The organism is Amycolatopsis sp. NBC_00348, from assembly GCF_036114655.1.
Classification (GTDB): Bacteria; Actinomycetota; Actinomycetes; order Mycobacteriales; family Pseudonocardiaceae; genus Amycolatopsis.
In genome coordinates this window covers 5,792,920-5,903,736 of record NZ_CP107994.1, presented here as the reverse complement: position 1 = coordinate 5,903,736, position 110,817 = coordinate 5,792,920, and the positions used below count along the sequence as shown (strand labels likewise).

Annotated in this window: 111 protein-coding genes (1 of these 111 only partly in view); 64 read left to right on the top strand and 47 right to left on the bottom strand. The window is 72.5% G+C overall.

What is annotated here, in order from left to right:
• Nucleotides 1–31: 31 nt before the first annotated feature.
• Nucleotides 32–664 carry an NUDIX hydrolase gene (locus OHS58_RS25370; protein WP_326955071.1) on the bottom strand — a complete coding sequence of 211 codons (633 nt, stop codon included), beginning with the start codon at nt 662–664 and terminating at the stop codon, nt 32–34.
• Nucleotides 665–775: 111 nt separating this feature from the next.
• On the opposite strand from OHS58_RS25370, the gene nadA reads away from it, so the two are divergent.
• The 4 genes from nadA (at nt 776) to OHS58_RS25350 (ending at nt 5,565) form a co-directional block, all read left to right on the top strand.
• Nucleotides 776–1,789, top strand: coding sequence for a quinolinate synthase NadA (gene nadA / locus OHS58_RS25365; protein WP_328644230.1), 1,014 nt, complete (start codon nt 776–778; stop codon nt 1,787–1,789).
• A complete protein-coding gene (locus tag OHS58_RS25360) occupies nt 1,786–3,429 on the top strand; it encodes an L-aspartate oxidase (protein ID WP_328644229.1) in 1,644 nt (547 codons plus the stop codon). The genes nadA and OHS58_RS25360 overlap by 4 nt, the downstream gene beginning before the upstream one ends.
• On the top strand, nt 3,426–4,319 hold the full coding sequence (nadC, locus tag OHS58_RS25355) for a carboxylating nicotinate-nucleotide diphosphorylase (protein ID WP_328644228.1): 894 nt from the start codon (nt 3,426–3,428) through the stop codon (nt 4,317–4,319). The genes OHS58_RS25360 and nadC overlap by 4 nt, the downstream gene beginning before the upstream one ends.
• Before the next feature lie 79 nt (nt 4,320–4,398).
• Nucleotides 4,399–5,565, top strand: coding sequence for a S8 family serine peptidase (locus OHS58_RS25350; protein WP_442875468.1), 1,167 nt, complete (start codon nt 4,399–4,401; stop codon nt 5,563–5,565).
• Nucleotides 5,566–5,749: 184 nt separating this feature from the next.
• Here the strand turns inward: OHS58_RS25350 and OHS58_RS25345 are convergent, their stop codons facing one another.
• The 6 genes from OHS58_RS25345 to OHS58_RS25320 all read right to left on the bottom strand — a co-directional run bounded on the left by OHS58_RS25345 (nt 5,750) and on the right by OHS58_RS25320 (nt 9,991).
• Entirely contained in the window at nt 5,750–6,115 is a 366-nt protein-coding gene (locus OHS58_RS25345; RefSeq protein ID WP_328644227.1) for a hypothetical protein, read from the bottom strand.
• On the bottom strand, nt 6,112–7,452 hold the full coding sequence (locus OHS58_RS25340) for an alpha/beta hydrolase (RefSeq protein WP_328644226.1): 1,341 nt from the start codon (nt 7,450–7,452) through the stop codon (nt 6,112–6,114). The genes OHS58_RS25345 and OHS58_RS25340 overlap by 4 nt, the downstream gene beginning before the upstream one ends.
• A gap of 77 nt (nt 7,453–7,529) precedes the next feature.
• Nucleotides 7,530–8,846 (bottom strand): WXG100 family type VII secretion target, encoded by a 1,317-nt coding sequence (locus tag OHS58_RS25335; RefSeq protein WP_326955066.1) that lies wholly within the window; start codon nt 8,844–8,846, stop codon nt 7,530–7,532.
• Nucleotides 8,843–9,226 carry a hypothetical protein gene (locus OHS58_RS25330; RefSeq protein WP_247062789.1) on the bottom strand — a complete coding sequence of 128 codons (384 nt, stop codon included), beginning with the start codon at nt 9,224–9,226 and terminating at the stop codon, nt 8,843–8,845. The genes OHS58_RS25335 and OHS58_RS25330 overlap by 4 nt, the downstream gene beginning before the upstream one ends.
• A 100-nt stretch (nt 9,227–9,326) precedes the next feature.
• Complete coding sequence (locus OHS58_RS25325; protein ID WP_072480751.1) at nt 9,327–9,629, bottom strand: hypothetical protein; 303 nt, start codon at nt 9,627–9,629, stop codon at nt 9,327–9,329.
• A gap of 17 nt (nt 9,630–9,646) precedes the next feature.
• Entirely contained in the window at nt 9,647–9,991 is a 345-nt protein-coding gene (locus OHS58_RS25320) for a WXG100 family type VII secretion target (protein ID WP_256475974.1), read from the bottom strand.
• A 436-nt stretch (nt 9,992–10,427) separates the two neighbouring features.
• Here OHS58_RS25320 and OHS58_RS25315 point away from each other — a divergent pair, with 436 nt between their 5' ends.
• Nucleotides 10,428–11,891: a class I adenylate-forming enzyme family protein gene (locus OHS58_RS25315; RefSeq protein WP_326947357.1), complete on the top strand. Its 1,464-nt coding sequence runs from the start codon at nt 10,428–10,430 to the stop codon at nt 11,889–11,891.
• Here the strand turns inward: OHS58_RS25315 and OHS58_RS25310 are convergent.
• The 3 genes from OHS58_RS25310 to OHS58_RS25300 are packed head-to-tail and all read right to left on the bottom strand — an operon-like array spanning nt 11,888 to nt 13,542.
• Nucleotides 11,888–12,364, bottom strand: a complete 477-nt coding sequence (locus OHS58_RS25310; protein WP_247062797.1) for a nucleotidyltransferase domain-containing protein — start codon at nt 12,362–12,364, stop codon at nt 11,888–11,890. The genes OHS58_RS25315 and OHS58_RS25310 overlap by 4 nt on opposite strands.
• The gene (locus tag OHS58_RS25305; RefSeq protein WP_328644225.1) at nt 12,364–12,807 is read right to left on the bottom strand and encodes a YdeI/OmpD-associated family protein; all 444 of its coding nucleotides are present in this window, start codon (nt 12,805–12,807) and stop codon (nt 12,364–12,366) included. Before OHS58_RS25305 ends, OHS58_RS25310 begins: the two co-directional genes overlap by 1 nt.
• 57 nt (nt 12,808–12,864) lie before the next feature.
• Complete coding sequence (locus tag OHS58_RS25300; protein WP_326947359.1) at nt 12,865–13,542, bottom strand: S1 family peptidase; 678 nt, start codon at nt 13,540–13,542, stop codon at nt 12,865–12,867.
• 141 nt (nt 13,543–13,683) lie between these two features.
• Here OHS58_RS25300 and OHS58_RS25295 point away from each other — a divergent pair, with 141 nt between their 5' ends.
• Nucleotides 13,684–14,034 (top strand): hypothetical protein, encoded by a 351-nt coding sequence (locus OHS58_RS25295; protein ID WP_328644224.1) that lies wholly within the window; start codon nt 13,684–13,686, stop codon nt 14,032–14,034.
• Nucleotides 14,035–14,038: 4 nt separating this feature from the next.
• On the opposite strand, the gene OHS58_RS25290 is transcribed toward OHS58_RS25295, so the two are convergent.
• Complete coding sequence (locus OHS58_RS25290; RefSeq protein WP_328644223.1) at nt 14,039–15,727, bottom strand: arabinofuranosyltransferase; 1,689 nt, start codon at nt 15,725–15,727, stop codon at nt 14,039–14,041.
• A 93-nt stretch (nt 15,728–15,820) separates the two neighbouring features.
• Complete coding sequence (gene eccCa, locus OHS58_RS25285) at nt 15,821–19,750, bottom strand: type VII secretion protein EccCa (RefSeq protein ID WP_328644222.1); 3,930 nt, start codon at nt 19,748–19,750, stop codon at nt 15,821–15,823.
• Nucleotides 19,751–19,891: 141 nt separating this feature from the next.
• Between eccCa and OHS58_RS25280 the strand changes: the two genes are divergently transcribed.
• From OHS58_RS25280 to eccD, 6 genes are read left to right on the top strand one after another with little or no spacing between them, the layout of a single operon-like run.
• Entirely contained in the window at nt 19,892–20,668 is a 777-nt protein-coding gene (locus OHS58_RS25280) for a WXG100 family type VII secretion target (protein ID WP_326947363.1), read from the top strand.
• Nucleotides 20,669–20,708: 40 nt separating this feature from the next.
• The gene (locus tag OHS58_RS25275) at nt 20,709–21,794 is read left to right on the top strand and encodes a hypothetical protein (protein WP_328644221.1); all 1,086 of its coding nucleotides are present in this window, start codon (nt 20,709–20,711) and stop codon (nt 21,792–21,794) included.
• 3 nt (nt 21,795–21,797) lie between these two features.
• A complete protein-coding gene (locus OHS58_RS25270) occupies nt 21,798–23,162 on the top strand; it encodes a WXG100 family type VII secretion target (protein WP_328644220.1) in 1,365 nt (454 codons plus the stop codon).
• Nucleotides 23,156–23,629: a hypothetical protein gene (locus OHS58_RS25265; RefSeq protein ID WP_326947367.1), complete on the top strand. Its 474-nt coding sequence runs from the start codon at nt 23,156–23,158 to the stop codon at nt 23,627–23,629. The genes OHS58_RS25270 and OHS58_RS25265 overlap by 7 nt, the downstream gene beginning before the upstream one ends.
• Nucleotides 23,626–23,946 (top strand): YbaB/EbfC family nucleoid-associated protein, encoded by a 321-nt coding sequence (locus tag OHS58_RS25260; protein ID WP_247062813.1) that lies wholly within the window; start codon nt 23,626–23,628, stop codon nt 23,944–23,946. The genes OHS58_RS25265 and OHS58_RS25260 overlap by 4 nt, the downstream gene beginning before the upstream one ends.
• A gap of 37 nt (nt 23,947–23,983) precedes the next feature.
• A complete protein-coding gene (gene eccD / locus OHS58_RS25255) occupies nt 23,984–25,357 on the top strand; it encodes a type VII secretion integral membrane protein EccD (RefSeq protein WP_247062821.1) in 1,374 nt (457 codons plus the stop codon).
• A gap of 67 nt (nt 25,358–25,424) precedes the next feature.
• Here eccD and OHS58_RS25250 read toward each other — a convergent pair whose 3' ends face one another.
• The gene (locus tag OHS58_RS25250) at nt 25,425–26,483 is read right to left on the bottom strand and encodes a type VII secretion protein EccE (RefSeq protein WP_326955057.1); all 1,059 of its coding nucleotides are present in this window, start codon (nt 26,481–26,483) and stop codon (nt 25,425–25,427) included.
• A gap of 142 nt (nt 26,484–26,625) precedes the next feature.
• Between OHS58_RS25250 and eccB the strand changes: the two genes are divergently transcribed.
• From eccB to OHS58_RS25235, 3 genes are read left to right on the top strand one after another with little or no spacing between them, the layout of a single operon-like run.
• Nucleotides 26,626–28,047, top strand: a complete 1,422-nt coding sequence (gene eccB / locus OHS58_RS25245; RefSeq protein ID WP_328644219.1) for a type VII secretion protein EccB — start codon at nt 26,626–26,628, stop codon at nt 28,045–28,047.
• 11 nt (nt 28,048–28,058) lie between these two features.
• Entirely contained in the window at nt 28,059–28,757 is a 699-nt protein-coding gene (locus OHS58_RS25240) for a response regulator transcription factor (protein ID WP_247062827.1), read from the top strand.
• Complete coding sequence (locus tag OHS58_RS25235; protein ID WP_247062829.1) at nt 28,754–29,410, top strand: response regulator; 657 nt, start codon at nt 28,754–28,756, stop codon at nt 29,408–29,410. Before OHS58_RS25240 ends, OHS58_RS25235 begins: the two co-directional genes overlap by 4 nt.
• Nucleotides 29,411–29,479: 69 nt before the next feature.
• On the opposite strand, the gene OHS58_RS25230 is transcribed toward OHS58_RS25235, so the two are convergent.
• Complete coding sequence (locus tag OHS58_RS25230; RefSeq protein ID WP_328649857.1) at nt 29,480–30,271, bottom strand: carbon-nitrogen hydrolase family protein; 792 nt, start codon at nt 30,269–30,271, stop codon at nt 29,480–29,482.
• 84 nt (nt 30,272–30,355) lie between these two features.
• Here OHS58_RS25230 and hisD point away from each other — a divergent pair, with 84 nt between their 5' ends.
• From hisD to hisB, 3 genes are read left to right on the top strand one after another with little or no spacing between them, the layout of a single operon-like run.
• Nucleotides 30,356–31,681: a histidinol dehydrogenase gene (gene hisD, locus OHS58_RS25225; RefSeq protein ID WP_328644218.1), complete on the top strand. Its 1,326-nt coding sequence runs from the start codon at nt 30,356–30,358 to the stop codon at nt 31,679–31,681.
• Nucleotides 31,678–32,778 (top strand): histidinol-phosphate transaminase, encoded by a 1,101-nt coding sequence (locus tag OHS58_RS25220; protein WP_328644217.1) that lies wholly within the window; start codon nt 31,678–31,680, stop codon nt 32,776–32,778. Before hisD ends, OHS58_RS25220 begins: the two co-directional genes overlap by 4 nt.
• Entirely contained in the window at nt 32,775–33,374 is a 600-nt protein-coding gene (gene hisB, locus OHS58_RS25215) for an imidazoleglycerol-phosphate dehydratase HisB (RefSeq protein WP_328644216.1), read from the top strand. Before OHS58_RS25220 ends, hisB begins: the two co-directional genes overlap by 4 nt.
• Here hisB and OHS58_RS25210 read toward each other — a convergent pair.
• Complete coding sequence (locus tag OHS58_RS25210; RefSeq protein WP_328644215.1) at nt 33,371–34,108, bottom strand: MBL fold metallo-hydrolase; 738 nt, start codon at nt 34,106–34,108, stop codon at nt 33,371–33,373. The genes hisB and OHS58_RS25210 overlap by 4 nt on opposite strands.
• A gap of 17 nt (nt 34,109–34,125) precedes the next feature.
• On the opposite strand from OHS58_RS25210, the gene OHS58_RS25205 reads away from it, so the two are divergent.
• Nucleotides 34,126–34,284, top strand: a complete 159-nt coding sequence (locus OHS58_RS25205) for a hypothetical protein (RefSeq protein ID WP_247062838.1) — start codon at nt 34,126–34,128, stop codon at nt 34,282–34,284.
• A gap of 70 nt (nt 34,285–34,354) precedes the next feature.
• Here OHS58_RS25205 and OHS58_RS25200 read toward each other — a convergent pair whose 3' ends face one another.
• Nucleotides 34,355–36,550: an MMPL family transporter gene (locus OHS58_RS25200; RefSeq protein WP_247062839.1), complete on the bottom strand. Its 2,196-nt coding sequence runs from the start codon at nt 36,548–36,550 to the stop codon at nt 34,355–34,357.
• A gap of 207 nt (nt 36,551–36,757) precedes the next feature.
• Between OHS58_RS25200 and OHS58_RS25195 the strand changes: the two genes are divergently transcribed.
• Nucleotides 36,758–37,351 carry a TetR/AcrR family transcriptional regulator gene (locus tag OHS58_RS25195; protein ID WP_326955050.1) on the top strand — a complete coding sequence of 198 codons (594 nt, stop codon included), beginning with the start codon at nt 36,758–36,760 and terminating at the stop codon, nt 37,349–37,351.
• Nucleotides 37,352–37,722: 371 nt separating this feature from the next.
• Here the strand turns inward: OHS58_RS25195 and OHS58_RS25190 are convergent, their stop codons facing one another.
• Nucleotides 37,723–38,271 (bottom strand): RNA 2'-phosphotransferase, encoded by a 549-nt coding sequence (locus OHS58_RS25190; protein ID WP_328644214.1) that lies wholly within the window; start codon nt 38,269–38,271, stop codon nt 37,723–37,725.
• Nucleotides 38,272–38,304: 33 nt separating this feature from the next.
• Nucleotides 38,305–38,766, bottom strand: a complete 462-nt coding sequence (gene soxR, locus OHS58_RS25185) for a redox-sensitive transcriptional activator SoxR (protein WP_247062842.1) — start codon at nt 38,764–38,766, stop codon at nt 38,305–38,307.
• Between the two features lie 53 nt (nt 38,767–38,819).
• On the opposite strand from soxR, the gene OHS58_RS25180 reads away from it, so the two are divergent.
• Both OHS58_RS25180 and OHS58_RS25175 read left to right on the top strand, forming a co-directional pair.
• Nucleotides 38,820–39,512 carry a thiamine pyrophosphate-dependent enzyme gene (locus OHS58_RS25180; protein ID WP_328644213.1) on the top strand — a complete coding sequence of 231 codons (693 nt, stop codon included), beginning with the start codon at nt 38,820–38,822 and terminating at the stop codon, nt 39,510–39,512.
• A 4-nt stretch (nt 39,513–39,516) separates the two neighbouring features.
• Nucleotides 39,517–40,401 (top strand): transketolase family protein, encoded by an 885-nt coding sequence (locus OHS58_RS25175; protein WP_328644212.1) that lies wholly within the window; start codon nt 39,517–39,519, stop codon nt 40,399–40,401.
• Here OHS58_RS25175 and OHS58_RS25170 read toward each other — a convergent pair.
• The gene (locus OHS58_RS25170) at nt 40,379–41,479 is read right to left on the bottom strand and encodes a hypothetical protein (RefSeq protein WP_328644211.1); all 1,101 of its coding nucleotides are present in this window, start codon (nt 41,477–41,479) and stop codon (nt 40,379–40,381) included. The genes OHS58_RS25175 and OHS58_RS25170 overlap by 23 nt on opposite strands.
• Nucleotides 41,476–41,703 carry a hypothetical protein gene (locus tag OHS58_RS25165; RefSeq protein WP_328644210.1) on the bottom strand — a complete coding sequence of 76 codons (228 nt, stop codon included), beginning with the start codon at nt 41,701–41,703 and terminating at the stop codon, nt 41,476–41,478. The genes OHS58_RS25170 and OHS58_RS25165 overlap by 4 nt, the downstream gene beginning before the upstream one ends.
• A gap of 108 nt (nt 41,704–41,811) precedes the next feature.
• Here OHS58_RS25165 and OHS58_RS25160 point away from each other — a divergent pair, with 108 nt between their 5' ends.
• Nucleotides 41,812–42,381, top strand: coding sequence for an NUDIX hydrolase (locus OHS58_RS25160; protein WP_328644209.1), 570 nt, complete (start codon nt 41,812–41,814; stop codon nt 42,379–42,381).
• Here the strand turns inward: OHS58_RS25160 and OHS58_RS25155 are convergent.
• From OHS58_RS25155 to OHS58_RS25145, 3 genes are read right to left on the bottom strand one after another with little or no spacing between them, the layout of a single operon-like run.
• A complete protein-coding gene (locus OHS58_RS25155; protein ID WP_328644208.1) occupies nt 42,367–42,897 on the bottom strand; it encodes an NIPSNAP family protein in 531 nt (176 codons plus the stop codon). The two genes, OHS58_RS25160 and OHS58_RS25155, sit on opposite strands and share 15 nt — an antisense overlap.
• A 37-nt stretch (nt 42,898–42,934) precedes the next feature.
• The gene (locus OHS58_RS25150) at nt 42,935–44,107 is read right to left on the bottom strand and encodes an acyl-CoA dehydrogenase family protein (RefSeq protein WP_326947382.1); all 1,173 of its coding nucleotides are present in this window, start codon (nt 44,105–44,107) and stop codon (nt 42,935–42,937) included.
• A 48-nt stretch (nt 44,108–44,155) separates the two neighbouring features.
• Nucleotides 44,156–44,344 (bottom strand): hypothetical protein, encoded by a 189-nt coding sequence (locus OHS58_RS25145; protein WP_326947383.1) that lies wholly within the window; start codon nt 44,342–44,344, stop codon nt 44,156–44,158.
• Nucleotides 44,345–44,515: 171 nt separating this feature from the next.
• Here OHS58_RS25145 and OHS58_RS25140 point away from each other — a divergent pair, with 171 nt between their 5' ends.
• The 5 genes from OHS58_RS25140 to OHS58_RS25120 all read left to right on the top strand — a co-directional run bounded on the left by OHS58_RS25140 (nt 44,516) and on the right by OHS58_RS25120 (nt 47,759).
• Nucleotides 44,516–45,391, top strand: a complete 876-nt coding sequence (locus OHS58_RS25140) for a hypothetical protein (RefSeq protein ID WP_328644207.1) — start codon at nt 44,516–44,518, stop codon at nt 45,389–45,391.
• A gap of 32 nt (nt 45,392–45,423) precedes the next feature.
• Nucleotides 45,424–46,044: an imidazole glycerol phosphate synthase subunit HisH gene (hisH, locus tag OHS58_RS25135; RefSeq protein WP_247064093.1), complete on the top strand. Its 621-nt coding sequence runs from the start codon at nt 45,424–45,426 to the stop codon at nt 46,042–46,044.
• A gap of 36 nt (nt 46,045–46,080) precedes the next feature.
• A complete protein-coding gene (priA, locus tag OHS58_RS25130; protein ID WP_326947385.1) occupies nt 46,081–46,818 on the top strand; it encodes a bifunctional 1-(5-phosphoribosyl)-5-((5-phosphoribosylamino)methylideneamino)imidazole-4-carboxamide isomerase/phosphoribosylanthranilate isomerase PriA in 738 nt (245 codons plus the stop codon).
• Between the two features lie 74 nt (nt 46,819–46,892).
• Entirely contained in the window at nt 46,893–47,234 is a 342-nt protein-coding gene (locus tag OHS58_RS25125) for a DUF1330 domain-containing protein (RefSeq protein ID WP_328644206.1), read from the top strand.
• A 48-nt stretch (nt 47,235–47,282) separates the two neighbouring features.
• Nucleotides 47,283–47,759, top strand: a complete 477-nt coding sequence (locus OHS58_RS25120) for a GNAT family N-acetyltransferase (RefSeq protein WP_326947387.1) — start codon at nt 47,283–47,285, stop codon at nt 47,757–47,759.
• Here the strand turns inward: OHS58_RS25120 and OHS58_RS25115 are convergent.
• The 3 genes from OHS58_RS25115 to OHS58_RS25105 are packed head-to-tail and all read right to left on the bottom strand — an operon-like array spanning nt 47,743 to nt 49,587.
• Nucleotides 47,743–48,129 (bottom strand): PPOX class F420-dependent oxidoreductase, encoded by a 387-nt coding sequence (locus OHS58_RS25115; RefSeq protein ID WP_326947388.1) that lies wholly within the window; start codon nt 48,127–48,129, stop codon nt 47,743–47,745. The genes OHS58_RS25120 and OHS58_RS25115 overlap by 17 nt on opposite strands.
• Nucleotides 48,130–48,142: 13 nt before the next feature.
• Nucleotides 48,143–48,877, bottom strand: coding sequence for an ABC transporter permease (locus OHS58_RS25110; protein WP_328644205.1), 735 nt, complete (start codon nt 48,875–48,877; stop codon nt 48,143–48,145).
• Nucleotides 48,874–49,587, bottom strand: a complete 714-nt coding sequence (locus OHS58_RS25105) for an ABC transporter ATP-binding protein (RefSeq protein ID WP_328644204.1) — start codon at nt 49,585–49,587, stop codon at nt 48,874–48,876. The genes OHS58_RS25110 and OHS58_RS25105 overlap by 4 nt, the downstream gene beginning before the upstream one ends.
• A 142-nt stretch (nt 49,588–49,729) precedes the next feature.
• Between OHS58_RS25105 and OHS58_RS25100 the strand changes: the two genes are divergently transcribed.
• On the top strand, nt 49,730–50,677 hold the full coding sequence (locus OHS58_RS25100; RefSeq protein WP_328644203.1) for a hypothetical protein: 948 nt from the start codon (nt 49,730–49,732) through the stop codon (nt 50,675–50,677).
• Here the strand turns inward: OHS58_RS25100 and OHS58_RS25095 are convergent.
• On the bottom strand, nt 50,667–51,647 hold the full coding sequence (locus OHS58_RS25095) for a hypothetical protein (RefSeq protein WP_328644202.1): 981 nt from the start codon (nt 51,645–51,647) through the stop codon (nt 50,667–50,669). The two genes, OHS58_RS25100 and OHS58_RS25095, sit on opposite strands and share 11 nt — an antisense overlap.
• Nucleotides 51,644–52,141, bottom strand: coding sequence for a SigE family RNA polymerase sigma factor (locus OHS58_RS25090; RefSeq protein WP_326947393.1), 498 nt, complete (start codon nt 52,139–52,141; stop codon nt 51,644–51,646). Before OHS58_RS25090 ends, OHS58_RS25095 begins: the two co-directional genes overlap by 4 nt.
• 293 nt (nt 52,142–52,434) lie before the next feature.
• Between OHS58_RS25090 and OHS58_RS25085 the strand changes: the two genes are divergently transcribed.
• Both OHS58_RS25085 and OHS58_RS25080 read left to right on the top strand, forming a co-directional pair.
• Complete coding sequence (locus tag OHS58_RS25085; RefSeq protein WP_328644201.1) at nt 52,435–53,052, top strand: hypothetical protein; 618 nt, start codon at nt 52,435–52,437, stop codon at nt 53,050–53,052.
• On the top strand, nt 53,049–54,062 hold the full coding sequence (locus OHS58_RS25080; protein ID WP_328644200.1) for a hypothetical protein: 1,014 nt from the start codon (nt 53,049–53,051) through the stop codon (nt 54,060–54,062). The genes OHS58_RS25085 and OHS58_RS25080 overlap by 4 nt, the downstream gene beginning before the upstream one ends.
• 80 nt (nt 54,063–54,142) lie before the next feature.
• Here OHS58_RS25080 and OHS58_RS25075 read toward each other — a convergent pair whose 3' ends face one another.
• Nucleotides 54,143–54,751, bottom strand: coding sequence for a TetR/AcrR family transcriptional regulator (locus OHS58_RS25075; RefSeq protein ID WP_328644199.1), 609 nt, complete (start codon nt 54,749–54,751; stop codon nt 54,143–54,145).
• Nucleotides 54,752–54,789: 38 nt separating this feature from the next.
• Here OHS58_RS25075 and hisF point away from each other — a divergent pair, with 38 nt between their 5' ends.
• The 8 genes from hisF (at nt 54,790) to OHS58_RS25035 (ending at nt 60,130) form a co-directional block, all read left to right on the top strand.
• Nucleotides 54,790–55,563, top strand: a complete 774-nt coding sequence (gene hisF / locus OHS58_RS25070) for an imidazole glycerol phosphate synthase subunit HisF (RefSeq protein WP_326947396.1) — start codon at nt 54,790–54,792, stop codon at nt 55,561–55,563.
• Nucleotides 55,560–55,937, top strand: a complete 378-nt coding sequence (locus OHS58_RS25065; RefSeq protein ID WP_326947397.1) for a hypothetical protein — start codon at nt 55,560–55,562, stop codon at nt 55,935–55,937. Before hisF ends, OHS58_RS25065 begins: the two co-directional genes overlap by 4 nt.
• Nucleotides 55,934–56,299: a phosphoribosyl-AMP cyclohydrolase gene (gene hisI / locus OHS58_RS25060; protein WP_326947398.1), complete on the top strand. Its 366-nt coding sequence runs from the start codon at nt 55,934–55,936 to the stop codon at nt 56,297–56,299. Before OHS58_RS25065 ends, hisI begins: the two co-directional genes overlap by 4 nt.
• Nucleotides 56,296–56,658, top strand: a complete 363-nt coding sequence (locus tag OHS58_RS25055; protein WP_326947399.1) for a DUF1304 domain-containing protein — start codon at nt 56,296–56,298, stop codon at nt 56,656–56,658. The genes hisI and OHS58_RS25055 overlap by 4 nt, the downstream gene beginning before the upstream one ends.
• 564 nt (nt 56,659–57,222) lie before the next feature.
• The gene (locus OHS58_RS25050) at nt 57,223–57,459 is read left to right on the top strand and encodes a hypothetical protein (protein ID WP_328644198.1); all 237 of its coding nucleotides are present in this window, start codon (nt 57,223–57,225) and stop codon (nt 57,457–57,459) included.
• Nucleotides 57,460–57,561: 102 nt separating this feature from the next.
• A complete protein-coding gene (locus OHS58_RS25045) occupies nt 57,562–58,128 on the top strand; it encodes a hypothetical protein (RefSeq protein WP_328644197.1) in 567 nt (188 codons plus the stop codon).
• A 94-nt stretch (nt 58,129–58,222) separates the two neighbouring features.
• Nucleotides 58,223–59,302 (top strand): DUF3592 domain-containing protein, encoded by a 1,080-nt coding sequence (locus OHS58_RS25040; protein ID WP_328644196.1) that lies wholly within the window; start codon nt 58,223–58,225, stop codon nt 59,300–59,302.
• Between the two features lie 9 nt (nt 59,303–59,311).
• Nucleotides 59,312–60,130, top strand: coding sequence for a DUF3592 domain-containing protein (locus OHS58_RS25035; protein ID WP_328644195.1), 819 nt, complete (start codon nt 59,312–59,314; stop codon nt 60,128–60,130).
• On the opposite strand, the gene OHS58_RS25030 is transcribed toward OHS58_RS25035, so the two are convergent.
• The gene (locus OHS58_RS25030) at nt 60,127–60,759 is read right to left on the bottom strand and encodes a TetR/AcrR family transcriptional regulator (RefSeq protein ID WP_326947404.1); all 633 of its coding nucleotides are present in this window, start codon (nt 60,757–60,759) and stop codon (nt 60,127–60,129) included. The genes OHS58_RS25035 and OHS58_RS25030 overlap by 4 nt on opposite strands.
• A 78-nt stretch (nt 60,760–60,837) precedes the next feature.
• Between OHS58_RS25030 and OHS58_RS25025 the strand changes: the two genes are divergently transcribed.
• From OHS58_RS25025 to OHS58_RS24990, 8 genes are all read left to right on the top strand, one after another.
• Nucleotides 60,838–62,397, top strand: a complete 1,560-nt coding sequence (locus tag OHS58_RS25025) for an anthranilate synthase component I (RefSeq protein WP_326947405.1) — start codon at nt 60,838–60,840, stop codon at nt 62,395–62,397.
• 58 nt (nt 62,398–62,455) lie between these two features.
• Nucleotides 62,456–62,983 carry a Trp biosynthesis-associated membrane protein gene (locus OHS58_RS25020; RefSeq protein ID WP_326951458.1) on the top strand — a complete coding sequence of 176 codons (528 nt, stop codon included), beginning with the start codon at nt 62,456–62,458 and terminating at the stop codon, nt 62,981–62,983.
• Nucleotides 62,984–63,107: 124 nt separating this feature from the next.
• A complete protein-coding gene (gene trpC / locus OHS58_RS25015; RefSeq protein ID WP_247062897.1) occupies nt 63,108–63,917 on the top strand; it encodes an indole-3-glycerol phosphate synthase TrpC in 810 nt (269 codons plus the stop codon).
• On the top strand, nt 63,896–65,128 hold the full coding sequence (gene trpB, locus OHS58_RS25010; protein WP_326947406.1) for a tryptophan synthase subunit beta: 1,233 nt from the start codon (nt 63,896–63,898) through the stop codon (nt 65,126–65,128). The genes trpC and trpB overlap by 22 nt, the downstream gene beginning before the upstream one ends.
• Nucleotides 65,125–65,916, top strand: coding sequence for a tryptophan synthase subunit alpha (trpA, locus tag OHS58_RS25005; protein ID WP_326947407.1), 792 nt, complete (start codon nt 65,125–65,127; stop codon nt 65,914–65,916). Before trpB ends, trpA begins: the two co-directional genes overlap by 4 nt.
• Before the next feature lie 33 nt (nt 65,917–65,949).
• The gene (locus tag OHS58_RS25000) at nt 65,950–66,330 is read left to right on the top strand and encodes a MerR family transcriptional regulator (protein ID WP_326947408.1); all 381 of its coding nucleotides are present in this window, start codon (nt 65,950–65,952) and stop codon (nt 66,328–66,330) included.
• Nucleotides 66,331–66,464: 134 nt separating this feature from the next.
• Complete coding sequence (locus tag OHS58_RS24995) at nt 66,465–67,037, top strand: Uma2 family endonuclease (protein ID WP_326955027.1); 573 nt, start codon at nt 66,465–66,467, stop codon at nt 67,035–67,037.
• 47 nt (nt 67,038–67,084) lie between these two features.
• Nucleotides 67,085–67,738: a peptidoglycan recognition protein family protein gene (locus tag OHS58_RS24990; protein ID WP_328644194.1), complete on the top strand. Its 654-nt coding sequence runs from the start codon at nt 67,085–67,087 to the stop codon at nt 67,736–67,738.
• On the opposite strand, the gene OHS58_RS24985 is transcribed toward OHS58_RS24990, so the two are convergent.
• The gene (locus OHS58_RS24985) at nt 67,730–69,088 is read right to left on the bottom strand and encodes a glutamine synthetase family protein (RefSeq protein WP_328644193.1); all 1,359 of its coding nucleotides are present in this window, start codon (nt 69,086–69,088) and stop codon (nt 67,730–67,732) included. The genes OHS58_RS24990 and OHS58_RS24985 overlap by 9 nt on opposite strands.
• Nucleotides 69,089–69,190: 102 nt before the next feature.
• Between OHS58_RS24985 and OHS58_RS24980 the strand changes: the two genes are divergently transcribed.
• Genes OHS58_RS24980 through lgt form a run of 3 tightly spaced genes read left to right on the top strand, consistent with a single transcriptional unit; the run spans nt 69,191 to nt 72,533 of the window.
• On the top strand, nt 69,191–70,315 hold the full coding sequence (locus tag OHS58_RS24980) for an amidohydrolase family protein (protein ID WP_328644192.1): 1,125 nt from the start codon (nt 69,191–69,193) through the stop codon (nt 70,313–70,315).
• The gene (locus OHS58_RS24975) at nt 70,312–71,487 is read left to right on the top strand and encodes a M20 metallopeptidase family protein (RefSeq protein WP_326947413.1); all 1,176 of its coding nucleotides are present in this window, start codon (nt 70,312–70,314) and stop codon (nt 71,485–71,487) included. The genes OHS58_RS24980 and OHS58_RS24975 overlap by 4 nt, the downstream gene beginning before the upstream one ends.
• Nucleotides 71,488–71,513: 26 nt before the next feature.
• A complete protein-coding gene (lgt, locus tag OHS58_RS24970; RefSeq protein WP_328644191.1) occupies nt 71,514–72,533 on the top strand; it encodes a prolipoprotein diacylglyceryl transferase in 1,020 nt (339 codons plus the stop codon).
• A gap of 3 nt (nt 72,534–72,536) precedes the next feature.
• Here the strand turns inward: lgt and OHS58_RS24965 are convergent, their stop codons facing one another.
• On the bottom strand, nt 72,537–73,322 hold the full coding sequence (locus tag OHS58_RS24965) for an SDR family oxidoreductase (RefSeq protein ID WP_328644190.1): 786 nt from the start codon (nt 73,320–73,322) through the stop codon (nt 72,537–72,539).
• A 333-nt stretch (nt 73,323–73,655) separates the two neighbouring features.
• On the opposite strand from OHS58_RS24965, the gene gltB reads away from it, so the two are divergent.
• The 4 genes from gltB (at nt 73,656) to OHS58_RS24940 (ending at nt 82,997) form a co-directional block, all read left to right on the top strand.
• Nucleotides 73,656–78,209: a glutamate synthase large subunit gene (gene gltB / locus OHS58_RS24960; protein WP_328644189.1), complete on the top strand. Its 4,554-nt coding sequence runs from the start codon at nt 73,656–73,658 to the stop codon at nt 78,207–78,209.
• Nucleotides 78,210–78,277: 68 nt separating this feature from the next.
• Entirely contained in the window at nt 78,278–79,786 is a 1,509-nt protein-coding gene (locus OHS58_RS24955; protein ID WP_328644188.1) for a glutamate synthase subunit beta, read from the top strand.
• Nucleotides 79,787–79,887: 101 nt separating this feature from the next.
• Nucleotides 79,888–81,054, top strand: coding sequence for a macrolide family glycosyltransferase (locus OHS58_RS24950; protein ID WP_328644187.1), 1,167 nt, complete (start codon nt 79,888–79,890; stop codon nt 81,052–81,054).
• Nucleotides 81,055–81,605: 551 nt separating this feature from the next.
• Entirely contained in the window at nt 81,606–82,997 is a 1,392-nt protein-coding gene (locus OHS58_RS24940; protein ID WP_247062925.1) for a class II 3-deoxy-7-phosphoheptulonate synthase, read from the top strand.
• Between the two features lie 3 nt (nt 82,998–83,000).
• Here the strand turns inward: OHS58_RS24940 and OHS58_RS24935 are convergent, their stop codons facing one another.
• The 5 genes from OHS58_RS24935 to pknB form a co-directional block, all read right to left on the bottom strand.
• Nucleotides 83,001–84,242 carry a wax ester/triacylglycerol synthase family O-acyltransferase gene (locus OHS58_RS24935; RefSeq protein ID WP_442875570.1) on the bottom strand — a complete coding sequence of 414 codons (1,242 nt, stop codon included), beginning with the start codon at nt 84,240–84,242 and terminating at the stop codon, nt 83,001–83,003.
• A 256-nt stretch (nt 84,243–84,498) separates the two neighbouring features.
• Entirely contained in the window at nt 84,499–85,200 is a 702-nt protein-coding gene (locus OHS58_RS24930; protein ID WP_326947420.1) for a hypothetical protein, read from the bottom strand.
• 136 nt (nt 85,201–85,336) lie between these two features.
• Nucleotides 85,337–86,851 carry an SPFH domain-containing protein gene (locus OHS58_RS24925; RefSeq protein ID WP_326947421.1) on the bottom strand — a complete coding sequence of 505 codons (1,515 nt, stop codon included), beginning with the start codon at nt 86,849–86,851 and terminating at the stop codon, nt 85,337–85,339.
• Nucleotides 86,852–86,906: 55 nt separating this feature from the next.
• The gene (locus tag OHS58_RS24920; protein WP_442875467.1) at nt 86,907–87,095 is read right to left on the bottom strand and encodes a hypothetical protein; all 189 of its coding nucleotides are present in this window, start codon (nt 87,093–87,095) and stop codon (nt 86,907–86,909) included.
• 17 nt (nt 87,096–87,112) lie between these two features.
• Nucleotides 87,113–89,128 carry a Stk1 family PASTA domain-containing Ser/Thr kinase gene (gene pknB / locus OHS58_RS24915; protein WP_328644185.1) on the bottom strand — a complete coding sequence of 672 codons (2,016 nt, stop codon included), beginning with the start codon at nt 89,126–89,128 and terminating at the stop codon, nt 87,113–87,115.
• A 103-nt stretch (nt 89,129–89,231) separates the two neighbouring features.
• Here pknB and OHS58_RS24910 point away from each other — a divergent pair, with 103 nt between their 5' ends.
• The gene (locus tag OHS58_RS24910; protein ID WP_247062933.1) at nt 89,232–89,600 is read left to right on the top strand and encodes an Rv2175c family DNA-binding protein; all 369 of its coding nucleotides are present in this window, start codon (nt 89,232–89,234) and stop codon (nt 89,598–89,600) included.
• Here OHS58_RS24910 and OHS58_RS24905 read toward each other — a convergent pair.
• Nucleotides 89,536–90,756 (bottom strand): MFS transporter, encoded by a 1,221-nt coding sequence (locus tag OHS58_RS24905; RefSeq protein WP_328644184.1) that lies wholly within the window; start codon nt 90,754–90,756, stop codon nt 89,536–89,538. The genes OHS58_RS24910 and OHS58_RS24905 overlap by 65 nt on opposite strands.
• A 22-nt stretch (nt 90,757–90,778) precedes the next feature.
• On the opposite strand from OHS58_RS24905, the gene OHS58_RS24900 reads away from it, so the two are divergent.
• The gene (locus OHS58_RS24900; protein ID WP_328649856.1) at nt 90,779–91,315 is read left to right on the top strand and encodes a CGNR zinc finger domain-containing protein; all 537 of its coding nucleotides are present in this window, start codon (nt 90,779–90,781) and stop codon (nt 91,313–91,315) included.
• Between the two features lie 57 nt (nt 91,316–91,372).
• On the opposite strand, the gene OHS58_RS24895 is transcribed toward OHS58_RS24900, so the two are convergent.
• From OHS58_RS24895 to merB, 5 genes are read right to left on the bottom strand one after another with little or no spacing between them, the layout of a single operon-like run.
• Nucleotides 91,373–92,161 (bottom strand): LLM class F420-dependent oxidoreductase, encoded by a 789-nt coding sequence (locus OHS58_RS24895; protein WP_328644183.1) that lies wholly within the window; start codon nt 92,159–92,161, stop codon nt 91,373–91,375.
• On the bottom strand, nt 92,158–93,084 hold the full coding sequence (locus OHS58_RS24890) for a phytoene/squalene synthase family protein (protein ID WP_328644182.1): 927 nt from the start codon (nt 93,082–93,084) through the stop codon (nt 92,158–92,160). The genes OHS58_RS24895 and OHS58_RS24890 overlap by 4 nt, the downstream gene beginning before the upstream one ends.
• Nucleotides 93,081–94,553: a phytoene desaturase family protein gene (crtI, locus tag OHS58_RS24885; RefSeq protein ID WP_328644181.1), complete on the bottom strand. Its 1,473-nt coding sequence runs from the start codon at nt 94,551–94,553 to the stop codon at nt 93,081–93,083. The genes OHS58_RS24890 and crtI overlap by 4 nt, the downstream gene beginning before the upstream one ends.
• A gap of 1 nt (nt 94,554) precedes the next feature.
• Nucleotides 94,555–95,646, bottom strand: a complete 1,092-nt coding sequence (locus OHS58_RS24880) for a polyprenyl synthetase family protein (protein WP_326947429.1) — start codon at nt 95,644–95,646, stop codon at nt 94,555–94,557.
• A 60-nt stretch (nt 95,647–95,706) separates the two neighbouring features.
• Nucleotides 95,707–96,396 carry an organomercurial lyase gene (gene merB, locus OHS58_RS24875; RefSeq protein ID WP_328644180.1) on the bottom strand — a complete coding sequence of 230 codons (690 nt, stop codon included), beginning with the start codon at nt 96,394–96,396 and terminating at the stop codon, nt 95,707–95,709.
• A gap of 135 nt (nt 96,397–96,531) precedes the next feature.
• On the opposite strand from merB, the gene OHS58_RS24870 reads away from it, so the two are divergent.
• From OHS58_RS24870 to OHS58_RS24860, 3 genes are all read left to right on the top strand, one after another.
• Nucleotides 96,532–97,416: a methylenetetrahydrofolate reductase gene (locus tag OHS58_RS24870; RefSeq protein ID WP_326947431.1), complete on the top strand. Its 885-nt coding sequence runs from the start codon at nt 96,532–96,534 to the stop codon at nt 97,414–97,416.
• A gap of 42 nt (nt 97,417–97,458) precedes the next feature.
• A complete protein-coding gene (locus OHS58_RS24865) occupies nt 97,459–99,144 on the top strand; it encodes a DUF885 domain-containing protein (protein ID WP_328644179.1) in 1,686 nt (561 codons plus the stop codon).
• Between the two features lie 343 nt (nt 99,145–99,487).
• Nucleotides 99,488–100,348 (top strand): DMT family transporter, encoded by an 861-nt coding sequence (locus tag OHS58_RS24860; protein WP_328644178.1) that lies wholly within the window; start codon nt 99,488–99,490, stop codon nt 100,346–100,348.
• Between the two features lie 16 nt (nt 100,349–100,364).
• On the opposite strand, the gene OHS58_RS24855 is transcribed toward OHS58_RS24860, so the two are convergent.
• Both OHS58_RS24855 and OHS58_RS24850 read right to left on the bottom strand, forming a co-directional pair.
• Entirely contained in the window at nt 100,365–100,946 is a 582-nt protein-coding gene (locus tag OHS58_RS24855; RefSeq protein WP_442875569.1) for a GNAT family N-acetyltransferase, read from the bottom strand.
• A gap of 5 nt (nt 100,947–100,951) precedes the next feature.
• A complete protein-coding gene (locus OHS58_RS24850; RefSeq protein ID WP_328644176.1) occupies nt 100,952–101,473 on the bottom strand; it encodes a YbaK/EbsC family protein in 522 nt (173 codons plus the stop codon).
• A 221-nt stretch (nt 101,474–101,694) separates the two neighbouring features.
• On the opposite strand from OHS58_RS24850, the gene OHS58_RS24845 reads away from it, so the two are divergent.
• From OHS58_RS24845 to OHS58_RS24825, 5 genes are all read left to right on the top strand, one after another.
• Complete coding sequence (locus OHS58_RS24845; protein ID WP_326955005.1) at nt 101,695–102,159, top strand: SAV_6107 family HEPN domain-containing protein; 465 nt, start codon at nt 101,695–101,697, stop codon at nt 102,157–102,159.
• Entirely contained in the window at nt 102,149–102,916 is a 768-nt protein-coding gene (locus OHS58_RS24840; protein WP_328644175.1) for a maleylpyruvate isomerase family mycothiol-dependent enzyme, read from the top strand. Before OHS58_RS24845 ends, OHS58_RS24840 begins: the two co-directional genes overlap by 11 nt.
• 58 nt (nt 102,917–102,974) lie before the next feature.
• Nucleotides 102,975–103,706 (top strand): VOC family protein, encoded by a 732-nt coding sequence (locus OHS58_RS24835; RefSeq protein ID WP_328644174.1) that lies wholly within the window; start codon nt 102,975–102,977, stop codon nt 103,704–103,706.
• A 15-nt stretch (nt 103,707–103,721) separates the two neighbouring features.
• On the top strand, nt 103,722–104,534 hold the full coding sequence (locus OHS58_RS24830; RefSeq protein WP_328644173.1) for an alpha/beta fold hydrolase: 813 nt from the start codon (nt 103,722–103,724) through the stop codon (nt 104,532–104,534).
• A 786-nt stretch (nt 104,535–105,320) separates the two neighbouring features.
• Nucleotides 105,321–106,400 (top strand): GNAT family N-acetyltransferase, encoded by a 1,080-nt coding sequence (locus OHS58_RS24825; protein WP_371827640.1) that lies wholly within the window; start codon nt 105,321–105,323, stop codon nt 106,398–106,400.
• 6 nt (nt 106,401–106,406) lie between these two features.
• On the opposite strand, the gene def is transcribed toward OHS58_RS24825, so the two are convergent.
• Together def and OHS58_RS24815 are read right to left on the bottom strand one after the other, a co-directional pair.
• Nucleotides 106,407–106,907, bottom strand: coding sequence for a peptide deformylase (gene def, locus OHS58_RS24820; RefSeq protein WP_247062962.1), 501 nt, complete (start codon nt 106,905–106,907; stop codon nt 106,407–106,409).
• Between the two features lie 98 nt (nt 106,908–107,005).
• Nucleotides 107,006–110,817, bottom strand: partial view of a DEAD/DEAH box helicase gene (locus tag OHS58_RS24815; protein ID WP_328644172.1) — the 3' portion only. The gene runs 847 nt beyond the window's last position; the window shows 3,812 of its 4,659 coding nt (coding positions 848–4,659); its start codon lies off the right edge, out of view — the gene reads right to left on this strand; its stop codon occupies nt 107,006–107,008.

The window sequence follows — 110,817 nt, the reverse complement described above, 5'->3', positions numbered from 1 at the left end:
GCCACCCGGACCCCCGAAAGAAATTGGTGGGTCACCGGTTCGGCGGCTTGAACACCGCGAACGGATCGGTGATCTGCATGCCCTTGCCGGCGAAGGAGAACAGGGCCGCGGGACGCCCGCCGGCCCGCCCCGGCGGCGCGGTGTGGCCCGTCGGGACCAGCAATCCACGCCGGGAAAGCACGCGCTGGAGGTTCGTCGCGGACACCTTGTAGCCCAGCGCGGCCGAGTACAGGCCGCGCAGCGCCGACACCGTGAACTCCTCGGGCGCGAGGGCGAACCCGAGGTTCGTGTAACAGAGCTTCGAGCGCAGCCGGTCGCGGGCGCGCAGCACGATCGACTCGTGGTCGAACGCCGTGCGCGGCAGCTTCGCGACGTCGTGCCACTCCGTGTCCTCGGGCACCTCCGGGTCGACGTCGGAGGGGACCAGGGCGAGGAACGCGGTCGCCACCACCCGCGGGCCGGGGACGCGGACCGGGTCGCTGAACACCGCGAGCTGCTCGACGTGCTTGAGCTGGCGCACGTCGACCTTCTCCTTGAGCTGGCGCCGGACGGACGTCTCGACGTCCTCGTCGGGCCGCAGCCGCCCGCCCGGCAGCGACCAGCGGCCGAGGTGCGGGTCGAGCGCGCGCCGCCACAGCAGGACCCGCAGTGTGTCCGAGCGCACTTGCAGTACCGCTCCCAAAACCTCGTGGGCCAGGGGGGTCTGGGTGTTAAGATGACTTCGCACGGTTTTCGATTATAAGGCGAAAACCGGAGAAAGGTCCAGGAGGGCCAGATGACCACCACGTTGGTTCCGGAAGGTCTCACGCCGTTCGGCGGCGTCGAGGCGAACGCGGCCTGGGCGGAGGAGGTGCGGCGCCTGGCGAAGCAGCGCGACGCGGTGCTGCTCGCGCACAACTACCAGCTCCCCGAGATCCAGGACATCGCCGACCACACCGGCGACTCGCTCGCGCTCAGCCGCATCGCGGCGAGCAGCGACGCGTCCACCATCGTCTTCTGCGGCGTGCACTTCATGGCCGAGACCGCGAAGATCCTGGCCCCGGAGAAGACCGTCCTGATCCCCGACGCGCGGGCCGGCTGCTCGCTCGCCGACTCGATCACCGGCGCCGAGCTGCGGGCCTGGAAGGCCGAGCACCCGGGCGCCGTCGTCGTCTCCTACGTCAACACCACGGCCGAGGTGAAGGCCGAAACGGACATCTGCTGCACGTCCTCGAACGCGGTCGACGTCGTCGCGTCCATCCCCGCTGACCAGGAGGTTCTCTTCCTGCCGGACCAGTTCCTCGGCGCGCACGTCAAGCGTGTCACCGGCCGGGACAACATCCACATCTGGGCCGGGGAGTGCCACGTCCACGCCGGGATCAACGGCGCGGAGCTGGCCGAGCGCGCGGCCGAGGACCCGGAGGCGGACCTGTTCATCCACCCCGAGTGCGGCTGCGCGACGTCGGCGCTCTACCTGGCCGGCGAGGGGGCGGTGGCGCCGGAGCGGGTCAAGATCCTCTCGACCGGCGACATGGTCCACGAGGCCCGCGACACCAAGGCCAAGACCGTGCTGGTGGCCACCGAGATCGGCATGATCCACCAGCTGCGCAAGGCGGCGCCGGACATCGACTTCCGCGCGGTGAACGACCGCGCGTCCTGCCGGTACATGAAGATGATCACCCCGGCGGCGCTGCTGCGGTGCCTGCGCGACGGCCTGGACGAGGTCCACGTCGACCTCGAAACGGCGTCCCGGGCGCGTGCTTCGGTGCAGCGGATGATCGAGATCGGGCAGCCCGGCGGCGCGGAATGAGCACGCCGGTTAATGACCCACAGGCGAAAACCCCGGTCTGGGAAGCGCGCGCCGACCTGGTCGTGATCGGCAGCGGCGTCGCCGGTTTGACCGCGGCGCTGCGGGCCCAGGCGCTCGGGCTGCACGTCCTGGTGGTCACCAAGGCGGCGGTCGCGGACGGCAACACCCGCTGGGCCCAGGGCGGCGTCGCCGTCGTCCTGGAAAACGAGCACGACCTCGACGACTCCGTGGAGAAGCACGCGGAGGACACCTTCACCGCGGGCGCCGGGCTGGTCGACGAGGTCGCCGCCCGCTCGATCCTCGACGGCGGCCCGGCCGCGATCGCGCGGTTGCGGGCGGACGGTGCCACGTTCGACTCGTCCGGAGACGGCCTGCTGGCGCGGACCCGCGAGGGCGGGCACAGCGCGTTCCGCGTGATCCACGCGGGCGGCGACGCCACCGGCGCCGAGGTCGAGCGGGCCCTGGTCGCGCAGGCCGGGCAGGCGCGGGTGCCGGTGCTCGAACACCACATCGCCGTCGACGCGCTGCGCACACCGGGCGGGCGGGTCGCCGGGGTCACCGTGCTCGACTCGGGCGGCGTGCCCGGGGTCGTCCGGGCGCCGGCCGTGCTGCTGGCCAGCGGCGGGGTCGGGCAGCTCTACCAGGCGACGTCGAACCCGGAGATCGCCACCGGCGACGGCCTCGCGCTCGCGCTGCGGGCCGGGGCGACGGTGGCCGACATCGAGTTCGTCCAGTTCCACCCGACGGTGCTCTACACGCCGGGTGCGCGCGGCCGCTGCCCGCTGGTCACCGAGGCGGTGCGCGGCGAGGGGGCGACCCTGGTCGATGGCGCCGGTGTGTCCGTGATGCACGGCGTGCACCCGCTCGGCGACCTCGCCCCGCGCGACGTCGTCTCGGCGGCGATCACCCGGCGGATGCTGACGGCGCCGGGCGGCGTCGACGACCACGTGTTCCTCGACGCCACCGGGATCGCCGGGTTCGCCCAGCGGTTCCCGACGGTGTTCGCCGCGTGCGCGGTGCTGGGGCTCGACCCGGCCCGCGACCCGATCCCGGTGACGCCGGCGGCGCACTTCTCGTGCGGTGGCGTGGTGACCACTGTGGACGGTCGCTCGTCGGTGCCCGGTCTCTACGCCGCCGGCGAGGTGGCGCGGACCGGCCTGCACGGCGCGAACCGGTTGGCGTCCAACAGCTTGCTCGAAGGCCTGGTCGTCGGGCAGCGGGTCGCGGAGGCCGTTTCGGCGGACCTCGCGGCCGGGCTGCTGGCCGATCCGTCACGCGGGCGGCTGCCGTCGTGGACGACCGCGCCGACGGCCGAGCGCGACGCGCTGCAGCGCGTGATGAGCCGGTACGCGGCGATCGGCCGGGACGCCGACGGCCTGGCGGCGGCCGGATCCGTGCTCGACTTGTCTACTCAGGACAGTCCCTTGTGGACGCACGCGGCCGTCGAAGACGCGGCGCTGACCGTGGTCGCGCAGGCGTTGCTCACCGCGGCCGACCGGCGCACCGAGTCGCGCGGCTGCCACGTGCGGACCGACTTCCCCGCGCCGGCCGAGACCTGGCGGCGCAGCCAGCACATCCGGCTCAGCCTGTCCGGTCAGCCGGTGCTGGCCGATCCGATCCCCTTGGAGGGCGTGGCATGACTTTCCCGATCTCCGAACCGGTCCTGCGCCTGATCGCCGCGTCCGGCCTCGACGTCGAGGACGTGACGCGGGTGGTCACGACGGCGCTGGGCGAGGACCTGCGGTACGGGCCCGACGCGACAACCGCGTCGACGGTGCCCGCTGACGCGATCGCCGTCGCGGAGCTGACCCCGCGGGTCGACGGCGTCGTGGCCGGCCTGCCGGTCGCGCTGGCCGTGTTCGACATGGTGCTGGGCGACGGGTACGAGGTGCTGGCCGGGCGCGAGGATGGCGACCGGCTGGTCGCGGGGGAGCCCGCGCTGGTGCTGCGCGGGCCGGTCCGCGGGCTGCTCACGGCCGAGCGCACGGCGCTGAACCTGCTGTGCCACCTCTCCGGCGTCGCCACCGCGACGGCCGCCTGGGTGTCCGAAGTGGACGGTACCGGCGCCGCGATCCGGGACTCCCGCAAGACGTTGCCGGGCCTGCGGCTGCTGCAGAAGTACGCCGTCCGGTGCGGCGGCGGCGTCAACCACCGGCTGGGGCTGGGCGACGCGGTGCTGATCAAGGACAACCACGTCGTCGCGGCCGGTTCGGTCACCGCCGCGCTGGAAGCGGCCCGGGCGCACGCGCCGGAGCTGCCGTGCGAGGTGGAGGTCGACTCGCTTGCGCAGCTGGAAGAAGCTCTGGCGGCGTCGGCCGACGAGGTGCTGCTGGACAACTTCACGCCGGAGGAGTGCGCCCAGGCGGTCGCGCGCCGCGACGACGTCTCCCCGAAGACGCGGCTGGAATCCTCTGGTGGCCTCACCCTCGACCGTGGTAAGGCCTACGCCGAGTCCGGTGTGGACTATCTGTCGGTGGGCGGTCTGACCCACTCGTCACCCGCGTTGGATCTCGGCATGGACCTTCGCTGAACGGTGTTTCCCCGTTAGACTGCCGGTGGCGGAAGTTCCTTTCCGCCACCGGTTTTCAGTCTGGGTTCGGAGGGTCGGGGTGCGGTTTCCGGCGGTGCTCGCGGTGGCGGGCCTGATGCTGACCGGTGCGCCCACGCTCGCCTTCGCAGCGCCTGAGGCCCAGTGCGCCAACCCGTCCGGCACGTACACCGGCGGCGTCCCGTGGGGGCAGCGGCTGGTCGACCCGGCGCGGCTCTGGCCGCTGACGCGCGGTGAGGGTCAGCTGGTCGCCGTCATCGGCACCGGCGTCGACGGGCAGAACTCCCAGTTCGCGCCCGGCCAGCTCGAAGGCGGCGGTGGCACCGAGGCGTCCGACTGCGACGGCCGCGGCACGATCGCGGCCGGCATCGTCGGCGCCCAGCCGGATCCGTCGACGACGTTCGCCGGTGTCGCGCCCGGCGTGCACCTGCTGCCGATCCGCTACACGCAGGCGAACGGCTCGTCCAACGACGGCGGCGACCCCGGCGCGCTGGCCGGCGCGATCGACACGGCGGTCGACCGGCACGCGGGCGTCATCCTCGTGGCCGTCCCCGCGGCGTTCGACAGCCCGGCGCTGTCCGGCGCGGTCGCGCGGGCGCGGGCGGAAGGCGCGATGGTCGTCTCGGCGGCGACGGCGACCCAGCAGGGCGCCCGGACGTACCCGACGGCGACGTCCGGGGCGCTGGGCGTCGGCTCGGTGAACCAGGCGGGCGAGCCGGTGCAGACCGAGGCGGGCGACTACGTCGGCGTCGCCGCGCCGGGCGCGGAGCTGGTCAGCACGTCGGCCGGTGCGGGCGGCGCGGTCGCGCACCGCTGGCCGGTGACGGATCCGGGCCTCGCGGCGGCGTACGTCGCCGGCGTCGCGGCGCTGGTCCGCGCGTACCACCCGGACCTGACCGGCGACCAGGTCGTCACCCGGCTGACGTTGACCGCGCACCGCCCGCCTTCCGGGGCCCACGACCCGCGGCTGGGCTGGGGCGTCCTGGACGCCTACGCCGCCGTCTCCTCGACCCTCCCCGCCGATGTCGCGCCGCCCGGTTCGGCCGTCGCCCCGGCCCCCGGCCCGGCGGTGGTCCCGGCCGCGGCCCCGGCGCGTCCGGCCTCGAACGTCGCCGCGGGCACGATCGCCCTGGCGGGCGTCGCCTTCGCGGCCGCCGCGGGAGTCACGGTGGCCGCGGTCCGCCGGGCCCGCCGTCGGGGCTGGCGCCCCTCCCGCTTCACCCCGTAACCCGTGTCGACCCTCCAATCACGAGTGTCGTCTCCTCAATCACCCGAGTCGGCTTTCCCATCACGGGCGTCCTGAACCGGGAGGGCGAACTCGCGTGCCTGAAGGGTCGGCTCGTGTGATCAGGAAGCCGACACGTGTGATTAGAGGGTCGACACTCGTGTTTGGGAGGTCGACACGAAGTGGGTTACGCGGGGACGGGGCGGGTCGAGCCGATGATCGCCACGGCGTGGCTCGCGCGGGCGACGTGGACGGTGAAGTCGGCGCCTTCGCGGCTGAAGCGGGCGATGAGTTCGCGGGCCGTGCTGCGGTCGTGGGCCTGCCAGCCGCGCTCCTCCAGGGACGGGAGGATCACCTCGGCAAGGCGGCGTTCCGGCTCGCCCGGGTTCTCCAGGCGGACGCCGTACTGCCAGCACAGGAGGTTGCCCGGCCGGGTGGGGTCGCAGTCCAGCTCGCCGTCGACCGTGGGGTCCGCGGGCGAGCCGAAGACGGCCGCGACGCTGTCGATCACGCCGGTCAGCTCGCCGGCCAGGCGGTCCAGTTCGACGCTCATCGCAGCACACCTCCGTCGTTGAGGAACTCGACGCCGTTCTCGAGGATGCCATGCGGGTCGAAGGTGCCGTCGGCGGTGGTCGGGCCGCCGGTGATGACGCGGTAGATGTTCGTCCACGACTCCGAACCCGGCTTGAGCACGTCGCTGTGCGACGACAGGCCCCACATCTCGTTGCCGGCCGCGTCGCGCCCGGTCTCCAGGTCGGTGACGCCGGGGAAGGTGTCCGGGTCGGCGCCGTGGCCGATGCCGGTCCACTCGAGGCCCCACGCGTTGCCCTGGGCGATCTGGATCGGGTCGAGCGGCGCGGTCATCGAGAACCGCTGCACGCCCGCCTGGCTCGCCGGCAGGTCGGCCGGCGACCAGACGCCGTGGCCCATGCCCGCCGACTCGACGTGCAGCACGCGGTCGACGTCGAGGCCCTGCGTCTCGGCCAGCCCGACCGTCGCGCCGCCGTAGCTGTGCCCGATCGCGGTGAGCGTGACGTCGGAACCGGCGTGGCTCGCGATCTCGCCGCGCAGGTCGTCGGTGAAGTGCTTGAGGTCCGGCGCCATCGTCTGCGCGTAGCTCGCGTCCGGCCCCTGCACCACCGGGTTCTGCGGGAAGACGCCGTCGGCCCAGACGACCATCGCGGTGCGCCCGGTCGGGTCCGCGGCCACCAGGCTGCGCCCGAGGCCGGCGTAGGCGTCGAAGTTGGACATCTGCGTGTTGACGCCGGGCACGAACAGCCCGACGTCGCGCGTGCCCGGCTCGATGTGCCCGACCAGCTCGGCGATCCGGCCGTTGCCCGACGGGTCGAACTTCAGGATCTGCCGGTTGTTCGCGAGGATGTCCTCGTACAGCTTGATCCGGGCCTGGGACGCCTTGATGTCGTCGGCGTCGGTGAGCTGAGTGAGCCGCGAGCGCTCGGCCGTCAGCGCGTCGGAGACCTTCGTGCGGTTGGCCGCGATCGCCTGGCCCCACGCGCCGGTGTCGGCCGCGCCGCCGATGCCGGCCGGGTTTCCGGCCTTGGGCAAGGGATCCTCGGGCAGCAGGGCCCGGTACATCGCGGCGACCTGGGCGTCGGCCCGCCGGTAGCCGGCCGCCGACTCGGTCAGTCCACTTTGGAGCTTCTTGGCGAGCGTGACGTCGCCGGAGAGCTTCGAGCCCAGCTCCGTCATCGTCTTCTCGAACGTCTTGGCCGCCGCCTTGGCCGCGTTGACCTGCCCGAAGGCCGTGGCCGGCACCTTCTCGCCCGCGACGGCGGACTGCGCCGAAGACAGCGCTTCCGCCCGCGAGCCGTACTCTCCCGCCGCCGTGTCGAGGCGAGCGGGGGCCACGCGATACCCGGCAGCCGTCACGGCCCGCCTCCGTTCTGCAGCAAGGGGTCGTGAGTGCGTAACAGTGTTAGAACACTGTTACGCACTCACGACCGGGGTCAGTAGACGTCCGGCTCTTCGCCGATCACCGGCGGCGCGACCGGGGCGGACTGGCCCCAGACGTTCTCCGTCTCCACCAGCCAGGCCGGGATCCGGCGCCCGGAGCCCATGTCCCCGCCGCCGCCCATGCCCATCGGCATCATGGGCATCATCGGCATCGCGCTCTTGGCGGCCGCCGCACCGGCGGCCCCGACCGCGCTGCCGGCCAGGCCGCTGAGCGCGTTGCCCGAGCCGCCGTCGCCGGCCAGGCCGGAGTGCGCCGCCGGGGCGTCCGCGCCGCCGCCGGCCGAAAGCCCGCCGGCTCCCCCGATGCCGCCGCCGATCGACGGCGCGTCACCCCCGCCGATCGGGATGCCGCCCCCGGCACCGCCTTCGACGCCGGCGCCGCCGCCGAGCTTCGTGCCGGGTGCCTCGTCCTTGTTCTCCTTGGGGTCCTTGCCGGACGCCCAGCCGGGCACCTTCGGCATGATCGAGCCGAACCGGCCGAACGCGGCGGCCGAAGCCGCGGCGAGCCCGGCGGTGAACATGTCGCCGAACAGCGGGTTCGACGTCGGCGCGGTCGTGCCGGGCTGCTGCGTGGTGCCGTCGGCGCCGGGCAGCGGGTGCCCGTCGGTCGGCGTGACGACCACGCCGGGATCGGTCGTGCCGTTGCCGACGAGCCCGGGCGCGCCGGCACCGCCCGCGCCGCCACCGGCGGGCGGGGCGACCGGCGTCTCGACGGCGTTCGGCGACGCCGGGATCGAGTCCTCGGCGACGCCGTACTCACCGGCCAGCGTGGTCATGACGGCGATCGCCTTGCCGTGCGCGGATCCCGCGGCGTTCGCGGCGGACTGCTGCGCCTCGACGTTCGAGATCGCCTGCTGGCGCTGCTGCGCGGCCGCCTGCATGACGGCGGGCGAGGCGTCCGGCGGCAGCAGCGGCGGGTTCACCGCGAGCGCGACGTCGGCGGGGGAGACGTCCGGCACCGAAACCGGCGGCGGCATCTCCTTCTTGGCCTTCACCAGCGCGTCGGCGGCGTCGTCGAGCATCACGTTCATCGCCTCGGCGGTCTGCGCCACCTTGGCGATGCCGTTCGCGAGGTCGACGATCATGTGCTGGTACTGGTCGGCGGCGCCACCGGTCCACTGGTCCTTGAACTGGGTGAGCTCGGAGTTCAGGTTGTGGGCCTGCTCGTGCAGGTGCAGCGAGGCGGACTTCCACTTGTCGGCGGCGTGCCGCGCGCTGTTCGGGTCGCCGGCCTGCAGCATCGCGTACAGCTGCTGATGGCTGTACGCGGCGAAGTTCGTGTGGGCCGTGGTGTCGTGGTGGTGGGTCATCCCTTGCTCCCGTCACTGTGCCCGAGGCCGAGCAGGCCGAGCACCGGGTCCAGCAGGCCCGTGACGGCGCCCGAGCTGTGCAGGTCGCCGGCCACCGACTGGTCGGCGTTCGCGTAGCCGTCGGCGACCGTGTTCGTGACGTCCTGCGCGAACCCGATCGCGCTGCGGACCTGGTCGAGCAGGCCCTGCATCTCCGACACCGCGGCGCGGTTGGCGTCGGCCAGCGACCCGGCCTCGCCGAACTCGCCGAACAGCAGCGGCTCGTCGCCGAGGGTGAGCAGGAAGTCGTTCGGTTTGGACATCGCCTGGATCTGGGTCTCCAGCTCCCGCACGAAGTCCTTCAGCGATTCCAGGTGGACGTAGTACGACTGGTCGTGCATCGGATCCCGTCTCTGTCCGCACGTGGGGGATGAGGGAAAGCCGGTCGGCCGGTGCGAGCGGGGGGTTTCCCGCACCGGCCGACCGACGTCTGGGCGCGGATCAGCCCGCGAACAGTCCCTGGTTGCGGTTCTCCAGCTGCTGCTGGAGGTCGTGGGCCTCGCCGACCTTGCCGCCGAACTGCGCGATGATGGCGACGATGTCCGCGGTGGCCTGGCGCAGCCGGGTCTCCGACTGGCGCGCCGCGTCACCGGCGGAGCTGCCGGAGGCGTACCAGGTCGCGGTGATGGGCTGGAGGTTCTGGTGCAGCTGCTCCAGCTGGGAGGTGAGCGCCTTGGCCTTGGCGGCCAGGGACGCCGAGCTGTGCTGCAGCGCGGCGAAGTTGATTTCGACGACGTCGGCCATCGGTACGTCCTCTCAGGTCAGGGGTTGAGGCGGGGGATCACGCCCGAGCCCTCGAGGGTGTTGCCGACCCCCTGGAAGCTCTGGTGGACGTCGGAGTCGCCGCGGCCGTAGTTCGCGTGGCTGGTGTGGACGAGCTGCGACATGGTGTCGAGCTCCTTCACGGCCGTGGTCATCTTCTCCTGGAGCCGGCGCTGGAGGTCCCAGAACGCCACGGCCTGGTCACCCTTGTAGTTGCGCAGGGCCTCGGTCAGCTCGGACTCCAAGCTGGCCATCGTGGACTTGGCGTTCGTGGCGGTTTCCTCGAAACCCTGGACGGCGCGCGTCATAGCAGCGGAATCTGCCTGGAATCCCGGACTGGACATCGACGGGCCACCTCCTTCCTGAAGCGAATTTCCCCTGGCGCGGTGATCCGCGCGGTGTGAAAGTCACGCTAGAAAGAAGGGGGGTGTGGTCAAACGGCACAACTGCCGGTCGTGCTGACGGCACTATTACCCACAGGGACCCGGCGGGGCCCGCCCCGCCCCCGGACGGGGGCGCGCTGCAGTGCCCGTCGTGACCGTCCCGGCCAGGCTGTATGCCGTGGCAGACAAGGGAATCCGCTGGTCACGCTCCGGTCGTGGCACCGCCCCCTGGTCGTGCTCGCCGGAGCACGGCGCCGCGGTGCGCGGCGTCGGTGCTCGGGCTGCTCGTAGATGATCGCACGGTGGTCAACACGCCGACCCGGCTCCGGGTGGTCTCTGCCGAAATTCTGAGATCCGCCCGGTAGACCCGGGGGCCCCGGACGGAAGGCGGCCCGAGATGGTCCACCCGCACGCTCTGCTCACCGAACTGGACCGCGCGCCGGACGTGCCCGCGTTCGAGCGGGGGGACGCGGTGACCACCCGGGCGTCGCTGAAGGAGCTGGTCGGCCGGTTCACCGCCGGGCTGCGGGCCGCCGGGCTCGGGCCGGGCGCCGGCGTCGGGATCGCCACCGCCGTCACGCCCGAGGGCTTCGCCGCGATCATCGCCGCGCACGTGCTCGGCTGCCGGGTCGTCTGCGTGCGGGCCGGGCTGCCGGTGCCGCAGCTGCGGCACATCGTCGAGGACATCGACGCGCTCGTGGTCGACGAGGCGACCGAGTCGCCCGAGCTGCTCGGCACCGTCGCCGGCGCGCTGATCCTGCGGATCGGGCCGGAGCTGCTCGCCGCGTACGAGGAGCCGGTGCCCGCGGGCCGGCCCGACGACATCGCGACGGTCGTGTTCACCAGCGGCAGCACCGGCGTCCCGAAGGGCGTCGCCTTCGACTACCGGGCCTTGAGCGAGGGCCGCGTCTGGCAGGCCCCGGTGCCCGGCTCGGCCCACGAGAAGCTCGGCGCGGGGTTCAGCCGGTTCCTGCTGTTCGGCACGCTCTCCAGCGCCGTGATGCTCGAACAGCTGGCGCTCTGCCTGCTCTCGGGCGGCACGGCCGTGATCCCCGACGGGCTCCCGGACTTCCCGTGGATCCTGCCGCGGCTGCGGGTGAGCGCGGCGCTGATGACCGTGCCGCGGCTGCACCAGGTCCTCGACACCCTGCGGGCCGAGGACGTCGACCTGAGCGACCTGCGGACGCTGATCGTGGCCGGCTCGCCGGTGCCGCCGCACAAGCTCGCGGAGGCGGCCGAGCTGATCGGGCCCGCGATGCACCACGCGTACGGCCAGACCGAGACCGGCATGCTGACGGTCTGCGGGGCGGACGAGGGGCCCGGATCCGTCGGGAAGGCGTGCGACACGGTCGAGATCGAGGTCCGCGACGCCGCCGGGGCGGCGGTGGCCCAGGGGCGGGAGGGCGAGGTCTGGGTGCGCACGCCGTCCGCGCTGGCGGGCTACTGGCGCGACGAGACCACGACGGCGGAGGTCCTGCGCGAGGGCTGGGTCCGCACCCAGGACCTCGGGCACCTCGACGCCGAGGGCTACCTGCACCTGTCCGGGCGCGCCCGCGACGTCGTGATCGTCAACGCGATCATCCACTACACCGGCCCGATCGAACACGCGATCGCCGCGCACCCGGACGTCGACCAGGCGTACGTCGTCGCGGTGCCGGACGCGCTGACCGGCGAGGCCGCGGTGGCGTTCGTGGTGCCGGTGCCGGGGCGTTCGCCGGACCTGGCCGAGGTGCGCAAGGGCGTGGCGGCCGAACTGGGGGAGGCCGCCGTGCCGGCGCGGTTCGAGCTGGTGGACGCGGTGCCGGTGGCGCCGTCGGGGAAGCCGGACAAGGCGGCACTCCGGGCGTCCATTGTGGACTAGAAGTGGGTGTCGACGCCGAACTCTTCGCGCAGGGCCCGCATGTCCGCGAGATCACGCCCGGCTGGCTCGTACCCCTGGTGGAAGAACACCTGCTGGGCCACGGAAACGCACGGCACCTCGACGCCGTCGATCCGGCCGGTGACGAAACACCCGGCTGGGTAAGGAAAAGTCCCGTCGGGGGCGGCCTGGACGGCTGAGCCGTCCGCGGCGAAGACCAGCGGGTGCAGGTCGAGTTCGGTGCCGCCGTCGGAGAGGACGAACCGGACCGGGCGCAGGTCGAGCGTCTCGCGGTAGCCGAGCTCGGCCAGCGCCGCGAGCACCGCGGGCTCCTGCTCCCGGCGGTGCAGCAGGTCGAGGTCGCGGTGTTCGCGCGTCTGCCGGCCGAGCAGGGCGTCGACGCCCCAGCCGCCGGCGAGCCAGACCCGCGCCGGGGCCAGGGTTTCGAGCACCCGCAGGACCGTGCGGGCGTCCATCACTTCCCGGCGCGCAGGTCCGTGACGACCTTGGCGATCCGCCGTTGCCGCGTCTCCTCGGTCTTCGCCTGCCCGATCGGCAGCACGAATCCCTGCTTCCGGCTGTAGGACAGGCTTTCGAACCGTTTCAGGGCTTCGGGATCGGCGGCCAGCGCGGCGGCCAGGTCGTCCGGTATCTCCAGCTCGCGCGGGGCGGTGTCGAGGACGATCTCGACGTCGACGTCGTCCCCCGCGGTGACACCCGCCTGCTCGCGGTTCTCGGCGCTGAGCGGCACGAGGAACTGCCCGCCGCGGCTCGCGACCGTCGTGCGGTAGCTGTGGCCGCCGAGGGTGACGGTGACCGCGGGCTTCTTGCCGGCGCCGAGCGCCTCGACGACGTCGTCGGGCACCGGCAGCCCGGTCGCCGTCTTGCCGCCGAGCAGGACCGTGGTGCGGAACTTCATGGGGCGAGTATGCCCCGCGCCGGCCTCCCGGGCGGTGAGGCCGGCGCGGGGCGCGTGTCAGACGCCGGCCGTGGTGCGGATCCAGCTGCGGCTCGACGCGATGCTCGCGTAGTTCTGCGTGCCCTGCGGGTTCGAACCGGAGTTGTTGCCGGTGGAGCAGACGCCGACCTGGACGCCGTTGTAGAGCTCCGGGCCGCCCGAGTCGCCGTGCCAGGCCGAGCCGTTGACGCCCTGGCTCGCGATGGCCGTGCCGCCGAAGGCGTCCGTGCTGGTGCCGGTGACGCGGACGTTGGCGGTCTTCAGCGTGCTCGACGGCGGGCTGGTGCCCTGCGTGCGGCCCCAGCCGTAGATCTGGTTGGTGGACCCGGACGGCGGGTTGCCGGTGCCGAGCTTCATGAAGGTGGTGTTCACCGCGGTCGTGAGGTGCAGCAGCGCGACGTCGCCGTTGGGCGAGGCCTTCTGCTGGTCGACGACGGCGTTCGTGCCCTGCTGGAGGGTCACGTTGCCGACCTTCACGTGCATGCCCGGCGAGTTCAGGCAGTGCTGGGCGGTGAGCACCCACTGCGGGGCGATGATCGTCCCGGAGCACTCGAAACCGCCGTAGGTGGTGACGTTGTTCCAGTAGATCTGCGCGCCCCACGGCGCGGAGGAGACGGTGCTCCCGCCGATGATGTCCTGCTGGGCGTCCGCGGCTCCCGCGGAGACCAAGCTCAACGCGGCGGCAGCGGCACCCACGGCGGCAACCGCCCTCGAAGCCCTCGACATTCGCATGAAAATGCCCTTCGGCCTGGTGATCCGTCCCGAGCGGGACGATCAGCCCAAGGTAAGTTGCGCCGGAATTTTCCGAAACCTACCGAAGTCGGAAAGTCGCCGACGGTGGAGCACGACCCGGAACTGTTCGACGAGCTGATGCGCACCGAAGCTCGCCGTCGGCCGGTCGGCCGCGTCGCGATCGTGGCGCTCGTGGCCGGGCTGATCGTCTTCGCCGCCTGCATGGTGTGGTGGCGGCAGCCGTTCCGGGAACAGCTGCCCGCGGGCGAAGCGCACGGGCTCGACATCGGCGTGTCCTACCAGCCGATCCTGGAACGCTGCCAGGCCGCCGCCCGCCCGGTTCCCGGCGCGCGCGTCCAGGTCATGACGCCGATCTCGGTCAGCGGCGCCGGGGGCAAGCCGCGGGCGGTCTGCTACTACCGCTTCGCGGCCGAGATGACCGCGCCCGCGCGCTGAGGGCTCAAGCCGGGCCGCAGTACTGGGCCTTCACCGGGTCGTGGTCGTAGCGCAGGCCGGTGCGGGTGAACGCGCCTGCCAGGTTGTCCCGGAAGCGCTCGAACGTCCACGGTGCGCGGACCGAGTCCAGCATCTCGCGCACCTCCGGGCAGGCCAGCGTCCGGCGGATCGCCGCCAGCCGGTCCGGCGGGAAGCCGGCCGGGGTGCCGACGCCCTGGTCCGCCACCGTCCAGATCGGGCCCGCGTACTTGTCGTGGCCGACGCGGCGGTCCGGGTACGGCGTCGTGTGCGCGGCCAGCGGATCCGCCAGGCCGATCGGGTCGTGGACCGCCACGTCGAGGGGCAGCAGCAGGCCCGGGCCGCCGATGTTGAAGAACGTCCCGGTGCTGTGGCCGGCCGCCGTCGGGTACGCGTGCCACGTTTCGTCGTCCCAGAAGATGACCGGGCCCGGTTCCGCCGCCAGTTGCGGGCGGATGCGGTCGGCGATCGCCGTGAACTGCGTGAAGTCCGTGGCCAGTACCGGGTTCGCGTGGCCGCTGGCGACGACGTAGCTCGCGCGCTCGTCGGCGATTCCCGTCGCCTCGTCGAGCGGCGCCGGCAGGTCGGCGTAGGCGGTCCGCAGGTCGCCGGCGGCGATCAGGGCGTAGGCGCCCAGCGCGGCCACCGGCAGCGCCGACGCGCGGGTGAGCCGGACCGTCATCACCGGCAGCAGCAGGCAGAACAGCGCCGGCAGCAGCATCCGGGCGTGCATGAAGTCGCCGCCCATGCGGACGACGTACAGCGCCAGGCCGAGCCCGGCCACCACCGGCACCGCGCACACGACGACCACTCGGCGGTCGAAGGAGAAGCGCCGGAGAAGCGCCGCCACCGCGCACAACGCCAGCGGGATCCACAGGAGGTACGGCGTGAAGAAGTCGTCCAGGTACGTGAAACCCTGGTCCCACCGCACCCTCGACGCCTCCTTCACCAGCGCGGTGTTCGGCGTCAGCAGGCCGTAGTAGCCCATGCGGAACACCTGGTACGCCAGCGGAAGCGCGGCGGCGGCCGCGAGCCAGGCCGCCGCGGCCCGCCAGCCCCGCCACTCCAGCACCAGCAGGCCGATCCCGGCGAAGACGCTGAACAGCAGGAGATCCGGCCGGACGAGCACGCCGAGGCCCACCACGACGGCCGTTGTCCACAGTGGACCGGACGGCTGCCGCCGGGCGCGGCGGACCAGCAGCCACCACGTGCCGCCCAGCCACAGGAGGATCAGGCCGGTTTCGAGCCCGGACGTCGCGAAGTCCCGGAACGGCGGCAGCGCGAGCACGACCAGCCCGCCGGCCGGCAGGGTGAACCCGCCGCTGAGCCGGCGGGCGCCGTCGAGGGCCAGCAGCAGCCCGGCGGCCGAGCAGAGCAGCCCGGTGACCACGGCGACCCACTCGAGCGGGACGCCGGGCACCCAGCCGAACGCGGCCAGCAGGTACGTCCAGAGCGTGCTGGTGTTGGCTTCGACGCGCTCGCCGACGTTGAAGACCGGCCCGTTCCCGGCCAGCAGCTGCCGCACGGTCCGCAGCACGATCAGGCCGTCGTCGCTCATCCACCGCCGGTCCCAGGCCGCGGCGGCGAAGCCGGCCACGGTGAGCCCCAGCGTCACGCGGTTGACGAGCCGCCACGGCGAGACGGCGGCGGGTTCCTCGACGACCACGGTCTTCACGGACAGCTCCCTGGGAAGACACCGGCGCCCGCGCGCGCCCGGGAAGCCGGCCGCGCCCGCGATGGCGCAGGCGGGAACTGTAGCGCGGTGCGGTCAGGACTCCACGGGCTTGGTCCACGCGACCTGCACCAGACCCGTGCCGTGGCGGCGCGAGACCAGCGTTCCGCGGCCCGGCGGCTGCGGTGACGGCTTGACGTCCGACAGCAGCGCGCCCTCGTCCTTGGTGCCCGACATGATCAGCCCCGGCGAGCCCAGCTCCCGCAGCCGCTGCAGCACCGGCTCGAACAGCGCGCGCCCCGCGCCTCCGGAGCCGCGGACGATGATCACGTGCAGGCCGATGTCCCTGGCCTGCGGCAGGAACTCCAGCAGCGGCTGCAGCGGGTTGCGGCCGACCGTGGCCACCAGCTCGTAGTCGTCCACCAGGACGAACAGCTCCGGACCGCGCCACCACGAGCGGTTGCGCAGCTGCTCCGGCGTCACCGACGGGCCCGGCAAGCGGTTGCGCATCGCCGTGGCGCAGTCCGCGATCAGCTCCGTCAGCTTGCCTTCCGCGCCCGCGTAACCCAGCAGGTGCTCCTCGGAGATCGCGCCCAGCAGGCCCCGGCGGTAGTCCGCGACGATGATGGCCGCTTCCTCCGGCGTGTACGCCGAGGTGATGCCGGTCGCGATCGCCCGCAGCAGCGAGCTTTTCCCGGACTCGACGTCGCCGAAGGCCACGAAGTGCGGGTCCGCCGAGAAGTCCAGGTACACCGGGCGCAACGTCGACTCCGCGATGCCCAGCGTGACCTGGCGGGAAGGGCCCGCGGCCAGCGTGTCCAGCGGCACCTCCGGCGGCAGCAGCCGGACCTGCGGCGCGCGCGGGCCCTGCCAGGCCTCGTTGATCCGGCGCGTCAGGTCGACGCCGCCCGCGCCGATCGTCTCCGGGCGCTGGTCGGCGTCGATCCGCGGCAGCGCCGCGAGGAAGTGCAGCTTCTCCGCGGTGATGCCGCGGCCGGGGCGGTCGGCGGGGACGTTGATCGCGACCTTGCGGTCGATCGAGGAGTCCATCGGGTCACCGAGGCGCAGCTCGAAGCGCGTGCCGATGGCGTCGCGCAGCTGGGCGCGGACGCCGATCCACTGGTTGAGCGAGACGATCACGTGGATGCCGAACCCGAGGCCGCGCGCGGCCAGCCCGGTGATCTGCTCCTCCAGCTGCTCGTACTCCTGGCGGATCGTGGTCCAGTTGTCCACGAACAGGAAGACGTCGCCGAACTCGCGGCCTTCGGTGCTCTCGGTGAACTCCGCGCGGCGCTGGCGGAACGTCGTGATCGACTCGATCCCGTTGGCGGCGAAGAACTCCTCGCGCTGTTCGAGCAACGTCGTCAGCTCGGCGACGACGCGGCGGCAGCGCTGGGCGTCGCGGCGGGTGGCGTAGCCGGAGGTGTGCGGCAGCCCGGCGATCGGCGCGAGCGCGCCACCGCCCATGTCCAGCACGAACAGCTGCACCTCGGCCGGGGTGTGGGTCAGCGCGAGCATGCCCGCGATGTCCTTCATCAGCGTCGACTTGCCGGTCTGCGGGGCGCCGACGATCAGCGCGTGCCCGCCCGCGCCGGAGAAATCGGCCCACAGCATGTCGCGGCGCTGCTCGAACGGCTTGTCCACCAGCGCGACCGGGACGGTCAGCTTCCCGTTGCCGCCCCAGCCGAGCGGGCACAGGCCGCGCGCGGCGTCCTCGCCCAGCGGCGGCAGGAGCTGGTCCAGCGTCGGCGGTTCGGCCAGCGGCGGCAGCCAGATCTGGTGCGCCGACGGGCCGCGGCCCTCCAGCCGCGACAGCATCGCGTGGATGATGGTCTCGCCGGTGCCGTCCGGCGCGACCGGGGCTTCCGAGATCTCGGTCGTCACCGGGATCTCGACCGGGGCCAGCGAGAACGGCAGGACGCCCAGGGCCTGGCCGTCTTCGCGGACAACGGTGCTGCGCGGCGGCAGCTCACCCGAGACGTAGGCCGCCTTGAGCCGGATGAGCGTGTCGGTGTCGGCCTTCAGGTAGGCCGACCCCGGCACCGGCGGCAGGTGGTAGGCGTCGGCGACCCCCAGCACCGCGCGGCTTTCCGCCGCGGAGAACGTCCGCAGGCCGACGCGGTAGGACAGGTGCGAGTCGAGCCCGCGCAGCCGGCCCTCCTCCAGCCGCTGCGACGCCAGCAGCAGGTGGATGCCGAGCGAGCGCCCGAGCCGGCCGATCGCGACGAACAGGTCGATGAACTCCGGCCGCGCGGACAGCAGCTCGCTGAACTCGTCGATGATGACCAGCAGCGACGGCAGCGGGTCGAGCGGCGCGCCGTCCGCGCGGGCCTTCTCGTAGTCCCGCACCGACGCGTAGTTCCCGGCCGAGTGCAGCAGCTCCTGCCGCCGCAGCAGCTCGCCGTTCAGGGCGTCGGCCATGCGGTCGACGAGCGCGAGGTCGTCGGACAGGTTCGTGATGACGGCGCACGTGTGCGGCAGACCGGTCATCCCGGCGAACGTCGCGCCGCCCTTGAAGTCGATCAGCGCCAGGTTCAGCGTCTCCGACGAGTGCATCACGGCCAGCGCCGTCACCAGCGTCCGCAGCAGCTCGCTCTTGCCGGACCCGGTCGCGCCGATGACCAGGCCGTGCGGGCCCATCCCGCCCTCGGCCGACTCCTTGAGGTCCAGCTCCACCGGCCGGCCCTCCGGGTTGATGCCCAAGGGGATCCGCAGCCGGTCCCGCGCCGCGCGCGGCGCCCAGGTCACGGCGGTGTCGGTGTCGCGCGGGTCGCCGATGCCGAGCAGCCCGGACAGCCCGAACGTCGCCGACATCGGCTTCTCGCCGACGACGGCCGCGGGCGTGTGCAACGGCGTCAGCATCCGGGCCAGCGCTTCGGCGGCGCCGCGGTCGAGCACGTCGGGGCGGCCGAGGAAGCCGAGCCGCTGCTCGGTGGCGTCGCCGACGACCATGCCGAGCGAGTCCGGCGTGGTGTGCAGGCTCAGCAGCTTCTCGGTCGAGTACGTCCGCGGGTGCTCCGCGCCGACCTCGATCACCGTGACGCCGAGCCGGCCGTCCACGCCGATCAGCCGGGGCTCGCCGTGGGCGTTGCCGCCGTCGACGACGACCACCAGGTGCGGCAGGTCGAGCTCGCTCGCCGCGCGGCGGCTGAACACCGGGCGCTCGCCCAGGTCCGGGCCGAGCAGCTCGGCCAGCGCGGCCGCGGTGTCGGCGGCCAGCCGCCGCGAGCCGACGGCGTCGGACGCCGTCGCGGCCGTCGCGTGCGGCAGCCACTTCAGCCACTCCCAGTCGTGCCGGCGATCCGGCGACACACACAGCGCGAGCCGCAGGTCGGAGGGGGAGTGGAAGGTGGCGAGCTGGCACAGCAGCGCCCGCGCCAGGCCGAGCACGTCCGGCCGGCGCCCGGCCAGGCTCACCGCGGCGAACGACCGCAGCGACAGCGCCACCGGCAGCCCGTCGACCGTCGAGTAGGTGCGGATGAAGTGCTTGAGGCTGGTCGAGGACACCGGGTCCAGGTCCTCCAGCGGCACGGTCTGCGGCGCCTTCAACGGCGTCGCCAGCCGCTGCGGCCCGGTGCCCGCGCGGACCTGCGCGAACTGCCCGTCCGTGCGCCGCCGGTCCCACAGCTGCCCGGTCTCGACGTAGGCCCACAGGTCGGCCGGGTCCGGCTGGACGGCGACCATCGCGGCGCGCTGGCCGTCGGCGATGTCCCGGACCTGGCCGCGCAGGCCGGTGAGATAACGCTGGTAGTCGCGGCGCTCGTCGTTGATCTGCGCCTTCTTCGCCATCCCGCCGCGGCCCAGCGACATCACGACCATGCCGCCCATGGCGCAGATGAACAACGCGCCGAAGATGTAGGTCATCACCCCGCCGTCGCGTCCGATGTAGACGAACGACATCGCGCCCATGCCGAGCATCATCGGCAGGAACATCATCAGCTGCATCATCCCGCCGGACGAGCTCTTCGGAAGCATCGGCGGCGACTGCAGCACGATCTCGGTCGGGCGCTCGGGCGAAAGGCTCATGCGGCGAAAACTCCAGATCGGGACGGCTCTGCCCGGTATTTTGGCCACTCACCGCCCGCTCGCGGTGGGTACTTTTGCCGTCCGCCCGCTTCCGGGGACGAACTTACGCTCTGCCGAGCAGCCATCCGCGGAAGGAGAGCCATGGCCGGCGAGTACCGGGCGGAGCCCGAGGCGATGCGCTCCGCCGTGGGCAACGTCGGGGGCATCATCGCCCACGGCATCAACGCCGTGGCCGATCTGGAACGCCTGGTCGTGCAGCCGACGTCGTTCGCGACGTTCGGCAGCGCGGTCGCCGCCGCCAACGCCGCCCTGCACTCCGGCCAGATCACCGCGGTCCGCACGCTCCTGCAGCTGTTGCAGCAGATCAACGGGCTCGTCAAGGCCAGCGCCGACGCCTACCAGGCGGCGGACCAGGACGTCGCCACCGGCTACGGGGGCGGCACCGCGACCGGCGGGGCCACACCGCCCGCGTCGATCTGGGGGAACTCGCACGCTTCCGAGCTCGCCACCCTGGCGATCAATGACAGCGCGGGCGCCCACGGCGAGCCGTCGTCGGTCGGCAACGTCCTGCGCTACCTCGGCGACGCGGACCTCGGCAAGCTCGGCGACCACCCGATCACCGACACCCGCTTCCACGGGGTCGCCGACTTCAACGACTGGCTCGCCGGCGACGCCGACAACCAGGCGCGGATGGGGCTGATCGAGGTCTACGCCGGCACCGCCCGCACGTTCTCCGACGTCCCCGGCGGCGTGCACAGCGGGGACGTCGTGGTGGTCGAGCCGCTGCTGTTCTCCGACCGCCAGCCGGTCATCGGCGTCGCCGGCGACGGCGGCCGCCTGTACAACCACGGGCTCCTCGACGCCCGCATCAGCGGACTGGCGAAAGTCAGTGTGTACCGGCCCGCTTCCGTCGTCTGAGCTGTGTTTCCCGCCCGATGAGACTTTGTGAGGTCGTCCGATGCTGACTTTCCCGAACTCCAGCGCGATGGACGCGACCGCGTCCTCGGGCGGGCCGATCACCATCCTGCCGCAGATCGTCACCGGCCAGCCGGAGCAGATCGCCCAGCACGTGCTCGACCTGGTCAAGAAGGCCGAGCAGTTCCTGAGCATGTACACCGAGCTGTCCAAGGCCGCCGACCAGCTCGGCAAGATCTGGTCGGGCGCGGCGAGCGAGTCGGCGCTGAAGAAGATCACCGACTCCCTCGACCAGCTCACCAAGATCATCGGCGTGGTCCAGAAGGGTGCCGAGCTGCTCGGCATCTCCGGCACGCTGATCAAGACCGCGCAGGAGGCCTACCGCGCGGTCGTCGCCGCGGTGAACCCGACGGTCGCCTCGCTGATGTCGAACCCGTGGACCTACGGCGCGGCGGTCGCTTTGTCGACCGGCACGAGCGCGTCGCTGCGGGCCTTCATCACGTCGATCGGCGCGCTGCTCAAGGCGCTCGGCGCGACCGACCTCGCCCAGCAGATCACCCAGCTGGCGACGGTCATCGGGGAGATCGAGAAGCTGTTCCACCACGACACCGGAACCGCGGGAGCGACGACGCCGTCGGCCGGGACCACCCCGGTCACGGCCCCGCAGGCCCCGTCGTCGGTGGCGAGCCCGGCCGGGCAGCAGGCGGTGGCGGGCGGGAGCGGCGGGGGGATCCCGCAGCAGCCTTCGTTCACCGACTACACCCCGCCCGCGCTCGCCACCGGCGGCGGTTCCAGCACCGGAGCGACCGGAGCCACGACGCCGGTGACGGCCAACGGCACCCCGCTCGACCCGTCGAACAGCTGGATCGCCGTGGACCCGGCCCAGAACGGCGCCACCGTGCCGACCCAGCCGGCGCCGGTCACCCAGCCCGTCACCCAGCCCGCCCCGGTCACCGGCGGCGCGGGCGCGGCCGGCGGCGCGAACGAGGTCGTCATCCACACCAACCTCACCACCGGGGAGTCCACTGTGGAGGCTCCGGGTGGGCAGGACTTCGACGTCGACATCAACCTCGACTACGACGGCAAGCACTTCAGCCAGCACGTCGGCTACGACGCGGCCGGGAACTAGCCGATGACGGGCTCGGGGGTCGTCGACGCGTCGGGAGTGGCCAGCTCCGTGCTGTCCGGGTACCGGCAGGTCCTCGTCGAGTGCCAGCGGCGCGTCACGGGTGACCCGGGCGCGCTGAGCGCGGCGTCGCAGCGGGTCGCCACCCAGGCCTCGACGGTTTCCGGCAAGGCCAAGGAGATCGACGAGTCCGCGAAGACGCTGCACGCGGACTGGGACGGCGACGCCTACACCGCGTTCGCCACCGCGGCGCGGAAACTGGGCGGGGAGCTGACCGACGCCGCCACGAAGCTCGACGACCAGGCGAAACGGCTCAGCACGGCGGCCCAGCTCGTGCAGTCCGCGAAGGCCGCCGTCGATTCGGTGCTCGCGCAGTTCGACCAGTACGCCCAGCAGCTGACCGCGCAGGCCCGCGCGGTGAACTCCGCCTCGGTCGGCGCGTTCATCCAGGCCGCCCGGCAGCTCGGCGAGCAGAGCGTCCAGGCGGCCCGCCAGGTCGTCGACGAGTACTCCGACGCGCTCGCCGAGCTGTTCCCGCCCGAGGGCACCCAGCGGCTGGAGTACAAGCTGGGCAAGAAGACCGCGGGTCCGCTGGGCTGGCTCAACGGCAGCCCGCTCGACGGGCGCAAGCGGCCGCGCGACGCGCCGTCGTGGTTCAAGAACTCGGGCTGGAAGAAGCTCACCTGGGACGGCCTGGAGGGCACGCGCGCGCCGAAGAAGGCGGACACGCCGTTCGGGCAGCCGAAGCCCGAAGGGCTCAAGGACAAGCTGGGCAACAACACCGAGATCACCTACTACAAGTTCAAGCAGGACCAGGACGGGCTCACCCCGGAGTACGACGGGAAGATCACGTCGAAGGGCTGGGACGTCGGCGCGTCCGGGCACACCGAGCTGGCCGCGGTGAAGGAAGAGGGCGAGCTCAAGGGCGACTGGGGTGTCTCCTCGGCGCACGCCAAGGGCACGGTGTTCGCCGGCGGCGAGGCGAGCGCGTCCGGCACGCTCGGCGCGCACGGCGTCGGCGCGCACGCGAACGTCTTCGTCGGCGGCAAGGTCGAGGGCGAGGTCGCCGCGGACGTCGCCGGCATCGGCGTCGGCGCGAACGGCACGCTGCAGTACGGCATCGGCGCGCAGCTCGACGCCCAGGCCGTCTACGACGCCGGCCACCTCAAGGTCAACTTCAAGGCGGGTGCCGCGCTCGGCTTCGGCGCGGGCGTCGGCGCGAAGATCGACATCGACCTGCCGAAGGTCGGCCACACGATCAGCGAGTACGGCGGCGCGGCCGCCGACTACGTCGGCACCGCGGCGCACGACGCCGCCAACGCCGTCGGTTCCGCTTGGGACGACGCGGTTTCGTCGGTGGGGGCGTGGTGACCCTTCCCCTGGACTTCGTGATCCCCGACGGCTGGACGGCCGTCGACCCCGGCGACTCCGGCGCGGTGTTCGTCGCCGTGCACGACGCGCCGGCCGGCGAGTTCGTCCCGAACATCACGGTGAGCGTGCAGCAGCGGCCCGACGCGAAGTCGATCGACGACATCGCCGCCGAAGCCGTCGAACGCCTGTCCCTCAGCTCGGCCGGGCTCGACGTCCTCAGCCACCGGGACGTCGGCGCCCCGGCCGCGCCCGGTGTCATGCAGCTGCTGCGCCTGCGCACCGGCGAGGGCACCGAGCTGATCCAGACCCAGGTGCACCTGACCGTCCCCGGCGCCACGCCGGAGCAGCGGCTGGTGCTCGAGCTCGCCTGCACGGCCGCGCCCGCGACCGCGCGGGCGCTCTCACCCGGTTTCCAGCGGTTCGTCGGCAGCGTCCACGTCCGCCAGCACGAAGGGAGACAACAGTGACCGATCCGTACGCGGTGCCGGACATGGACGAACTGCTGGCGCAGGTGCGCAAGCAGACCGAAGAGGTCCAGCGGATCCAGCGCACGGTCGAGGCGATGGAGGTCAAGGCGCACTCGCGGCAGAACGAGGTCACCGTCACCCTCCGCGGCGACGGCCGGTTCACCTCGATCGACATCGACCCCCGCGCGATCCGCGAGTACGACGCCCGCAACCTCTCGGAGATCGTGCTGGAGGCGGTGAACGCCGGGCTCACGAAGCTCGCCGAGGCTTCGAACGCGAAGTTCGCCCCGGTCATCTCGGCCGCCAAGAACATCTGATGACCGCCGACGTGTTCTTTCCCGCGGAGGCGCCACGATGACGGCCGCCGCAATCACGGGGACAACCCGCCGGGTCACCGTGGTCACGCCGCGGGCCCGGGTGGACGTCGCGCTGCCGCAGCAATCGACGTTCGCCGAGCTGGTGCCGCAGCTGGTGCGGCTGGCCGGCGCCGCCGGGCAGGCGTCGGCCGACCATCCCGGCTGGGTGCTCTCCCGGCTCGGCGGGGCGCCACTCGCACTCGGCCTGAGCGTCGCCGCGGCCCAGATCCGCGACGGCGAAGTCCTCCACCTGACCCCGCGGGAACGCCCGCGGGGTCCGCTGCTGTTCGACGACGTCATCGATTCGATCGCCAGCGTCGCCGACTCGAACGGCGGCTGGGGTCCGTCGGTCGCGCGGCGGTCCGGGCTGGTGGCCGCGGTCGTGCTGCTGCTCGCGGGCGGGCTGCTGGTGCAGGCCGCGGCGTCCGGCAGCGTGCTGGCCCCGATCGGGACCGGGCTGCTGGCGCTGGTGCTGCTCCTGGGCGGCGGCGCGCTGAGCCGCGCGTACGGCGACGCCGAGGCCGGCGCGGCCGGGTCGCTCGCCGGGGTCGGCGTCGCGCTGCTGGCCGGGATGTCCGTGCTGCCACCGCACCCGCTGTTCTCGCTGTCGGCCGGCCCGCTGGCCGCCGGGTTCGCCGCCGTGACGATCTACGGCGTGCTCGCGGCGGTCTCGGTCGCCGACCGGCTGCCGTGGTTCGTCGCGATCACGGTCGCGGCCGGCTTCGGCGCGGTGACGACCGGGGTCGTGCTGCTGGCCGGCACCACTCCGGTGGCGGCCGCGGCGGTGGCCGCGGTCCTCGCCACGGCGCTGGCCGCGGTGGCCCCGATGCTGGCGCTGCGCCTCGCGCGGCTCCCGCTGCCGCGGGTGCCGGAGGACATGGAGGCCTTCCGCGCCGACGAACAGCCGTCGCTGGGCGACGAGATGTTCGGCCGGACGTCGCGCGCCCAAGCCGTCTTGACGGGCCTGCTGGTGGCGCTGGGCCTGGTGGTCCTGTTCTCGACGGTGGTGCTGGCGACCGGCGGCCCGTGGGACGCCGGGCTGGCGGCGGTGCTGGGCCTGGCGTGGATCCTGCGGTCGCGGTCGTACGCGGGGAAGACGCAACGCCTGGTGCTGGTGGGTTTCGGCATCACGAGCCTGGTCGTCGCGGGCGGCTGGCTGGTGGCCTCGGGCAACCGCACGGCGATCTTCGCGACGGGCTGCGCGGTCGTCCTCGCGGCGGCGATCTGCCTGGCCTACGCCACCCGGGTAGCGCGCGGCCTGCGATCGCCGTACTGGTCACGGCTGCTGGACGTCTCGGAGTTCCTGGTGCTGCTCTCGCTGGTCCCGTTCGTCGGCATGATCGCGGGAGTCTACGAAGCCGTCCGCGGCTGACGCTGGTCCAAAGCCGTGAAGGCCTCCTTACCGGCCATAAGAGCCGGTAAGGAGGCCTTCACGGCTTTCAGGAGTCCAGCGCCAGCGGGAGCGTGCGGCGGACTCCGGCGCCGTGCCGGCCGTGCAGCGGGACGGCCGAGTGGCCCGGTGACGGCACCGGCTTGCCGGGACGGCCGCCCACCCGGATCGTCAGCTCCTCGTGTTCCTTGCCCGCCGCCGTGCGGCGCAGCGTGTACGACGTCGCCGTGAAGGCCGCCTCCGGGACCGAGACGTCCAGCGTCCGCACCGAACGCGGCATGAAGCACATCTGGCTCGCCTCGCCCCACGTCCACGCCCGCCAGTGGTCGGCCTGCGCGGCGGACGGACCCTGGACGCCCAGCGCCACCCGCAGCTCCTGGCCCAGCTCGCCCGCCTCCAGCACCGTGCTCGGGTAGCCGGCCTCGGCCAGCTCGCCCATCAGGCTCAGCGCCGCCGACGCCGTGCTGCGCAACGCACCCAGGTCGCCGCCGCCGCGGGCCAGCGCCGCGATCGGCGCGAGGTCCGGGCGGTAGCGCACGGCCAGCCAGCGCACCCGCAGCACCTGGTCGCCGCGCGGGACCGCCCACGTCAGCAGCTGCGCCGACGCCAGCGGGACGTCGGTGCGGCGGTAGGCCGCGCGCAGGATGTCCACCAGCACCGCGGACGAGGGCGAGCCCGACCCGGGCGTGAGGCGCACCAGCGCGCTCCACCCGCCGTCGACCTCCGCGACGCCGAAGCGGTTGCCCGCGCGGTCGACGTGCTGGCGCACCTTCACCGGTCCGGCGACGCGCATCAACGGGTCCGGGCTGTCGTGACGGGTGTCGTGCCGTCGCAGGCGGTACGCGATCCACGTCAGCGTCCAGCCGGCCGGGTGCCGCCCGGCGAACCGCACCGACGTCAGCAGCACCACCAGCCCGGCGGCGGCGCTGACGCCGATCCTGACCGGCTGCGCGAGGCCGCCGACGGTCCACGCGAGCAGCGCGGCGATGGCCGCGATCTCCCACACCGCGGCCTGCAGCGGCCGGATCGGCAGCAGCCAGGGCAGCGGCGCGCGAGCGGGTCGCGGCGGCGCCGGGCGGACGGCGGATTCAGCGGTTCCGACGGACACAGGTTCCCCTTTCCCCGGTCCGGGACGCTAGTACCTCCCCAGATACGGCGTGGGCGTAAAAATTACCCTCGCCGTGCCCGGATCGGGTGCTTAGCATCAACGGCTCGGAGGGTCGGTACGCACACACCGGGGGCGCAGCAGCGTGTGGACGCAGCGGGACCAGATCCAGGCGTACCAGTTCCTCCGCCGCAGGCTGGTCTCCGCGCTCGTCGCCGCCGACGCCAACCACCCCGTCTCGCCCAGCCGCCGCCTCGTGCTCGGCACCGTCCTGGGCCTCGTCGCCGCTCTGCTCGTGACCGCCGTCTTCGGCATCATCGGCCTGCTGAACCCCTCCGGCGGTAAAGACTGGCTGGCCGGCGGCAAGGTGATCGTCGAAGAGGGCACCGGCGCGCGGTTCGTCCTCGGCGCCGACGGCGTGCTGCACCCGGTCCTCAACTACGCCTCCGCCCGGCTGCTGGCCGGCGGCAACGGCGACGCGACCGTCTCGGTGTCCTCGGAGAACCTCGGCAAGGCCGGGCGCGGCGCCCAGATCGGCATCGCCGGCGCCCCCGACTCGCTGCCCGCGGCGCCGGCGCTGGTCACCGCACCCTGGACGAGCTGCAGCCGGACCACCCAGGACGCGCCCGCGTCGGCCGAGCCGCGCACCGCCGTCCTGCTCGCCGCGCCCGCGTCCGGCGTCGAACTGCCGCGTGACCAGGGCGTCATCGTCCGGCTGCCGCAGGGCGAGAAGTTCCTGCTCAGCGGCGGCCGGCGCTACAAGCTCGGCGACGAGGCCGCGACCGCGCTGCAGTTCGACAGCTACCCGACGATCGCGGTGTCCGCCCGCTGGATCGACACCGTCGCCTCCGGGCGGGACCTCACCGCGCTGCCGGTCGACGGCGCCGGCGGCCGCGGGCCTGTCGTGGGCGGCCGCGACACGCGCGTCGGCGAAGTGCTTTCCGTGGTCGACGCGATGGCCGCGCCCGGCACCGCGACGTCGTACTACCTGGTCCGCGCGGACGGGCTCGAGCCGGTCGGGCAGACCGAGGCGAGCCTGCTGGTGACGACCGAGGCCAACGCGGCGGCCTACGCCGGCACTCCGGCGCCGGTCCAGGTGCGCGCCGCCGACGTCGCCGGGGCGCCGAAGCTCGCCGCGCCCCGCGCCGGTGGCGCCGACCCGGCCGCCTTCCCGGACCGCATCCCCGGCAAGGCGCCGATCACCGGGAACTCGGTGACGCTGTGCAGTCAGGGGAACCGGTTGCTCGTTTCGGCCGAACTTCCGCTGCCCGCCGGATCCCGGGCCATCCAGGTCGCGACCCGCTCCGAAGCACGGGTGGCGGACGAGGTGTTCGTGCCGCCGTCGGGAGGTGCGGTGGTCGTCGAAGCGGGTTCGGCGACGACGTACTTGGTGACCGACACGGGCTTGAAGTATCCGGTGGTGAACACACAGGCGCTGGCCTCGCTGGGGTACGGAGGAGTGGCCCGCCAGTCGATCGCAGGTAGTTTGCTCGCATTGGTGCCGACGGGCCCCGCGCTGGATCCGGCCACCGCCGGCCGGCCGGCCCCGTCGGGTGGAACGGGGTGAAAGTCGTGCACATGACAGAAGAGCGCTCGACCGAAGACGCACTGGCCGCGATGGGCAAGATCCGGGTCGCGGTCGTCGAGGACCACCCGCTGTACCGCGTTTCCGTGGAGCGCGTGCTGGCCGAGGCCGACTTCGTCGAGCTCGGCGCGGTGGTCGACTCGGTCGCGCGCTTCCACGTCCACCGGCAGCCGCCGGGCAGCGTGGTGCTGCTCGACCTCGGCCTCCCGGGCGTCGCGGGCGCGGCGGCCGTGCTGGAGGTCTGCGAGCTGGGCCACCACGTGCTCGTCGTGTCCGCCCAGGCGGAACCGGACGTCGTGCTCGGCGCGATCGCGGCCGGCGCGCGCGGCTTCCTGTCGAAGGACGTCGACGCCGACGAGCTGCTGATCGCGATCAAAACGGTCGCCGACGGCGGCGCGTACGTCTCGGCGGTGGTCGCCGGGATGATCATCAAGGACAACGCCGACCGCCCGGTCACCGCGGCCGAGGTCGAGCTGTCGCCGCGTGAGGAACAGGTGCTGCGGCTGGTCGCGGCGGGGGAGCGGGACGTCGACATCGCCCTGATCCTCGGCATCGGCGTCCGGACGGTGCGCGGCTACCTCGACCGGATCCGCGACAAGACGGGCGAACGCCGACGGCCGGGGCTGGTCAAGGAAGCCATCCGGCGCGGTCTCATCGGCGGGTCCGGCCCGCGGCGCGGCGGTCGCAAGTGAGCGACTCCGGCGAGCAGACCCCGGCCCCGCGGCGCATCCGCGTCGGCGTGATCGAGGACCACCCGCTCTACCGGTACGCGCTGACCCGCGTGCTCACCGAGGCCCCGGACATCGAGCTGGGCGCGGTCGCCGACTCGGTGGCCCGCTTCGCCGTGCAGGAACAGCCGGCCGGCAGCGTCGTGGTGCTCGACCTCAAGCTGCGCGGCGTCCAGGACGCCGCCGCGGTCCTGGAGGTGGGGCACATGGGGCACAAGGTGCTGGTGGTGTCCGCGCACGCGGAGCAGCCCGAGGTCCTGGGCGCGATGCAGGCGGGCGCGAAGGGCTTCCTGTCGAAGGACGTCGACGGCGACGAGCTGCTGCGCGCCATCCGCACGATCGCCGACGACAACGCCTACGTGTCGCCGACGCTGGCCGGGATGATCATCCAGGACAGCGAGGAGCGGCACGCCGGGCCGAAGATAGTGCTGTCGGAGCGCGAGAAGCAGGTACTGCGCCTGGTGGCGGCGGGCGAGCGCGACGTCGACGTCGCGGAGATCCTCAACATCAGCGTCCGCACGGTCCGCTCCTACCTGGACCGCATCCGCGACAAGACGGGCGAACGCCGCCGCGCGGGCTTCGTCCGGGTGGCGATCCGCGAAGGCCTGCTCCGCTAAGGCGGCACTTTCACGTGAAAGTGACCACCAGGGGGCGGCACTTTCACGTGAAAGTGCCGCCTTCGGGATTCAGAGGCGGCGGTTGGCCAGGGCGCCGGTGGCGGTGCGGGCTCGCGCGGCCACCGCCGGGTCGACGTCCACCACCAGCGTCTCCGCGCCCGGGCCCGCCGCGGCGTGCACCCGGCCGAAGCCGTCGGACGCCAGGGAGTAGCCGATGCCCGTCGGCGCCTTCGGGTTCACCGTGACGCCCGTCGCCGCCGGGTCGGCCTGGCCGCACGCCAGGACCCAGCAGCCCGAGTCCAGCGCGCGGGCCCGCACCAGGACCTCCCACTGCTCGCGCTTGCCCTCGCCCGCGCCCCACGACGCCGGCAGCAGCACGACGTCGGCGCCGTCGTCGGCCAGCGACCGGAAGAGCTCCGGGAACCGGACGTCGTAGCACGTCGCGACGCCGTAGACGACGCCTTCGAACTCGAACGTCGTCAGGGTGGCACCCGGGGCCACGGTGTCGGACTCGGCGAAGCCGAACGCGTCGTAGAGGTGGATCTTGTCGTAACCGCGGTGGTGCCCGCCGCCGGTGACCAGCAGCGTGTTGCGCACCCGGCCGTCCGCCGGGGTGAACATCCCGGCGACGATCACCGTGTCGTGCTCGGCCGCCACCGCGGCGACCGCCGACGCCCACGGCCCGTCCAGCGGCTCGGCGACCGTGTCGAGGGGCCGGCCGAAGCGCGCCATCGTCGCCTCCGGGAACACGACGATCCGGGCGCCGTCGGCGACCGCCGCTTCGACGCCCGAGCGAACCAGCTTCAGGTTCGCTTCCGGGTCGTCACCCGAGTTGAGCTGGCACAACGCGATTCGCGCCACCGTGGCCTCCTGCATGCTGGGATCCGCCGTCACCGGGGAGTATCGCCGAACGGGCCGGGATCGTGACCTCGTACCCTGGTGGGCATGCTGAACCGCACCGACCTGCGTGGGCAGGTCCCGACCGCCGCCGAACTGCGCGCCACCCTCCCGCGTGCCGAATACGACGTGGACGCGGCGCTGCATCAGGTGCGGCCGGTGGTCGAGGCGGTCCGCGATCGCGGTGTCGAAGCCGTCTTGGAGTACACCGAGAAGTTCGACAAGGTCCGGCCGGTGAGCGTGCGCGTGCCGCGCGAGCGGCTCACCCAGGCCCTCGCCCAGCTCGACCCCGCCGTGCGCGCCGCGCTGGAGGAGTCGATCACCCGGGCCCGCAAGGTGCACGACGGGCAGCGCCGCACCGACGTCACGACCACGGTCGTCGACGGCGGCACGGTCACCGAGAAGTGGGTCCCGGTCGAGCGCGTCGGGCTGTACGCGCCGGGCGGGCTCGCGGTGTACCCGTCGACCGTGGTGATGAACGTCGTCCCGGCGCAGATCGCCGGCGTCGGCTCGCTGGTCGTCTGCTCGCCGCCGCAGGCCGGGTTCGCCGGCCTGCCGCACCCGACCATCCTCGCCGCGGCCGAGCTGCTGGGCGTCGACGAGGTGTGGGCCGTCGGCGGCGCGCAGGCCGTCGCGCTGCTGGCCTACGGCGGCACGGACACCGACGGCACCGAGCTGACCCCGGTCGACGTCGTCACCGGCCCGGGCAACATCTACCTGACCGCGGCGAAGCGCATGCTGCGCGGCCTGATCGGCATCGACTCCGAAGCCGGCCCGACCGAGATCGCCATCCTCGCCGACGAGACGGCCGACCCGCTGCACGTCGCCGCCGACCTGATCAGCCAGGCCGAGCACGACCCGCTCGCCGCGAGCGTCCTGGTGACGACGTCGGAGGAGCTGGCCGACGCCGTCGACAAGGAGCTGGCAGGCCGCGTCCCGGCGACCAAGCACACCGAGCGCGTCACCGAAGCCCTGGGCGGCAAGCAGTCCGGCGTCATCCTGGTGTCCACTGTGGATGACGGCCTGACCGTGGTCGACGCCTACGCCGCCGAGCACCTCGAGATCCAGACGGCGAACGCGCGCGAGGTCGCCGCCCGCGTCCGCAACGCCGGCGCGATCTTCGTCGGCGCGTACGCCCCGGTGTCGCTCGGCGACTACTGCGCCGGCTCCAACCACGTGCTGCCCACCGGCGGGTTCGCCCGCCACTCCTCGGGCCTGTCCGTGCAGAGCTTCCTCAAGGGCATCCACGTCGTGGACTACTCCGAGGACGCCCTGCGCGAGGTCGCCGGCCGCGTCGTCGCGCTGGCCAACGCCGAGGACCTGCCGGCGCACGGCGAAGCCGTCACGGCCCGATTCGCGGGGGAGGCCCGATGACCATCGGCGAAGAGATCACGCTGGACGAGCTGCCGCTGCGCGAGGACCTGCGCGGCAAGTCGCCCTACGGCGCGCCGCAGCTGGACGTCCCGGTCCGGCTCAACACCAACGAGAACCCGTACCCGCCGCCGCCCGAGCTGGTCGCGGACGTCGCCGAGGCGGTCCGCGCGGAGGCGGCCGAGCTGCACCGCTACCCGGACCGCGACGCCCTCGAGCTGCGTCACGACCTGGCCGACTACCTGAGCGTGTCGACGCGGGTCGTGCTCACCGAGGAGAACGTCTGGGCCGCCAACGGGTCCAACGAGGTGCTGCAGCAGATCCTGCAGGCCTTCGGCGGTCCCGGGCGCAGCGCGCTCGGCTTCGAGCCGTCGTACTCGATGCACCCGATCATCGCGTCGGGCACACGTACCGAGTGGCTCCCGGCGCCGCGCCGCGCCGACTTCACGCTCGACACGGCCGCGGCGGCGTCGGTGATCCGGGAGAAGCGGCCGGACATCGTGTTCGTCACCAGCCCGAACAACCCGACCGGCGGCTCGATCCCGCTCGACGAGCTGCGCGTGGTGCTGGACGCGGCCACCGGGATCGTCGTCGTCGACGAGGCGTACGCGGAGTTCTCGTCGCAGCCGAGCGCGGTCGAGCTGCTGGCCGACTACCCGGCGCGGCTGATCGTGTCGCGCACGATGAGCAAGGCGTTCGCCTTCGCCGGCGGCCGGCTCGGCTACCTGGCGGCGGCCCCCGCGGTCGTCGACGCGCTGCTGCTGGTGCGCCTGCCGTACCACCTCTCGCGGCTGACCCAGGCGGCCGCGCGCGCCGCGCTGCGCCACGCCGACGCGACGCTGGGCACCGTGCACAAGCTGGCCGCGGAACGCGACCGCGTCGTGGAAGCCTTGGCGGGTCTGGGTTTCGACCCGGTGCCGAGCGACTCGAACTTCGTCCTCTTCGGACGGTTCGCTTCGCCGGCGACCGCGTGGAAGTCCTATTTGGACGCCGGAGTGCTGATCCGGGACCCGGGCATCCCCGGGCACCTGCGCGTCAGCATCGGCACCCCGGAGGAGAACGACGCCTTCCTCGAGGCGAGTAAGGAAGTATCACGATGACGCGCATCGGCAAGGTCGAACGGACCACCAAGGAGTCCTCGATCTCCGTGCAGCTGGACCTCGACGGCTCGGGCGAGGTGGAGATCTCGACCGGCGTCCCGTTCTACGACCACATGCTGACGGCGTTCGGCGTGCACGGCTCGCTGGACCTCAAGGTCGAGGCGACGGGCGACGTCCACATCGACGCGCACCACACGGTCGAGGACACGGCGATCGTGCTCGGCCAGGCGCTCCGCCAGGCGCTGGGCGACAAGAGCGGCATCCGCCGCTTCGGCGACGCCTGGATCCCGATGGACGAAACCCTGGCCCACGCGGCGATCGACGTCTCGGGCCGCCCGTACTGTGTGCACGTGGGCGAGCCGGAGCAGTTCACCACCTTCACGATCGGCGGCAACTACCCGTTCGTGCTGACCCGCCACGTGTTCGACTCGCTGGCGTTCCACGCCCAGATAGCGCTGCACGTCCGCGTCATCCACGGCCGCGACCCGCACCACATAGCGGAGGCGGAGTACAAGGCGGTGGCAAGGGCCCTGCGCGCGGCAACGGAACCGGACCCCCGAGCGGGCGGCATCCCCTCCACGAAGGGCGTGCTCTAGACCGCGAACACCGCGCCGGGCGTCGCGACCTCGACCTGTCCCGTGTGGACGGCCGAGGCGCGCTCGACAGCGTCGGCGGCGCCGAGGAACGGCCCGAGGTGGGTCAGCACGAACCGCCCGGAGGTGTGCGCGGCCCGGGCGGCGTCCTCCGGCGTCAGGTGCACCGTCGACGGCTCCGGCCCGTCCGCCTCGCAGAGGAACAGGTCGGCGCCGTTGGCCAGGTCGGTGAGCGCAGCGCACGGGCCGGTGTCGCCGGAGTACGCCAGCACCCGGTCGCCGTCGGTCACGCGGACGCCGAACGCCGGGAAGCCGTGTTCCACCGCCGTGGTCGCCAGTGTCAGCCCGCCGGCCTCGGCGAAGTGACCGTCGTGCAGTTCGTGCACCTCGAACGCCTCGCCGATCGGTGCCGCCGCGGTGTTCGTCAGGAACGCGCCGAGCCGGTCCGCGATGCCCGGCGGGCCGTACAGCGGGATCGGCCGTGCCGGCCGGAGATCGGCGAACAGCAGCGCGTACACCGCCGGCAGCAGGTCGGCGACGTGGTCCGCGTGCAGGTGCGAGATCCAGATCGCGTCGACGTCGGTGAGGGTGGTGTGCTCCTGCAGCGCGGCCAGGGTGCCGGGCCCGGCGTCCAGCCAGAGCGTGGCGCCCGCGCTGCGCACGAGGTACCCCGAGCACGGCGCGCCGGGGCGCGGGTAGGGGCTGGCACTGCCCAGCACGATCACGTCGAACGGCATGTGGCACCCTAACCAGCGTGAGCAAGGAAGTGGTGGGCGTCCTGCTGCTGGCCCTGGGTGGTTTCCTGGTGGGCGGCGTCTATTCGGCCTGGAAGACGGCCAAGTTCATGGCCGTGGTGCTGGGCATCGCGGCCGTACTGGCCATCGGCGGCGCCATCTTCTGGTTCGCCAGCTGACCCCGTAAAGCCGTGAAGGCCTCCTTACCGGCCATAAGAGCCGGTAAGGAGGCCTTCACGGACTTTGCGGCTAGCGGCTCGCGCCGACCAGTTCGCGCGGGTCGTCGCCAGGGGCGTCGTCCAGGTGCTTCGTGAGCTTCTCGCCCTCGACGTCGACGTCCGGCAGGATCCGGTCCAGCCACTTCGGCAGCCACCAAGCACCGCGGCCGAGCAGCGACATCACGGCCGGCACCAGCGTCATCCGGACCACGAACGCGTCCACCAGCACGCCGAACGCCAGCGCGAAGCCGATCGACTGGATCAGCGTCGACTCGGCCAGGATGAACCCGGCGAACACGCTGATCATGATCAGCGCCGCCGCGACGACCACGCGGGCGCCGTGCCGGAAGCCGGTGACCATGGCCTCCTGGGGTTCGGCGCCGTGGACGTGCTCTTCGCGCATCCGCGTCACCAGGAACACCTGGTAGTCCATCGCGAGTCCGAAGAGGACACCGATGAGCAGGATCGGCAGCATGCTCATGATCGGCCCGGTCGACTCGACGCCGAGCAGGTCCGTCAGCCAGCCCCACTGGAACACCGCGACCACGGCGCCGAACGTCGCGGCGACCGAGCCGAGGAAGCCGATCGTCGCCTTCAGCGGCACCACGACCGAGCGGAACACCAGCATCAGCAGGATGAACGCCAGCCCGACGATCAGGGCGAGGTAGGGCAGCATCGCGTCGGACAGCTTCTCCGAGACGTCGATGTTCGCCGCCGTCTGCCCGGTGACGGCCAGCTTCGCGCCGGTCGCCTCCTGCAGCGTCCCGGATTCGGTGCGGATCGCCGCGACGAGGTCCTCGGTCTGGGTGCTGCTCGGCCCGCTCTTGGGGATCACCGAGAGCAACGCCGTGTCACCGTTCTGGTTGACCTTCGGCGGGGTGACGGCGGCGACGTCGGGCAGCTTCTGGATGTCGGCCGCGGCCTGGCCGAGCGCGGCCTGGCGGTTGGTGCTCGAGCCGACGTCGACGACGACCAGCAGCGGCCCGTTCGCGCCTTCGCCGAAGCTGCGGCTGACGATCTCGTACGCCTTGTGCTGCGTGGACTCCGGCGCGGCGGTGCTGTCGTTGGGCAGGCCGAGCTGCATGCCGAGGGCGGGCAGCGCGACGACGGCCATCCCGGCCAGCGCGACGAGCAGCACCGGCCAGCGGTGGCGGGCGACGAACCGCGCCCAGCGCTCGCCGTGCGTCGTCTCGACCGGCTTGCGGCGCAGGCGGATCCGCTCGCCGGCGACCCGCTTCCCGGCGAAGCCGAGGATCGCGGGCAGCAGCGTCAGCGCGATGACGACGGCGACCGCGACGGTGACCGCGGCGGCCACGCCCATCTGGCCGAGGAACGGGATGCCGATGACGGTCAGCCCGGCCAGCGCGATGATCACGGTGAGGCCGGCGAAGACGACGGCGGACCCGGCGGTGCCGGTCGCGCGGCCCGCGGCTTCCTCGGGACTGCGGCCGAGCTTGAGCTCGTGCCGGTAGCGCGACACGATGAACAGCGCGTAGTCGATGCCGACGGCGAGCCCGATCATCAGCGCCAGGATCGGCGTGTTCGAGTTCAGCTCGAGGAAGCCGGAGGCGAGGAAGATGCCGCCCATCCCGGTGCCGACGCCGATCAGCGCGGTGAGCAGCGGGATCCCGGCGGCGATCAGCGAGCCGAAGGTGATGATCAACACGACGGCCGCGACCGCGACACCCAGGCCTTCGGTCGCGCCGGTTTCCGGGATGCCCTGCACCGCGTCACCGCCGAGCTCGACGGTGAACCCGGCCGCGCGGGCGGCGTTCGCGGTGTTCAGCAGCGCCTGGCGGTCTTCGTCGGTGAGCTCGTAGGCCTTCGCGCCGTAGCTGACCTGCGCGAGGGCGACACGCTTGTCGGGCGAGATCGACTGGGCCTGGAACGGGTCGACGACGCTCGACACCTTCGGGGCGGTCTTCAGCTGCCCGACGAGCGCCTCGACGGTGGCCTTGCCCCGGGCGTCGGCCACGGTGGTCCCGGCCGGGGCCTCGATCACGACGCGCGCGGTGGCGCCCCCGGCGTTGGCCTGCGGGAACTTCTCGGTGAGCTGGTCGATCGCCCGCTGCGACTCGGTGCCGGGGATGGTCACCGAGTTGGACAGCTGGCCCGACAGCGTCAGCGCGCCCAGTCCGAGGGCCACGAGTACGGCCGCCCAGACGGCCGCGACCAGCGCGCGCCGCCGGAACGACAACCGGCCAAGCCGGTATAGGAAGGTCGCCACGAGTCAGCTCCGTTTCGCCCGAACGGGGTCGGTTCACTCCATCTGATTACTTTCCAAGCTAGCCGATCGGCAAGGAGGCGTCCAAGCCGATCGGCAAGTATGTGACTTGTCGAACAGCAAGGAGTTCGCTTGCCGATCGGCAAGTAAGCGGGTTTGCCCGTGAAGAGGGGCTTGACGTACGCTCCGACGACTCGCTGAGGAGGAAGAATGACCGCCGGCCCGGCCGAGGACACCCGGACCCGACTGCTGCACACCGCGCTGCGGCTGTTCACCGAACACGGGGTCGAAGGCACGTCGCTGCAGATGATCGCCGACGCGCTCGGCATCACGAAGGCCGCGGTCTACTACCACTTCAAGACGAAGGCGGAGCTCACCGAGGCCGTCGCCGAGCCCGGTATCCGCGACCTGGACGAGCTGGTCCTGCGCGCGGCCGCGCAGAAGCGCCGCGGCGCGCAGGTGGACCTGCTGCTGGAGGGGTTCGTCGACCTGGTGGTCCGGCACCGCACGCTGGTGGCGCTGTTCTCGAGCGACCCGGGCCTCATCCGCGCGATCGAGAAGTCGGCCCACGGCGGCATGGAGGGCTTCGGCCAGGCGCTGCTCGGCATCCTGTCGGGCCCGGACCCGGACACGGCGGCCCGCGTCAACGCGATGGTGGCCCTGACGGGCATCGCGATGGCCGGCGGCTCCCCGGACCTGGCCGCCCTCGACGACGAAGAACTCCGCACGGAACTCCTCGACGTCGGCCGCCGCCTCCTGGGCCGCCCCCGCCGCCGAGCCCACCTCCCAGTCTCAACCCTCTAACCCCGCGCCGCCTCCCGCCTCGCGAGTCGACCCTCCAATTACGCGAGTTGACCCCCCAGTCACGCGAGTCGACCCTCCAGTCACGCGAGTCGCCCCCCCAATCACGCGAGATACGCGCCTAATCACGCGAGTCCCGCGCCCAATCACGCGAGTTCGGGTTCTGATCCCGCGAGCCGACCGTCCAGGTACGCGAGCCGACCGTCCAGGTACGCGAGCCGACCGTCCAGGTACGCGAGCCGACCGTCCAGATTCGCGAGCCGACCGTCTGGGTGCGCGAGCCGAGCCCTCGGGCACGCGAGCCGACTGTCCCGATACGCGAGCCGACCCTCTGGGTACGCCCGTCGTCCGCTCAGGTGCGCGTGTCGTCCGTGTCAGGCCAGGCGGTGGAGGTGTTCCGGCGGCACCGCGGCGGTCAGCCAGACGCCGTTCGCGCTCACCTGGAAGGTGCGGCCCGCGGCCGTCATCGCCGCGGCGTCCACGCGCAGGATGACCGGCTTGCCGCGGCGGGCGGCGACCGTCCGGGCCGTGTCGATCGTCGCCGACAGGTGGACGGCGTGGCGGTTCATCGGGCGCAGTCCGTCGCGCAGGATCGCGTCGAGGAACTTCGCCACCGTGCCGTGGTAGAGGACGGCCGGTGGCGTCGCGTTCGTCAGACCGAGGTCGACGGCCACGCTGTGGCCCTGGCTCGCGCGGATCATGGTGCCGGTTTCGTCGAAGGCGTACCGGCGTTTGCTGTTGGTCTCGACGACTTCGTCGAGCTGCTCGCGGGTGAGCGTGAACCCGTGGGCGCGCAGCGCGCGCAGGAGCGCGTCGACCGCCACCCAGCCGCCGGGGCCGAGGGTGAGGCCGATCGCGGCGGGGTCGTGGCGCAGGTGCAGCGCCAGCCGTTTCGAGATGCGGATCATTTCTTTGTCGTTCATTACCTCCCCAGGATCCCGCCGCGGGCAAGCGAATTAGATGCCGCCCTCGACCGCGGGACGCAGTTTGCTGGCGCCGGGCCCGAAGCGCGCGAGGTCGTCGTCGTTGTTGTAGAGCGCGCAGCTGCGCAGGGACAGGCAGCCGCAGCCGACGCAGCCGGTGAGGCGGTCGCGAAGGCGTTGCAGGGCGTCGATCCGGGCGTCGAGCTCGTGCTGCCAGTCGCGGGAAAGGCGGGCCCAGTCGGCCTTCGTCGGCGCGTGGTCGACGGGCAGGGTCGCCAGCGCCGCGCTGATGTCTTCCAATGAGAGGCCGACCCGTTGCGCCGCGCGGATGAACGCGATCCGCCGCAGCACCGAACGCGCGTAGCGGCGCTGGTTGCCCGCCGAGCGCTCCGAGCTGATCAGCCCTCGTTCCTCGTAGAACCGCAGCGCCGTGTGCGGTACCCCGCTGCGGTCTGCCACTTGTCCGATGCTGAGATGTTCGGCGAGCCTCGTCACCGGCTCAGGCTAGCCTTGACTTCGAGTTTAGTCGAGGTTGCATCGTCGGAAGCATGACCACTGCGACCGAACCGGGTTACGCCGAGCTGCCCCGACTGATCTCGCTGATGACGGGCGACGACAAGCACCAAGCCGCCGCCGAGTCCACTGTGGACGTCCTGTGGGTGCTCTACGACGGCGTGCTCGACATCACGACCGAGAACTTCCGCGAGCCGGACCGCGACCGCTTCCTGCTGTCGAAGGGGCACGGGCCGATGGCGTACTACGCCGTGCTGACCGCGAAAGGCTTCCTGGACGAGGCGGAGCTGCCGACGTGGTCCGACCCGGTGTCGCGCCTCGGCCGCCACCCGGACCGGCGGCGGATCCCGGGCGTCGAGATCTCCAGCGGTTCGCTGGGCCACGGCCTCCCGATCGCGCTCGGCACGGCGCTGGGCCTGCGCGCCCGCGGCCTGTTGTCACCCAAGGTGGTGACGCTGATCGGCGACGCGGAACTGGACGAGGGCTCGAACCACGAGGCGATCGTCGTCGCCGCGAGGTTCGCGCTCGAGAACCTCACGACGGTGGTGATCGACAACCGGTCGTCGACGCGCGGCTGGCCGGGCGGCATCGCGCGCCGGTTCGACGTCGAGGGCTGGGAGACGCGCACGGTCCCCGGCCGCGACCATGACGCGCTGTACGACGCGTTCACCACCCCGCACCCGGGCCGGCCGCTCGCGGTCGTCGCCGTCGTCGAACCGAAGGGCTGAACCCATGCGCGACACGTTCTTGACCACGACCGAGCAGATCCTCGACGCCGACCCGGACGTCGCGATCGTCCTGGCGGACATCTCGGCGGCGCAGCTGGCCGGCGCCGCGCGACGGCACCCGGACCGGGTGATCAACGTCGGGATCCGCGAGCAGCTGCTGGTCAGCACGGGCGCGGGCCTGGCGCTGGCGGGGCTGCGGCCGATCGTGCACACGTTCTCGTCGTTCCTGGTGGAGCGCGGGTTCGAGCAGATCAAGCTGGACTTCTCGCACCAGGAGCTGGGCGGGGTACTGGTGTCGTACGGCGCGTCGTACGACATGCCGACGGCGGGCCGGACGCACCAGGCCCCGGGTGATGTGGCGTTGATCGATTCTCTGCCGGGCTGGACGGTGCACGTCCCGGGCCATCCGTCGGAGGCGCGCCGGCTCTTGCTGGAGTCGATCCCGGGAGACGGCCGTGTCTACTTGCGCCTCTCCGCTCAGGAGAACGCCTCGCCGCACTTGGGGGTGGGGTTCACGCGGCTGCGATCGGGCTCTCGCGGGGTCGTGGTGGCGGTGGGGCCGACGCTGGATCGGGTGCTGCGGGCCACTTCCGGCCTGGACGTGACGGTGCTGTACGCGTCGACGATCCGCCCTTTCGACGCGGCGGGCTTGCGGTCGGCGGTGCTCGCTGCTTCGGCTTCGGTCGTGATGGTGGAGCCGTACTTGGCGGGGACGTCGGCGTATTGGGTGTCGGAGGCTTTGTCGGATGTGCCGCACCGGCTGCGGTCGCTGGGGGTGCGACGGGACGCGGAGGTGCGGACGTACGGGGAGATCGCGGACCACGACTTGGCCCACGGGCTGGACGCGGGGTCGCTGGGGCTGTCGATCAGGGAGTTCCTGGGGGAGTAGCCGGAGTATCGATTGTGGGATGTTTGTATCGAACGGTGGGTTTTCGCTGCTGGTCCAGAAGTTTCATGAGCTTCTCGTTGTTCCAACGTTCTTCCACACTGTTGCGCGGCAGTTCGACGTGGAGGCTTTCGTAGAGTTTGAAGCGGTTGAGGTCTATCACGGTGGCCATGACGGCCATGTAGTCGGCGGCGGCGCCTACGCAGGCGCGATAGGTCAACCAGCTGAGGGCGTAGGGTATCAACGCAGCCAGCAGCCACCACCCGTCCGTGGCCAGGCAGCCACAGGCCATCGCGGTGGCGATCAGGAAGACGACACACAGGCGCACGGTCAAGTCGAACTGCTGACGTGCGTCCCGCAAGTGGTCGAGATGCCGTTGCTCCGCGACTAGAGAAAAGTGCTGAGCGGTCGCTATGACGTCGAGCCCGTACTGTTTGCCGACCCGATCTTCCGCGGCGCGCAGAACGTTTCCCAGGCGAGTCGGCATCGTCCTGGCCATGACCGGGAGGGAACGAATAATCCCGAACAACGCGTCGTCGGCGGCCCGTAAGCCGCTGAATTTCGCGCCGTCCTCTGAATCGAACATACTCCTGCGGTGAATTTCCCGGGTCCGGTCGTCCCAAGTCTTCGGATCTTGGCTGTAGAGCTTCCTCAGCAACTCGTCGAGTCCCGTGGCCTGACGTTCGCGAAGCGTCTCTTGGCGCTGGAGCAACAGGTCCAGATGGCGTCGATGACGGCTGATCCGCCAGCGCAGGACGAGCCGCGCCGGACCCGAGCTACCCCAATAGCCTTCGAGCAACCGCGTCATCCCGAACTGCAGCGGGTTCAGTACCAGACCGACTATCAAGGATGCCAGCAAGATCCACAGCAGCGCTCCGGCATAGCTGCTCAAGGTCCAACCGGACAGGGATCTGCCCAGCCGAGGCAGGTTCGGGTGACCACGCCACGCGTCGCTCGCGATCAGAACGGCTCCCCACAGCACCAGGAACAGTGCCGGGATCATGCCGACGACACTGAAATACCGGCCGACTCGGTTGCCGACGGATGTTGCGGCATCTGCGAGTGAGGTGCTCGCGGTCATGAGGTCTTCGCCGGCGGTACGAAACCGCATTTCGAGCAGCTGAGGTCGCCGTAGCTGTTCTTCCTGATACGCCCCTTGCAGCGACGCCTCGGGCAGGCTTCGGGTTTGACGTCCTCGGGATCGGGTTCGCGCTGAGGGTCGCCGGGCTGACGGTAGCTCGGATGGTCGTGCTGGGCGAACGTCGCGGCCCGCGCGGTGCCGACCATCAGCCGCAGCAGGCGCATCGCCTCACCCCGCCCTCCAGGAATGGACCATGTTAGGCCAGCATTCAGGCGCAGTCGACTGCGTGAGGCGGGGTGGGGATGGGGGTTTCGCCCTGGGTGGGGCCTGCTGTGGGCATCGTGGTGGTCGCCCTTGCCGGGGTGTTCGGGGGTGGGTGGGCCTGGCTGGCCTTCGGGGTGGTGGTGGCCGGTGGGGTGGGGATGCTCGGTTGGGTCGTGCTTCGGGACGGCGAGCCCGCTAGCGTGGGCGGTATGGGGTCAACCATTCGGCCGCTCGCGCTCGGGGTCATTCGGCGTGGGGGCGCTCTGCTCGTCTTCGAAGGGCACGACGGAGTCAAGGACGAGACCTTCTACCGGCCGCTCGGTGGGGGGATCGAGTTCGGCGAAACCGGAGCGGAGGCCCTTCGGCGGGAGTTCCGGGAGGAACTCGACGCCGACGTCGAGGTGGGCGCGCGGATCGAGGTGCTCGAGAACGTCTTCGTCTCGGAAGGGCGGACCGGGCACGAGATCGTCTTCCTCTACGACGCCGCGTTCGCCGATCGCGGTTTCTATGCCAAAGAGGAGATGCAAATCCTCGACGACGACTCCACCGCGCGGTGGGTCGACGTCGCGGACTTTCGCGATGGCAGCAAGATCCTCTACCCCACGGGGCTCACCGAGCTGCTCTCACCGGAGCAGTGATCGCGTCGTCGGCTCCAGCAACACCCCCGAAGGCGAAGCAGAGCGGCTGAACGACACCGAAAATGGGCCGTCTTCGCGGACCGGCAGCTGGGGGAAGGTGTTCGGGGACGGCTCCGTCTCGAATGTGGCAAAAGCGGTAGGCGGCGCCGAAAGGGACAGGTACAGCTCCGAGCCCGGTGGTGGTGCCGTCAGACCACGTTGGACCGGGCGTAGCAGCAGGACGTTGTCCGAGTCGATCATCGTCTCGTTCGCTTCGTCGCGGTGGGCCTTCCACGCCGGGCCGAAGTAGAAGGCCTCCAGCGCGTCCTTCCGGGCCTCCATCGACCGGAATCCGCGCAGCCACCAGAACTCGTCCGGGGAAGACGGCACGCGGAACAGGCCGAACAGGTGCGCGCCGGCGGCTTCCTGTGGCTCGACGAACTCGCGCTCGAACAGCTCGATCAGGTCGTCGCGACGACCTGGGTGCAGCGTGTAGCGCCGCAGCTCCAGGACCGTTTCGTACTCGGTGAAAGTCACGAGGCGAAAGCTACCCGGCACCACCGACAAAAAAGGATCAGCGGAACGCGGCCAGCCCCGTGACCGCCTGGCCGAGGGACAGCGCGTGCATCTCCTCGGTGCCCTCGTACGTCAGCACCGTCTCGAGGTTCGCCATGTGCCGCATCACCGGGTACTCCAGCGAAATCCCGTTCGCGCCCAGCATCGTCCGGGCCGTGCGGGCCACCTCGATCGCCGACCGGACGTTGGCCATCTTGCCGAAGCTGACGTGGTTGTGGTGCAGCTGCCCGCTGTCCTTGAGCCGCCCGATCTGCATCGCCACCAGGCCGGCGCGGTTGACCTCGACGAGCAGGTCGGCCAGCTTGCGCTGGGTCAGCTGGAAACCCGCCAGCGGCTTCCCGAACTGCTCCCGCGACAGCGTGTACTCCAACGCCGATTCGTAGCACGCGCGCGCCGCGCCGACGACGCCGAACAAGATCCCGTAGCGGGCCTCGTTCAGGCAGGACAGTGGCCCGCGCAGGCCCTTGACCTCGGGGAACATCGCCGACGAGGGGAGCCGGACACCGTCGAGGACCAGCTCCGCCGTCAGGGACGCCCGCAGGGACAGCTTGTGCTTGACCTCGTTCGCCGTGAAGCCCGGCGTCGACGTCGGGACGACGAAGCCGCGGATGCCGTCGTCGGTCTGGGCCCAGACGACCGCGACGTCGGCGACGGTTCCGTTGGTGATCCACATCTTCGTGCCCGACAGCACCCAGTCGGACCCGTCGCGCACCGCGCGCGTGCGCATCGAGCCCGGGTCGCTGCCCGCGTCCGGCTCGGTCAGGCCGAAGCAGCCCAGCGCGTCGCCGGTGGCCATCCGGGGCAGCCACTCCTGGCGCTGCTCCTCGCTGCCCCACTTGTGGATCGCGTACATCGCCAGCGAGCCCTGCACCGACACGAAGCTCCGCAGGCCCGAGTCGACGGCTTCCAGCTCACGGCACGCGATGCCGTACGCGACCGCGCTGGTGCCGGCGCAGCCGTACCCCTCCAGGTGCATGCCCAGCAGGCCGAGCGAGCCGAACTCCTTCGCCAGCTCCGACGCGGGCAGCGCGCCCGTCTCGTACCAGCCGGCGACGCGGTCCAGCAGGTTGTCCTTCGCGTACGCGCGGACCGCGTCGCGGATGGCGCGTTCCTCCTCGGCGAGCCCGGCGTCGAGGTCCAGGAAGTCGTGCGGATCCGGGGTGCGGCTCATGAGGGCTCCAAGGGGACGCGTCGGTGCGGTCCCCGCAGGAAACCACAGTCAGGCGTCTGTCCCCTGCGTGGCGTTCGTCACGCGGGCGACAGAAGGACGCGCGGTGCAGCGCCGCTCGACCCGCGGCCGGACCTGCTGGCGCGGGATCAGCAGCTCGTTGAACTGGGGGAACGGGACGCTTTCGACGTCGTCGCGCCAGGCGTCGAGCATCTGGGACAGCACATCGTTCTCGGCCATCTCCGCCTCCTGGCGTTTCGGGCGCGCGGAAGCGCGCTCACACGATCGGGTGGCTAGATACCCAGCGACCGGGACGCCGAAACACAGGTCTTCAAGATTCTTCCGGCGCGTCACCCACCCATGGCAGAATCGCGTCGCCGCCGCCATGGCCTCAACTCCCGAGGAGCGCACATGCGCGCACTGCGGACGGCAAGTCTGCTCGCCCTGACCACCACAGCCCTGCTCGGCGGCGCCGGCACCGGCGTTGCCGCCGCCCAGGGCAACCCGTGGCACCAGGTCGGCCACACCACCGCCGAGAACCGCGTGAGCGGCGAGGGCATCACGACGCTCCGGCTGCCCGGGCAGGCCCCCGAGACCGTCTACCGCAACGGCGCGACCATCCCGCAGCCGCTCAAGGACGAGGGCTGGGGCCACGTCGGGGACCCCGACTCCCTGCGCGGCTACGTCTTCGACGTCTACCAGGACACCGTCACCCCGACGCCGACGAAGAAGATGTACCTGGTCACCAAGCCGGACGGGACGACGACGGAGTTCGTCCACCCGCTGCAGGCCGACGAGCCGGCCGTCAACGCGAACGCCCAGGTCGCGGCCACTCCCGACGGCCAGTGGCTGGTCTCCGGCCCGCTCGGCGAGGTCGACCGGCTCTACGTCTCGCCGACGCCGTTCCTCAACCCGCGTGCCCCGCGCGTCGCCGGTGACCTGCCGATCGCCGCCCGCATCCACCTCGACCACCACATCCGCAGCGCCCAGGGCTGCGACTTCGTCAGCTCGACGCGGCTGGTCTGCGCGACGTCGGACCCGAACAACGACCTGTACCCGACGAACCTGCAGCTGCTGCAGGTCGACCTGGCGCGGCCGCTCAACGGTCACGACGTCACGGCGAAGGTGCGCGAGCTCGGCCAGGTGCCGCTGGTCAGCACCTGCACCGGCACGTTCACCCCGGAAGGCGTCGACTACGACACGCCGACGGGGGTCCTGCGGGTCGAGGTCGTGCCGCCGTCGCCGTGCAACACGGTGACCGACGTCTATTCGTTCGAGCGCCGCTGAGCCCTCCGGCTACGCTGTGTGGCGTGTCTCGTGTGGTGATTCTCGACTACGGTTCCGGCAACCTCCGCTCCGCCGAACGCGCTGTGGCGCGCGCCGGGGCCGAAGTCGAGGTCACCGCCGACCCGCACGCCGCCGTCGAAGCCGACGGCCTGGTCGTGCCCGGCGTCGGCGCCTACTCCGCCTGCATGGCCGGCCTGCTGTCGGTCAAGGGGCAGCGGATCATCGGCAAGCGCCTCGCCGGCGGCCGTCCCGTGCTGGGCATCTGCGTCGGCATGCAGATCCTCTTCGAGCGCGGCGTCGAACACGGCGAGGAGACCGAAGGCACGGGGGAGTGGCCCGGCACGGTCGACCGGCTGAAGGCCGACGTGCTGCCGCACATGGGCTGGAACACCGTGCGCGCACCGGCAGACTCTCAGCTGTTCGCGGGCCTCGACCCCGAGGAGCGCTTCTACTTCGTGCACTCCTACGCCGCCCGCACGTGGGAGCTGGAGTCGGGCCTGCCCGGCCGCGAGCCGAAGGTCACCTGGGCCAACCACGGCGAGGACTTCGTCGCGGCGGTGGAGAACGGCCCGCTCTGGGCGACCCAGTTCCACCCCGAGAAGTCCGGTGACGCCGGTGCGCAGCTGCTGCGCAACTGGCTCGCGACCCTCTGACCGGGTGACCGGGGCCGCCGCCCTAGAGTTACCGGCGTGACTTTCACGCTGCTTCCCGCCGTTGATGTGGCCGATGGCCAGGCCGTGCGACTCGTCCAGGGCGAGGCCGGCACCGAGACCTCCTATGGCAGCCCGCTGGAGGCCGCGCTGGCCTGGCAGCGCGACGGTGCCGAGTGGATCCACCTGGTCGACCTCGACGCCGCGTTCGGCAAGGGCAGCAACCGCGAGCTGCTCGCCGAGGTCGTCGGCCGGCTCGACGTGCGGGTCGAGCTCTCCGGCGGCATCCGCGACGACGCCTCGCTGAAGGCCGCGCTGGCCACCGGCGCCCGCCGCGTCAACCTCGGCACCGCCGCGCTCGAGGATCCCGAGTGGACCGCGCGCGTGATCGGCGAGTACGGCGACCGCGTCGCGATCGGCCTCGACGTCCGCATCACCGAGGCCGGCCACCGGCTTTCGGCCCGCGGCTGGACGTCCGACGGCGGTGACCTGTGGGAGGTCCTGGACCGTCTCGACCGCGACGGCGCGTCCCGCTACGTCGTGACGGACGTGAGCAAGGACGGCACGCTGAAGGGCCCGAACCTCGACCTGCTGCGCGAGGTCGTCGCCCGCACCGACGCCCCGGTGATCGCGTCCGGCGGCGTGTCCAGTGTGGACGACCTGGTCGCGCTGGCCGGCCTGGAGTCGGACGGCGTCGAGGGGTCGATCGTCGGCAAGGCGCTGTACGCGGGGGCGTTCACGCTGCCCGAGGCGCTGGCGGCGGTCGCGCGGGTCTGAGGATTACCTCCGGGGTAATCGACGCGGTGCGCGCGGGCGAGCAGGATTCCTTTCAGGACAACGAAAGGACCACCATGACCGCCTACGGAATCGCGCACCTGCGTCCGCCCGCCGTGCTGCCGGAGGACGTCTTCCGGTACCTCGAACGCATCCAGGCCACGCTCGATCCGTACGGCGGCAGGTTCGTCGTGCACGGCGCCGACGTCCAGGTGCTCGAAGGCGAGTGGCCCGGCGCGCTCGTGGTGATCGAGTTCCCGAGCGCCGCGGTGGCTCGCGAGTGGTACGACTCGCCCGCCTACCAGGCGATCCTGCGCCTGCGCGCCGACCACATCCCGGGTGACCTGGTCATCGTCGAGGGCTGCGGGCCGGACCACGACTCGGCGGCCATGGCGGCGGCGCTGCGCGCGGCGGGTTGACGCCGAAAAGCGGCTGACAGGACCACGCCGAACCACTAGGTTGCCGCGGTGGAGGAGATCGTCACCCAGCTCGAGATGACCGCGGCCGGCCAGCTCACCCCGGCGCCGCCGGTCGACGGGGTGACCCTGCGGACCGTCGAGGCCTCGCCGCTCATCCGCGAGCTGCACGTCCGGATCGGGACGCCCTACCGCTGGCCGAGCGCGTCCCGGACCGACGACGACTGGGCGCGCTGGCTCGCCGAGCCGCACCGGCGCTACCGCCTGGTCGAGTACCGCGGGGAGATCGCCGGCGCCGCCGACTTCGAGCCGCAGCCCGGCGACGACGTCGAGATCACGACGTTCGGGCTGCTGCCCGAGTTCGTCGGGAAGGGGCTCGGCGGGTACGCGCTCACGCTCGTCGTCGCGGCCGCGTGGACGGTGCCGGACGCGCGCCGGGTCTGGCTGCACACCTCGACCCTCGATCACCCGAACGCCCTGCCGAACTACCTGCGGCGGGGGTTCCGGGGCTTCACTCGCTCAGCTTGACGGCGATCCCGACCGTCCGGTCGGCCGGGCCGCGCAGCTTCGAGAAGAACATCGACACCCGTCCGACGACGCCGTACTTGCGCCCGATCACCTGCTGGGCCCGCTTGGTCTCCTCGAGGTCCAGCAACCGGGCCTGGCCGCTCGCCACCGCGCCGTGAGTCTTCTTGCCGCGCAGGTCGCAGGCCTGAACCTCGACGCGGCCGCTGTTGCGGATCCGCTTGACCTTGCCCACGTCCCGGACCGAGTTGAAGACGAGCTCGCCGCCGTCGCCGGCGACCCAGATCGGGGTCGGCACGGCGCGGCCGTCCTTGCGGAACGTGGTCAGGACGACGTAGCGCTCGGCCGCGAGCCGATCCGTTTCGGATGCCATGCGTCCACGGTAGTCAGGGCGTCCGGCGCCGCAGCGTCGCCGCGCCGAGGACCAGCGCCAGCAGCGCGCAGCCGGCGACGACCGCCAGGTTCCGCAGGATCACCGCGTCCACCGTCGGCGAAGCCGTGACGCGGTTCAGCGCCTCGACCGCGTAGGACAGCGGCATCACGTCGGACAGCCACCGCAGCGGCCGGCCCATGTCCTCGCGCGCCGCGATCAGGCCGCACAGCAGGATCTGCGGCAGCACGAACACCGGCATGAACTGGATGGCCTGGAACTCGGTGCGCGCGAACGCGCTGACGAACAGCCCGAGCGCCATCCCGAGCAGCGCGTCGAGGACGGCGATCACCAGCAGCAGCGCGACCGGGCCCGCCAGGTCGAGGCCCAGCCACCACAGCGAGACGGCCGTCGCGAGCGCCACCTGGACGACGGCGAGCACGCCGAACGCCAGCGCGTAGCCGAAAAGCAGGTCGAGCCGGCCGAGGGGGAGCGTCATCAGCCGCTCCAGGGTGGCCGTGGTCCGCTCGCGCAACGTCGTGATCGACGCGATCAGGAACATGATCAGGAACGGGAAGACGCCGAGCAGCGCGGGCGCGACGTGGCTGAACACCACCGTCGAGTTGAAGACGTACCGCAGCAGGATCATCAGCAGCGTCGGCACCAGGACCAGCATCACGACGGTGCGCGGGTCGTGCCGCAGCTGGGTCAGGATGCGCCGCGTGGTGGCGAGCGTCAGCGCGGGGCTCACGACGCGACCCGCACGAGCCGCAGGAACGCCTGCTCGAGGTCGGCGGCGCCGGTACGTCGTCGCAGCTCCGCCGGCGCGTCGTCGGCCAGCAGGACGCCCTCGCGCATCAGCAGGAGCCGGTCGCAGCGCGCGGCTTCGTCCATGACGTGGCTGGACACCAGCAGCGTGGCGCCGCCTTCGGCGAGCCGGCGGAACAGCGCCCACAGCTCGTCTCGCAGCACCGGGTCGAGCCCGACGGTCGGCTCGTCGAGCACCAGCAGTTCCGGCTTGCCTAGCAGCGCGACGGCGAGGTTCGCGCGGTTGTGCTGCCCGCCCGAGAGCGAGCCGACGAGCTTCCCGGCGTGGTCGCCCAGGCCCACTTCGCCGATGACCCGGTCCACATCGGACACCGGGGCGCGCAGCACCGCGGCGAAGTAACGCAGCGCCTCGCGGACGGTCAGGTCCGCGTAGATCGCCGGGTTCTGCGTCGCGTAGCCGATCCGGCGCCGCAGCGGCGGGCTGCCCGCGGGCAGCCCCAGCACGGTGACGGTGCCGCTCTCGACGAGCTGCACGCCGACGATCGCGCGCAGCAGCGTCGTCTTGCCGCAGCCGCTCGGGCCGAGCAGCCCGGTGACCACACCGCGCGGGATCGCGAAGTTCACGTCGCGCACCACCGGCCGCCCGCCGCGGCGGACCCGCAGGCCGGTGACCTCGACGGCAGAATTAGTCATGCGATTAATTCTGCGCTCGCCGAGGTCACGGCGTCAAGCGGGCTTCCGGCCCAACGCAGAGGCGCAGTTCGGCGGAAGCGCTTCAACGGAATATTTGCAACGCTTTGCGGGCTGGGTTTGTCCCGCACACTGGAGGGTGTAGATGGCCGTCACACAGCAGGTTCCGGTTCATCCGCAAGCGGGTTTCTTCGGCTCGGGCCCGTATCCCGCGCACCGGGCGCGGGTCGTGGTCATCGCGGTCCTCGCCGGGTTCGCGTTGACGGCGCTCTGGTCGGCGCCGTTCGTCGACTCCGTCATCGGCGACAGCGTCGCCAACACGCTGCTCGGCTACGACGCGAAGGCCACCCCGATCGGCGGCGTGCTGGCCGGGACGCTGTTCGCGTTCGTCTCCGGGCTCGCCGGCTCGTTCACCGCCTGTAACATCGCCGCGTTCGGCGCGGTCGCACCGCTGGTCGGGGGCGAGGCGGGCGGGAAACGGCGGTTCTCGACGACGCTCAAGCCGCTCGGCTGGATCGCGGCGGGCATGCTCACCGTGTCGATCGTCTACGGCGTGATCGTCGCGCTCGTCGGCACGCGGATGCCGCAGTTCGACACCGCGCCGGCCACCGGGCTGACGCCGCGCAGCATCCAGTCGATGGTCGCCTTCGGCGTCGTCGGCCTGGTGTTCCTGGTGCTGGGCCTGGCTTCGGTGGGCGTGATCGGCAACCCGATCGGCGCGCTGACCCGGCGGCACCCGGCCGCACCGCTGGTCCTGATGGGCGCGCTCATCGGCGGGTTCCTCATCGGCCGGCCGTACCCGCTGTTCCGGATCATGTTCCGCAGCGCCGCCGAGCAGCACAACGTGTTCTACGGCGCCGCCGCGTTCGCCCTGCAGTCACTCGGCAACATCGTGATCATGGGCGTGCTGTTCCTGATCCTGACGCACGCGACGGGCGGGCGCGTGCAGCGCTGGCTGGCCGCGAAGCCGGGCCGCATCGCCGCCGTGACGGGCGCGGCGCTGCTCGTCGGCGGCACGTTCACGCTGCTCTACTGGGATGTGCGCGTGCTCGGCCGGCTCGGGATCATCTGGTTCCCGACGGTCAGCTGGTAGGCCGCCCGAGCCAGCGGTAGTCGGGCGAAGGGTCGAGCTGGACGCCGTCCGCGACGGCGACCAGCACGGCCTCCGGCTGCGGCCCGGTCACCGTCAGCCAGCGCCCGGACGGCAGCCGGACCGCGACCAGCGCGGGTTCGCCGGGCTTCGGCGCCGAGTAGAACCCGGGGCCGCCGCGCACGGAAATGCTTGCGGCGCCGCCGATCCCGGGCGAACCGGCGCCGACTGCGGCCGTCACGGCCGGGACCGACGGGCGGGCCGGGTCGGCCGCCGTCAGCTCGGTGCTCGCGTCGTCCGGGCCGGTGCCCCGGACGGCGGCCGAGCGTTCCGCCAGCCCCGCCGGCAGCGGCCCGAACCGCAGCTCGCCGCGGACGCCGACCGGGGTCGCCTCGACCGACTCGGCGATCCGCTGGGCGACCGCGCGGGCGTCCGGCACCCCGCCGACCCGGGCGGTGAGCACGTGGTCGTCGTCGGCCAGCCAGGTGAGCAGGGCGGCGGTGCCGGTGTCGCCGGTGACCATGGCGACCCGGCCGTGCACCACGATCTGGTCCTTGATCGACGCGATCTTCAGCGCGGTCCGCGACCACTCGGGATCGGCCGTCGGATACGCCGACAGCGTGACCTCCGCCGGCCCGGCGAACCACCGGCGGACCTGCGGCGTGAGGCCCGGGCCGCCTTCGCGGCTCTGCTCGGTGAAGCCGTCGGGCAGCCAGCCGGGGGTGTAGCCGAGCACCGGGCGGCCCGCGGCCGGGTCGAGCACCGGCGGGCTCGTGAGCACCTGCGTGCCGACGAAGACCCCGGCCACCAGCAGCACCACGGCGGCGGCCACCAGCGTCAGCCGCGCGACCGGACGACGGCGCCGGGCGTCCGCGAGCGCGTCCCGGACCGCGTGGCCGTCCGGCGCGCGGGCGGCGAGGCGGTCGAGGCTCTCCCGGATCAGCGTCTCGGTCTCGTGGTCGCTGCGGGTCATTCGGGGGCTCCGGTGGTCAGGGGCGCGGGGTGGGGTGCGTCCCGGAGGGTGGCCAGGGCACGGGAGATCTGGCTGCGCACGGTGGAGGTGCCGCAGCGCAGGACGGCGGCGATCTCGGCGTCCGAGTAGTCCTCGTAGTAGCGCAGCACGACCGCGGCGCGCTGCTTGCGGGGGAGCGTGGCGAGCAGGGCGAGCATCGCGTCCCGCTCGTCGTAGGCGGTGGCGGGGTCGGCTTCGGGCGGGGACAGCGCGTCGAGGACCTCGTGGCTGCTCGGCACCATCCGCCGCACGGCCCGGCGGCGCCACGACAGGTACTCGTTGGTGACCATCTTGCGGACGTAGGTCGGCGGGGCGTCGATGCCGTCCCAGCGCTGCTGCGCGCGCAGCAGGACGTCCTGGACGATGTCCTGCGCGAGGTGCGGGTCGTTCGTCAGGACGGTCGCGTAGCGGAGCAGCCCGTCCAGCCGCTCCGCCACGAACTCTTCGAAGCCCACGTACGTCCCTTCGCCCGCCTGTCACCTTCATGGACGTCCGGGACGGCCGAGTTGATGCACGCGGCCGGGAAGTTTCTTTCGTGACGGAGTTCACCGGTTCGGCCCAGCTCGCGAGCCTTGTCCGTCACTGAGCGGCAGATGCCGGGCGGTTCGGTCTTGCTCCGTCGCGGTCGTTCACGAGTACAGGTGAGTGTCGGCTCCGCTGCGTTCCCGGCCGTCGGCGGTGCCGGGGATCGCCTCGGAAACCTGTCGGTGGACCGTGCTTTCCTGAACCGGACAGATCGGAGGGGGAGATGACGGCGGGGAAGCAGCGGGCGGCTCTGGCCGTCTCGGTGGTGCTCGTGGCGGCGTTCGTGGCCGGCCCGTTCGCGCTGGTCGTGGGCGTGATCTGGGGGCTGGTGCGGTTCGGCCGCGGCTACCCGCGGCGGTTCACGGCCGAGCAGGTGCGGGAGGGCCCGGGGTTCCGGTACCACCTGGCCTCGTTCGGGGTGCTCTACCTCGTGCCCATCGGCATGGCGGCGACGGCGTACTTCCTGCTGTCGGCGTACCTGCGGTGGTTCGGCGCCACGTCGGGCGTCGGCTGGCTGATCTCACTGCAGCGGTTCTTCGAGACGGTGTCGCGGTTCTTCTCGGACCACCTGAAGCTGAGCGAGTTCTCGGTGTTCGCCGTGCTGATCGGCGTCTACCTGCTGACCTGCCTGCTGCTCGCCCGCCGGGACGCCGGGCCGTGGCGCGGGCGGACCGCAGCCGGGCTGGGGCGGGCCGCGGACTTCTACACGAAGTACAGCGGACCGGCGGCCGCCGGGCTGGCCACGCTCGCCTCGCTGACGCTGTTCGGCATGCAGGTGGGCGTGCCGGCCACGGACCTGCAGGTGAAGTTCAAGGTGGCGCAGAGGGCTACGCGGAGGTGACGAAGAAGCTGGAGGCGGGCCTGACCGAGCGCGTCGCCGGCAAGCTCTACGACAAGGTCCAAGCGGCGTTCCCGCAGTCCTACCGGGACGCGCTCGCGGCGCGGGCCACGCAGCTGCCGAACTTGCTCGACACCGCGCGGAGCAGCGCGGCGAGCGCCAAGCCGTACGACGTCAGCCTGCCCGCGGTCGACGACGCCGTCCGTGCGGAGACCGTGAGCCGCGACAAGGCCGCGGGGATCGGGCCGGAGCTGCGGGTCGAGGCCACCGGCCGGGCGACGCCCGGCGAGGTGACGCCGGAGCAGGTCGAAGCCGCGCGGGCGGTCGTCGACGCGCGGCCGGCCGAGCCGGGCATCGACCTGGTCGCCGACAGCCGGAAGAAGGTGACGCTGCAGGTCGAGAAGGTGGCCACCGAACGGATCGCGGCGCTCACGAAACCGGTGACGGACGCCGTCCCGTTCCTGGACCCGCTGGTGCAGGCGTTCGTCGAGGCGGCGGACAAGGGCCTGCAGGACCGGCTCGCCCGGGCGTACGACCGGCTGGCCGAGCTGGTGCTGCGCGCCCCGCGGGACCTCGGCGCGGCGGTCGACCGCGAGGCCGCGGACCTGGTCCGGCAGACGGACGTCGACAAGCCGGTAGCGCACGCCACGCCGCGCGCGGAGGACCTGGCGCGCACGTTCTCGGCCACGGTCTCGGCGCTGCGGGACGCCCCGGTCCAGCTGGACCAGAAGGTCACGGAGGTGATCGAGGCCCGGCGGCCACCGCCGGAGTACGACCCGTCGGGCAAGCTGAAGCTCACCCTGCCGGACATCGAGTCGCTGCGGCTGCCACCGCCGGAGTACTACAGCCTGCGGTACCCGTACGACTACGGCCTGGGCAGCTACGGAACGCGCGACTACGGCCTGCACGGCTACACCCCGCCGGACACGTTCCGGGTGCCCCCGGAGATCGCCCGGGTACCCCGGATCGCGCCACCACCACGGGTGAGCATGCCGCGGATCTTCGTCTGGTGACGGCAGCGGTCGTGAGTGTCCAGGAGGGGCGGAACCGTCACGGCCGGCCGCCGGGAGCAGCCCGCGCGCGCCTGGGTGAGCTAGACGGATCGGGTGGCCGGGCCCTGACCGCCGGGTGCCGGGTCGAGGTAGTACTGCGCGACCGGGGCGAGCAGGGCGACCAGCTCCTCGTCGTCCGCGTCGGCCAGTGGGGGCAGTTTGATCACGTAGCGCAGCAGCGCGACGCCGATCATCTGCGCGGCGATCCCGGTGACGCGCACCGGCGGCACGTCGAGCGCCTTGGCGACCTCGGCCAGCACCGTGCGCTCGATGAACTGGCGCATCATGAGCGCGACCTGCTCGTTCGTCGCCGCGGCGCGCAGCATCGCGAGGAACGGCGTCCGCCCTTCCGGCGCGGCCCAGAGCGTCAGGAAGGCGCGCACCAGCCGTTCGCCCACGCCCGAGCGCGGGCCCGTGAGGATCGCCGGGACCAGTGAAGCCGGGTTCACCGGCAGGTTCATCGACGCCGCGAAAAGCTGCTGCTTGCTGCCGAAGAAGTGGTGCAGCAGCGCCGCGTTCACCCCGGCGTCGGCGGCGATCCCGCGGACCGTCGCGCCGTCGTACCCCAGCTCCGCGAACCGGTGCCGGGCCGCGTCGAGGATCTTCTCCCGCGTCTCCGTCCGCCCCGGCCGCCGCCCCGCCTGTGCCATTGCCCGAGCTTAGAACGCCCTTGACTACGCTTGCGGTCATGTCTGTCGCGGTGCGGGTGATCCCCTGTCTCGACGTCGACGCGGGCCGGGTCGTGAAGGGTGTCAACTTCGCCGGCCTCCGCGACGCCGGCGATCCCGTCGAGCTGGCCCGGCGGTACGACGCCGAGGGGGCCGACGAGCTGACGTTCCTCGACGTCACGGCGTCCTCGGGCGACCGCGAGACCACCTACGACGTCGTCCGCCGGACCGCCGAGCAGGTGTTCATCCCGCTGACCGTCGGCGGCGGCGTCCGCAGCAACGACGACGTCAACCGGCTGCTGCGCACCGGCGCGGACAAGGTGAGCATCAACACCGCCGCGATCGCCCGGCCGGAGTTCCTCCACGAGGCCTCGCGCCGGTTCGGCGCCCAGTGCATCGTGCTGTCGGTCGACGCGCGCCGCGTGCCCGAAGGCGGCGAAGCGACGCCGTCCGGCTTCGAGGTCACCACCCACGGCGGGCGCCGCGGCACCGGCATCGACGCCGTCGAGTGGGCCGCGCGCGGTGAGGAGCTCGGCGTCGGCGAGATCCTGCTGAACTCGATGGACGCCGACGGCACCAAGAACGGCTTCGACCTCGAGCTGATCGACCTGGTGCGCAAGGCCGTGCGGGTGCCCGTGATCGCCAGCGGGGGAGCGGGGGCCCTGGAGCACTTCCTGCCCGCGGTGCGCTCCGGCGCGGACGCCGTCCTCGCCGCCAGCGTGTTCCACTTCGGACAGTTGAAGATCGGCGAGGTCAAGACCGCGCTGCGCGACGGCGGGGTGGAGGTCCGATGAAGTCCTGGCGCGCGCCCGTCGAGGTCAAGGTCGTCGCCGCCCTGCTGATCGGCTTGCCGGTGGCGTGGGCCCTGCTCGACCTGATCCCCGTGCTGAGCGCGGGCTCGAGCCTGGCCATCTACCGGACGCCCGCGCTCGCCCTGATCCTCGGCGGCGTCGTGACCACCGGGCTGGCGGTGAAGATGGGCAGCGCCCGCATCGGCGGCCTGGTCGTCACCGTGGTGTTCGCGCTGCTGCACGCGTTCCTGCTGCTGGGCGCCGAGCTGTGGTTCAACAAGGTGTTCTCCGGGCTGTCCTTCTTCGGCTACGGCTACGCGTTCGTCCTGTTGAACTCCATGCCGCTGAAGCGGCACCTGCTGGGAGCCGAAGCATGAACCTCGACGCGGGCGTCTCGGCGCGTCTCAAGCGCAACGCCGACGGCCTGATCGCCGCGGTCGTCGTCGAACACGCCACCTCGGACGTGCTGATGATGGCCTGGATGAACGACGACGCCCTCGCGGCGACCCTGTCCACCCGCCGGGGCACGTACTTCTCCCGCAGCCGGCAGAAGCTGTGGGTCAAGGGCGAGACGTCCGGGCACTACCAGCACGTCCGCGAGGTCCGCATCGACTGCGACGGCGACACCGTCCTGCTGCGCGTCGACCAGACCGGTCCCGCCTGCCACACCGGCACCCACACCTGTTTCGACACCGAGGAGCGCCTGCTCCTGGCCGACGAGAAAGAGCACACCGCGTGAAGATCGCCGCCGACATCCTGGTCGGGCTGGTCGCCCTGATCCACGTCTACATCGTCGTCCTGGAGATGTTCCTCTGGAACACCCCGCGCGGACGCGCGGCGTTCGGGACCACCGAGGAGTTCGCCAAGGAGAGCGCGCCGCTGGCCGCGAACCAGGGGCTGTACAACGGTTTCCTGGCCCTCGCGCTGGTCTGGGGCCTGATCGCCACCGACCCCACGGGCTACCAGCTGAAGCTCTACGGCATCGTCTGCGTGATCATCGCCGGCATCTACGGCGCGGCGACGGCGAACAAGCGGATCCTGTTCGTGCAGGTGGTGCCAGGCGTGCTGACGCTGATCGCGCTGCTGCTGGCCAGGTAACCACCGTCCGGTCTACGCTCCGTCCCCTGGGGAAGGGGGCGGCCGTGGGGCTGCGGCGGGGGAGGGCGGCGCTGGTCGCCGGGAGTGTGCTGCTGGGGCTTGTCGCGGTCGCCGCGCTGGTCCTGGTGCTGGTGGCGGGCGAGCCGTACATGCCGCTGGTGGTGCCCTTCGCGGCGCTGTCGGCGTTGTGCGCGGGCTGGGCCCGCCGGCTCGGCCGCCGGTACGCGGCGGCCACGGGTGTGGTGCCGCCCGGCTGGGACGACGTCGACCTCGACGTCCAGACCACCCGCGTGCGCGCGCTCGGCCTCCGCGCGACCGGGTTCGCGGTGTTCTGGGCCGTCGTCACCGTCGTGGCGGGTGTCGCTGCCGCCGTGGTGCTGACGCGGGATCCCGCGTCGTCCGGCACCGATTCGCCGCCCGAGATCGCCGCGGCCACGCCGCTGGTGGTCATCGTCTTCGCCCTGATGGGGTTCGGGTTCTCGGTCGCGGCCGCGGTCAACTGGCGACGCCGTCATCGCGCGGTGACGGCGTCCGGCGACGGCCACCGTGACCCGCGGCAGCGGCATGTGCACCGTCATCCTGACCCTCGGCGACGACACCCGGATCCGCACCCAGTCGATCGGTTCGACGCACGGCGCCGCGAACATGACGGACTTCCCGGGCACCCCGGTGCGCTTCGGCGGGGCGGACCGCTCGATGGTGGTGCTGTTCCCGCGCGGCCTCTTCCGCAACGGCCCGTACGCGGTCCCGGTCAGGTCACTCGAGCCGAAGCCCAGCGCCCGTCCGACGGCACAGAGCTGAAGCCCTGCCCCCTTGCACGCCCGGGCGCGACGTCCGGTTGCCCGGGTGTCGGCTGTCTCCCGAACCCCGCCGAACCGCGGCTTTCCGTTCTACATTGCGGGAATGGACCTGGAGCGACGGCGGAAGATCGCGGACTCGCTGCCGCTGCCCGGGCGGCGCGGGGCCCGGGTGGCGGGTGTGCCGGAGTACACCCGGCTGGTGCGCGAGCAGGGCGACCGCTCGGCGTTCTTCGTGGTGCTGTCGGCCGCGATGCTGCTGGGCGCCGCGCCGGTGTCGCTCGCGAGCGTCGGGGCCGGCACCGTGCTCTTCTTCGTGGGCGCGATCGGTGTCGCGGGCTGCGTGGGCACCCTGGTGCGGTGGCGGCGCCGCTACCGCGCGGTGCGCGTCACGGGCTGGCGCGAGGCGACCGCGACGATCGGTCACGTGTGGCCCAGGTCGCGGGGCCCCGCGGTGGCCGTGAAGTTCGCCGACGGCAGCCGGATCGACCTGCGGACGGCCGACGGCGGGTGGACCGTCCGGGCGTTGTCCGAGCTGCCGGACCTGCCCGCGCTCGTCGGCGGCCACGGCTCGGCCATGGTCCTGCTGGTACTGCCGCGGCCGCCGTGGTGGACGCGGCCTCGCGTGTTGGCGGCGAAGGCCGAGACCCACCGCTGGACGCCTGAGCCATGACCGCTTGCACGCGCGGGCGCCGCGTTCGGTTGCCCGCGTGTCGGTTACCTCCCGAACCCCGCCGGCACCAGGGTTTCCGCCCTACATTCGGCGGATGGATCCGGAACGGGACTACGCGGCCGTGCTGCGACGGCTCACGCGGCGCAGAGCGGCCTGGGTGGTCGCCGGTGCGGTGGGGGCGCTGGTGTTCGTGGTCTTCGTGATCGGCACCGCCTACTCGGTCCTCGACCCGGGTTACGGCCTCGACGACGGTGAGCTCGCCGCCGATTTCGGCGTGCTCGCCGGTTCCGGGGCGCTGTCCGGCTTCGCCGTCGTCCGGATCCGCGCCGGCGACCGCCGGACCGGCGACGTGCTCACGCGGATGGGCACCGGCAGCTGGCTCCCGCCGGTGGTGCCGCTCGACGACGAGGCGCGCTTCGCGGCCGAAACCCGCCGGCTGCGCGGCCTGGGCGTGCGGGCGGTGGGGATCGCGTTGCTCTGGTTCGGCGTGCTGGCCGCCGCGACCACCGGGCTCACGTTGGTGGACGACGCGGCCGAGCACCTCCTGGCGACAGGGGCCCGCACCGCGGGCGAGGTGGTGAGCGTCCACGACACGAGGCACGGCAGCGGCGCCTCGTCGATGCGGGTGCGCTACCCGGCCGGCGGCGTGTCCCGGACCGCGGAGATCGTCCGGGACACCGAACGCGCGTACGCGGTCGGCGAAGCGGTGACGGTGGTGTACGACCGGGCCGACCCGGCGCACGTCCGGACGGTGGCGGAACCCAACGCCGACCAGGGCCTCCTGGGGGTCCTCGTGGTGCCGATGCTGCTCGCCTGCGTCGCGGTGCCCTGGTCGCTGGTGGCCGCCGCGGGCTGGTGGCGGCGGTACCGCGCCGTCCGGCACACCGGCTGGCGCGTCGCCGAGGTGCGCGTCGTGCCCGACTACCCGATCCGCAAAGGACGGCACCTGCCGGACCTCCACGTCCGCTACGGCGACGACTCCCGCGTGGTGCTGCGGGCCGTCGCGTCGACGCACGGCGCCACCGGGTTCCAGGGCCGGCGCGACCGCGAGGCGTGGGTCGGCGGCTGGGGCCGGGCCATGGTCGTGCTGTTCCCGGACGCGCCGCTGCGCAAGCGGGCGCTCGCCGTCCCGGCGCGCGCGATTTCGCCGCGGCGGCGACCTCCGTCCGCGTAATCTGGGCCGATGGGGGAAGACGCGGCCTGGCTGCCGGAAGAGGACGAAACCGCACCGGACGGGGCACCGCCGGATCCGGCCGCCCAGATCGCCAGGCTGCCGGGGTACGGCCGGCGCGCGCTGGCCATCGCGCTGCTCCTGCTGGTCGCCGCCGGAGGCGTGTTCGCCGGCCTGGTCGTGTACGAGTACCCCGCCCGCGCGCTCCTGCGCGACGGCGTCCACGTGACCGGGAAGGTGCTGTGGTTCGACGACCACACGAGAGAGCAGGCGATCCGCGTCTCCTACGACGTGCGGGGTGAACCGGGCTACGCCACCATCCCCGTGACGTCGGGACGGCGCTACATCGTGGGCGGGACGCTCACGGTGATCTACGACCCCGCGAACCCGGGCCGGGCGCGCACGCTGCTGGAAGACCGCCTGGACGGACGGGTGTCCGCCTTGTTCTGGATCCTCGGCCTGTTCGTGCTGACGTTCGCCGGCGTGAGCCTGGCCGCTGCCCTCCGGTGGCGCCGGCGGCACGCGGCGGTGCTGCGGACCGGCTGGCGGCCGGCTTCGGTCACCGTGCGGCCCGACTACCCGGTCCGCCGGGGACGGCACCTGCCGGACCTGCTCGTCGAGTACCGCGACGGCAGCCGCGCCGAGCTGCGGGCCTCGATGTCGTGCCACGGCAGCACGTACTTGTGGCACCGGCCCGCACGACCGGCGTGGGTCGGCGGGGCGGGCCCGGACATGGTCGTCCTCTTCTCGCGCGGCGACCTGCGCCGGCCGTACGCGGTCCCGGCGTTCGGCCGGACGTCGCGCACCGAGATGGGCCGGCGCGTGCCCTAACCGATGTCGCCGCTGATGTAGCGCTGCACGTTCGGCGCCACCGCGGCCACCAGCGTCTCGACGTCCGCCGCGGCCAGTGGCTCGAACTTCGCCACGTAGCGGATCATGCCCATGCCCACCAGCTGGGACGCGCAGAGCGTGGTGCGCAAGGGGATCTGGTCGGAGCCGACCGACGAGAGCACGTGCGTGAAGAACTTCTGGAAGAAGTCGCGCAGGACCTGGCCCGCCTGCTCGTGGCCGGCGACGCTGCGGATGAGCGCCACGAACACGCCGCCGCCCGCGCTGTCCCAGCGGGTGAGGAACGTGCGGACGATCCGCTCGCCGAACTCCTCGTCGGGACCGTCGCGCAGGGTCTCCAGCAGCTCCAGGGGGTCGAACGGCAGCTCGAGCACCGCGCGGGCGAACAGGCCCTCCTTGCTGCCGAACCAGTGGTTGACCATCGCGGCGTCGACGCCGGCGCGGGTGGCGATCGCGCGGACGGTCGCGCCGTCGTAGCCGTTCTCGGCGAACACCGACCGCGCGGCGTCGATCAGGGCCGTGCGCGTGTCCTGGCCCGCGGGCCGGCGGCCGCGGCGGCGCGCCGTAGTCTCGGGGTTGTCGGTGGTGCTCACCGCCCCATCATGACTCATCCGCGATCCTGAATTCAACATTTGCTGAATTCGGGACCCCGCGCGGCCCGGTTCACGCGGGGCGGCACAATGAGTTCCATGGTCAGCGCTTACGCCGGTTCCACCGGCCCCGGCTCGGTCAGCCCGTCCCGCGAGGACTTCCGCGCCCTCGCCGAGAGCCGCCGCGTGATCCCGGTCGTGCGCCGGGTGCTCGCCGACGGCGAGACGCCGATCGGGGTGTACCGCAAGCTCGCCGCCGACCGGCCGGGCACCTTCCTGTTCGAGTCCGCGGAGAACGGCGCCTCCTGGACGCGCTGGTCGTTCATCGGCGTCCGCAGCCCGGCGGCGCTCACCGTCCGCGACGGCGAAGCGGTCTGGACCGGCACCCCGCCGGTCGGCCTGCCGACCGAGGGCAACCCCCTGAACGTGCTCCGCGAGACCATCGAGGCGCTGCACACCGAGGCGCTGCCCGGCCTGCCGCCGCTCACCGGCGGGATGGTCGGCTACATCGGCTACGACGCCGTCCGCTGGCTCGAGAAGCTGCCCGAGCTGGCGGAGCGCGACCTCGACATCCCCGAGCTGACCATGCTCCTGGCCACCGACCTGGCCGCGTTCGACCACCACGAGGGCACGGTCACGCTCATCGCGAACGCCGTCAACTGGGACGACTCGCCCGAGCGCGTGGATGCGGCCTACGACGACGCCGTCGCCCGGCTGGGCGCGATGACCGAGCAGCTGCAGGTGCCCGCGCCCGCCACCGTCGCCGCGTTCGACCGGCCCGAGCCGGAGTTCACCCGGAAGCGGTCCAAGGAGGACTTCCACGCCGCGGTCGACAAGGCCGTCGAGGCGATCAAGGCCGGCGAAGCGTTCCAGGTCGTGCCCTCGCAACGGTTCGAGATCGCGACCGGCGCCGACGCGCTCGACGTCTACCGCGTGCTGCGCACGTCCAACCCCAGCCCGTACATGTACCTGCTGCGGCTCGACGGCTTCGACATCGTCGGCTCCAGCCCCGAGTCCCTGGTCACCGTGCGGGACGGCAAGGCGACCACGCACCCGATCGCGGGCACCCGCTGGCGCGGCGCCGACCCGGAGGAGGACGCGCAGCTGGCCAAGGACCTGCTGGCCGACGAGAAGGAACGCGCCGAGCACCTGATGCTCGTCGACCTCGGCCGCAACGACCTGGGCAAGGTCTGCAAGCCGGGCACCGTGCGCGTCGTCGACTTCTTCCAGATCGAGCGCTACAGCCACGTCATGCACATCGTCTCCACCGTCACCGGCGAGCTGGCCGAGGGCAAGACGGCCTTCGACGCGGTCACCGCGTGCTTCCCGGCCGGGACGCTGTCCGGCGCGCCGAAGGTCCGCGCGATGGAGCTGATCGAGGAGCTGGAGCCCGTGCGCCGCGCGCTGTACGGCGGCGTCGTCGGCTACCTCGACTTCGCCGGGGACGCCGACACGGCCATCGCGATCCGCACCGCGCTGATGAAGGACGGAATCGCGCACGTCCAGGCCGGGGGCGGGGTGGTCGCCGACTCGGTGGCCGACTACGAGGACACCGAGTCGCTGAACAAGGCGCGGACCGTGCTGTCCGCGGTCGCCGCGGCCCAGACCATGGTGCCGGCGGGCAAGCTCGACCCGGCCGCGGACGCCGCTCGTGTCTGAGCCGGAGGTGGCGGACCCCGGAACCGCGACGGCGCGGCCGTCCCGGCGTCCACTGTGGATGATGGTGGTCGCCCTGCTGCTGGGCGCGCTCGCGCTGTGGGGCGCGTCCAAGCTGACCTGGTACGCCGAGTTCCGCGACGGCGGCGTCCGCGGCACGGTCCTCTACCGCGAGACCGGCGAGCAGCGCGCGACGGCGCTCGTGCCGCTGGCGCTGCTCGCGCTCGCCGGGGTGGCCGGCCTGATCGCCACCGGCGGCTGGGCCCGGCGCGTCCTGGGCGTCGTGCTGGCGCTGGCCGGTGTGGCGGCCGTGTGGGCCGGCGTGGCGGGGGTCCGGTTCACCGGCTGGGCCGACGGGCTGCCGGTGACGCAGATGCTGCTCGGGCGCGGCTTGGCCGTGCTCGGGGGAATTCTGGTCGCCGCCGGCGGGTTGGCAGCGATCAAGGGTGCCGGGCGGAGTGCCCGGCTCGGCGCGAAGTACGCGGCCCCGGCGACCCGGAAGAAGGTGCGTGATCCGGACGCCGAGTTGTGGGAAGCGCTGTCGGAGGGCGAGGATCCCACGGAGGGTGGCGGACGGCATTCGGAGTAACGCGCACACCCGGAACCGGGCTCTTCGGATGCGGGGGTTAGCATCGTTTCGGCGGGAAGGGGAAGGTTTTTGTGAGCGACCTTGCGAGTGAAACCGTGACCACGAGCCCGGGCGGGGGCGCCCGGTGAGCGTGCTCGAAGAGATCGTCGCCGGCGTGCGGGAAGACCTCGCCGTGCGGGAATCCGCGCTGCCGTTCGACCAGCTGAAGATCCGCGCGGCCGCCGCGCAGCCGCCCCGCGACGTGATGACCGCGCTGCGCGAGTCCGGCATCGGCGTGATCGCCGAGGTGAAGCGCCGCAGCCCGTCCAAGGGCGACCTGGCCGACATCCCCGACCCCGCCGCGCTGGCCAAGGACTACCAGGACGGCGGCGCGCGGGTGATCAGCGTGCTCACCGAGCAGCGCCGCTTCGGCGGCTCGCTGGCCGACCTCGACGCCGTCCGCGCGGCCGTGGACATCCCGGTGCTGCGCAAGGACTTCGTCGTCAGCCCGTACCAGGTGCACGAGGCTCGCCTGCACGGCGCCGACATGGTGCTGCTGATCGTCGCCGCGCTGGAGCAGAACGCGCTCGCCGCGCTGCTCGACCGCGTCGAGTCGCTGGGCATGACCGCGCTGGTGGAGATCCACAACGCCGAGGAGGCCGACCGGGCCCTCGAGGCGGGCGCCAAGGTCATCGGCGTCAACGCGCGCAACCTGCACACCCTCGAGGTGGACCGCGACGTCTTCTCGCGGCTGGCCCCCGGCCTGCCGATGGACGTCTACAAGGTCGCCGAGTCGGGTGTCCGCGGGCCGGGCGACCTGATGTCCTACGCCGGGCACGGCGCCGACGCGGTGCTGGTCGGCGAAGGCCTCGTCGCCTCGGGCGACCCGAAGGGCGCCCTGGTCAAGCTGGTCACCGCCGGATCGCACCCCGCGTGCCCGAGGCCGTCGCGGTGAGCAAAGAGCCCAACACCGAACACGACCCGGACGAGCGTGGCTACTACGGCCCGTACGGCGGCCGGTTCATGCCGGAGGCGCTGATCGGCGTCGTCGACGAGGTCGCCACCGAGTACGAGAAGGCCCGGCACGACCCCGAGTTCCTGAACGAGTTCAACCGCCTGCTTCGCGACTACGCCGGCCGTCCGTCCCTGCTCACCGAGGCCAAGCGCTTCGGCGAGCACGCGGGCGGCGCGCGTGTGTTCCTCAAGCGCGAAGACCTGAACCACACCGGCTCGCACAAGATCAACAACGTGCTGGGCCAGGCGCTGCTCACCAAGCGCATGGGCAAGAAGCGCGTCATCGCCGAGACCGGCGCGGGCCAGCACGGCGTGGCCACGGCCACCGCGTGCGCGCTGCTCGACCTCGACTGCGTCGTCTACATGGGCGAGGTCGACACCGAGCGCCAGGCGCTGAACGTGGCCCGGATGCGGCTGCTCGGCGCCGAGGTCATCCCGGTCAAGACCGGTTCGCGGACGCTGAAGGACGCCATCAACGAGGCGCTGCGCGACTGGGTGACCAACGCGGACAGCACGCACTACCTGTTCGGCACGGCGGCCGGCCCGGCCCCGTTCCCGACGATGGTCCGCAACTTCCACCACATCATCGGCACCGAGGCCCGCGCGCAGATCCTCGAGCAGGCCGGCCGCCTGCCCGACGTCGTCGCGGCCTGCGTCGGCGGCGGGTCGAACGCGATCGGCATCTTCTCGGGCTTCTACGACGACCCGTCCGTGCGGCTGGTCGGCCTGGAGCCGGGCGGCGAGGGCATCGACGGCAACCGCCACGGCGCGACCCTCACCAAGGGCACCCCGGGCACCCTGCACGGCGCGATGACGTACCTGCTGCAGGACGACGACGGCCAGACGGTCGAGTCGCACTCGATCTCGGCCGGGCTGGACTACCCGGGTGTCGGCCCGGAGCACGCGTGGCTGAAGGACACCGGCCGCGCCGAGTACCGCCCGATCACCGACGCCCAGGCGATGGACGCGTTCATGCTGCTCTCGCGCACCGAGGGCATCATCCCGGCGATCGAGTCTGCGCACGCGCTGGCCGGCGCGCTGGACCTGGGGCGCGAGCTCGGCCCGGAGGGCTTGATCGTGGTCAACCTGTCCGGCCGCGGCGACAAGGACATGGACACAGCGGCGAAGTGGTTCGGGTTGGTGGACAAGTGAGCGGGCTCGACGACCTCTTCGCCACGACGCGCGCGGAGGGCCGCGGCGCCCTGATCGGGTACCTGCCGGCCGGCTTCCCGACCGTCGAGGCCTCGAAGGACCTGATCGCGGCGACGATCGACGGCGGCGCGGACCTCATCGAGGTCGGCGTCCCGTACTCCGACCCGGTGATGGACGGCCCGACCATCCAGGCCGCGTCGGTCACCGCGCTGGACAACGGCTTCCGCCTCAAGCACGTCTTCGAGGTCGTCGAGTCGATCTCGGCGCGTGGCGGCCGCGCGGTCGTCATGACGTACTGGAACCCGGTGCACCGCTACGGCGTCGACCGCTTCGCGCGCGACCTCGCGGCGGCGGGCGGGCTCGGCCTGATCACCCCGGACCTGATCCCGGACGAAGCCGGCGAGTGGATGACCGCGTCGAAGGCCCACGGCCTCGACCGGACCTTCCTGGTGGCGCCGTCGTCGTCGGAGGAGCGGCTCGCCCGCACGGTGGACGCGGCCTCGGGGTTCATCTACGCGACCGCGGTGATGGGCGTGACGGGCGCGCGTGACCAGGTCGGCGCGGGCGCGGAGGAACTGGTGCGCCGCACGCGGGCGCACACGAAGCTCCCGATCGGCGTCGGCCTCGGCGTGCGCTCGGGCGACCAAGCGGCCGAGGTGGCGTCGTTCGCGGACGCGGTGATCGTGGGCTCGGCCCTGGTCACGGCGGCGGCGGACGGCCCCTCGGGAGTGCACCGGCTGTCTGCGGAGCTGGCCGACGGGGTACGCCGGGCCGTCGCCACGGCTTGACCTGGACCGCACTCCAGGTGCCACCCTGGACCGGTGACGTCCTACACCCCGGCCCAGGTGACCGAAAAGACCGGCTTCACCATCGACACCTTGCGGTACTACGAGCGCATCGGCCTGCTGCACCACGTCGGCCGCACCGCGGGCGGCCGCCGCACGTTCACCGACCAGGACGTGGAGTTCCTGCAGCTCCTGCGCTGCTTGCGGTACACGGGCATGCCGGTCGCGGAAATGCTGCGTTTCGTGGAACTGCTGCGCTCGGGCGACGCAACGCAGGACGAGCGCCTGGAGGTCCTCCGCGAGCACGAGGCCCGCGTCGAGGCCCAGATCGACCGGCTGCGCGAGCACCAGGAGCACATCCAGTTCAAGATCAAGCTCTACAGCGGCGCGTCCGAACTGGCTGTCGCATCCTCGTGACGCCATCACCCGGCTCAGAACTGTCGGTGGTGATCCGCATACTCCCCGTGTGATGATCCACAACGAGGGGACCGAGCGGACATGCCACACTGGAGCAGACCGACGGCGATCGGCGCGAGCGGAGGTGAAGCGCGATGGCAGCACCGACTGAACCCGATTCCGGGCTCAGCATCCCACCGCACCCCGACGGCTGGACGGTCGACGAAGTCCTCGCACTGCCGGAGGATCAGACCTCGCTCCAGCGGATCGAGCTCGTGGACGGGGCACTCTTCGTGAGCCCATGGCCACGGCTGGAGCACCAGCGTCTTGTCGGTACCCTGTGGGGCCAGCTCTCTGCGGGGGCTGGAGATCAGTTCGAAGTCTTCCCCGGAGCGAATGTCGTACTCGGGAACCGCGGTAACCGCCTGCTGATACCGGATCTCGTGGTGGCCGACGAGTGTGGTCTGACGGGCGTGAGCCTGACCGAGAAGCAGGTCGTTCTCGTCGTCGAGATCGTGTCGCCGTCCTCCAGGGTGCAGGACCGGATCCTCAAGCGGGCCATTTACGCCGAAGCCCTGATCCCGTTCTACCTCCTGGTCGAGCCGGGAGAGCCGGACACCGCGACCCTCTTCGAACTCCAACGCGGCGAGTACGAACCCATCGCCAAGAGCGAAGCCGGGAAGCTCACCTTCACCCGGCCCTTCGAAGCCGAGATCACCCTGGCCTGACCGGGCTTTGTACAAAAGCTGTACGCGGCCGCGGGAGGGTCCGGTGCATGGACATCGGACACCTTCCACGGCGTACCTTCCTTCGCGGTGCCACCGGTCTCGCCGTCGCCGGGGCGGGCGGCCTGCTTCTGCCCGCCGTGGCCAGGGCCGCGCAAGCGCCGCGGATCTACAGCTGTGCCGAGTGGGGTGCGCGGCCGCCGTCGGACGAACTCGTCACCCTCGACCATCCCGCGAACCGGATCCTCATCCACCACATCGCCAGCGCCAACAGCACCGACTACTCCCTCGGCCACGCCTTCCAGGTCGCCCGCGACGATCAGCACGACCACATGGACAACAACGGCTGGTCCGACACCGGCCAGCACTTCACCGTCAGCCGCGGCGGGTACCGGCTGGAAGGGCGGCACGGCAGCCTCGACGCGCTGCGCGGCCGGACCACCATGATCCAGGGCGCGCACTGCCCCGGCCAGAACACCAACGCCATCGGCATCGAGAACGAAGGCCTCTACACCAGCGTCGAACCACCGCAGACCCAGTGGGACTCGCTCGTCGTCTTCTGCGCCTACATCTGCCGCCAGTACGGCATCCCGGTCGCGGAGATCAAGGGCCACCGCGACTACTACAACACCGAATGCCCCGGCGATCGCCTCTACGCCAAGCTCCCGCAGCTGCGGACGGAGGTCGCGAAAGCCCTAGTGTAGGTACCGCATCACGGCGCACAGCTCCGCCGGCGACAGGCGCCCGAACCGGTCGATCTCGCCGCGGCGGACGTCCACCAGCGTCGTCGCCAGTTCCGGGCCGAACGCCTTCGTCAGCGCTTCGTCCGCTTCGAACGCCGTGACGGCTTCGGCGAGTGTCTTCGGCAGCCGCTCGGCCGCGGGCAACGTCCCGGGGTCGACGTCGACGGGCTCCGGCAGCGTCGCGTCGGCGTCCACGCCGGCCAGGCCGGCGAACAGCAGCGCGGCCACCACCAGGTACGGGTTCGCGGTCAGGTCGAAGCACTTGACCTCGAAGTTCGCCGCCCGGTCGCGCTGGCCGGCCACGCCCCGCACCAGCCGCAGCGGCGCCTCGCGGTTCTCCAGGCCCCACGCCAGGAACACGCCCGCCCAGTGGTGCGGCTCCAGCCGCAGGTAGCTGACCACCGACGGCGCGCCGATCGCCAGCAACGCCGGCAGCCGCGAGAAGATCCCGGCGCCGAACGCCTCCGCCGTCGCGGTGAGCCCGAACCGGCGGTCGCCGCCGGCGCAGAGGTTGCGCTCGCCGTCCCACAGGCTCAGGTGCACGTGACCGCCGTTGCCGACGCCGTCCGGCGCGAACTTCGGCGTGAACGACGCGCGCAGCCCGTGCTGCTCGCTGACCGCGCGGATCGTCTCGCGGGTCAGCACCGCGATGTCGGCCGCGCGCACCGGGTCGTCCGCCGCCACCGACAGCTCGAACTGCCCGGCCGCGTACTCCGGGTGGATCTGTTCCACCGCAACACCTTGCGCGACCAGCGCCGACACCAGCGCCCGCAGGTACGGCGCCTGCGCGGAAAGCCGCGCGAAACCGTAGGCCGGGCCCGCCGTCGCCGAGCGCGGGTCGTCCGGCGCGCCCGCCGCCGTGATCACCCATTCGATCTCGAACGCGGTCCGGACGTCGTAGCCCAGCGCCGCGAGCCGCGCCGTCGCCGCGGCCGCCTGCGCCCGGGAGTCCTGCGGGTGGGGGACGCCGTCCTGGTCGTAGCGGTTCGCCGGCGCCCACGCCCAGCCGGGCTGCGCGGCCAGCGGGACGAGCGCGTCGAGGTCCGGGTGCAGCCGCAGGTCGCCGACCGGGCCGCGCGAGTAGGTGCCGTCCACGATCTCGTCGGTGGCCAGGAAGAAGTCGAAGGAGTTCGACGCGCCGACGCCCCACGCGGCCGCCGACCACAGCCGGTCCACCGGGACGGCCTTCGTCCGGGTGATGCCGCTGTTGTCCACGAAGGTCAGCGCGACCAGCTCCACCCCGGCGGCGCGCAGGCCGTCGGCCCGGATGGCGCCCTGCTGCGCGAGTTCTGCCCGATCGAGCCGGCTCATCCTGCTCCTGTTCACTGGATACCCCGAGAAAACCGGATATCTTGGGAAAGTGGAGGAGATCGTGTCAGACGCCGTCGAAACCCGTCCAGCGGCGGGCCGCGCATGACCGGGCTGCTCCCGTTCGTGGCGGACCTGCCGCTCGTGGACCACCACTGCCACGGCGTCCTCACCCGGGACGTGGCTCGCGCGGACTTCGAGGCCCTGCTGACCGAGGCCGGCACGACGTCGCCGCTCGGCACCAGCCTGTTCGACTCGCTCATCGGCCTGGCCGTGCGCGAACGCTGCGCGCCCGTGCTCGACCTGCCGAAGCACGCTTCCGCCGACGTCTACCTCGACCGCCGTGCCGAGCTGGGCGCGGCCGAGGTGGCGCGGCGGTTCCTGCGGGCCACCGGCACGACCGACTTCCTGCTGGACGGCGGGTTCCTCCCGGGATCCGTGACGTCGACGCCGGAGTTCGGCGCCCTCGCCGCGTCCCGGGCGCACGACGTCGTCCGGCTGGAGCAGGTCGCGGAGGCGGTGCTCCCGGGCACGACCGCGGCGGGGTTCGCCGCGGCCTTCGCCGACGAGCTGGGGAAACGCGCCGCGACGGCCGTCGGGCTCAAGTCGATCGCCGCCTACCGCGTCGGCCTCGACCTGGCGGGGGAGCGGCCGTCGCCGTCCGAAGTGACGGCCGCGGCGGGCCGCTGGCTGCGCTCCGGGGACGTCCGGCTGGCCGACGAGGTGCTGCACCGCCACCTCGTCTGGACCGGGCTCGACCTGGGCCTGCCGGTGCAGTTCCACGTCGGGTACGGCGACTCCGACGTCGACCTGCACCGCTGCGACCCGCTGCTGCTCACCGGCTTCCTGCGGGCGACACGCGACCGGGGCGTGCCGATCCTGCTGCTGCACAACTACCCGTTCCACCGCCAGGCGGCCTACCTCGCGCAGGTCTTCGAGCACGTCTTCGTCGACGCCGGCCTGATCACGCACAACGCGGGGTTCCGAGCGCCCGCGATCCTGGCCGAGCTGCTGGAGATCGCGCCGTTCGGGAAGGTGCTGTTCGCCACCGACGCATTCGGCCTGGCCGAGCTGTACCACCTGGGCACGGCGTTGTTCCGGCGCGGCCTGTCGGACTTCGTCCGCGCCGCGCTGGCCGCCGACGCGATGTCCGAAGTGGACGCCGTCCGGCTGTGTGCTTTGGTGGGGCACGAGAACGCGAAGAGGATCTACCGCTTGGAGCACGTGTGACCGACCTGTGGACCCGGTGGACCCGGGCGATCGACGACGAACTGCCCGCCGCCGTCGCCCTCCGGCACGCCGTGCACGCCGACCCGCGCGGCTCCGGCGACGAGGAGGACACCGCCCGGCTGGTCACCGCGGCGATCGGCGCGGGTGACGGCGTCCGCGTGGCCAAGACCGGCCGCGCGATCCCGCTGCCCGGCGCGGCGGCCGACGGCCCCGCGGTCGCCCTGCGCGCCGAGCTGGACGCGCTGCCGGTCACCGAGCGCACCGGCGTGCCGTGGGCGTCGGAGACCGACCTGATGCACGCGTGCGGCCACGACGTGCACCTGGCGGCCCTGGTCGCGGTGGCCCGCGCGGCGGTGCGGGTCGAGGTGCCGCGCCCGATCCTCGCGCTGCTCCAGCCGCGGGAGGAGACCTCACCCTCCGGCGCGCTCGACGTCGTCGAGTCCGGGCTGCTCGCCGAGCACCGGGTGGACACCGTGATCGGCGCGCACGTCCAGCCCCGGCTCGCGGACGGGGCCGTGTCGGCCGTGCCGGGCCCGGTCAACGCGTCCACCGACGAGTTCGAGGTCGTCCTGCACGGCCAGGGCGGGCACGCCGGTTACCCGCACATGCTGCGCGACCCGATCCTCGCGCTGTCGCAGCTGGTGGTGAGCCTGCAGCAGCTGGCGTCGCGCCGGATCGACCCGGTGTTCGGCGCGGTCTGCTCGGTCGGCCGGATCCAGGCCGGCACCGCGGCGAACGTCGTCCCGAACTCCGCGAGCGCGGCCGGCTCGCTGCGGCTGATGCGCGCGGAGGACCGTGAGCGCGCGCTCGAAGCGCTGGCGCAGATCGTGCACGGCACCGCGGCGGCCCACGGCTGCACCGCCGAGCTGCGGATCAGCCCGTGCGAGCCGGTGCTGCACAACGACCCGGCCCTGGCCGCGGCGGCGCAGCGCTGGCTGGTGCACAGCGGCGCCCGCGTCGACCACGAGTTCCGCTCGTTCGGCGCCGACGACTTCGCGCACTACTGCGGCGGCGAAACCCGTGGCCTGATGCTGTTCGTCGGCCTCGGCGACACCGCCGGCGCGCCCAGCCTGCACGACGAGGTGTTCCTCCCCGGCGACGACGCCGTCACCCGCGTCGCGCACGCGCTGGTGGCGGGCTACCTGGCCGCGACGGAGGCGGAGTCCCGCTAGCTCGGGAGACGCGCTACGGTGGCCCCGTGATTTCCGCCTCGGCCGCCTTCCTCGCGACGATCCCCAGCCCCGACCGCGGGGTCTGGCACCTGGGGATCATCCCGATCCGCGCCTACGCCCTGTGCATCATCGCCGGCATCATCGTCGCGATCTGGTGGGGTGAACGGCGCTGGGTCGCCCGGGGCGGCACCAAGGGCACGATCATCGACATGGCGGTGTACGCCGTGCCGTTCGGCCTGGTCGGCGGCCGGTTGTACCACGTGATCACCGACCCCGAGCTGTACTTCACCGAGGGCAAGAACCCCTGGAACGCCTTCGCGATCTGGGACGGCGGCCTCGGCATCTGGGGCGCCATCGCGCTCGGCGCGGTGGGCGCGCTCATCGCGTGCCGCCGCAAGGGCGTCCCGCTGCCGGCGATGGCGGACGCGATCGCCCCCGGCATCATCGTGGCGCAGGCCATCGGCCGCCTCGGCAACTACTTCAACCAGGAGCTCTACGGCGCGCACACCGACCTGCCGTGGGGCCTGGAGGTCTACCAGCGCTTCAACCCGGAAGACCCGGACAACCTGCTCAACGGCGTCGCGACGGGTCACATCCCGCTGCCGGAGAGCCCGGTCCACCCGACGTTCCTGTACGAGCTGATCTGGAACCTGCTGATCGCGGGCCTGATCGTCTGGGCCGACCGGAAGTTCAAGCTCGGCCACGGCCGGGTGTTCGCGCTGTACGTCGCGGGCTACACGGTGGGCCGCGGCTGGATCGAGATGATGCGGACCGACACCGCGAACCACATCCTCGGCCTGCGGGTCAACGTGTGGACGTCGATCCTGCTGTTCCTCGCCGCGGTGATCTACTTCGTGCTGGCGGGCCGGCGCGGCCTGCGGGAAGCCCCGGAACTGCTGGCGGGCAAGGACGCGCTCGCGGTGCCCGCAGCGGACGCTGCGGCCGAGGACGAAGACGCCGTGAAGGTGCCCGCGGAGGCCCCGGTCGAGAAGCCTGCGGAAGAAACCCCGGTCGTGGACGAACCGAAGAAGACCGACGAGAGCTGAGGGTCAGAGGTCCGGCAGGCCCAGGTCCAGGTTGGGGGACTGGAGCCCGCCGTCGACCTCGAGGATCTTGCCGGTGATGTAGCCGCCGGCCCGGGACGCCAGGAAGACCACGGTCGCCGCGATGTCCTCCGCCTCGCCGATCCGGCGCAACGGCGTCGCGGACTCCATCTTCTCCTTCAGCTCCGGGTTGCCGACCACGATCTCCAGCGCCGACGTCGCCACCGAGCCCACCGAGATCGCGTTCACCCGCACGCGTGGTGCGAGGTCGGCCGCCGCGAGGCGGGTCCAGTGGGCCAGCGCGGCCTTCGCCGTGCCGTACGCGACGAAGCCGCGGCCGCCGACCCGGCCCATGATCGACGAGATGTTGACGACCGAGCCGCCCGTCTTGACGAGCGACGGCGCCGCCGCGACCGTCAGCGCGTGCGCCGTCGAGACGTTGAAGCGGAACGCCTCTTCGAGGAACTCGGGCGTCGTCTCGAGCAGGGGCCGCGGGTAGGTGCCGCCGACGTTGTTGACCACCAGGTCGAGCCGCCCGAACTCCTCGACGGCCACCGCGGCGAGCGTCGCGGCGGCGGCCGGGTCGGCGAGGTCGAGCGGGACGACGTGGGCGCGGCGGCCCGCCGAGAACACCCGGGAGGCCACTTCTTCGAGCTGGGCTGCCGTCCGGGAGGCGATGACCACGTCGGCGCCCGCTTCGGCGAGGGCCACGGCGGTGGCCGCGCCGATCCCGCGTCCGGCGCCGGTGACCACCGCGACCTGGCCGGGCAGCCGGAACCGGTCGAGGATCATGCGGGAAATGTAACACGTTCTACTAACATGCGGGAACGCCTCGAAGGGGGCGTCGCGGCCATCGGACCGGGCGGCGTCGGCCGCGTCACGTTAGACTTGACGAAGGTTTCCGGGTCGTATACTTAGCAGAGCGAACTACCAGGAACTCATCAGGAACTACGTCGTTCCGCGCGGCCAGATCGTTACCGTCCGACGTTGTTCGGGGCGCTCTGAATTGATGCTGGCATGTTTCCCAGGTGTTAAAGTCGCGCTAACGAGCGGGCCATCGTCGTCCCGTGCGCTCCCCGGCCGCTAGCCCGGCCAGCACGAACAGACGACGAAGGAGGTCCCTTCATGATCTTCTCCGCCATTCCCGGCAAGCAGGGTCTCTACGATCCGGAGACCGAACAGGACTCCTGCGGTGTGGCCATGGTGGCCGACATCCGCGGCCGCCGCTCCCATGGCATCGTCACCGACGGCCTCGCCGCGTTGACCAATCTGGACCACCGAGGCGCCGCCGGTGCCGAACCCACCAGCGGCGACGGCGCCGGCATCCTGCTGCAGCTGCCCGACGAGCTGCTGCGTGCGGAAGCCGGTTTCGAGCTGCCCGAACCCGACGAAAACGGCCACCACCGGTACGCGGCGGGGATCGCCTTCCTGCCCGCCGACGCCGAGCAGCGCCGCAAGGCCGTCGAGCTGGCCGAACGCATCGCCGTCGAAGAAGGACTCGAAGTCCTGGGCTGGCGCGAGGTCCCGGTCGACGCCGACCGCGCCGACATCGGCCCGTCCGCCCGCTCGGTCATGCCGCACTTCGCGATGCTCTTCGTCGCCGGCGACGGCGCCGCCGGCCTCGAGCTGGACCGCCTGGCCTTCTGCCTGCGCAAGCGCACCGAGCACGAGAGCGGGATCGCGGGCTGCGGCACGTACTTCCCGTCGCTGTCCTCGCGGACGATCGTCTACAAAGGCATGGTCACGCCGGAGCAGCTGCCCGCGTTCTTCGGCGACCTGCGCGACGAGCGGCTGGCGAGCGCCATCGCGCTGGTCCACTCCCGCTTCTCCACCAACACGTTCCCGTCGTGGCCGCTCGCGCACCCGTTCCGGTTCGTGGCCCACAACGGCGAGATCAACACCATCCGCGGCAACCGCAACCGCATGCGGGCCCGCGAGGCGCTGCTCGAATCGGACCTCATCCCCGGCGACCTGACCCGGCTGTTCCCGATCTGCTCGGCGGACGCGTCGGACTCGGCCTCGTTCGACGAGGTCCTGGAGCTGCTGCACCTGGGCGGCCGGTCGCTGCCGCACGCGGTGCTGATGATGATCCCGGAGGCGTGGGAGAACCACGCCACCATGAGGCCCGCGCGCCGCGCCTTCTACCAGTTCCACGCGAGTCTCATGGAACCGTGGGACGGCCCGGCCTGCGTCACCTTCACCGACGGCACGCTGGTCGGCGCGGTCCTCGACCGCAACGGCCTGCGCCCGGCGCGCTGGTGGCGCACCGCCGACGACCGCGTCGTGCTCGCCAGCGAGGCGGGTGTCCTGGACGTCGCCCCGAAGGACGTCGTCGCGAAGGGCCGCCTCAAGCCCGGTCGGATGTTCCTGGTGGACACCGCGGCCGGCCGGATCGTCGACGACGAAGAGGTCAAGTCCGAGCTGGGCAAGGACCTGCCGTACGAGGGCTGGCTGCACGCCGGCCTGCTGAAGCTCGCCGAGCTGCCCGACCGCGACCACGTCGTGCAGAGCCACGACTCGGTGCTGCGGCGCCAGCTTTCCTTCGGCTACACCGAGGAAGAGCTCAAGATCCTGCTCGCGCCGATGGCCGAGAAGGGCGCCGAGCCGATCGGCTCGATGGGCTCGGACACCCCGGTCGCGGTGCTGTCCCAGCGATCTCGGCTGCTCTACGACTACTTCAAGCAGAACTTCGCGCAGGTGACCAACCCGCCGCTGGACGCGATCCGCGAAGAGCTCGTCACGTGCATGGCGCGGATCATGGGCCCGGAGCGCAACCTCCTGGCCCCGGGCCCGGCGTCGTGCCGGCACCTGAAGCTGCCGTACCCGGTGATCGACAACGACGAGCTCGCCAAGCTCATCCACATCAACGACGACGGCGACCTGCCGGGCTTCGCGTGCAGTGTCCTTTCCGGACTGTACGAAGTGGACGGCGGCGCCGAGGCGCTGGCGTCGGCGGTCGAGCGCGTCCGGCGTGAGGCGTCCGAGGCGATCGCGGCCGGGGCGCGCACGCTGGTGCTGTCCGACCGCGACTCCGACCACCGGATGGCGCCGATCCCGTCGCTGCTGCTGGTTTCCGCGGTGCACCACCACCTGGTGCGCACGAAGGAACGCCTGCGCGTCGCGCTGGTCGTCGAATCCGGCGACGCCCGCGAGGTGCACCACATCGCGCTGCTGCTCGGCTACGGCGCCGCCGCGGTGAACCCGTACCTGGCCTTCGAGACCATCGAGGACATGATCGGGCAGGGTGCCGTCACGGGCATCGAGTCCGGCAAGGCGATCCGCAACTACGTGCAGGCGCTCGTCAAGGGCGTCCTGAAGATCATGTCCAAGATGGGCATCTCGACGGTCGGCGCGTACACCGCCGCCCAGGTCTTCGAATCCCTCGGCCTGGCCCAGGACCTGCTCGACGAGTACTTCACCGGGACGTCGTCGAAGCTCGGCGGCGTCCGGCTCGACGTGCTCGCCGAAGAGGTCGCCGTCCGGCACCGCCGCGCGTACCCGGACAACCCGACCGACCGCGTCCACCGTGGACTCGACACCGGCGGCGAGTACGCCTACCGCCGCGAGGGCGAGCTGCACCTGTTCTCGCCGGAGACGGTGTTCCTGCTGCAGCACGCGTCCAAGACGGGCCGCGAAGAGGTGTACCGCAAGTACACCGACGAGGTGCACCGCCTCTACCGCGAGGGCGGCACGCTGCGCGGGCTGTTCGCCTTCCGCGACGGCGTCCGCGAGCCGGTGCCGCTCGACGAGGTCGAGCCGGCCGAGGCGATCTTCAAGCGCTTCAACACCGGCGCGATGTCGTACGGCTCGATTTCGGCCGAGGCGCACGAAACCCTGGCCATCGCGATGAACCGGCTCGGCGGCCGGTCCAACACGGGCGAAGGCGGCGAGGATCCGGAACGGCTTTACGACCCCGAGCGCCGCAGCGCGATCAAGCAGGTCGCTTCGGGCCGGTTCGGTGTCACGAGCGAGTACCTCGTCAACGCCGACGACATCCAGATCAAGATGGCGCAGGGCGCGAAGCCCGGTGAAGGCGGCCAGCTGCCGCCGAACAAGGTGTACCCGTGGATCGCGCGGACCCGGCACTCCACGCCGGGCGTCGGCTTGATTTCCCCGCCGCCGCACCACGACATCTACTCCATCGAGGACCTCGCCCAGCTGATCCACGACCTCAAGAACGCCAACGAGCACGCCCGCATCCACGTGAAGCTGGTGTCCTCGCTCGGCGTCGGCACGGTCGCGGCGGGCGTGTCGAAGGCGCACGCGGACGTCGTGCTCATCTCGGGGCACGACGGCGGCACCGGCGCGTCCCCGATGAACTCGCTCAAGCACGCCGGCACGCCGTGGGAGATCGGCCTCGCCGAGACGCAGCAGACGTTGCTGCTCAACGGGTTGCGCGACCGGATCACCGTGCAGGTCGACGGCGCCATGAAGACCGGGCGCGACGTCGTCATCGCGGCGCTGCTCGGCGCCGAGGAGTACGGCTTCGCGACGGCCCCGCTCGTCGTCGCGGGCTGCATCATGATGCGCGTCTGCCACCTCGACACCTGCCCGGTCGGCGTCGCCACGCAGAGCCCCGAGCTCCGCAAGCGCTACACCGGCCAGGTCGAGCACGTCGTCAACTTCTTCAAGTTCGTCGCGCAGGAAGTCCGGGAAACCCTGGCGGCACTGGGCTTCCGGACGCTCGACGAGGCCATCGGCCACGCCGAGCTGCTGAACACCGACGAGGCCGTGCACCACTGGAAGGCGTCCGGTCTCGACCTGTCGCCGATCTTCGAGATGCCGGCCGAGACACCTTACGGCGGCGCGAAGCGGCGGACCCGCGGCCAGGACCACGGCCTCGAGCACGCCCTGGACCGCACGCTCATCCAGCTCGCCGAGGCGGCGCTGGAAGACGCCCACCCGGTGCGGCTCGAACTGCCGGTGCGCAACGTCAACCGGACCGTCGGCACCCTGCTCGGCTCGGAGATCACCCGCCGCTACGGCGGCGAAGGCCTGCCCGAGGGCACGATCCACGTGCTGCTCACCGGGTCCGCGGGCCAGTCGCTCGGCGCGTTCCTGCCGCGCGGCATCACCCTCGACATGGTCGGCGACGCCAACGACTACGTCGGCAAGGGCCTGTCCGGCGGGCGGATCATCGTCCGTCCCGACCCGGACGCGTCCTTCGCCGCCGAGGCGCAGACGATCGCGGGCAACACGATCGCCTACGGCGCGACCGGCGGCGAGCTCTTCCTGCGCGGCCAGGTCGGCGAACGCTTCTGCGTCCGCAACTCCGGCGCCACCGTCGTCGCCGAGGGTGTCGGCGACCACGCCTTCGAGTACATGACCGGCGGCCGCGCCGTGGTGCTTGGCCCGACCGGGCGGAACCTGGCGGCCGGCATGTCCGGCGGCATCGCGTTCCTGCTCGACGTCGACCGCAAGAAGGTCAACCAGGACATGGTGGACCTGCTCAAGCCGACCGCGGACGACCTGGCCTGGCTCAAGAAAACCGTGCAGCAGCACTACGATCTCACCCGCTCCGCGGTGGCCGCGTCGCTGCTCGGCGACTGGCCGCGCCGCAGCGTGGCGTTCACGAAGGTGATGCCGCGTGACTACCAGCGGGTCCTGGACGCGGCGAAGGCGGCGAAGGCCGCCGGCCGCGACGTCGACGAGGCGATCATGGAGGCCGCTCGTGGCTGACAATTGGCGGAGCCTCGGCCACGAGTGCCGACTGGGTGCGGGTATCCCGCAAGAGACAGGGGCCGCTCGTGGCTGACCCGACCGGTTTTCTCAAGTACGACCGCGAAGAGCCCAAGAAGAAGTCCAAAGAGGACCGGCTTCACTCGTGGGGCGAGGTCTACGCGGACGTCGATCCGGGCGCGCGCAACGAAGACGTCCGCAAGCAGGCGTCGCGGTGCATGGACTGCGGTATCCCGTTCTGCCACTCCGGCGGCTCCGGTTGTCCGCTGGGCAACCTGATCCCGGAGTGGAACGACCTCGTCCGCCGCGGTGACTGGGCCGCCGCGAGCGATCGGTTGCACGCCACCAACAACTTCCCCGAGTTCACCGGGAAGCTGTGCCCCGCGCCGTGCGAGGCGGGCTGCGTGCTGTCGATCTCGCCGCTCTCGGGCGGGCCGGTGTCGATCAAGCGCGTCGAGCAGACGATCGCCGACCAGTCCTGGGAAGCGGGCTACGTCCAGCCGCAGGTGGCGGAAGTGTCGTCGGGGCAACGGGTCGCGGTCGTCGGCTCCGGCCCGGCCGGGCTCGCCGCCGCCCAGCAGCTGACGCGCGCCGGGCACGAGGTCACCGTCTTCGAGCGGGACGACCGGCTCGGCGGGCTGCTGCGCTACGGCATCCCCGAGTTCAAGATGGAGAAGAAGGTCCTCGACCGGCGGCTCGCGCAGCTGCAGAAGGAGGGCACCAAGTTCGTCACCGGCTGCGAGGTCGGCGTCGACCTGACGGTGGAGGACCTGCGCGAGCGGTACGACGCCGTCGTGCTCGCGGTCGGCGCCCTGCGCGGCCGCGACGACACGACCACACCCGGGCGGGAGCTGTCCGGCGTGCACCTGGCGATGGAACACCTGGTGCCGGCCAACAAGTTCGTCGAGGGTGACGGCCCGTCGCCGGTCGATGCGCGCGGCAAGCACGTCGTGATCATCGGCGGCGGCGACACCGGCGCCGACTCCTACGGCACGGCGACCCGCCAGGGCGCGCTTTCGGTGACCCAGCTGGACCAGTACCCGATCCCACCGTCCACAAGGGACGACGACCGCTCGCCGTGGCCGACCTGGCCCTACATCCTGCGCACCTACCCGGCGCACGAGGAGGCGGGGGAGCGGAAGTTCGCCGTCGCGGTCAAGCGGTTCGTCGGCGACGACGCCGGCCGCGTCACGGCGGTCGAGCTGCAGCAGGTGAAGGTGCAGAAGGACCCCGCGACCGGGCGCCGCGAGGTCATCCCGGTCGGCGACGACGTCGAGACGCTCCCGGCGGACCTGGTCCTGCTGGCGATCGGCTTCGAGGGCGTCGAGGAGATGCCGCTGCTGGGCGGCCTCGGGCTGTCGCTGACCAAGCGCGGCACGCTGTCGTGCGGCGCGGACTGGCAGACCGAGACGGCGGGTGTGTTCGTCTGCGGTGACGCCCACCGCGGCGCGTCGCTGGTGGTCTGGGCGATCGCCGAAGGCCGGTCGGTGGCCAACGCGGTCGACACGTACCTGACCGGCGCGTCCGACCTGCCGTCCCCGGTGCACCCGACGGCGTTGCCACTCGCCGTCGTCTGAGCGCGTTGCGGAAAGGGCCACCCGGCCGCGTGCCGGGTGGCCCTTTCCGTATTCGAGCGGCGCCCGCCACAATGGTCGGGAAATGGGGGTCCGTTCCGACCATGGGCGCACACATCGCGTTTCTCGCGGTTCCGGCGGCGGGGCACGTCAACCCGACCCTGCCGCTGGTCGAGGAGCTGGTCCGGCGCGGGCACCGGGTCACCTACGCCACCGGCCCGGCGCTGCGGGACGCCGTCGCCGCGGCGGGGGCGGCGCCGGTCGTCCCGGACGCGCCGTGGGCGAAGGTGGCTGCCGCGCGCAGCCGGACCACCGAGGAGGTCGCCGAGACGCTCACCGGCGCACTCGACGTCACCCGCGCGGTGCTGCCGCGGCTGACGGAGGTGTTCCGCGAAGATCCGCCGGACGTCGTCTGCTACGACTCGCTGACGCCGTTCGGGCCGGTGCTGGCCCACCGGCTCGGCCGCCCGTCGGTGGCGACGGTGCCGACGTTCGCGGGCAACGACGTGTTCGACCCGACGACCCTGCTGGCCCCGCCCGACTTCGACCCGGGGCACCCGCGGCTGGCCGAGTACGCCGCCGCCCAGGCCCGGTTCGCCGCGTCCGCCGGCGTCCCGGCCGGTACGCCGGCCTCGGTGGGCCGGCTCGCGGACCGGAAGCTCGTCTTCCTCCCGCGCGAGTTCCAGATCGCCGGTGACACCTTCGGGGCCGACTACCGGTTCATCGGCCCGTCGTTCGGCTCCCGGGCCGCGGACTGGACGCCCGCGGCCGGCCCGGTGCTGTTCGTCTCGCTGGGCACGGTCGTCAACGACCGCCCCGACTTCTTCGCCGCGTGCGTGACGGCGTTCGGCGGCACCGGCCGGCCCGTGGTGCTGGCGCTCGGCGAGCGCGTCGACCCGGCCCGGCTGGGCCCGATCCCGGCGAACTTCGAGGTCCGGCCGTACTTCCCGCAGCCCGCCGTGCTGCGGCACGCGGCGGTGTTCCTGTCGCACACGGGGATGAACTCCACGATGGAGGCGCTGCTGTGCGAGGTGCCGCTGGTGTCGTACCCGCAGACGCCGGAGCAGACGGTCAACGGCCGCCGCGTCGAGGAGCTGGGCCTGGGCCGGGTGCTCACCGGCCCGCTCGACCCGCGGGAGCTGCGCCGGACGGTCGACGAGGTCGCGGCGGACCCGGCGATCCGCGCGAACCTGGCCCGGATGGCCGGCCACCTGCGCGCGGCGGGCGGCCCGCGCGCCGGAGCCGACACGATCGAGGAGCTGCTCGCCTGACTCCGGGGCACCGTGCCGAGTCGGTTTCCTCCGGCTTGCTGACTTCGCGAGTGCGGAACGTCAGCCGGTCAACGCGGTGAGCAGCGCCCAGTAACCGCCGCCTCCGACGACGACGCCCATCGCCGGCCCGGCGAGCCGCGACCACGCCACCCAGTCGAACCGGTGGGAGCACCGACGGGCCGCGGGGGAGCGTCGGCACCTCGGGCGCGACCGCGTGCGGGGAGATCTCGACCTTTGCGCCTGCCGTGACCAGCGGGCTGACCAGCCCGGTATCGGCGACCGGAGAGCCCGGCGATCGGCAGCGGGACCCGGCGCCGTCACGTGATGGCCGTCCCACTCGCCGCGCTTCGCCCCGCGGACGATGACGGCCATCGGGATCAGCGAGCCCGTGACGGCGATGAGGAGTCCCCAGCTCAGTGCGGAGAGCCACCGGTGGCCGGTCGCGTCCCAGGCGAGCGCGAGGGGCAACGCGAGCACCCAGACCCAGGGAGCGAGGAGCTCGGTGGCCCACCTGGCGGAACGAAGCACAGCGCGAACCTTATCCTGGAGGGGTGAACTGGACTGTGGACGTCCCCGTCGACACACTGCCCGAACTGCCGCCGCTTCCGCCCGAGCTGCGGGCCCGCCTCGACGCGGCCCTGGCCCGGCCCGCGGCCCAGCAGCCGGAGTGGCCCGATCCGGAACTCACCAACCGGGTGCGCGGGGTGCTGGAGAGCGTGCCGCCGATCACCGTCCCGGCCGAGATCGACCGGCTGAAGAGCCGGCTGGCGATGGTCGCCCGCGGTGAAGCGTTCCTGCTCCAGGGCGGCGACTGCGCGGAGACGTTCGAGTCGAACACCGAGCCGCACATCCGGGCCAACCTGCGCACCCTGCTGCAGATGGCGGTCGTGCTGACCTACGGCGCGAGCCTGCCGGTGGTCAAGGTCGGCCGCATCGCCGGCCAGTACGCGAAGCCGCGCTCGGCCGCGACGGACGCGCTGGGCCTGCCGGTGTACCGCGGCGACATCATCAACTCGCTGGTCGCCAAGCCCGAGCTGCGTGTGCCCGACCCCGGCCGGATGATCCGCGCCTACGCGAACGCGGGCGCGGCGATGAACCTGGTCCGCGCCCTCACCGGCGCCGGCATGGCCGACCTGCACCAGGTGCACGACTGGAACAAGGACTTCGTGTCGGCGTCGCCGGCGGCGCAGCGCTTCGAGGCGCTGGCCAACGAGATCGACCGCGGCCTGCGGTTCATGTCGGCCTGCGGCGTCACCGACACGTCGCTGCAGTCGACCGAGATCTTCGCCAGCCACGAGGCCCTGCTGCTCGACTACGAGCGCTCGATGCTGCGGCTCGACAACGCCGACGCGTCGAACCCGAAGCTGTACAACCTGTCGTCGCACTTCCTCTGGATCGGCGAGCGGACCCGCCAGCTGGACGGCGCGCACATCGCGTTCGCCGAGCTGCTGGCCAACCCGATCGGGTTGAAGATCGGCCCGACGACCACGCCGGAGCAGGCCGTGGAGTACGTCGAGCGGCTCGACCCGCGTGTCGAGGCGGGCCGGCTGACGCTGATCGCGCGGATGGGCAACGGCAAGGTCCGCGACGTGCTGCCGGGCATCGTCGAGAAGGTCGAGGCGTCCGGGCACAAGGTCATCTGGCAGTGCGACCCGATGCACGGCAACACGCACGAGTCGTCCACCGGGTACAAGACGCGCCACTTCGACCGGATCGTCGACGAGGTCCAGGGCTTCTTCGAGGTCCACAACGAGCTCGGCACCTACCCGGGCGGCATCCACGTCGAGCTGACCGGCGAGGACGTCACCGAGTGCCTGGGCGGCGCCCAGGAGATCTCGGACATCGACCTCTCGGGCCGCTACGAGACGGCGTGCGACCCGCGCCTGAACACGCAGCAGTCCCTGGAACTGGCGTTCCTGGTCGCGGAGATGCTCCGCGGCTGAGGCTCAGGAGGCGTCGAGCAAGCGGGACGCGGACTTCAGGACCGCGTCCCGCAGCGAGCCGATGTCCGGCACCGCTTCGCCGTTGACCTGGAGTCCGATGTGGACCGAGTCGCGGTAGGTGGCCACCGCGATGCCGACCGCGTGGCGGGGGGCCAGCGGGACGAACGGGTAGACCTCCGCCAGCGGTGCGCCGTCGATCGAGAGGCGGGCCGGGGGGAGCGGGACCGTGGTGATCACCAGGTCGAACAGCAGCGGTGCGGCCTGGCCCGCGGTGCGCGTGCCCAGCCGGTGCAGCAGGGCCGGGACGCGGTCGGCCAGCAGCGGCAACGCTCCCGCGCCGCGGCTCGGGCCCGCCGCCTTGTTGCGGTTCATCGCGCGGCGGACGACGCGCAGGCGCTCGACCGGGTCGTCCTCGCCGACCGGCAGGTCGCACAGGTAGCCGGACAGCTTGTTGCCGCCGAGCTGGTCACCCGAGCGGCCGCGGACGCTCACCGGGATCAGCGCGCGCAGCGTGCGGCCGTCGGCGCGGTGGCCGCGGTTCACCAGCCACTCGCGCAGCGCGCCGGACAGCACCGCCAGCACGACGTCGTTGGTCGTGCCGCCGTGGGCCCGGCGCACCCGGCGCAGCTCCGCGAGCGGCAGCCGCACGAACCCCAGCCGGCGTTCGGCCGAGGCCGGCGCCGACACCGGGGACAGCGTCGGGCGGGTGGCCCGCACCACCGACGAGGCGATGCCGGCGGCTTCGTTGGCCTGGTCCCAGACCGTGCCGAGCGCGCCCTTCACCGTGTCCAAAGTGGACCGCTGGGCCGGGATCCGGCGGGCCGGCGCGGCAGGCAGCTTGACGCCGTCGAGCAGCCCGGCCGCGACCGCGTACGCCCCGGCACCGTCGGTGAGCGCGTGGTGCAGCTTCATCAGCAACGCGAACTGCCCGCCGGGCAGGCCGGTGACCAGGGTGAGGTCCCACAGCGGACGGCCGGTGTCGAGCGGCTCGGCGATCCACCGCGACGCGTAGGCCGTCAGCGGGTCCGGGTCGTAGAGCGAGCTGAGCTCGACGTGGTGGATGTGGTCCGCGGCAACAAAATCCGCGTCTTCGGTCCAGCGGGCGGCGCCGGGCGGGAACAGCTCCGAGCGCGCCCGCTGACGCAGCTTCGGGAGCCGGGCGGCGCGTTCGGCGAGGATCGCGGTCAACGCCGGTGGATCCACCGGCCGTCGCGCGGTGAACGTGATCACCGCGCCCATGTGCATCGGGGACTTTTCGCTTTCCAGGCAAAGGAAAGCGACGTCGAGTGCGCTGAGCGGCGAGCCTGCCATAAGCGACCTTTCCCATCAGGCGTTCGCGGGTCTGCACGGCCACGTGCGACGAGGGGAGGAGAAAGCCACTGCACCAGCCCGACGTGACGCGCGGGTGGTCGAAGTGTTTCGTCGACGCTAACTAACCACCCCATTCAGCCATTCGAGATACCCCGGGCAGCGGTGCCCGGGGTCACAGATCAACCGGTTTTTATTCGCCGGGCGGGGTTTCGGGCGTGTCCGCCCGGGCCGTGGCGGTCCCCCAGTCGGGGGTCAACGCCACCTGCTTGCCGACGCGGCGCACCGGCAACGCACCGGCGTGGCGCTTGCCGAGCCCGGGCCAGATCTCCGCGGCGTCCTTCGCCGCGGCGCGGATCGCGCCGCCGTCGAGCGTCGTCCGGGACTCTTCGATGCCCCGGCCGCGCCACTGGACGACCAGTTTGAGCGGCCCCGCCGACGGCAGCGGCCACAGGAACACCTCGTGCTCGACGGCGAACCGCGTCCCGCCGACCGCCTGCGCCCGCAGCACCGGCCCGTCCGGCTCGCTCGCCGAGGGCACCGAAATGGTCTCCGAGCTGGCCCGGCTCCCGTCGGCGTAGAGCACGCCGATGAGCAGGCCGTTGTAGTCGGGGACCCGCCGGTGGTCGATCAGGCCTTCCGCGGGGTCGTCGACCAGGCTGTCGCGCGAGTACACCGTGACCCGCAGGGTGACCGCCTCCGGCCACACCTCGACGGCCCGCAGCGCGACGATCGTGCGCTCGGACCGGCCCAGCGCCTGCGCCCACGGCAGCACGGCCGGGACGATGTGCTCGCGTGGGGGATCGGTCCAGTGCCTGCCGTTGAAGGCGTACAGCTCCTGCTCCGGAACGGGGAACAGGGGACGTTCGCGGGGACCGCCGGTGAAGAAGTTCATCGGGCGGCCCGCGACGTGCTGTCCGGCACCATGCGCCCACGGTAAGGCAACGTCCCGGGAATTTCCGCCCCCGAACGGGCGTACGGCCCTCGTCTCCCGTGATCCGGGACACAAGGGCCGTACGCAGCGTGCGCGATCAGTCGCTCAGCTTGAGGTCCCGGTCGCTCAGCTTGAGCTCGCCGTTCTTGCCGGCGCTCTCGTCGAGCTCCTTGTCCGCCGGCTTGCCCATCGACTCCATCAGCTGCCGGGCCAGGCCGAGACCGGTCCCGCCGAGCGACAGCGCCTTGGCGAACATGTCGGACATGCCGTCGGCGCCGTTGAGCACGACCATGTGGTCGATGTTGCCGAACGCGCTCGCGCCCGCCTCGACGATCTCCGGCCAGCGCTCGGCCAGCTGCTGCGCGACGACGGCTTCCTGGTTCTCCGCCAGCGCCGCGGCGCGCGCCTTGATGGCGTCCGCCTCGGCGAGACCCTTCGCCCGGGCCGACTCGGCTTCGGCGAGACCCTTCGCCTTCGCGGCTTCCGCGTCGGCGAGACCGCGTGCCTTCGCCGCGGCCGCCTCCGCTTCACCGGTCGCCCGGGTCGCCCCGGCCGCCGCTTCCGCACGGGCCTTCGTCGCCTGCGCCTCGGCTTCGGCCGCGGTCTTGACGCGGGTCGCGTCCGCCGCCGCCCGCAGCTCGGTCTCCTTCGCCTCGGCCTGGGCCTTGGCGATCGAAGCGTCACGGGCCGCGTCGGCCGCCGTGCGCGTGTCGTACGCCTTCGCATCGGCCGGCTTGCGGACCTGCGACTGCAGCCGCTGCTCGGCCAGCGCCGCCTCCAGTTCGGCCGCCCGCGTCTCCTGGACGACGACCTCCTGGCGCGCGGTCGCCTCGGCCAGCGGGCCGGACTGGGACATCTTCGCCCGCGCCTGGTCGACTTCGGCCTGGTAACCGGCCTGCTGGATCTGGCTCGCGCGGACGGCGGCCGCCTTCTTCGCCGCCGACTCCTGCTCGACCTGGGCGGCTTCCTGGTCGCGCTGCGCCTCGGCGATCCGGGCCGACGCGGCGATCGCGGCGGCGTGCGGCTTGCCGAGGTTGAGGATGTAGCCCGATTCGTCGTCGATCTCCTGGATCTGCAAGGAGTCCACGATCAGGCCGAGCTTGATCATCTCGGTGGCCGAGGACTGGCGCACCTCACCGGTGAGCGCGTCCCGGTTGTGGATCATCTCCTCGATGGTCAGCCCGCCCACGATGGAGCGCAGGTGCCCGGAGAAGAGCTCGTGGATCGTGTCGTTCATGCCCTTCTGCTGGTCCAGGAACCGGCGGGCGGCGTTGGCGATCGACGAGAAGTCGTCGCCGACCTTGTAGATCACCACGGCGCGCACGGTGACCGGCAGCCCCTGCCGGGTCACGCAGGAAACCTGCAGGTTGACGCCCCGGGTGTCCAGTGACAGCCGCCGGGCGGTCTGGAACCCGGGGATGACGTTCACGCCGCGGCCGGTGATGATCTTGAAGCCCAGGCTGTCCGCGGTCTCGCTGCGTTCGACCCGGATCCCCCAGCCGGACACGATCAGCGCTTCGTTCGGCTCCGCGACCTTGTACAGGACCCGCAGCAGTCCGAAGATCACGATCACGGCCACGACGGCGATGCCGACGATCAGCAGGATGCTCATTGGCCTCCCACACCCCTCAGTTCAGTCTTCTGTTGTTGGTAGCCCTTCGACGCCGCTAACGGCTCAGTGGTTGCCACCGTTCGACATAAACCGTGCGGGGAGGTTCGAAGTCCACGACGAGCACCTGCGTGCCCGAGGCGAAGGTCGCTTCGGGGTCGATCGGGTAGGCGTAGAAGGCCTCGGTGCCGCCCCGGACGCTCAGCAGCACCTCACCGATGAGGCCGGGGCCGATCGTGCCGGTCACGCGCCCGCGGCTGCCGATCATCCACCGAAGCCCTTCAGCTTGACCTTGGAGCCCTTTTGCACGAACGTGCCCGGCTGCGGGTCCTGCTGGAAGACGAAGTCGAACCCGCCGCCCCCGCCGCGCCCGCGGCCGCCGTCGCGGTCGGCCTGCAGCCCGGCCTGCTCGAGGAGCTTCTGGGCGTCGTCGAACGAGCGGAACCGGACGTCCGGCACCTGCACGGCGTTGTTGAGGAACACGCCGATCCGCTTCGCCGTCGCCTGCGAGTTGGCCCCCGGGTCGGTCCGGGTGACGGCGCCGCCCGGGACGTTCTGGTTGAACTCCTCGCCCGCCTGGAACGGCTCGAACCCGGCCTGCTGCAGGAGCTGGAACGCCTCGTCCTTGCTCTTCCCGGTGACGTCCGGGACCGGCGGCAGCGGGATCGGGCCCTTGGACACGATGATCGTGACCTGGCCGTTGATGTTCAGCTGGCTGCCGGCGCCGGGTTCGGTGCGGATCACCGCGCCCTGCGGGACGTCGGCGTCGAAGTCGTCAGTGCCGCGGACCGGGGTCAGCTGCGCCGTCTTGATCGCCTGCTCGGCGTCGGGCAACGCGGTGCCCGGGCGGATGTCCGGCACGGCCGGGCGGCCCTTGGACAGCACGACCGACACCGTCGAGTTCGGCGTCAGCGTGGTGCCCTCGGGGGGTTCGTTGCGCAGCACGGTGTTCGACGGCACCGTGTTGTCGAACTCCTGGCTGAACTGCGGCGTCAGCTTCGCCGAGCGCAGGGCGTCACCCGCCGCCGCCTGGTTCAGCCCGACGAGCTTCGGCACCGTCGACGTCTTGTCGCCGCCGGTGTCGGTCAGCATGAAGATGAACGCCGTGATCAGCCCGCCGAACAGCAGCACCACCCCGGCGATCAGCGCGATCCGCTTGCGGTTGTCCGCCGGCTTCTCGGGTTCCGGCTCGGCCCGTCGGCGGGGCGGGCGCGGCGGGACGTTCCCGGCCGCGGGGATCCCCGGCGGCGGGGTGCCCGGGTGGCCGGGGTGGCTGAGCGCCCGCGTCGCGTTCGGGCGGTGCACCGGCATGGTCTTCCCGGTGTCGGGCTGCACCTGCGGGATCCGCGGCAGCGTGCGCTCGGTGTCGGCGACGTCGCCCTGGCCGTGGGACACCGGGACCGGCACGGTGACCGGCAGCAGGCCCAGCTGCGCGCGCACCGCGGTCAGCTCGGTGAGGAACTCCCCGGCGTCGGCGGGCCGCAGCTCGGGGTCGCGCCGGGTCGCGCGCGTGATCAGGTCGTCGAGCGCGGCCGGCAGGTCCGGGCGCAGCTCGCTCGCCCGCGGGACGTCGTCGTTGACGTGCCGGTAGGCCACCGAGATCGCGGTGTCGCCGGTGTAGGGCGCGCGGCCGGTGAGCATTTCGTAGAGCAGGATCCCGGCCGAGTAGACGTCGCCGCGCGCGTTGGCCGCGCCGGTGGTGACCTGCTCGGGGGAGAGGTAGGCGACGGTGCCGAGGATGACGCTCGCGCTCGTCGTCCCGGCGCTGGCCACGGCCCGCACGAGACCGAAGTCGGCGACCTTGACGACGCCGCCGGTGTGCGGCCCGGACCGGCCGATGAGCACGTTCTCGGGCTTGACGTCGCGGTGCACCAGCCCGGCCCGGTGCGCGGCGGCGAGCGCCGACAGCACGGGCTCGGCGACGCTCAGCGCGAGCGCGATGTCGAGCGGGCCCTTCTCGTCCAGCAGGTCCCGCAGGGTGCCGCCGTCGACGAGCTCCATGACCAGGAAGGCGAGGCCGCCCTCCTCGCCCTTGTCGTGCACCGCCACGACGTTCGGGTGGTGCAGCTGGGCGGCCGACTGGGCCTCCCGCACGAACCGGTCCACGAACGACCGGTCGTCCGCGAAGCGCGGATCCATGATCTTGATCGCGACCTGGCGGTCCAACCGGGTGTCCGTCCCCTGGTAGACCGACGACATCCCGCCGTGGGCGAGCAGCCGGTCCACCCGGTAGCGCCGCTCGAGCAGCGTGCCGACCAGGCTGGGGTGGGTGCGTGTCACGAGTAGGGATCGTACGGAACCCGGCACGCCGCGTGGAGGAGACCTCGCGGGTCACCCGTGCGCACTAGCGGGAGAGGGGGGCGAATGTGGCACAGTGTCACCTGTGAGTGGGATTCCTGTCGCCGAAGACGTCCTGGCCGCCGACATCGCGGTGCTGCCGCTGCCGGAGGTCGCGACCGCCCTCGGGACGTCGACCAACAAGGTCCGCCAGCTGCTGCGCGAGGGCGAGCTGATCGCCCTCAAACGAGGCGGCGAGCTGTGCGTCCCGAGCGCGTTCCTCGTCAAGGACGGCGTGGTCAAGGGCCTGTCCGGCACGATAACCGTGCTCGACGACTCCGGGTTCAGCCGCACCGAGATGCTCCGCTGGCTGTTCACCGTCGACGAGTCGCTGCCGGGCAACACGCCGGTCAACGCGCTGCGCACGAGCCACGGCACCGAGGTGAAGCGGCGCGCCCAGGCGATGGCTTTCTGACCTGGCTTAGCGCGACCACCAGCTGAACGGCCGCGGCCGTGAGCAGGCACGCCGGGATCGACCACGTCGCCAGCGGGCCGGCCAGTGCCGCCCCGGCGGCCAGACCGGTGATCTTGACGCTCGCCGCCGTCGTGAACACCTGAGCCCGCACGCGTGCGGGCGTCTCCCGGTGCCGGACCGCGAACAGGGCCGTGAGCTGCGGCCCTTCGGCGAATCCGGCCAGTGCCGCGGCCGCGACCAGGAGTTTCCCGTCGGTCGCTGACGCCGCGACGACGCAGCTCGCGGCCAGGACCAGGGTGCTCGCCCAGACGATCGTGTCGGGTGCGAGCCGTTTTCCGGCGAAGACGGCGTTGGCCAGCAGGGACGCCACCGCGAGGACGGTCATGAGCAGTGTGCCGTCAGCGGCGCTCCCGAGGTGCGCGGCGCCGAGCAGGGGATAACAGACGGTGACCATCCCGACCCCGGCGCACGAGAGCGTGGACGTCGAGGTCGCCCGCCGGAGCGGCGTGTTGCGCAGGAGAACGCCGAAGCCGTCCACGAGCTGTTTCCCGAGCCGGGTCGCGGCCGGGCGGGGTCTTCGAGGGAGAGTCCAGGCGGCGGGGAGCGCGGCGGCGACCATGCCGACCGCCACGGCGAGGGCGACCGGGGCACCGGCGAGGGTGGCCAGGAGACCGGCGAGCCCAGGTCCGGCGAGGGCCGCGGCGGTGAAGGTCAACGCATCGAGGCGGCTGGCGGTGGTGAGGGCGGGTCCCGCGACCGGCGGCAGTCGAGCCGGCTGGCCACTCACGACCGACGGCAGCTGAGCCGTCCAGCCGCCCGCGATGGCTGGGTTGAGCAGGCCCGTCAGCGCCGCCAGCGCGACCACCGACCACAGCGGCAGGTGCCCGAACGTCGCCGTCACCAAGGCGATCCCGCCCGCGTACCCGGCCAGCGCGACCGCCAGTAGCCGCCCCGGTGCCGGGCTGCGGTCCAGCAGGGCTCCGAACACCGGGCCGCCCGCCGCGGCCGCCGCGGTCAGGCCCGCCAGCAAAGCCGCCCCCGCGTGCGGACCGGCGGTCAGGCCCAGCAGCAGGAGCGCGGGCCCGGACAGCTCGTCGCCGGTCCGGGCGAGCGTCGCCCCGGTGAGGTACCCGGCGAGTCTGTAACGGCTCGACATGATCGAGACGTTACAGTGGGGCATGGCCTTTCCGCACCGGGATTCCGTCCAGCGCGCCGTCGACCTCCTCGCCGTGCTGCTGCCCCCGGACACCGGCGCGGCCGACGTCGAGCGCGTCCTGCAAGCCCACGGCGAACCGGCCACGACGCTCTCACCGAGCGACCTGGCGAAGCTGCGCGAAGCAGCACGAGAACTCCGTGACGTCTTCGCAGCGGCCGACGTCACCGAAGCGGCTTCGGCGCTCAACCGCCTCTTCGCGCGCTACGCGGGCCCACCCCGCCTGACGGACCACGAGGACGGCTACGGCTGGCACCTGCACCTCGACGCGGCCGACGACGGCCCGTGGGACCGCTGGCTGGTGACGTCGTCGGCGCTGGGCCTGGCGACGCTGCTCGCGGACCGCCAAGGCCCGCCGGGCGGCCTGTGCGCGTCGCAGTCGTGCGGCAAACCGTTCGCCCACCTGGGCGGCGGCAGCCCGAAGCGCTACTGCTCACCCCGCTGCGCAACGCGCGAACGCGTCGCCGCCCACCGCGCCGGCCGGCACCCCGGAAAGCCGTGAAGGCCTCCTTCCCGGCCATAAGAGCCGGTAAGGAGGCCTTCACGGACCAAAAAGGACTCAGCCGTTGTTCTTGTCGCGCCAGGCGATCCACGACTTGAGCAGGCCCAGGTCGTAGTCCGGGCCGCCCACACCGACGGTGAACGTCGAGACGCCCAGGCCCAGCAGCTTCGGGCCCAGCTCGTCCGGCTCACCCTGGACGCCGCACGAGCGCTCGATCTCGGCCGGGTCGCGGCCGACGTCGGCGCAGTGCTGGTCGAGGATCTTGACCTTGCGCTCGACGACCTCCGGGTCGCCGAAGCCGTGCCAGATGTCGCCGTGCTTGGCGACCAGCTTCAGGGTCTTCTTCTCGCCGCCACCACCGATGAGCACCGGGATCTTGCGCGTCGGCGCCGGGTTCAGCTTGCCGAGGCGGGCCTCGATGCGCGGCAGCGACTCCGCCAGGTTGTCGAGGCGGCCGCCGGCGGTGCCGAACTCGTAGCCGTACTCGTCGTAGTCCTTCTCGAACCAGCCGGAGCCGATGCCGAGGATGAGCCGCCCGCCGGAGATGTGGTCGACGGTGCGGGCCATGTCGGCCAGCAGCTCGGGGTTGCGGTAGCTGTTGCAGGTCACGAGCGCGCCGATCTCCACGCGCGACGTCGACTCCGCCCAGGCGCCGAGCATGGTCCAGCACTCGAAGTGCTGACCCTCGGGCTCGCCGTAGAGGGGGTAGAAGTGGTCCCAGTTGAAGACGATGTCGGCGCCGAGCTCTTCGGCGGCGGACGCGGTGCGCCGGATGGTGTCGTAGTCGGCGTGCTGCGGCTGGAGCTGCAGCCCGATCCGGATCGGTCGCTTTGCTGCTGAGGTCATGATCGCAGCCTACGACCGGCCCCGAGGGTCCCGCGCGCCCAGACCGCGGCGAACGCGGGCAGCGCGACCGCCAGCCGGCGCGTCTTCGGCACCACCGCCCGCCGCGTGAGGACGTCGTGGTCCAGTGCGGCGATCTCGTCCAGGATGCCCTCGTACAGCGTCAGCGCCGTCCGCACGCACGGCCGGGATTCCGGGCGCAGCAACGGAACCCCGGCTTCGGCCCGCCGGTACACCGCGCGCGTCCTGGCCACGAAGTACGCCATCGCCCCGCGGATCCGCGGGTCCGGCCGGCGCGCTTCCAGCAGCTCACGCGAGACGCCGAACGCGGCCAGCTCGTCGAGCGGCAGGTACAGCCGGCCGCGGTCGAGGTCCTCGCCGACGTCGCGCAGGAAGTTGGTCAGCTGGAACGCCTCGCCGAGCGCGATCGCCCCCGGCTCGGCGTCGGCCAGCGGCCCGACGGTGCCGAAGACCGGCAGCATCTGCAGCCCGATCACCGCCGCCGACCCGTACGTGTACGCACCCAGATCGGTGAACGTCGCGTACTCGACCGGCTTCAGGTCCGCCCGCATCGAGCGCAGGAACGCGTCGAACAGGTCCTGGGCGATGCCGTAGGAGTGCACCGTGTCCGACAGCGCCGCGAGCACCGGGTCGTCCGGGGTGCCGCCGGCGAAGACGTCCTCGACCATCGCCGCGACGCGGTCCAGCTCGGCCGCCGGGTCCGTGCCCGGTTCGGGGTTGTCGACCAGTTCGTCGGCCATCCGCGCGAAGCCGTACAGCGCGTGCGCGGCGGGTCGGGCGCGGGCCGGCAGCAGGCGCGTCGCGAGGAAGAACGTGCGGCCGTGGTGGGCGTTGAGCCGGCGGCACGCGGCGTAGGAGGCGCGCAGGGCCGGGTCGGTGACGCCGGCGGCGTCGAGCTCGTTCACTTCCCGGTGATCCGTTCCGCCGCGAGCCGTCCGGAGATGAGCACCGGCGGGATGCCGACGCCCGGCGTCGTGCCGCAGCCGGCCAGCACCACGTTGCCCGCCGCGCGCACCAGGTTCGCCGGCCGGAACGGGCCGGTCTGGGTGAACGTGTGCGCCAGCGAGAACGGCGTCCCGGCGGCGAGCCCGCGGGCCGCCCAGTCGGCCGGGGTGAGCGTCTCGTCGACGGTGAACTCGTCGCCGAACCCGGTCAGCCCCCGCGCTTCGAGCGTGCGAAGCAGCTCTTCGCGGTACGGCCCGCGGACGCGCGCCCAGTCGATCGGCCCGCGGTTCAGGTTCGGCGCGGGCGCAAGCACGGAGACGATCTCGCCGCCGTTCCCGGCGAGGCCCGGGTCGGTCGCCGTCGGGCGCGTGACCAGCAGTGACGGGTCGCTCATCAGCCGTCCTTCGCGGATGATCTCGGCGAACGTCCGTTCCCAGGCGGCGCCGAAGTAGATCGTGTGGTGGCCCAGGTCCCACGCCTTCGTGGTCCGCCCGTGCAGGACGACGGCGGACGGCGAGTAGCGCAATGGCACCGGCCGCTTCGGCCGGGCGCCGATGAGCCGGTAGGCCGTGCTCAGCTCGGTGGCGAGGACGACGGCGTCGCACGGGATCCGCTCGCCCGAACGCGTGCGGACCGCGCGCACCCGGGACGAGACGCGCTCGAGCCACGCCGCTTCGGTGCCGAACCGCACGTCCGCGCCCGCCCGCGTCGCCGCGCCGGTCAGCGCCCGGCCGATCTCGCCCATCCCGCCTTCGGGGTAGTACACGCCGCCGACGGTGTCCATGTACGAGATGACGCCGTACGCGCCGATCGCGCGGGCCGGGTCGAGGCCCGCGTAGAGCGCCTGGAACGAGAACAGCCGCCGGACGCGCTCGTCGCGCAGGTACCGGGCGACGCGCGGGCCGAGCCGGCCGAACCCGCCGAGCGCGGCGAGTTTCACCAGCTCGAGCCGGGCGAGGTCGAGCGGCGAGTCGAAGTTCGTGCCGAGGAAGCGGTCCTTCTGCACCGCGTACAGCTCGGTCAGCCAGCGCCGCAGCGCCCGGTAGCCCGCGGCTTCGCGCGCGCCGGCGAAGGCGCGGATCTCGGCCTCCATCGCGTCGCCGTCGGTGTGCAGGGAAAGGGCACTGCCGTCGGCGAACCGCGCCCGGTACGCCGGGTCGAGCCGGGTCAGGCGCAGGTTCTTGGCCATCGAGTCGCCGACCGCGGCGAACGCCTCGTCCAGCAGCTCGGGCATGGTCAGCACGCTCGCGCCGGTGTCCACGGCGTTGCCGCCGAACCGCTGCTGCCCGGTGCGCCCGCCCGGCGTGTCCGCCTGCTCCAGCAGCGTCACCCGGCGGTCCGCGCCGAGCAGGTGCAGGGTCGCCGACAGGCCGGCCAGCCCGGCGCCGATGACGACGACGTGGTCGGTCGGCCCCTCCACGCGCCGCACGTCAGTACGTCCGCTGGGTGGCCTTGACGACCAGCCCGGTCAGCGCGGCGGGCGCCGGCTCGGCCAGGTGCGCGCGCTCGAGCGCGGCCATCGCGGCGGTGGTCAGCTCGTCGATCCGGTGCTCGACCGCGTCGACCGCGCCGACCTGCTGCAACGCCATCCGGACGGTCTCGACACCCTCGTCGGACAGGTCGGCGTCGCCGATCGCGTCCGCGATGACCGTGGCGGCCGCCTCCTCGCCCTTCTCGGCGGCCAGCTGCAGGCCGAGCGCGACGAGCAGGGTGCGCTTGCCCTCGCGCAGGTCGTCACCGGCGGGCTTGCCGGTGACCGACGGGTCGCCGAAGACGCCCAGGAGGTCGTCGCGCAGCTGGAAGGCGATGCCGACCTCGCCGCCGAACTCCAGCAGCGTCTCGATCAGCTCGGGGGACGCTCCACCCAGCGCCGCGCCCAGGTGCAGCGGCCGCTGCACGGTGTAGGCGGCCGTCTTGAGCCGGTCGATCTTCAGCGCGGCCTCGGGGGAGGCGTCGCCGGTGGCCTGCGTGCGGACGTCGAGGTACTGCCCGGCGAGCACCTCGGTGCGCATCGCGCGCCAGGCCGGGCGGGCCGCGGCGAGCGTCTCGGCGGGCAGCGGGGCGTCGGCGAACATGTCGTCGGCCCAGGCCAGCGCCAGGTCGCCGACCAGCACCGCGGTGGCCAGGCCGAACGTCGCGGGGGAGCCGAGCCAGCCGCGGTCGGCGTGCAGCTTCGCGCCCGCGATGTGCACGGTCGGGAAACCGCGGCGGGAGTCGGAGGAGTCGATCAGGTCGTCGTGGATCAGCGCGCACGCCTGGATCAGCTCCAGGCTGGACACCGCCTGCAGCACGCCCTCGGCGTCCGGCCCGGCCGGGTCGCCGCCCGCGCCGCGCCAGCCCCACCACGCGAACGTGGGCCGCAAACGTTTGCCACCCGTCAGCACGAACCCGCTGAGCGCCTCGATCCCGGCGGCCACCGTCGGCTCGGTCTCGATGATCCGCTCGCCCGCCCGGCCGAGGAACCCGGCCAGCGCGCGCTCGACGTTGGCGGGCAGATCGACGTCGGAGACGGGCACGTTCATGCCCTCATCCTCGCCGAACCCGGCCGCGGCCGGGCCGCCGGGGCGCCCGGATGTGGTGAATCAGACTCTCGTCGCGGGCGGCGCCCAGAACGGGCCCGTGAGCCCGGCTTCGGCGAAGTACGCGACGGCGCCGCCGGGCTCGCGCCGTCGGTAGCCGCGCTCCAGCCGCCCCGCGTACCAGCCGCGGGCGAGCCGCCAGAGCGTCCCGAGGTCCAGCACGTCCCCCTTGGCCTGCCCGGTCGCGGTGAGCCATTCGTCCACACAGGACTCGTCGCAGAACAGCCGCTGGTGCTCGCAGGTGTGCAGCACGTCGTCCCACATCCGCGCGGCGGGCACCAGGAAGTGCGCCACCTGAGCTCCCGTCGGCGGCTCGGCGCGGCCGACGACCAGCGCGTGCGGCTGCTCGCAGCCGGGGCACCGGGTCGCGACCAGCACCTCCGGCTCGTCGTCGACGAGGTGGGGGATGGCGAACGAGTCCCAGGCGCAGCCGCCCCACCACAGCGTGCGCGCGCCCATCACCGAGAAGCCGAGCGACTTCGCGGCGAACGGGTGCGCCAGCACGACGTGCTCGGACTCGTCGAGCACCAGGTGGTGGGCGTCGGCGAGGCGGTGCAGCGCCTGCTTGGCCACGGCGAGCGACCCGCCCGCGGCGTCGGCCAGCTCCGGCGCCGTCGGCGCGCGGCCATGGCCGGCGAAGGCGCGGTAGACGGCCAGGCGCACGTCCTCGTCCCAGCTCGCGTCGTCCCTCATCGCTCACTCCCCACGGTGGCTGCCCAGTCTAGTCGGGCCGCCCGCACGAACCACACTCGAAAACCACTCGACTCTCCGTCTCGGAAAGCGGACGGGGGCTCCCGGATGTCGGGCACTGGCCCTTAACATTCGGGTATGACGTCGGTGATCGAGCGGTTGCGAGGAGACGGGCCGAAGTTCTCCATCGAGTTCTTCCCACCCCGGGACACGGCGGACGAGGCCGTCCTGTGGAAGGCCGTCCGGGAGCTCGAGCCGTACGACCCGGCCTACATGTCGATCACCTACGGGGCCGGCGGCTCCAACCGCGACGGCACGATCCGCAGCATCGCCCGCGTCGCGACCGAGACGACGCTGGTGCCGATGGCGCACCTGACCGCCGTCAACCACTCCGTCGCCGAGCTGCGCAACGTGATCGGCTGGTACGCCTCGGTCGGCGTCCGCAACATCCTCGCGCTGCGCGGCGACCCGCCCGGCGACGTCTACGGCGAGTGGACCCCGCACCCCGAAGGCCTGAACTACGCCGAAGAGCTGGTCCAGCTCGTGCGGGAGCTGGGCGACTTCTGCGTCGGCGTCTCGGCGTCCACCTACGGCCACCCGCGCTCGCCCGACCTCGAAACGGACACGAAGTACCTGGTCCGCAAGCTGCGGGCGGGTGCCGACTTCGCGATCGCGCAGCTGTTCCACGACGCCGAGGACTTCCTGCGCCTGCGCGACCGCGTCGCGGCGACCGGCTGCGACGTCCCGGTGCTGCCCGGCGTGATGCCGCTGACGACGCTGCGGACCCTGCAGACGACGATCAAGCTGTCCGGCGCGCCGGCCCCGGCGAAGCTGCTCGACCGGCTCGAACCGCTCGCCGACGACCCCAAGGCGTTCCGCGCCGCGGGCATCGACGTGATCACCGAGCTGTGCGAGAAGCTGATCGCCGAAGGCGTGCCGAACCTGCACTTCTACACCTTCAACCGGTCGAAGGCGACACGCGAGGTGATCGCGCGGCTGGGGCTGGTGCCGGCCCGCACTTAAGTCCGTACCGCACCCCATCAGTGGACCGGTAGCGTGCGGCGCATGGCTTCTTCTTCCGATGGCGTGCACGGGATCTGCGACCGCTACGTCGACGACTACGCGGCCGCCGACCCGGTCGCCGCGACCTCCTTCGGCATCATCGGCCACGATCACCGGCTGACCGACTACTCGCCCGCCGGGTTCGACGAGCGCGCCGAGCTGGCCGCGCGGGCGCACGCCGCGGTGGCCGCGGCCGAGCCCGCCGACGCCGGCGAGCGGTCCGCGAAGGCCGTGTTCACCGAGCGGATCGGGCTCGAGCTGGAGATCCACGAAGCCGGCCTGGACGTGGCGCAGCTCAACGTGATCTCCAGCCCGGTCCAGGAACTGCGGATGGCCTTCGACCTGATGCCGGTGGACACCGAGGCCGACTGGTCGGTCGTCGCGACGCGGATCGGTGAGGTGCCGAAGGCGCTGGCGGGGATCCGCACGGGCCTGCTGGCCGGGTCCGACGCGGGCCACGTCGCGGCGCTGCGTCAGGTCGCGAAGGTCGCGGAGCAGTGCGAGACATGGGCCGGGCTGAAGGAAGAGAAGGGCTTCTTCAGCGAGCTCGTCGGCGGCGCGGAGAAGCAGGGCGACGCGCTCAAGACCGACCTCACGCGCGGTGCGCGGGCCGCCGAAGAGGCGTTCGCGGAGTTCGCCGGGTTCCTGCGCGCCGAGCTGGCGCCCAAGGCCCCGGGCAAGGACGCCGTCGGCGAGGACGTCTACCGCCTGTGGTCGCGGTACTTCGTCGGCGCGGCGCTCGACCTGCGCGAGGCCTACGAGTGGGGCTGGGCGGAGTTCGCTCGCATCGAGGCCGAGATGCGCACCGTCGCGAACCGCGTCAAGGCCGGCGCCACCCCGGCGGAGGCGGCGGCGCAGCTCGACGCCGACCCGCGCTACCGCGTCCAGGGGCGCGCCGAGTTCGAGGCGTGGATGCAGCGGCTCTCGGATGACGCGCTGAAGTCGTTGCGCGGCAAGCACTTCGACATCTCGGACCGGGTGATGGCGCTGGAGTGCCTGATCGCCCCGCCGGGTGGCGGCGTCGGCGCGTACTACACCGGCCCGAGCGAGGACTTCGGCCGGCCGGGCCGCATGTGGTGGTCACTGCCGCCGGGCCGCGACGAGTTCATCACCTGGCGCGAGACGAGCACCGTCTACCACGAGGGCGCGCCGGGCCACCACCTCCAGATCGCGACGGCGGTCGACAAGTCGGACGCGCTGAACAAGTACCAGCGGATGATGGCGTTCACGTCGGGCCACGCGGAGGGCTGGGCGCTGTACTCCGAGCGCCTGATGCAGGACCTCGGCTACCTCTCCGACGACGGCGACCTGCTGGGCATGCTGTCCGAGCAGCTGTTCCGCGCCGCGCGCGTGATCATCGACCTGGGCATGCACCTGGAACTGGAGATCCCGGCGGGCACCGGCTTCCACGAGGGGGAGCGCTGGACCCCGGACCTGGGCCTGGAGTTCATGCTGACCCGCACGATCACCGACCCGGCCCACGTCCGCGACGAGATCGACCGCTACCTGGGCTGGCCGGGCCAGGCCCCGTCGTACAAGATCGGCGAGCGCCTCTGGCTGGCGGCTCGCGAGGACGCCCGAGCCCGCGCGGGAGCGTCGTTCGACATCAAGCGCTTCCACACCCAGGCCTTGGACATGGGCGGCATGGGCCTGGACACACTGCGGGACCAGCTGGCCCAGCTGGACTGACGACCGGCCGGGCCCTCCGGAACCGAGCCCCCGCCCATCCCTGGGGGGCGTCCCACGTCCAGTTTATCGGGCCTGGCCGACGATCCCGCCCGGAAAGCCCTTTCCGGGCCCGCTTGTCCACAACAAGGCACCCCTGTGGACAAGCGGGCCCGAAAACCGGTCGCGCCCGCCACGACGTCCCCGCTAATGTCGGCTCTGTGCATCGGATCCTGTTCGCCACCCCGCCGCCCCGCGCCTGAGCGGGGTGGTCTTCGCCGCGTGACCCGCGGCTTCTTCGTGGTGCTCTGAAGCAGATCGCCCCGCGTCGTCGATTCCGATTCCTTCGACGCAGGAGCGTTTTCCGATGTCCCTCGCCCTACCCGTGCGCGCCCGTTCGTCGGCCGCGCTCGTCCTCGCCGGTGTCCTGTGGGGCACCGGCGGTCTCGCCGGTTCGCTGCTCGGCGCGCTCGCCGGCCTCCACCCGCTCGCCGTCGCGGCTTGGCGGCTGCTCATCGGCGGCGGCGTCGCGTGCCTGTTCGTCAAGTCGCGGCCACGAGGCCGCGCCGCGATCCGGCGGCTGCTCGCCGTCGGCGGCCTGTTCGCGTTGTTCCAGGCGAGCTACTTCGCCGCCGTCGCGCTCAGTTCGGTGAGCGTCGCGACGATGACCACGATCGGCGCGGCGCCCGTCGTGGTCACCGTGGCCAGGTGGCGCCGTCCCGGCCGCTGGACGCTGGTCTCCCTGGCCGGCACCCTCGCCGGCCTGGTGCTGCTCCGCTGGTCGCCGGACACCACGGCGTCCCTCGGCGGGCTCGCGTTCGCGCTGCTCGCGGCGGCCGGATTCGCGACGCTCACCCTGCTCACCGCGAAGCCGGTCGAAGGCCTCGACCCGCTGTCCACGACGGCGTTCGGCTGCCTGCTCGGCGGTCTGCTGCTCACGCCGCTGGCGAGCTGGTCCGGCATGGCGTTGCCGCTGCACCCGGACGTCCTCGCGGTCGCCCTGTACCTCGGTGTGGTGCCGACGGCCCTCGCGTACGCCGCGTACCTGCGCGGCCTCGCGGACGCGCATCCCGTGCTGGGCGCGTTGTCGGCGGTGCTCGAACCGCTGACGGCGGCGATCCTGTCCGCGGTCCTGCTCGGCGAACGGCTCGCCGGCACGGCGTGGTGCGGCGCGGCCGTGCTGGTCGCGGCGCTGGCCGTCGGCTACTGGCGGCCCGAACCGAGGTGAGTCCCGGCGCTGCCCCTCAGCGAGGCTCGAGGGGCTCGAGGGGCTCGAGGGGCTCGAGGGGCAGCGTCCGGCCCAGGATCGCGAACGGGCGCGGGTCGCCGGCGAAGTGGTAGTCGCGCAGGACGTCGACGAACCCGGTGCGGCGGTAGAGCTTCCACGCCCGGCTCGTGCCCTCCGGCGTCGACAGCAGCACGTTCGCGCTCGGCACGCCGTCGAGCAGGCCGTGCAGCAGGTCCTCGCCGATCCGGTGGCCCTGGTTCTCCGGCCGGACGTGGATCTCGGTCAGCTCGAAGTAGTCCATCAGCCAGCGATCGGCCTCGGCGGGCCCGGACCGGCGGCTCAGGCCGTGGCGCACCTGCTCGTGCCACCACTGCCCCGGCCGGCCGCGGTAGCCGTAGGCCAGGCCGAGCAGGACGTCGTCGGCGTCGAAGGCGGCCATGCAGCGCCAGCCCTCGCGCAGCGCGTGGGTCAGCCACATCGGCGCCCGCTGCTCGGCGGTGCCCGCCGGGTAGCGCATCGCCCGGACGTAGATGTCCAGCGCCTCGGGCAGGCGCGCGCGGAACTCGTCCGCGGAGAGCTGGACGTAACGGGAGCGCATCGCGGTCACAGCCGGCTATTCTCCTCCGCGCCCGCGAGCGCGCCAGTGGTCCCCCCGGTCAGGGTGACCAGATCGGCGAACGTCGTCGGGAAGACGGTCTTCGGGTGCCCGGCGGCGGCCCAGACGACGTCGTGGGCGGCCAGCGCGGTGTCGACGAGCGTGATCAGCCGCGTCGGGTGCCCGACCGGGGCGACGCCGCCGATCGGCTGCCCGGTGTGGGCCCGCACGAAGTCGGCGTCGGCCTTCCCGACGGCCTCGACGCCGGCCAGGCCGGCGAGCGTTTCCGGGTCCGCGCGGTGGGCGCCGGAGGTCAGCGCGAGCAGCGCGTGCGCGTTTTTGTCGTACCCCACGCGGAAGATGAGGCTGTTGGCGATGGCCCCCACCGGCACGCCGAGTGCCTCGGCCGCCTGGGCGGCGGTCCGGACCTCGGCGGGCAGGACGCGGATGCCTTCGGCGGCGGCGTGCTGCCCGGCTTCGGACAGTGCGGCCGCCACCTTGGCGACGGCGGGGTGGTCCAGCGAACTCATGAACCTATGAGATCACGCCGGCGGCGAGGTGTCCCGCACCACGTCCGGGGGATTCCGCCTCGGGGTTGAGCGAACGCCACGTCCGGGGTTACTCTGGAAATCGTTCGAACAGACGTTCGACATCTGGTGAGCGCGCACCGGTCAGGTGACCGGCGCGGGGCGGGGGAAGCGTCCCGCGCCGGGCACCGCCCGGGCTCACAACGCGCAGGAGGAGGGTCGTCATGTCCGTCTCGGTCGTGTCCCCCGCGGATCCCGGGCAGCCCCAGCTGCCCCTGTCGCTGCGCCCGCCCGCCTCGCCGGCGGCGGCCGGCCTGCTCGCCCAGGCGCGGCGCGGCCTCGCCGAAGCCGAGCGGGAAGCCGATCCCGCGGAGCGGTTCATCGGCGCCTACCTCGCCGCGCTGCGCGGCGCCGCCGCGGTGCTCGCCGCCCACGGTCGCCCGCACCGGGGCCGGTCGCGCCCGGCCAGCACGTGGGTCCTGCTCGACGCCGACGCCCCCGAGCTGCGGGAGTGGTCTGCCTTCTTCGCGAGCAATTCGGCCATGCGCGCCGACGCTCAGGCCGGCATCACCGGCCGGGTCACCGCGGAGTCGGCCGCGGCCCTGGTGCGCGCCGCCGAGCCGTTCCTGGAGCTGGTCCGCCGTCTCGTGCACGGCCTGCCGATCGCGGAGGACGCCCATGTCGCGTGAGCACGGCCTGATCGACCAAGGGCGGCTGCTCACGGCGTTGGGGATCGAAGGCGGAATACTGGTCGACGCGGTGCGCGCGGCGCCGCTCGAGGCGCCGGTGCCCGCGTGCCCGGGCTGGTCGCTCGGCGAGGTGGCCCGGCACGTCGGCAGCCGCTACCGGATGGTCCGGCGCCGGCTGGCCGAAGGGCGCGTCCCGGACGAGTGGCCGCGGGACCCCGCGCCCGGCCAGGGCCTGGCGGACTACCTGGAGACCGGGCTGGCCGAACTGCTCGACGAGCTGGCGGCCCACGACCCGGGGGAGCCCGCCGACACGTGGTGGCCCGCCGACCCGACGTACGGCTTCTGGCGGCGGCGGATGGTGCACGAGACCCTGGTACACCGCGTCGACGTCGAACAGTCCGCGGGTGTGGAGCCGCGTGAGGTGCCCGAAGACCTCGCGCTCGACGGCATCGACGAGGCGTTGCTCCTCTGGTTCGGGCAGAAGCTGCCGCTGCTCGGGCTCACCGGTACGAAAGCGGGCTCGGTCGGCGTGCTGGCGGGCGGCCACAGCTGGATCGCGCGGGCCGGTCCGGAGGTGACGCAGGCCTGGCACTGCCCGGCCGAGGAGGCCGAGGCCGCGGACGATGTCGTCACGGCCGAACCGGAGCGGATCTACCTGTGGCTCTGGGGCCGGGCGTCCCTGACCTCGGTGACCGTGCGAGGAGTGCACGACCAGGCGGCGCAGCTCTGGGCGCTGCTGCGGCTCGCGACCCGATGACCCGGCCGGCGGGGAAGCCGAACCGGAACTGTCGGTGGTGCGGGCTAGCGTGCGGCGCATGAGCACTCGCCTGGTCAACCTGGTGATCGACGCGGCGCGGCCGAGGGTCCTGGCGGACTTCTGGGCCGCGCTGCTCGGCTGGCGCGTCGCCGGGGAGCTGCCGGACGAGGTCGACGTCCGCGCCCCGGAGACCGACGGCTGGGACCTGGACCTGGTGTTCGTCCCGGTGCCGGAAGCCAAGGTGGTCAAGAACCGCATCCACCTCGACCTGGCGAGCCGGACGCCCGCGCACCAGGAGGAACTGGTCGCGCGCGCCCTGGAGCTGGGCGCCCGGCGCGTCGACATCGGGCAGGGCGCGGTGCCGTGGGTGGTGCTGGCGGATCCGGAGGGCAACGAGTTCTGCGTCCTGGAGCCGCGCGAGCAGTACGCGGACACCGGCGCGGTGGCGTCGATCCTGGTCGACGCCTGGTCCCCGCCGCGGCTGGCGGACTTCTGGGCGGGCATCACGGGCTGGGAGGTCCGGGCCGGCCAGGGTGACGTCATCGTGGGCCTGCGCGCGCCGTCGGGCCGCGGGCCGTGGCTGGAGTTCCTGCGCAACGAGGACGCGAAGCGCGTGAAGAACCGGGTGCACCTGGACATCGCACCCCCAGCGGGCACCGACCACGCGGCGGCGGTGTCGGAGGTCCTGGTGGCGGGCGCGGCCCCGGCGGACCGCGAAGGCGTCCGGGTGCCGTGGCGCGTGCTGACCGACCCGGAGGGCAACGAGTTCTGCGTGCTGACCCCGCGCTGACCTAGCTTGGGAGGCATGGAGAACTTCGACTGGCAGGGGCGCCGGATCGCCTGGGAGCGCGCGGGTTCCGGGCCCGCGGTGGTGTTCTGCCACGGAACGCCCTGGTCGTCCTGGCTGTGGCGGCCCTTCGCCGAAGCCCTGAGCGGCGACTTCACGGTGTACCTCTGGGACATGCCGGGCTACGGCCGGTCGTCGAAGGACCCGTCCCACGCCGTCGACTTCGGCGTCCAGACGGAGGCGTTCACCGCCCTGCTCACCCACTGGGGCTTGGCCCGTCCGCACGTCGTGGCCCACGACTACGGCGGCGCGGTGTCGCTGCGCGCCCACCTGTTCCACGACGTCCCGTACGCGTCGCTGCTGCTGGCCGACGCGGTGGCGATCCCGCCGTCGGGATCGCCGTTCTTCCAGCTGGTCAAGCAGCACCCGGACGTGCTGGCCCAGGTGCCGCCGTACATCCACGAGGCGCTGGTCAGGGCGTACATCGGCAACGCGGCGTTCCACCAGCTGCGAGAGTCGGACCTGGCTGAGCTGGTAGCCCCATGGCTGGGCGACGAGGGCCAGCCGGCGCTCTACCACCAGATCGCCGCGTACGACGAGAGCTACCTGGCCGAGAACGAGCAGCGACTGGACCGGCTGAACCTCCCGGTGCGGGTGCTGTGGGGCACGGAGGACACGTGGATCCCGATTTCCCTGGGCGAGCGCCTCGCGGCGGCCATCCCGGGCGCAACGTTGACCCCGGTCGAAGGGGCGGGCCACCTCATCCAGCTGGACGCCCCGGTCAGGATGGCCACCGAGCTGCGAACCTGGCTGACACAGGTGACGGCCTGAGCCCTGCCGCCCGGCCGCGGCCGGTTCCCGCGCCGACGGCCGAGCCGGCTGGTGCGAGCTGAGCCGGTGCTCGGCTCGACGGCCGGGCCGCCGCTGGACAGGTTTGTCGTCAGCTGGTGGCCCAGCGGTCGGTTCCCGCGCTGCCGACCGAGCCGGCTGGTGCGAGCTGAGCCGGTCCCCGGAACGGCGGTCGGGCTGACGCCGGACGGGCTTGTCCTCAGCCGACGGCCCAGCGGTTGGTAGGCCGTGCCCGTCCCCAGGTTGGCGGCGGCCGGTTCCCGCGCTGACGGCCGAGCAGGCTGGTTCGTGGTGCGAGCGAGCCGGTCCTCGGATCGGCAGTCGGGCGGCCGCTGGGCTGGCTTGTCCTCAGCTGGTGGCGCAATGGTCGGTAGGCCGTGCCTGTCCCCAGGTTGGCGGTGGGCTGCCGCTGGACTGGCTTGTGCTCGACCGGTGGCACAAGCGGTCGGCAGGTCGTCCCATCCCCGGTTGGCGGCGGAGTTGCCGCCGGCCGTGCCCGTTCCCCGGTCGGCGCGCGGCGGGCTGACCGTTGCCCAGCCGGAAGTGAGCTGTCGTGGGTCGGTGCGTACCTCCGGGTCCGGGTTTCTCCCCAGGTCGGCGGGCCGGCCGTCGCCGTGCCCGGCCTGGGTCCGGCGTCGTGTCGGTGGTTGCGCCGGCGGGGTGTGGGGCTTGTGTGTTTCGCCGGAGTTGCCGGGTCGCGTCGAACGCTGACCTGCGCGAAACACTCGCGTCCCGGTGAGGCAACAACCGCGGGGGACCGTGGTGGGCATGGAGACCTCTCGAGCGTTGCCCCAGCACGGTCAGCCGGCCGCCGTCGAGGAGCCGGCCGTGCCGTCTGCTTGGCGGGTGCGGGTCCGGATGCACGACCACCCGGGCACCCTGGCCCGCATCGCCATCCGGCTCGCCGACCTCGAGTGCAACATCCTCGGCCTGACCGTGCTGCCGGTCCCGGGCGGCGTGCTGGACGAGATCGTGCTGCGTCCCGCGATCGGCCTGCCCCGGCGACTCTTGGTCGACGCCATCCGCGACGAAGGCTGCGAGTGCACCGCGATCATCGACGCCGACGTCCACGAGCTGGTCGACTCGGCGTCCTCGACACTGGCCGCGGCCCGGCGCGCGATCGACGATCCGGCCCGCCTCGCCGAAGTGCTGAAGGAGGTCCTGGCCGCCGACGTCGTCACGCTCGTCCCCGCGACCGAGACCAACCCGGCCCGCACCGAGAGCGGGCACCGCGCGGTGTTCGCTCTCGGCGCCGACACCGCGCTGGTCGCGCGCCGCCAGTGGGCGCCGTTCGTGCAGCTCGAGCTCACCCGCGCCGAGTCGCTCGTCACACTGCTCACCGCGGCGGCCCGGAACGTCGCGGGCCCGGTGGTCCTCGACCGCCCGGACGGCGCGGCGATCGTCCTGCGCAAGGGCCTCCCCGGCGACGCCGACGCGGTGTCCGAACTGCACCGCCGCTGCTCGATGGCGACGCTGTTCCGCCGCTACCACACGGGGGTGCGGACGGTGCCGCGCCGCTGGCTGCACCGCCTGCTGATGCCCCCGCGCGGCACGAGCGTGCTGGCCGTCTTCGGCCGGGAGGTGATCGGCCTGGCCCAGCTCATCCCGTCCGCGGCGGGCGGCGCCGAGATCTCCCTGCTGGTCGAGGACGACTGGCAGCGCCAGGGCATCGGCACGGCCCTGCTGGCCCGGCTCGCGGTCATGGCCGAGGCCCAGGGCATCACGGAGCTGACCGCCGACTGCCTCGCCGGCGACGACGTCCTGCCCCGCACCGCGGCCCGAGCCGGACTGCGCACCGAGCGTGGCTCGGAGGACGGGGCCAAGCTCAGGTTGTTCCTGCCGGCCTGAGCGCGGTCAGCGCTTCCAGAACCAGTCCTTGTCCCGCGCTTCGCGCAGAGCGGTCTTCTTGCGCTCGGTCGTGAGCCGGTCGAGGTAGAGCACGCCGTCGAGATGGTCGGTTTCGTGCTGCAGGCACTGCGCCAGCACTTCTTCGCCCTCCACCTCGATCGGCTCGTTGTGCACGTCCACGCCGCGGACCTTGGCGTGCACCGCCCGCTCGGTGGGGAACCACAGTTCCGGCACCGAAAGACAGCCCTCGTTGATCTCGTGCGTCTCTTCGGACAGCTCGACGATCTCGGGGTTGATGACGTACCCGGTGAGCCCGGCGACGTCGTAGCTGAAGATCCGCAGCCCGACGCCGATCTGCGGCGCGGCCAGCCCCGCCCGCCCGTCGGGTTTCACGGAGTCGACCAGGTCCCGCACGAGCGCCTCGAGCTTCTCGTCGAAAACCGTGACCGGATCGCAGGCGGACTTGAGGATCGGGTCCCCGAAATAGCGCAGCTCGCGCATGGCCATGAGCAGAACATCCTTCGTGCGGTGTCGGACTGGCAGCTTAGGCCAGCGGTGAATCGCCCCGCCGGGGAATCACCACGAACTGCGGGTGGCCGGGAGGATCAGGCGCGGAGCCGGAGCCCCGAGGGTGTCGCGCGGAAACCCGCCTCCGTCAGCACTTGCGCGAGTTCGGAGGTCAGGGCTTGCTCGCCGTCCGCGCGCTGGACCGACAACTGGCCCAGCCAGCCTTCGCGGACCGCCGCCGACAACGCCTGGGCCGCGTCCGTGAGTGGTTGCCGTTCCTCCGTGAAGCTCAGCAGCGATCGGCCGCCTCGCTCGACGTACAGCGCCGGCACCCCGTCCACCAGCACCGCCAGCGCACCCGCCTTGCGCGCCGGACGATGCTTCGTGTCGCCGGTCGCGGCGGGCCAAGGCAGCGCCGCGCCGTACGGCTGGGCCGGATCCGCCGCCGCCAGGACCACCGCGCGCCCGGGAGCGGGACGGCCGGGGCCGGACAGCGCGCGCAGCCGGTCCACCGCGCCCTTCGCCGCGAACTGGGCCGCGCCGAGGCCTTCCACGACGTACCCGCGGATCACCTGGCCGGTGTCCTCCATGCCGCGCAACACCTTGTAGATCCCGGAAAACCCGCCGGTGACGCGTTCGGTGTCGAGCGCGCCGCGGGTCAGGACGCCGTGGCGCTCCAGGAACGCTTCGGTGCGCGCGTGGGCCCGCCGGGTGGCGTCGGTCTCGCGAGTGGGGGTCAGTGCCCACCGGCCGGCGACGGTCGGTGGGCCGGAGCGCGACGGCATCTGCGGCCGCCCCGCCCGCAGCCGCGCGTACCGGCCGCGCGGGGCCTGCCGGCGGGGTTTGTGCGCCCCGTGCCCGGCGACCTGGGCGCGCAACGGCCCCAGCGTGTCGCCGGTGACCAGCCCGGCCCACACCAGATCCCACAGCGCGGCCACGGCTTCGGCGTCGCTCGGCGCCTTGTCCACCAGCACGGTCGCGCGGTCCACCAGCTGCCGGAAGAACAGCGCACCACCCTCCAAAGTGGACACGATGGCGTCGTGCAGCGGGCCGGTCGGGATGTCTTCGACGACCTCGGGCAGCAGCAGGTCGGCGACGTCGGTGGGCGCGAGGGCGATCCAGCCGTCGCCGCCCGACAGCGCGCCGCAGCCCGCCCAGGTGACTTCGCCCGCGGTCGTCAGCTCGTCCAGCAACGCGGGGGAGTAGCCCGGCAGCCGCCCCGGCAGGATCAGCGACTCCACCGCGCTCGCCGGCAACGGCGCCCCGGCGAGCTGCTCGACCACCGAGAGCACGTCGTCCGCTGTCGGCGCCGCCCGGACGCGTCCACCGAACCCGTGCCACGACGGCAGGAACCGCCCCAGCGCCGCCGGTTCGACCGGCTCCACCTCGGCCCGCAGCTTCGCCAGCGACGCGCGCCGCAGCCGGCGCAGCACCGCCGAATCGCAGTACTCGACCCCGGCACCGTGGGTGTCAGGGTGCCCGACGGGACTCAGCTCGCCCCGGACCAGGCGGCCTTCCCCGGTCAGCCGGTCGAGGACGCCGGTGACGACGGCCGTGCCGAGCCCGAACCGCGCGGCCACGGCCGCCGCCGCGAACGGACCCCGGCTCCGGGCGTAGCGCGACAGCAGGTCCCCGAGCGGGTCCGCGACCGGTTCGGTGAACGCCTCGGGCACGCCGACCGGCAGCGCGGTGCCCAGCGCGTCCCGCACCCGGCCCGCGTCCTCGATCGCGATGAACCGTTCCTCGCCACCGATCCGCACCCGGAGGGCGCGCCGCGCCCCTTCCAGCTCGGTGAGCCACTCCGGCTGGATCCCGCGCTCCCCGGCCTCCGCGACGGTCAGGTCGCCGATGAACCGCAGCAGGTCGGCGGCGTCCTCGGCCGAACGCGCGTGCCGGTCGGGGTCGAGGCGCTGCAACGACCGCGTGACCTCGGAGACGGCTTCGGGATCGAGCAGCTCCCGGATCGCCTCGGTGCCCAGGAGTTCGGCCAGCAGCCCCGAATCCAGCGACAGCGCCGCCGCGCGCCGCTCCGCCAGCGGCGCGTCGGTCTCGTAGAGGAACATGCCGATGTAGCCGAAGAGCAGGCTGCGCGCGAACGGTGACGCGGCCGGCGTCTCGACCTCCACCAGCCGGACCTTGCGGGCCCGGACGTCGGCCATCAGCTCGCGCAGCCCGCCCACGTCGTAGACGTCCTGCAGGACCTCGCGCATCGCCTCGAGCACGACCGGGAAGCGTTCGTACTTCGCCGCGACCGACAGCAGCTGCGACGCCCGCTGCCGCTGCTGCCACAACGGGGTCCGGCGCCGCGGGTCCCGGCGCGGCAGCAGCAGCGACCGCGCCGCGCACTCCCGGAACCGGGCCGCGAACACCGCCGAGCCGCCCACCTCGGCGACGATCAGCTGCTCGACCTCTTCGGGGTCGAGCAGGATGTCGTCCGCGCTGATCGTGACGTCCGCGCCCTCGGCGTCGAGCGCGTCGGGCAGGCGCAGCACGATGCCGTCGTCGGAGTGCGCGATCTGGGCGTCGACCCCGCGGTTCTCCCGCAGCCGCGCGGCGATCGCCAGTGCCCACGGCGCGTTGACCTGCGCGCCGAACGGCGAGTGCACGACGATCCGCCAGTCGCCCAGCTCGTCGCGGTAGCGCTCCAGCAGGATCGTGCGGTCGTTCGGGACGTGCCGGGTCGCGGCCTTCTGCTCGGCCAGGTAGGCGAGCAGGTTGTCGCACGCCCGCTGGTCCAGGCCCGCCGCGGTGGCCCGGTCCCGCGCCTTCTCGTCGTCCGATGTGGACAGTTCGCGGACGAACTTCCCCAGCGCCCGGCCCAGTTCCAGCGGACGCCCTGGTGCGTCGCCCTTCCAGAACGGCATCCGCGCCGGCTCGCCCGGCGCGGGCACCACGATGACGCGGTCGTGCGTGATGTCGGTGATCCGCCACGACGACGTGCCCAGCAGGATGGTGTCGCCGACGCGCGACTCGTACACCATCTCTTCGTCGAACTCGCCGACCCGCGAGCCCGGTTTGTCGTCGCCGCCCGGGGTCATGACGGTGAACAGGCCGCGGTCCGGGATGGTGCCGCCCGAAGTGACGGCCAGCCGCTGCGAGCCCGGCCGCCCGCGCAGCTCGCCGGCGATGCGGTCCCAGGTGATCCGCGCCCGCAGCTCGCCGAACTCCTCGCTCGGGTACCGGCCGGCGAGCATGTCGAGCACCGCGTGCAGCGCGTCGTCCGGCAGCGCCGCGAACGGCGCCGCCCGCCGCACCAGCGTCGCGAGGTCCGTGACCGACCACGGCTCGAGCGCCACCATGGCCACGACGTGCTGCGCCAGGACGTCGAGCGGGTTGCGCGGGTACCGGACCGCTTCGATCGCCCCGCTCGCCATCCGTTCCGCGACGACCGCGCAGGACACGAGGTCCCCGCGGAACTTCGGGAACATCACCCCGGAGGACACCGCGCCGACCTGGTGCCCGGCGCGGCCGACGCGCTGCAGCCCGGACGCCACCGTCGGCGGCGCCTCGATCTGCACCACCAGGTCGACCGCGCCCATGTCGATGCCCAGCTCCAGCGATGACGTCGCCACCACGCACGGCAGCTGCCCGGACTTGAGCGCCTCTTCGACGTGCGTGCGCTGCTCCCGCGACATCGACCCGTGGTGCGCCCGCGCGATCACCGCCGGCGCGCCGGTGCTCACGCCCGACTGCCCGACGGCCTCCGCCGGGAAGGTGTCGCCGGCGGTGAGCTCGGTCTGTTCGGCGGCGAGCTCGTTGAGCCGCGCGGTCATCCGCTCGGTGAGCCGCCGGGAGTTGGCGAACACGATGGTCGAGCGGTGGGACTGGATCAGGCTCAGCACCCGTTCCTCGACCGCCGGCCAGATCGACGGCCGCTGCACCGGGTTGCCGGAGATCTCCTCCAGCGTGC

What these genes read in the sequence shown, in the direction of transcription:
- gltB (WP_328644189.1), top strand. Translation starts at nt 73,656, where the DNA reads ATGATCTTCTCCGCCATTCCCGGCAAGCAGGGTCTCTACGATCCGGAG.
- OHS58_RS24870 (WP_326947431.1), top strand. Translation starts at nt 96,532, where the DNA reads ATGACGTCGGTGATCGAGCGGTTGCGAGGAGACGGGCCGAAGTTCTCC.
- nadC (WP_328644228.1), top strand. Translation starts at nt 3,426, where the DNA reads ATGACTTTCCCGATCTCCGAACCGGTCCTGCGCCTGATCGCCGCGTCC.
- OHS58_RS25025 (WP_326947405.1), top strand. Translation starts at nt 60,838, where the DNA reads ATGGTCAGCGCTTACGCCGGTTCCACCGGCCCCGGCTCGGTCAGCCCG.
- OHS58_RS24925 (WP_326947421.1), bottom strand. Translation starts at nt 86,851, where the DNA reads ATGAGCATCCTGCTGATCGTCGGCATCGCCGTCGTGGCCGTGATCGTG.
- OHS58_RS25125 (WP_328644206.1), top strand. Translation starts at nt 46,893, where the DNA reads ATGACCGCCTACGGAATCGCGCACCTGCGTCCGCCCGCCGTGCTGCCG.
- OHS58_RS25170 (WP_328644211.1), bottom strand. Translation starts at nt 41,479, where the DNA reads ATGACCGCGAGCACCTCACTCGCAGATGCCGCAACATCCGTCGGCAAC.
- OHS58_RS25175 (WP_328644212.1), top strand. Translation starts at nt 39,517, where the DNA reads ATGCGCGACACGTTCTTGACCACGACCGAGCAGATCCTCGACGCCGAC.
- OHS58_RS25190 (WP_328644214.1), bottom strand. Translation starts at nt 38,271, where the DNA reads ATGAACGACAAAGAAATGATCCGCATCTCGAAACGGCTGGCGCTGCAC.
- OHS58_RS25305 (WP_328644225.1), bottom strand. Translation starts at nt 12,807, where the DNA reads ATGAAGTTCCGCACCACGGTCCTGCTCGGCGGCAAGACGGCGACCGGG.
- OHS58_RS25270 (WP_328644220.1), top strand. Translation starts at nt 21,798, where the DNA reads ATGACGGGCTCGGGGGTCGTCGACGCGTCGGGAGTGGCCAGCTCCGTG.
- OHS58_RS24990 (WP_328644194.1), top strand. Translation starts at nt 67,085, where the DNA reads ATGGACATCGGACACCTTCCACGGCGTACCTTCCTTCGCGGTGCCACC.
- OHS58_RS25100 (WP_328644203.1), top strand. Translation starts at nt 49,730, where the DNA reads ATGGCCGTCACACAGCAGGTTCCGGTTCATCCGCAAGCGGGTTTCTTC.
- OHS58_RS25105 (WP_328644204.1), bottom strand. Translation starts at nt 49,587, where the DNA reads ATGACTAATTCTGCCGTCGAGGTCACCGGCCTGCGGGTCCGCCGCGGC.
- OHS58_RS25345 (WP_328644227.1), bottom strand. Translation starts at nt 6,115, where the DNA reads ATGAGCGTCGAACTGGACCGCCTGGCCGGCGAGCTGACCGGCGTGATC.
- OHS58_RS25210 (WP_328644215.1), bottom strand. Translation starts at nt 34,108, where the DNA reads ATGCCGTTCGACGTGATCGTGCTGGGCAGTGCCAGCCCCTACCCGCGC.
- OHS58_RS24900 (WP_328649856.1), top strand. Translation starts at nt 90,779, where the DNA reads ATGGCCTTTCCGCACCGGGATTCCGTCCAGCGCGCCGTCGACCTCCTC.
- OHS58_RS24895 (WP_328644183.1), bottom strand. Translation starts at nt 92,161, where the DNA reads ATGACCTCAGCAGCAAAGCGACCGATCCGGATCGGGCTGCAGCTCCAG.
- OHS58_RS25240 (WP_247062827.1), top strand. Translation starts at nt 28,059, where the DNA reads ATGACAGAAGAGCGCTCGACCGAAGACGCACTGGCCGCGATGGGCAAG.
- OHS58_RS24995 (WP_326955027.1), top strand. Translation starts at nt 66,465, where the DNA reads ATGGCAGCACCGACTGAACCCGATTCCGGGCTCAGCATCCCACCGCAC.
- OHS58_RS25315 (WP_326947357.1), top strand. Translation starts at nt 10,428, where the DNA reads ATGGTCCACCCGCACGCTCTGCTCACCGAACTGGACCGCGCGCCGGAC.
- OHS58_RS24860 (WP_328644178.1), top strand. Translation starts at nt 99,488, where the DNA reads ATGTCCCTCGCCCTACCCGTGCGCGCCCGTTCGTCGGCCGCGCTCGTC.
- OHS58_RS25020 (WP_326951458.1), top strand. Translation starts at nt 62,456, where the DNA reads ATGATGGTGGTCGCCCTGCTGCTGGGCGCGCTCGCGCTGTGGGGCGCG.
- eccD (WP_247062821.1), top strand. Translation starts at nt 23,984, where the DNA reads ATGACGGCCGCCGCAATCACGGGGACAACCCGCCGGGTCACCGTGGTC.
- hisB (WP_328644216.1), top strand. Translation starts at nt 32,775, where the DNA reads ATGACGCGCATCGGCAAGGTCGAACGGACCACCAAGGAGTCCTCGATC.
- OHS58_RS25040 (WP_328644196.1), top strand. Translation starts at nt 58,223, where the DNA reads ATGGATCCGGAACGGGACTACGCGGCCGTGCTGCGACGGCTCACGCGG.
- OHS58_RS24965 (WP_328644190.1), bottom strand. Translation starts at nt 73,322, where the DNA reads ATGATCCTCGACCGGTTCCGGCTGCCCGGCCAGGTCGCGGTGGTCACC.
- hisF (WP_326947396.1), top strand. Translation starts at nt 54,790, where the DNA reads ATGTCTGTCGCGGTGCGGGTGATCCCCTGTCTCGACGTCGACGCGGGC.
- OHS58_RS25165 (WP_328644210.1), bottom strand. Translation starts at nt 41,703, where the DNA reads ATGCGCCTGCTGCGGCTGATGGTCGGCACCGCGCGGGCCGCGACGTTC.
- OHS58_RS24950 (WP_328644187.1), top strand. Translation starts at nt 79,888, where the DNA reads ATGGGCGCACACATCGCGTTTCTCGCGGTTCCGGCGGCGGGGCACGTC.
- OHS58_RS25360 (WP_328644229.1), top strand. Translation starts at nt 1,786, where the DNA reads ATGAGCACGCCGGTTAATGACCCACAGGCGAAAACCCCGGTCTGGGAA.
- OHS58_RS24840 (WP_328644175.1), top strand. Translation starts at nt 102,149, where the DNA reads ATGTCGCGTGAGCACGGCCTGATCGACCAAGGGCGGCTGCTCACGGCG.
- nadA (WP_328644230.1), top strand. Translation starts at nt 776, where the DNA reads ATGACCACCACGTTGGTTCCGGAAGGTCTCACGCCGTTCGGCGGCGTC.
- OHS58_RS24935 (WP_442875570.1), bottom strand. Translation starts at nt 84,242, where the DNA reads ATGCACATGGGCGCGGTGATCACGTTCACCGCGCGACGGCCGGTGGAT.
- OHS58_RS24830 (WP_328644173.1), top strand. Translation starts at nt 103,722, where the DNA reads ATGGAGAACTTCGACTGGCAGGGGCGCCGGATCGCCTGGGAGCGCGCG.
- def (WP_247062962.1), bottom strand. Translation starts at nt 106,907, where the DNA reads ATGGCCATGCGCGAGCTGCGCTATTTCGGGGACCCGATCCTCAAGTCC.
- OHS58_RS25275 (WP_328644221.1), top strand. Translation starts at nt 20,709, where the DNA reads ATGCTGACTTTCCCGAACTCCAGCGCGATGGACGCGACCGCGTCCTCG.
- OHS58_RS25030 (WP_326947404.1), bottom strand. Translation starts at nt 60,759, where the DNA reads ATGAGTCATGATGGGGCGGTGAGCACCACCGACAACCCCGAGACTACG.
- hisI (WP_326947398.1), top strand. Translation starts at nt 55,934, where the DNA reads ATGAACCTCGACGCGGGCGTCTCGGCGCGTCTCAAGCGCAACGCCGAC.
- OHS58_RS24855 (WP_442875569.1), bottom strand. Translation starts at nt 100,946, where the DNA reads ATGCGCTCCCGTTACGTCCAGCTCTCCGCGGACGAGTTCCGCGCGCGC.
- OHS58_RS25095 (WP_328644202.1), bottom strand. Translation starts at nt 51,647, where the DNA reads ATGACCCGCAGCGACCACGAGACCGAGACGCTGATCCGGGAGAGCCTC.
- OHS58_RS25320 (WP_256475974.1), bottom strand. Translation starts at nt 9,991, where the DNA reads ATGTCCAGTCCGGGATTCCAGGCAGATTCCGCTGCTATGACGCGCGCC.
- OHS58_RS24845 (WP_326955005.1), top strand. Translation starts at nt 101,695, where the DNA reads ATGTCCGTCTCGGTCGTGTCCCCCGCGGATCCCGGGCAGCCCCAGCTG.
- OHS58_RS25085 (WP_328644201.1), top strand. Translation starts at nt 52,435, where the DNA reads ATGACGGCGGGGAAGCAGCGGGCGGCTCTGGCCGTCTCGGTGGTGCTC.
- OHS58_RS25335 (WP_326955066.1), bottom strand. Translation starts at nt 8,846, where the DNA reads ATGACCCACCACCACGACACCACGGCCCACACGAACTTCGCCGCGTAC.
- OHS58_RS25115 (WP_326947388.1), bottom strand. Translation starts at nt 48,129, where the DNA reads ATGGCATCCGAAACGGATCGGCTCGCGGCCGAGCGCTACGTCGTCCTG.
- OHS58_RS25220 (WP_328644217.1), top strand. Translation starts at nt 31,678, where the DNA reads ATGACCATCGGCGAAGAGATCACGCTGGACGAGCTGCCGCTGCGCGAG.
- OHS58_RS25140 (WP_328644207.1), top strand. Translation starts at nt 44,516, where the DNA reads ATGCGCGCACTGCGGACGGCAAGTCTGCTCGCCCTGACCACCACAGCC.
- OHS58_RS24905 (WP_328644184.1), bottom strand. Translation starts at nt 90,756, where the DNA reads ATGTCGAGCCGTTACAGACTCGCCGGGTACCTCACCGGGGCGACGCTC.
- OHS58_RS24930 (WP_326947420.1), bottom strand. Translation starts at nt 85,200, where the DNA reads ATGAACTTCTTCACCGGCGGTCCCCGCGAACGTCCCCTGTTCCCCGTT.
- eccCa (WP_328644222.1), bottom strand. Translation starts at nt 19,750, where the DNA reads ATGAGCCTTTCGCCCGAGCGCCCGACCGAGATCGTGCTGCAGTCGCCG.
- OHS58_RS25150 (WP_326947382.1), bottom strand. Translation starts at nt 44,107, where the DNA reads ATGAGCCGCACCCCGGATCCGCACGACTTCCTGGACCTCGACGCCGGG.
- OHS58_RS25325 (WP_072480751.1), bottom strand. Translation starts at nt 9,629, where the DNA reads ATGGCCGACGTCGTCGAAATCAACTTCGCCGCGCTGCAGCACAGCTCG.
- OHS58_RS25330 (WP_247062789.1), bottom strand. Translation starts at nt 9,226, where the DNA reads ATGCACGACCAGTCGTACTACGTCCACCTGGAATCGCTGAAGGACTTC.
- OHS58_RS25065 (WP_326947397.1), top strand. Translation starts at nt 55,560, where the DNA reads ATGAAGTCCTGGCGCGCGCCCGTCGAGGTCAAGGTCGTCGCCGCCCTG.
- OHS58_RS24835 (WP_328644174.1), top strand. Translation starts at nt 102,975, where the DNA reads ATGAGCACTCGCCTGGTCAACCTGGTGATCGACGCGGCGCGGCCGAGG.
- OHS58_RS25180 (WP_328644213.1), top strand. Translation starts at nt 38,820, where the DNA reads ATGACCACTGCGACCGAACCGGGTTACGCCGAGCTGCCCCGACTGATC.
- OHS58_RS25050 (WP_328644198.1), top strand. Translation starts at nt 57,223, where the DNA reads ATGTGCACCGTCATCCTGACCCTCGGCGACGACACCCGGATCCGCACC.
- OHS58_RS24880 (WP_326947429.1), bottom strand. Translation starts at nt 95,646, where the DNA reads ATGAACGTGCCCGTCTCCGACGTCGATCTGCCCGCCAACGTCGAGCGC.
- OHS58_RS25280 (WP_326947363.1), top strand. Translation starts at nt 19,892, where the DNA reads ATGGCCGGCGAGTACCGGGCGGAGCCCGAGGCGATGCGCTCCGCCGTG.
- merB (WP_328644180.1), bottom strand. Translation starts at nt 96,396, where the DNA reads ATGAGGGACGACGCGAGCTGGGACGAGGACGTGCGCCTGGCCGTCTAC.
- OHS58_RS25195 (WP_326955050.1), top strand. Translation starts at nt 36,758, where the DNA reads ATGACCGCCGGCCCGGCCGAGGACACCCGGACCCGACTGCTGCACACC.
- OHS58_RS24865 (WP_328644179.1), top strand. Translation starts at nt 97,459, where the DNA reads ATGGCTTCTTCTTCCGATGGCGTGCACGGGATCTGCGACCGCTACGTC.
- OHS58_RS25310 (WP_247062797.1), bottom strand. Translation starts at nt 12,364, where the DNA reads ATGGACGCCCGCACGGTCCTGCGGGTGCTCGAAACCCTGGCCCCGGCG.
- OHS58_RS24985 (WP_328644193.1), bottom strand. Translation starts at nt 69,088, where the DNA reads ATGAGCCGGCTCGATCGGGCAGAACTCGCGCAGCAGGGCGCCATCCGG.
- OHS58_RS25035 (WP_328644195.1), top strand. Translation starts at nt 59,312, where the DNA reads ATGGGGGAAGACGCGGCCTGGCTGCCGGAAGAGGACGAAACCGCACCG.
- OHS58_RS24825 (WP_371827640.1), top strand. Translation starts at nt 105,321, where the DNA reads ATGGAGACCTCTCGAGCGTTGCCCCAGCACGGTCAGCCGGCCGCCGTC.
- OHS58_RS24850 (WP_328644176.1), bottom strand. Translation starts at nt 101,473, where the DNA reads ATGAGTTCGCTGGACCACCCCGCCGTCGCCAAGGTGGCGGCCGCACTG.
- OHS58_RS25075 (WP_328644199.1), bottom strand. Translation starts at nt 54,751, where the DNA reads ATGGCACAGGCGGGGCGGCGGCCGGGGCGGACGGAGACGCGGGAGAAG.
- hisD (WP_328644218.1), top strand. Translation starts at nt 30,356, where the DNA reads ATGCTGAACCGCACCGACCTGCGTGGGCAGGTCCCGACCGCCGCCGAA.
- OHS58_RS24980 (WP_328644192.1), top strand. Translation starts at nt 69,191, where the DNA reads ATGACCGGGCTGCTCCCGTTCGTGGCGGACCTGCCGCTCGTGGACCAC.
- OHS58_RS25045 (WP_328644197.1), top strand. Translation starts at nt 57,562, where the DNA reads ATGGACCTGGAGCGACGGCGGAAGATCGCGGACTCGCTGCCGCTGCCC.
- OHS58_RS25145 (WP_326947383.1), bottom strand. Translation starts at nt 44,344, where the DNA reads ATGGCCGAGAACGATGTGCTGTCCCAGATGCTCGACGCCTGGCGCGAC.